The sequence below is a fragment of the Undibacterium sp. FW305-107 genome, assembly GCF_058788535.1.
Window position 1 is genome coordinate 390053 of sequence record NZ_JBYTAV010000002.1, and the last position, 115343, is coordinate 505395.

At 49.6% G+C, this 115343-nt stretch carries 95 protein-coding genes, 1 other RNA gene and 1 pseudogene (1 of these 97 cut by a window edge); 53 read left to right on the top strand and 44 right to left on the bottom strand.

Annotation, left to right across the window (positions count from 1 at the left end; translation table 11 throughout):
• Nucleotides 1-198, top strand: a pseudogene (locus AC3WQT_RS05875) (methyl-accepting chemotaxis protein); the annotation flags it as partial.
• Nucleotides 199-240: 42 nt separating this feature from the next.
• On the opposite strand, the gene AC3WQT_RS05880 reads toward AC3WQT_RS05875, so the two are convergent.
• The 3 genes from AC3WQT_RS05880 to wrbA are packed head-to-tail and all read right to left on the bottom strand — an operon-like array spanning nucleotide 241 to nucleotide 2695.
• Nucleotides 241-1686 (bottom strand): FAD-binding oxidoreductase, encoded by a 1446-nt coding sequence (locus AC3WQT_RS05880; protein ID WP_492702856.1) that lies wholly within the window; start codon nucleotides 1684-1686, stop codon nucleotides 241-243.
• Nucleotides 1686-2087, bottom strand: coding sequence for a DUF2069 domain-containing protein (locus AC3WQT_RS05885; protein WP_492702857.1), 402 nt, complete (start codon nucleotides 2085-2087; stop codon nucleotides 1686-1688). Before AC3WQT_RS05885 ends, AC3WQT_RS05880 begins: the two co-directional genes overlap by 1 nt.
• Nucleotides 2084-2695 carry an NAD(P)H:quinone oxidoreductase gene (wrbA, locus tag AC3WQT_RS05890; protein WP_492702858.1) on the bottom strand — a complete coding sequence of 204 codons (612 nt, stop codon included), beginning with the start codon at nucleotides 2693-2695 and terminating at the stop codon, nucleotides 2084-2086. Before wrbA ends, AC3WQT_RS05885 begins: the two co-directional genes overlap by 4 nt.
• 74 nt (nucleotides 2696-2769) lie before the next feature.
• Here wrbA and AC3WQT_RS05895 point away from each other — a divergent pair, with 74 nt between their 5' ends.
• Nucleotides 2770-4023, top strand: coding sequence for a YihY family inner membrane protein (locus tag AC3WQT_RS05895; protein ID WP_492702859.1), 1254 nt, complete (start codon nucleotides 2770-2772; stop codon nucleotides 4021-4023).
• Nucleotides 4024-5079, top strand: a complete 1056-nt coding sequence (locus AC3WQT_RS05900; RefSeq protein WP_492702860.1) for a GNAT family N-acetyltransferase — start codon at nucleotides 4024-4026, stop codon at nucleotides 5077-5079. It begins immediately after the preceding gene.
• A gap of 7 nt (nucleotides 5080-5086) precedes the next feature.
• Here the strand turns inward: AC3WQT_RS05900 and AC3WQT_RS05905 are convergent, their stop codons facing one another.
• Together AC3WQT_RS05905 and AC3WQT_RS05910 are read right to left on the bottom strand one after the other, a co-directional pair.
• Nucleotides 5087-6505 carry an undecaprenyl-phosphate glucose phosphotransferase gene (locus AC3WQT_RS05905; RefSeq protein WP_492702861.1) on the bottom strand — a complete coding sequence of 473 codons (1419 nt, stop codon included), beginning with the start codon at nucleotides 6503-6505 and terminating at the stop codon, nucleotides 5087-5089.
• Between the two features lie 79 nt (nucleotides 6506-6584).
• Nucleotides 6585-7502, bottom strand: coding sequence for a glycosyltransferase family 2 protein (locus tag AC3WQT_RS05910; RefSeq protein ID WP_492702862.1), 918 nt, complete (start codon nucleotides 7500-7502; stop codon nucleotides 6585-6587).
• A 207-nt stretch (nucleotides 7503-7709) separates the two neighbouring features.
• On the opposite strand from AC3WQT_RS05910, the gene AC3WQT_RS05915 reads away from it, so the two are divergent.
• From AC3WQT_RS05915 to AC3WQT_RS05935, 5 genes are read left to right on the top strand one after another with little or no spacing between them, the layout of a single operon-like run.
• Nucleotides 7710-8669, top strand: coding sequence for a polysaccharide biosynthesis/export family protein (locus AC3WQT_RS05915; protein ID WP_492702863.1), 960 nt, complete (start codon nucleotides 7710-7712; stop codon nucleotides 8667-8669).
• A 5-nt stretch (nucleotides 8670-8674) separates the two neighbouring features.
• A complete protein-coding gene (locus AC3WQT_RS05920; protein WP_492702864.1) occupies nucleotides 8675-10102 on the top strand; it encodes a Wzz/FepE/Etk N-terminal domain-containing protein in 1428 nt (475 codons plus the stop codon).
• Nucleotides 10092-11027, top strand: coding sequence for a CpsD/CapB family tyrosine-protein kinase (locus AC3WQT_RS05925; protein WP_492702865.1), 936 nt, complete (start codon nucleotides 10092-10094; stop codon nucleotides 11025-11027). Before AC3WQT_RS05920 ends, AC3WQT_RS05925 begins: the two co-directional genes overlap by 11 nt.
• Before the next feature lie 6 nt (nucleotides 11028-11033).
• On the top strand, nucleotides 11034-11987 hold the full coding sequence (locus AC3WQT_RS05930; protein WP_492702866.1) for a glycosyltransferase family 2 protein: 954 nt from the start codon (nucleotides 11034-11036) through the stop codon (nucleotides 11985-11987).
• 3 nt (nucleotides 11988-11990) lie between these two features.
• Complete coding sequence (locus AC3WQT_RS05935) at nucleotides 11991-13040, top strand: acyltransferase family protein (protein ID WP_492702867.1); 1050 nt, start codon at nucleotides 11991-11993, stop codon at nucleotides 13038-13040.
• Here AC3WQT_RS05935 and AC3WQT_RS05940 read toward each other — a convergent pair.
• Complete coding sequence (locus AC3WQT_RS05940; protein ID WP_492702868.1) at nucleotides 13029-14348, bottom strand: O-antigen ligase family protein; 1320 nt, start codon at nucleotides 14346-14348, stop codon at nucleotides 13029-13031. The genes AC3WQT_RS05935 and AC3WQT_RS05940 overlap by 12 nt on opposite strands.
• A gap of 68 nt (nucleotides 14349-14416) precedes the next feature.
• Between AC3WQT_RS05940 and AC3WQT_RS05945 the strand changes: the two genes are divergently transcribed.
• A complete protein-coding gene (locus tag AC3WQT_RS05945; protein WP_492702869.1) occupies nucleotides 14417-16810 on the top strand; it encodes an alpha-amylase family protein in 2394 nt (797 codons plus the stop codon).
• Nucleotides 16811-17189: 379 nt separating this feature from the next.
• A complete protein-coding gene (aceA, locus tag AC3WQT_RS05950) occupies nucleotides 17190-18488 on the top strand; it encodes an isocitrate lyase (RefSeq protein WP_423001656.1) in 1299 nt (432 codons plus the stop codon).
• A 103-nt stretch (nucleotides 18489-18591) separates the two neighbouring features.
• On the opposite strand, the gene AC3WQT_RS05955 is transcribed toward aceA, so the two are convergent.
• Nucleotides 18592-19383, bottom strand: a complete 792-nt coding sequence (locus AC3WQT_RS05955; RefSeq protein WP_492702870.1) for a WecB/TagA/CpsF family glycosyltransferase — start codon at nucleotides 19381-19383, stop codon at nucleotides 18592-18594.
• Nucleotides 19384-19504: 121 nt separating this feature from the next.
• Here AC3WQT_RS05955 and AC3WQT_RS05960 point away from each other — a divergent pair, with 121 nt between their 5' ends.
• The 18 genes from AC3WQT_RS05960 (at nucleotide 19505) to bamC (ending at nucleotide 39142) form a co-directional block, all read left to right on the top strand.
• Nucleotides 19505-20170 carry a phosphoribosylanthranilate isomerase gene (locus tag AC3WQT_RS05960; protein WP_492702871.1) on the top strand — a complete coding sequence of 222 codons (666 nt, stop codon included), beginning with the start codon at nucleotides 19505-19507 and terminating at the stop codon, nucleotides 20168-20170.
• A gap of 60 nt (nucleotides 20171-20230) precedes the next feature.
• Nucleotides 20231-21499, top strand: coding sequence for a tryptophan synthase subunit beta (trpB, locus tag AC3WQT_RS05965; RefSeq protein ID WP_492702872.1), 1269 nt, complete (start codon nucleotides 20231-20233; stop codon nucleotides 21497-21499).
• Nucleotides 21500-21623: 124 nt separating this feature from the next.
• Nucleotides 21624-22421, top strand: coding sequence for a tryptophan synthase subunit alpha (gene trpA / locus AC3WQT_RS05970; RefSeq protein ID WP_492702873.1), 798 nt, complete (start codon nucleotides 21624-21626; stop codon nucleotides 22419-22421).
• Nucleotides 22422-22506: 85 nt separating this feature from the next.
• A complete protein-coding gene (gene accD / locus AC3WQT_RS05975) occupies nucleotides 22507-23382 on the top strand; it encodes an acetyl-CoA carboxylase, carboxyltransferase subunit beta (protein ID WP_492702874.1) in 876 nt (291 codons plus the stop codon).
• Between the two features lie 55 nt (nucleotides 23383-23437).
• Entirely contained in the window at nucleotides 23438-24727 is a 1290-nt protein-coding gene (folC, locus tag AC3WQT_RS05980; protein WP_492702875.1) for a bifunctional tetrahydrofolate synthase/dihydrofolate synthase, read from the top strand.
• A gap of 71 nt (nucleotides 24728-24798) precedes the next feature.
• Nucleotides 24799-25836 carry an SPOR domain-containing protein gene (locus tag AC3WQT_RS05985; RefSeq protein WP_492702876.1) on the top strand — a complete coding sequence of 346 codons (1038 nt, stop codon included), beginning with the start codon at nucleotides 24799-24801 and terminating at the stop codon, nucleotides 25834-25836.
• A gap of 20 nt (nucleotides 25837-25856) precedes the next feature.
• Nucleotides 25857-26345, top strand: coding sequence for a CvpA family protein (locus AC3WQT_RS05990; RefSeq protein WP_492702877.1), 489 nt, complete (start codon nucleotides 25857-25859; stop codon nucleotides 26343-26345).
• 22 nt (nucleotides 26346-26367) lie between these two features.
• Nucleotides 26368-27888 carry an amidophosphoribosyltransferase gene (gene purF, locus AC3WQT_RS05995; RefSeq protein ID WP_492702878.1) on the top strand — a complete coding sequence of 507 codons (1521 nt, stop codon included), beginning with the start codon at nucleotides 26368-26370 and terminating at the stop codon, nucleotides 27886-27888.
• Nucleotides 27889-28114: 226 nt separating this feature from the next.
• The gene (locus AC3WQT_RS06000; RefSeq protein WP_492702879.1) at nucleotides 28115-29062 is read left to right on the top strand and encodes an ABC transporter ATP-binding protein; all 948 of its coding nucleotides are present in this window, start codon (nucleotides 28115-28117) and stop codon (nucleotides 29060-29062) included.
• Nucleotides 29063-29124: 62 nt separating this feature from the next.
• Entirely contained in the window at nucleotides 29125-30432 is a 1308-nt protein-coding gene (locus AC3WQT_RS06005; RefSeq protein ID WP_492702880.1) for an ABC transporter permease, read from the top strand.
• Between the two features lie 178 nt (nucleotides 30433-30610).
• Nucleotides 30611-32890 carry a TonB-dependent receptor plug domain-containing protein gene (locus AC3WQT_RS06010; RefSeq protein WP_492702881.1) on the top strand — a complete coding sequence of 760 codons (2280 nt, stop codon included), beginning with the start codon at nucleotides 30611-30613 and terminating at the stop codon, nucleotides 32888-32890.
• A 157-nt stretch (nucleotides 32891-33047) separates the two neighbouring features.
• Nucleotides 33048-33902 (top strand): 3',5'-nucleoside bisphosphate phosphatase, encoded by an 855-nt coding sequence (locus AC3WQT_RS06015; RefSeq protein ID WP_492702882.1) that lies wholly within the window; start codon nucleotides 33048-33050, stop codon nucleotides 33900-33902.
• A 63-nt stretch (nucleotides 33903-33965) separates the two neighbouring features.
• A complete protein-coding gene (gene htpX, locus AC3WQT_RS06020) occupies nucleotides 33966-34841 on the top strand; it encodes a protease HtpX (protein ID WP_492702883.1) in 876 nt (291 codons plus the stop codon).
• Nucleotides 34842-34891: 50 nt separating this feature from the next.
• Nucleotides 34892-35515 carry an L-threonylcarbamoyladenylate synthase gene (locus tag AC3WQT_RS06025; RefSeq protein WP_492702884.1) on the top strand — a complete coding sequence of 208 codons (624 nt, stop codon included), beginning with the start codon at nucleotides 34892-34894 and terminating at the stop codon, nucleotides 35513-35515.
• A gap of 81 nt (nucleotides 35516-35596) precedes the next feature.
• The gene (locus AC3WQT_RS06030) at nucleotides 35597-36256 is read left to right on the top strand and encodes a site-2 protease family protein (RefSeq protein WP_492702885.1); all 660 of its coding nucleotides are present in this window, start codon (nucleotides 35597-35599) and stop codon (nucleotides 36254-36256) included.
• Between the two features lie 65 nt (nucleotides 36257-36321).
• Nucleotides 36322-36918, top strand: a complete 597-nt coding sequence (locus AC3WQT_RS06035; protein ID WP_492702886.1) for a class I SAM-dependent methyltransferase — start codon at nucleotides 36322-36324, stop codon at nucleotides 36916-36918.
• 99 nt (nucleotides 36919-37017) lie between these two features.
• Entirely contained in the window at nucleotides 37018-37902 is an 885-nt protein-coding gene (gene dapA / locus AC3WQT_RS06040) for a 4-hydroxy-tetrahydrodipicolinate synthase (protein ID WP_492702887.1), read from the top strand.
• Nucleotides 37903-37978: 76 nt separating this feature from the next.
• The gene (bamC, locus tag AC3WQT_RS06045; RefSeq protein ID WP_492702888.1) at nucleotides 37979-39142 is read left to right on the top strand and encodes an NlpB/DapX family lipoprotein; all 1164 of its coding nucleotides are present in this window, start codon (nucleotides 37979-37981) and stop codon (nucleotides 39140-39142) included.
• 105 nt (nucleotides 39143-39247) lie between these two features.
• On the opposite strand, the gene AC3WQT_RS06050 is transcribed toward bamC, so the two are convergent.
• On the bottom strand, nucleotides 39248-39676 hold the full coding sequence (locus tag AC3WQT_RS06050; RefSeq protein ID WP_492702889.1) for a DUF1841 family protein: 429 nt from the start codon (nucleotides 39674-39676) through the stop codon (nucleotides 39248-39250).
• A 110-nt stretch (nucleotides 39677-39786) separates the two neighbouring features.
• On the opposite strand from AC3WQT_RS06050, the gene AC3WQT_RS06055 reads away from it, so the two are divergent.
• The gene (locus AC3WQT_RS06055) at nucleotides 39787-40368 is read left to right on the top strand and encodes a malonic semialdehyde reductase (protein WP_492702890.1); all 582 of its coding nucleotides are present in this window, start codon (nucleotides 39787-39789) and stop codon (nucleotides 40366-40368) included.
• Between the two features lie 98 nt (nucleotides 40369-40466).
• Here the strand turns inward: AC3WQT_RS06055 and nth are convergent, their stop codons facing one another.
• From nth to AC3WQT_RS06070, 3 genes are all read right to left on the bottom strand, one after another.
• Nucleotides 40467-41114, bottom strand: a complete 648-nt coding sequence (gene nth / locus AC3WQT_RS06060) for an endonuclease III (RefSeq protein ID WP_492702891.1) — start codon at nucleotides 41112-41114, stop codon at nucleotides 40467-40469.
• Nucleotides 41111-41809: an electron transport complex subunit RsxB gene (gene rsxB, locus AC3WQT_RS06065; protein ID WP_492702892.1), complete on the bottom strand. Its 699-nt coding sequence runs from the start codon at nucleotides 41807-41809 to the stop codon at nucleotides 41111-41113. Before rsxB ends, nth begins: the two co-directional genes overlap by 4 nt.
• 125 nt (nucleotides 41810-41934) lie before the next feature.
• Nucleotides 41935-43170, bottom strand: coding sequence for a polyhydroxyalkanoate depolymerase (locus AC3WQT_RS06070; RefSeq protein ID WP_492702893.1), 1236 nt, complete (start codon nucleotides 43168-43170; stop codon nucleotides 41935-41937).
• Between the two features lie 547 nt (nucleotides 43171-43717).
• Here AC3WQT_RS06070 and AC3WQT_RS06075 point away from each other — a divergent pair.
• Entirely contained in the window at nucleotides 43718-48010 is a 4293-nt protein-coding gene (locus AC3WQT_RS06075; RefSeq protein WP_492702894.1) for a response regulator, read from the top strand.
• A 71-nt stretch (nucleotides 48011-48081) separates the two neighbouring features.
• Complete coding sequence (locus AC3WQT_RS06080; protein WP_492702895.1) at nucleotides 48082-49206, top strand: HD-GYP domain-containing protein; 1125 nt, start codon at nucleotides 48082-48084, stop codon at nucleotides 49204-49206.
• 68 nt (nucleotides 49207-49274) lie between these two features.
• Here the strand turns inward: AC3WQT_RS06080 and AC3WQT_RS06085 are convergent, their stop codons facing one another.
• Nucleotides 49275-50345: an NAD(P)/FAD-dependent oxidoreductase gene (locus AC3WQT_RS06085; protein WP_492702896.1), complete on the bottom strand. Its 1071-nt coding sequence runs from the start codon at nucleotides 50343-50345 to the stop codon at nucleotides 49275-49277.
• A gap of 74 nt (nucleotides 50346-50419) precedes the next feature.
• Nucleotides 50420-50743: a ferredoxin FdxA gene (fdxA, locus tag AC3WQT_RS06090; protein WP_186951675.1), complete on the bottom strand. Its 324-nt coding sequence runs from the start codon at nucleotides 50741-50743 to the stop codon at nucleotides 50420-50422.
• A gap of 412 nt (nucleotides 50744-51155) precedes the next feature.
• Here fdxA and AC3WQT_RS06095 point away from each other — a divergent pair, with 412 nt between their 5' ends.
• Complete coding sequence (locus AC3WQT_RS06095) at nucleotides 51156-52127, top strand: 2-hydroxyacid dehydrogenase (protein ID WP_492702897.1); 972 nt, start codon at nucleotides 51156-51158, stop codon at nucleotides 52125-52127.
• Nucleotides 52128-52136: 9 nt separating this feature from the next.
• Here AC3WQT_RS06095 and AC3WQT_RS06100 read toward each other — a convergent pair whose 3' ends face one another.
• Together AC3WQT_RS06100 and AC3WQT_RS06105 are read right to left on the bottom strand one after the other, a co-directional pair.
• Nucleotides 52137-52391: an acyl-CoA-binding protein gene (locus AC3WQT_RS06100; protein WP_492702898.1), complete on the bottom strand. Its 255-nt coding sequence runs from the start codon at nucleotides 52389-52391 to the stop codon at nucleotides 52137-52139.
• Nucleotides 52392-52514: 123 nt separating this feature from the next.
• On the bottom strand, nucleotides 52515-53216 hold the full coding sequence (locus AC3WQT_RS06105; protein ID WP_492702899.1) for a UPF0149 family protein: 702 nt from the start codon (nucleotides 53214-53216) through the stop codon (nucleotides 52515-52517).
• Between the two features lie 111 nt (nucleotides 53217-53327).
• Between AC3WQT_RS06105 and AC3WQT_RS06110 the strand changes: the two genes are divergently transcribed.
• From AC3WQT_RS06110 to AC3WQT_RS06120, 3 genes are all read left to right on the top strand, one after another.
• Nucleotides 53328-54335: a serine/threonine protein kinase gene (locus AC3WQT_RS06110; protein ID WP_492702900.1), complete on the top strand. Its 1008-nt coding sequence runs from the start codon at nucleotides 53328-53330 to the stop codon at nucleotides 54333-54335.
• A 91-nt stretch (nucleotides 54336-54426) separates the two neighbouring features.
• Nucleotides 54427-55098 (top strand): ribose-5-phosphate isomerase RpiA, encoded by a 672-nt coding sequence (gene rpiA, locus AC3WQT_RS06115; protein ID WP_492702901.1) that lies wholly within the window; start codon nucleotides 54427-54429, stop codon nucleotides 55096-55098.
• A gap of 105 nt (nucleotides 55099-55203) precedes the next feature.
• On the top strand, nucleotides 55204-55950 hold the full coding sequence (locus AC3WQT_RS06120; RefSeq protein ID WP_492702902.1) for a carbonic anhydrase family protein: 747 nt from the start codon (nucleotides 55204-55206) through the stop codon (nucleotides 55948-55950).
• A gap of 85 nt (nucleotides 55951-56035) precedes the next feature.
• Here AC3WQT_RS06120 and AC3WQT_RS06125 read toward each other — a convergent pair whose 3' ends face one another.
• The 3 genes from AC3WQT_RS06125 to AC3WQT_RS06135 form a co-directional block, all read right to left on the bottom strand.
• Nucleotides 56036-56308, bottom strand: coding sequence for an oxidative damage protection protein (locus tag AC3WQT_RS06125; protein WP_110253792.1), 273 nt, complete (start codon nucleotides 56306-56308; stop codon nucleotides 56036-56038).
• 65 nt (nucleotides 56309-56373) lie between these two features.
• On the bottom strand, nucleotides 56374-57684 hold the full coding sequence (gene argA, locus AC3WQT_RS06130) for an amino-acid N-acetyltransferase (protein WP_492702903.1): 1311 nt from the start codon (nucleotides 57682-57684) through the stop codon (nucleotides 56374-56376).
• Between the two features lie 131 nt (nucleotides 57685-57815).
• A complete protein-coding gene (locus AC3WQT_RS06135) occupies nucleotides 57816-58970 on the bottom strand; it encodes a tetratricopeptide repeat protein (RefSeq protein WP_492702904.1) in 1155 nt (384 codons plus the stop codon).
• A 302-nt stretch (nucleotides 58971-59272) separates the two neighbouring features.
• On the opposite strand from AC3WQT_RS06135, the gene hrpA reads away from it, so the two are divergent.
• Nucleotides 59273-63439, top strand: a complete 4167-nt coding sequence (gene hrpA, locus AC3WQT_RS06140; RefSeq protein WP_492702905.1) for an ATP-dependent RNA helicase HrpA — start codon at nucleotides 59273-59275, stop codon at nucleotides 63437-63439.
• A 128-nt stretch (nucleotides 63440-63567) separates the two neighbouring features.
• Nucleotides 63568-64464: a DMT family transporter gene (locus AC3WQT_RS06145; RefSeq protein WP_492702906.1), complete on the top strand. Its 897-nt coding sequence runs from the start codon at nucleotides 63568-63570 to the stop codon at nucleotides 64462-64464.
• Between the two features lie 7 nt (nucleotides 64465-64471).
• Here the strand turns inward: AC3WQT_RS06145 and AC3WQT_RS06150 are convergent, their stop codons facing one another.
• The 3 genes from AC3WQT_RS06150 to pepF all read right to left on the bottom strand — a co-directional run bounded on the left by AC3WQT_RS06150 (nucleotide 64472) and on the right by pepF (nucleotide 69278).
• A complete protein-coding gene (locus AC3WQT_RS06150) occupies nucleotides 64472-65071 on the bottom strand; it encodes a hemerythrin domain-containing protein (RefSeq protein ID WP_492702907.1) in 600 nt (199 codons plus the stop codon).
• A 157-nt stretch (nucleotides 65072-65228) separates the two neighbouring features.
• Nucleotides 65229-67283 carry a S46 family peptidase gene (locus AC3WQT_RS06155; RefSeq protein WP_492702908.1) on the bottom strand — a complete coding sequence of 685 codons (2055 nt, stop codon included), beginning with the start codon at nucleotides 67281-67283 and terminating at the stop codon, nucleotides 65229-65231.
• Between the two features lie 132 nt (nucleotides 67284-67415).
• Nucleotides 67416-69278, bottom strand: coding sequence for an oligoendopeptidase F (gene pepF / locus AC3WQT_RS06160; RefSeq protein WP_492702909.1), 1863 nt, complete (start codon nucleotides 69276-69278; stop codon nucleotides 67416-67418).
• A 338-nt stretch (nucleotides 69279-69616) separates the two neighbouring features.
• Between pepF and AC3WQT_RS06165 the strand changes: the two genes are divergently transcribed.
• Nucleotides 69617-71716 (top strand): TonB-dependent receptor, encoded by a 2100-nt coding sequence (locus AC3WQT_RS06165; protein ID WP_492702910.1) that lies wholly within the window; start codon nucleotides 69617-69619, stop codon nucleotides 71714-71716.
• A gap of 68 nt (nucleotides 71717-71784) precedes the next feature.
• On the opposite strand, the gene AC3WQT_RS06170 is transcribed toward AC3WQT_RS06165, so the two are convergent.
• Together AC3WQT_RS06170 and AC3WQT_RS06175 are read right to left on the bottom strand one after the other, a co-directional pair.
• On the bottom strand, nucleotides 71785-75354 hold the full coding sequence (locus AC3WQT_RS06170) for an ABC transporter permease/M1 family aminopeptidase (protein WP_492702911.1): 3570 nt from the start codon (nucleotides 75352-75354) through the stop codon (nucleotides 71785-71787).
• Between the two features lie 9 nt (nucleotides 75355-75363).
• On the bottom strand, nucleotides 75364-76272 hold the full coding sequence (locus AC3WQT_RS06175) for an ABC transporter ATP-binding protein (RefSeq protein WP_492702912.1): 909 nt from the start codon (nucleotides 76270-76272) through the stop codon (nucleotides 75364-75366).
• Between the two features lie 230 nt (nucleotides 76273-76502).
• Here AC3WQT_RS06175 and ffs point away from each other — a divergent pair.
• An RNA gene (gene ffs, locus AC3WQT_RS06180) (signal recognition particle sRNA small type) lies at nucleotides 76503-76601 on the top strand.
• Between the two features lie 76 nt (nucleotides 76602-76677).
• On the opposite strand, the gene AC3WQT_RS06185 is transcribed toward ffs, so the two are convergent.
• The 7 genes from AC3WQT_RS06185 to AC3WQT_RS06215 all read right to left on the bottom strand — a co-directional run bounded on the left by AC3WQT_RS06185 (nucleotide 76678) and on the right by AC3WQT_RS06215 (nucleotide 84401).
• Nucleotides 76678-78951 (bottom strand): ATP-binding protein, encoded by a 2274-nt coding sequence (locus AC3WQT_RS06185; RefSeq protein WP_492702913.1) that lies wholly within the window; start codon nucleotides 78949-78951, stop codon nucleotides 76678-76680.
• 83 nt (nucleotides 78952-79034) lie between these two features.
• Entirely contained in the window at nucleotides 79035-79517 is a 483-nt protein-coding gene (locus AC3WQT_RS06190) for a cache domain-containing protein (RefSeq protein WP_492702914.1), read from the bottom strand.
• Between the two features lie 386 nt (nucleotides 79518-79903).
• Entirely contained in the window at nucleotides 79904-81214 is a 1311-nt protein-coding gene (locus AC3WQT_RS06195; RefSeq protein WP_492702915.1) for an MFS transporter, read from the bottom strand.
• Between the two features lie 16 nt (nucleotides 81215-81230).
• Nucleotides 81231-82274, bottom strand: coding sequence for a MerR family transcriptional regulator (locus AC3WQT_RS06200; protein ID WP_492702916.1), 1044 nt, complete (start codon nucleotides 82272-82274; stop codon nucleotides 81231-81233).
• Nucleotides 82275-82356: 82 nt separating this feature from the next.
• Nucleotides 82357-82785, bottom strand: coding sequence for a DoxX family protein (locus tag AC3WQT_RS06205; protein ID WP_492702917.1), 429 nt, complete (start codon nucleotides 82783-82785; stop codon nucleotides 82357-82359).
• A 151-nt stretch (nucleotides 82786-82936) separates the two neighbouring features.
• Nucleotides 82937-83863, bottom strand: a complete 927-nt coding sequence (hslO, locus tag AC3WQT_RS06210) for an Hsp33 family molecular chaperone HslO (RefSeq protein ID WP_492702918.1) — start codon at nucleotides 83861-83863, stop codon at nucleotides 82937-82939.
• A 13-nt stretch (nucleotides 83864-83876) separates the two neighbouring features.
• The gene (locus AC3WQT_RS06215; RefSeq protein WP_492702919.1) at nucleotides 83877-84401 is read right to left on the bottom strand and encodes a gamma carbonic anhydrase family protein; all 525 of its coding nucleotides are present in this window, start codon (nucleotides 84399-84401) and stop codon (nucleotides 83877-83879) included.
• Between the two features lie 239 nt (nucleotides 84402-84640).
• Here AC3WQT_RS06215 and AC3WQT_RS06220 point away from each other — a divergent pair, with 239 nt between their 5' ends.
• A complete protein-coding gene (locus tag AC3WQT_RS06220) occupies nucleotides 84641-85444 on the top strand; it encodes a ferritin-like domain-containing protein (RefSeq protein WP_492702920.1) in 804 nt (267 codons plus the stop codon).
• 14 nt (nucleotides 85445-85458) lie between these two features.
• Here AC3WQT_RS06220 and AC3WQT_RS06225 read toward each other — a convergent pair whose 3' ends face one another.
• Nucleotides 85459-86079: a GIN domain-containing protein gene (locus AC3WQT_RS06225; protein WP_492702921.1), complete on the bottom strand. Its 621-nt coding sequence runs from the start codon at nucleotides 86077-86079 to the stop codon at nucleotides 85459-85461.
• 107 nt (nucleotides 86080-86186) lie between these two features.
• A complete protein-coding gene (locus AC3WQT_RS06230) occupies nucleotides 86187-86720 on the bottom strand; it encodes a GNAT family N-acetyltransferase (protein WP_492702922.1) in 534 nt (177 codons plus the stop codon).
• A gap of 210 nt (nucleotides 86721-86930) precedes the next feature.
• Between AC3WQT_RS06230 and AC3WQT_RS06235 the strand changes: the two genes are divergently transcribed.
• On the top strand, nucleotides 86931-87485 hold the full coding sequence (locus AC3WQT_RS06235; protein WP_492702923.1) for a flagella assembly protein FlgT middle domain-containing protein: 555 nt from the start codon (nucleotides 86931-86933) through the stop codon (nucleotides 87483-87485).
• A 23-nt stretch (nucleotides 87486-87508) separates the two neighbouring features.
• Here AC3WQT_RS06235 and AC3WQT_RS06240 read toward each other — a convergent pair whose 3' ends face one another.
• Nucleotides 87509-89224, bottom strand: a complete 1716-nt coding sequence (locus AC3WQT_RS06240) for an acetate--CoA ligase (RefSeq protein ID WP_492702924.1) — start codon at nucleotides 89222-89224, stop codon at nucleotides 87509-87511.
• Nucleotides 89225-89369: 145 nt separating this feature from the next.
• Here AC3WQT_RS06240 and AC3WQT_RS06245 point away from each other — a divergent pair, with 145 nt between their 5' ends.
• The 6 genes from AC3WQT_RS06245 (at nucleotide 89370) to AC3WQT_RS06270 (ending at nucleotide 96872) form a co-directional block, all read left to right on the top strand.
• Nucleotides 89370-90263: an alpha/beta fold hydrolase gene (locus AC3WQT_RS06245; protein WP_492702925.1), complete on the top strand. Its 894-nt coding sequence runs from the start codon at nucleotides 89370-89372 to the stop codon at nucleotides 90261-90263.
• 98 nt (nucleotides 90264-90361) lie between these two features.
• Entirely contained in the window at nucleotides 90362-91615 is a 1254-nt protein-coding gene (locus tag AC3WQT_RS06250; protein WP_492702926.1) for a cystathionine gamma-synthase family protein, read from the top strand.
• A 117-nt stretch (nucleotides 91616-91732) separates the two neighbouring features.
• A complete protein-coding gene (locus AC3WQT_RS06255; RefSeq protein ID WP_492702927.1) occupies nucleotides 91733-94231 on the top strand; it encodes an ABC transporter permease in 2499 nt (832 codons plus the stop codon).
• 40 nt (nucleotides 94232-94271) lie between these two features.
• Complete coding sequence (yfcF, locus tag AC3WQT_RS06260; protein WP_492702928.1) at nucleotides 94272-94904, top strand: glutathione transferase; 633 nt, start codon at nucleotides 94272-94274, stop codon at nucleotides 94902-94904.
• 34 nt (nucleotides 94905-94938) lie between these two features.
• Nucleotides 94939-95352: a group II truncated hemoglobin gene (locus AC3WQT_RS06265; RefSeq protein WP_492702929.1), complete on the top strand. Its 414-nt coding sequence runs from the start codon at nucleotides 94939-94941 to the stop codon at nucleotides 95350-95352.
• A 50-nt stretch (nucleotides 95353-95402) separates the two neighbouring features.
• A complete protein-coding gene (locus AC3WQT_RS06270; RefSeq protein ID WP_492702930.1) occupies nucleotides 95403-96872 on the top strand; it encodes a DNA recombination protein RmuC in 1470 nt (489 codons plus the stop codon).
• Nucleotides 96873-96888: 16 nt separating this feature from the next.
• Here AC3WQT_RS06270 and soxR read toward each other — a convergent pair whose 3' ends face one another.
• On the bottom strand, nucleotides 96889-97359 hold the full coding sequence (gene soxR / locus AC3WQT_RS06275; RefSeq protein ID WP_492702931.1) for a redox-sensitive transcriptional activator SoxR: 471 nt from the start codon (nucleotides 97357-97359) through the stop codon (nucleotides 96889-96891).
• A gap of 91 nt (nucleotides 97360-97450) precedes the next feature.
• On the opposite strand from soxR, the gene AC3WQT_RS06280 reads away from it, so the two are divergent.
• Nucleotides 97451-98521, top strand: a complete 1071-nt coding sequence (locus tag AC3WQT_RS06280) for a questin oxidase family protein (protein ID WP_492702932.1) — start codon at nucleotides 97451-97453, stop codon at nucleotides 98519-98521.
• Here AC3WQT_RS06280 and AC3WQT_RS06285 read toward each other — a convergent pair.
• The 10 genes from AC3WQT_RS06285 to AC3WQT_RS06330 all read right to left on the bottom strand — a co-directional run bounded on the left by AC3WQT_RS06285 (nucleotide 98497) and on the right by AC3WQT_RS06330 (nucleotide 111008).
• Nucleotides 98497-100149 (bottom strand): EAL domain-containing protein, encoded by a 1653-nt coding sequence (locus AC3WQT_RS06285; protein WP_492702933.1) that lies wholly within the window; start codon nucleotides 100147-100149, stop codon nucleotides 98497-98499. The two genes, AC3WQT_RS06280 and AC3WQT_RS06285, sit on opposite strands and share 25 nt — an antisense overlap.
• Nucleotides 100150-100160: 11 nt before the next feature.
• Nucleotides 100161-100592, bottom strand: a complete 432-nt coding sequence (locus AC3WQT_RS06290) for a hypothetical protein (protein WP_492702934.1) — start codon at nucleotides 100590-100592, stop codon at nucleotides 100161-100163.
• A gap of 6 nt (nucleotides 100593-100598) precedes the next feature.
• On the bottom strand, nucleotides 100599-101807 hold the full coding sequence (locus AC3WQT_RS06295) for a hypothetical protein (RefSeq protein WP_492702935.1): 1209 nt from the start codon (nucleotides 101805-101807) through the stop codon (nucleotides 100599-100601).
• A 139-nt stretch (nucleotides 101808-101946) separates the two neighbouring features.
• On the bottom strand, nucleotides 101947-102309 hold the full coding sequence (locus AC3WQT_RS06300) for a ComEA family DNA-binding protein (protein ID WP_492702936.1): 363 nt from the start codon (nucleotides 102307-102309) through the stop codon (nucleotides 101947-101949).
• Nucleotides 102310-102398: 89 nt separating this feature from the next.
• A complete protein-coding gene (locus AC3WQT_RS06305; RefSeq protein ID WP_492702937.1) occupies nucleotides 102399-103241 on the bottom strand; it encodes a peptidylprolyl isomerase in 843 nt (280 codons plus the stop codon).
• A gap of 122 nt (nucleotides 103242-103363) precedes the next feature.
• Nucleotides 103364-104665, bottom strand: coding sequence for a molybdopterin molybdotransferase MoeA (gene moeA, locus AC3WQT_RS06310; protein ID WP_492702938.1), 1302 nt, complete (start codon nucleotides 104663-104665; stop codon nucleotides 103364-103366).
• A 1-nt stretch (nucleotide 104666) separates the two neighbouring features.
• A complete protein-coding gene (gene mobA, locus AC3WQT_RS06315; RefSeq protein WP_492702939.1) occupies nucleotides 104667-105290 on the bottom strand; it encodes a molybdenum cofactor guanylyltransferase MobA in 624 nt (207 codons plus the stop codon).
• A 43-nt stretch (nucleotides 105291-105333) separates the two neighbouring features.
• Nucleotides 105334-106452 carry a GTP 3',8-cyclase MoaA gene (moaA, locus tag AC3WQT_RS06320; RefSeq protein WP_492702940.1) on the bottom strand — a complete coding sequence of 373 codons (1119 nt, stop codon included), beginning with the start codon at nucleotides 106450-106452 and terminating at the stop codon, nucleotides 105334-105336.
• An 84-nt stretch (nucleotides 106453-106536) separates the two neighbouring features.
• Nucleotides 106537-107844 carry a chromate efflux transporter gene (gene chrA / locus AC3WQT_RS06325; protein ID WP_492702941.1) on the bottom strand — a complete coding sequence of 436 codons (1308 nt, stop codon included), beginning with the start codon at nucleotides 107842-107844 and terminating at the stop codon, nucleotides 106537-106539.
• A gap of 170 nt (nucleotides 107845-108014) precedes the next feature.
• Complete coding sequence (locus tag AC3WQT_RS06330) at nucleotides 108015-111008, bottom strand: Rne/Rng family ribonuclease (protein WP_492702942.1); 2994 nt, start codon at nucleotides 111006-111008, stop codon at nucleotides 108015-108017.
• A gap of 629 nt (nucleotides 111009-111637) precedes the next feature.
• On the opposite strand from AC3WQT_RS06330, the gene AC3WQT_RS06335 reads away from it, so the two are divergent.
• The 5 genes from AC3WQT_RS06335 to AC3WQT_RS06355 form a co-directional block, all read left to right on the top strand.
• Nucleotides 111638-112645: an RluA family pseudouridine synthase gene (locus tag AC3WQT_RS06335; RefSeq protein ID WP_492702943.1), complete on the top strand. Its 1008-nt coding sequence runs from the start codon at nucleotides 111638-111640 to the stop codon at nucleotides 112643-112645.
• Nucleotides 112646-112746: 101 nt separating this feature from the next.
• Nucleotides 112747-113406: an HAD-IIIA family hydrolase gene (locus tag AC3WQT_RS06340; protein WP_492702944.1), complete on the top strand. Its 660-nt coding sequence runs from the start codon at nucleotides 112747-112749 to the stop codon at nucleotides 113404-113406.
• 26 nt (nucleotides 113407-113432) lie between these two features.
• The gene (locus AC3WQT_RS06345; RefSeq protein ID WP_492702945.1) at nucleotides 113433-113798 is read left to right on the top strand and encodes a Rieske (2Fe-2S) protein; all 366 of its coding nucleotides are present in this window, start codon (nucleotides 113433-113435) and stop codon (nucleotides 113796-113798) included.
• Nucleotides 113798-114793, top strand: coding sequence for a S49 family peptidase (locus tag AC3WQT_RS06350; RefSeq protein ID WP_492703127.1), 996 nt, complete (start codon nucleotides 113798-113800; stop codon nucleotides 114791-114793). Before AC3WQT_RS06345 ends, AC3WQT_RS06350 begins: the two co-directional genes overlap by 1 nt.
• A gap of 475 nt (nucleotides 114794-115268) precedes the next feature.
• Nucleotides 115269-115343 carry the beginning of a heavy metal translocating P-type ATPase metal-binding domain-containing protein gene (locus tag AC3WQT_RS06355; RefSeq protein WP_492702946.1) on the top strand. 168 nt of this gene lie beyond the right edge of the window, so only the first 75 of its 243 coding nucleotides appear in the window; its start codon is at nucleotides 115269-115271; the stop codon falls past the right edge of the window.

The window sequence follows — 115343 nt, forward strand, 5'->3', positions numbered from 1 at the left end:
ATTACGCAAATGGATGAAATGACGCAACAGAATGCGGCATTGGTTGAGCAGGCAGCGGCTGCGGCAGAGAGTATGGAGGAGCAGGCGGTAGAATTGACACGCGCAGTGAGTGTGTTCCATCTGCCATCCACCATGCAGGCTGCAGAAGTAGCCGGGCCGCAAGCGCGGCGCTTTACACCACGACAATTAAGTAATTGAGATATGTCCCTTCCTCAATGCCCTCGCTGGCATTGAGGTGAGTTACAAGACCTTGCCAGGGTTCATTAAATTTTGCGGATCCAGCGCGGCCTTGATGGTGCGCATCATGGATAATTCCAGCTCAGATTTATAGAGTTTGATTTCATCCCGCTTCAGCATGCCCAAGCCATGTTCGGCAGAAATCGACCCCTTGAATTGATGCACATGGTCGTGGACTATACGGTTGATAGCGGCTTGTTGCAAGACGAAGTCAGCATCGCTGCTGCCAACGGGTGCCGAGACGTTATAGTGCAAGTTGCCATCGCCCATATGACCAAAGCAGACGATCTGGCAGCCGGAAAATGTGGCTGTTAATTTTGCATCCGTGATTTGTATGAAGCGGGGTATCTGTGAAACTGGTATGGAAATATCATGCTTGATATTCTTGCCTTCCCTGGCCTGTGCTTCGGAAATATGCTCGCGTAGCTTCCATAAAGACCTGGACTGACTGATAGATGTCGCGCAAACGGCATCAGCAGCATGGCCATCATTGATCGCCTGTTCCAGAACCTGCTCCATGAGTGCAATCGCATGGCTTTCTGATTCGTGATCAGACATTTCCAGCAAAGCATAATAAGGATAACTGCGAGGGTCGCTGCACCCGAATGGATGTTGGAATTGCGGGAAATGCTTGAGTACCAGTTGCAGGCTGAAGTCAGATATCAATTCAAACGCAGTCAGGGTAGGGCCCAGCGCATCCTGGCTATGGTTTAATAAGGCCAATGCGGCATCTGTACTTTCCAGTGCAGTGAATGCGGTAATTTGTGCGCGTGGCTGCGGGAATAATTTCAGAACGGCTGCCGTGATGATACCCAGTGTGCCTTCTGCACCTATTAACAAGTCGCGTAAATCATAACCAGTATTGTCCTTGCGCAGGCCGCGCAAGCCATTCCAGATTTCACCCTGTGCCGTGACGACTTCCAGCCCCAGACATAATTCTCTGGTGTTACCGTAACGCAATACCGCGGTGCCACCAGCGTTGGTGGACAGGTTGCCACCTATGGTGCAACTGCCTTCTGACGCCAGCGATAAGGGAAATAATCTTTGCTTTTCGCTTGCAGCAACCTGTACCTGAGCCAACAGGCAACCAGCTTCCACCGTTATCGTGTTATTGGCGACATCAACAGCAAGCACACGATTCATGCGCTTCAATGAGATGACTACAGCGTGGCCAGACTGGTCGGGTATGCTACCCAATACCAGACCAGTATTGCCGCCTTGAGGCACGCACGCGATATGGTACAAGGCGCACAGTCGCACCAGGCTGGCAACTTCATTGGTGGATTGTGGCAACAGCACGGCCAGTGCCTTGCCCAGATGGCGCTGGCGCCAGTCTATCAAATACGGGTATTGGTCCGCTGCATTTGTGATGACGAAATCATTTCCCAGAATGCTGACACAGCCCGCAAGAAATTCTGTTTGCATGATATCGACTTCACTCATTGCCATCACTCTGCCGCTGACTTCGCTGCGTTTGCTTTCACCAGTGCTTTGGCGGCTTTTTTCAAGGGGCGCAAATACAGGATGATGGAGATAAAAAACAGCATGGACAGTGCGACCTCTGCATAAGCCAGGGCCATGGAAAGGGGGAGGCGGTCACTGTACGCCCTGACTATTCCTTCTGTGAAGTACAGCCAGATCAACATCGAAGACCATTGCATGGTGTAATTATCGCGCTTCAATACACCACGCAAAGGTATTAGCAGTGGCAGGACCTTAAGCACCATCCATGAGCCACCTGGGCGCAGCGGTGCCAAAAACCATTCCCAGCAGATGCATAGCAAGAGCAAAGCGATCAGACTGGCGGAAGCGAGCAGGTAATATTTTTTTTCTGGTGTTGCCGTACTCATGCTGAAGCCTGTAATTTTTTGCTGACTTCAGCCAGACGTTTACCTAGTGCGATTGCCAGTTTTCGACTATCTTCCGAAATAGCTTGTGCACCATCCTGACCAGCCCAATGGGTCGCACCATAAGGGCTGCCACCAGTTGTTGTTGTCATCAGTTCAGCGTGACTATATGGCAGGCCCAGCATCAGCATGCCATGGTGCATGAGTGGCAGCATCATACTGAGCAAGGTCGATTCCTGGCCACCGTGCATACTGCCGGTAGAGGTAAATACGCAGGCTGGCTTGCCAGTCAGGGTGCCGGATAGCCAATCAGCTGCCGTGCCGTCCAGAAAATACTTCAGGGCTGCAGCCATATTGCCGAAGCGGGTAGGGGAACCCATGGCAAGTCCAGCGCATTCTTTGAGATCAGACAATTCCACATAAGGCGCACCTTCTGCTGGCACGTATGAGGCCGTTGCTTCTGTCACAGTGGAAACTGCAGGTACGGTGCGCAGGCGTGCGTTGCAGCCAGGTACGCTTTCTATACCCTGGGCAATAAATTCTGCCATTTTTCTGGTATTGCCATGCCGTGAGTAAAATAAAACTAAAATCGTGAGTTCTTGTGTAGTCATGCTTGTATTATAGAAGTCTTTTTTCCTGGTCTCTCGTTAAAATCGAGGCATTTATATCTCTAGCTGCAAAAACTATGCGTGGTCTGTCGTGGAAACAAATACTCAATCTCTTCAAATTTGCCCTGCAGCGTCTGCAGGAAGGCCGTTTGCCACAGGTTGCAGGTAGCCTGACTTTTACCACGGTACTGGCCCTGGTACCGATCCTGACTGTGGCTTTTGCCATTTTTACGGCTTTTCCGCTATTTAATACCTTCCGCACTTCGCTGGAGGCGTATTTTATTCAAAGTCTGATGCCCAAGGGGATTTCCAATACAATTTTGGGTTATTTGACGCAATTTGCTACCAAGGCGACCCGTGTTTCTGCTATCAGCGGTGTGGCTTTGATGGTGACTGCTATTGCCACCATGGCAATGATAGACAAGTCATTCAACCAGATATGGCAGGTCAAACGCTCGCGCCCAGCCTTGCAAAGGTTGCTGGTGTATTGGGCGATTGTCACTTTGGGGCCTTTGCTGGTTGGTGTTTCTATTTCCAGTACTTCTTACTTGTTCACTGCCACCAGTGGTGTGGTGGGTGCTGTGCCGTTTCTGGGGGCAGTATTTTATACTCTGACCTCGATTGCCTTCACGACAGGCGCATTCACCTTGCTGTATCTGGTAGTACCAAATCGCTCGGTTGAATGGCGCGATGCTGCCTGGGGCGGTCTGTTCGCAGCGGTGGCATTTGAAATTGCCAAGCGTATATTTGCCAGCTTCGTCATCCAGTTTCCTACCTATACCATTGTGTATGGTGCCTTGGCAGCTGTGCCTTTGTTTCTGGTCTGGATTTATGTTTCCTGGCTGATTATCCTCATAGGGGCGGTCATCGCTGCTGCATTGCCTGTCGTCAAATTTGAGCGCTGGTGGCATGTGCCTACCCCAGGTAGTGCTTTTGAAGATGCTGTCAGCATCTTGCAGGTACTGGTCGATGCACGCCTGGCTGATGCTACCGCTGCGGTCAACGTCAATACCATACGAACCGAGACCAGACTGGGTATAGATGAAATTGAAGGTTTGCTGGAACGCATGTCAGAAGCAGGCTGGGTTGCAAGAGTGACGGTGAACACGACGGCTTCGCGCAGTCGCTTTTGGCTACGCAAAAATGAGGCTGGGGCTGAGTTGTGGATCATGCTGGTGAATCCTGCCAGCTTGCGCTTGTCCGATATTTATCGTTTGTTTGTCTTTGATTCAACCCGCCAGAGCCAATTATCAAGCCTGGTTGATCAAAGTATAGAAAATGGCTTGCAACAAAGCCTGCAGACTTATTTTTACCCGGCGGAGCGGGCTTAAATGAAATTCCGTTTGATCAGGGCAAAAGAACTTGACACGCCTTTAGTTGCGCGCTGGGCGGAGTTGCGCAGTCAAAACCCTGTTTACGATAGCCCTTATTATTCTCCGGCTTTCACCACCATTATCGCCAATGCCAGGGAAGACGCACGTATTCTGGTATGTGAAGATGCTGGTCATATAGTTGGTATCTGGCCCTTTCATGCACTGAGCAGCTTTCGTGCTGTATCCATAGGTGATTTCCTGGCCGATTATCAGGGGCCGATATGTGAGGCACCCCTGGATTTACGCTTCAGTGATGCCTTGAGCGCCATGCAATGCCGCTACTTCGCCTTTAACCATATGCCAGCGGATCTGGGCAAGTTCAGTCAATATGCATGGACGCACAGTCAGTCGCATATTCTGGATTTAACGGGTGGTTTTGATGCTTATGCGCAGCGCCTGACCGACAGACGTGACGCTTCACTCTTGAAAAAGGTGGCAACCAATGAGCGCAAACTCAGTAAAAAATCGGGTGAGTTGCGTTTTGAATTGCTAAGCGTTAGCGACGCAGATTTCGCCGCCTTGATAGCAGGGAAGCGTGATCAGTTTCAGCGCACCGTAGGGGCTGAGCATGATATTTTCAGGCTGGATTGGGTCAGGCAGGTAATGGATGAAATCAGGGCAGCAAATGCCTCTGATTTTGCTGGTATGTTATCGACGCTGTATGCGGGCGACACATTGATAGCGGCGCATTTTGGTATGCGTTCCGGCAAGGTCTTGCATTACTGGTTTCCCTGGTATCACACAGATTTTGCTGAATATTCACCTGGCTTGATTTTACTGGCGCAATGCGCCAGACATGCCACACAAATGGGGATAGCTACGATAGATTTGGGCAGGGGAGACCAGGCTTATAAATTACGTTTTGCCACAAGCGCGCATCAACTGTGTGAAGGGGCTGTCAGTTCGCCAGCCATCTTGAGCAAAGTGCAGGCTGGTCTCTATCACGGCAAGCAAATGTTGAAAACATCCAGCCTGGGGCAGCACTTGCGCAAATTACGTCAGGCTACCAAGTAGACCAGGGTTAATAAGCGTTTTTATCACCAAGTACGACCTTGATGGTGCGCCAGATAATAACAATGTCCAGCCAGATGGACCAATGCTGGATGTAGTAAAGATCATATTCAATACGTTCTTCCATTTTTTCCAGAGTCTCGGTTTCACCACGCAAACCATTGACTTGCGCCCAGCCAGTGATGCCAGGTTTGATCTTGTGACGAAACATGTAGCCACTCACCAGCTTGCGGTACAACTCATTATGTTCAACCGCATGGGGACGTGGGCCGACCAGGCTCATCTCACCCTTGAGCACATTGAATAACTGAGGCAATTCATCCAGAGAAGAGCGGCGCAGGAAGCGTCCAAATTTGGTGACACGTGGATCGCCAACAGTGGCCTGTACTACCCGTTCATTTGGATTGCTTTGGCGCATGCTGCGGAATTTGTAGACGTTGATGGGGCGGCCAGCTATCCCATACCTGACCTGTTTAAAAAACACTGCTCCTGGTGAACTCAGTTTGACGCCTATCGCTAACAGCAACAAAATTGGAGACAAAAAAATCAGGCCAAAGAAAGAGCCAAATAAATCCAGCATGCGCTTGGGCAGGGCCGCCAGGCCTATGAATGGCGTTTCTGTCGATGCCAGTACCGGGCGGCCAGCCAATTCACGCAATTGTATGCCCGGCATACCAAAAATCAGTGATTCGGGTACAAAGTAAGTGGATGCAGTGCTGTCTTCCAGAATTGCAATAATTTCTGCCAGTTCTGGCGGTTCCCTGGTATTCAAGCCTATGAAGACCACATCGACGTTGACGTGGCCTGTCTCGGCATCAACAATCCAGGCGGCGGCGTCGCTCAAGTCGCCCAGTCTTTCCAGATTGCTGGGCGGGCGCGACTCATTCCTGTTATCGAAAAAGCCGACGAAGTCAATCGCAGCCAGTGGTGTATTGCGCAGCGACTCTACCAGGTCCGAGCAAGCCGAATTTGACCAGATCAGCACTGCCTTGCGTCTTCTTGTAGGGTTGGAGTAATAATATACAGCCAGCTTGCGCATGATCAGCGCAGTCAGCAAAAGCGTGAATGGTGTGGTGAACAACCAGATCAGCATGACTGCCCGTGACAGTCGTTCGGCAGACTTGTCGACGTAAGCACTCAATAATACAACCATGAACACTACAAACCAGCGTGCAGTAATACTGGGGAAGGCGGCCAGTACGTGCTTTTCCTGTAGTGTTCCCAGTAGCTGTTGGCTGGAGAAAACGATGATGCTGGAGAGGCCGGCAATCAACATGCGTACGCCAAAAATCTCAGTATCCGCGTGATTGGAATACAGGATGATGCCCAGCAGTGTCAGGTAGGTCGTTATGCCAAATGCAACGCCTGTGAATGCAGCCAGAATTTGCGCTGATTGTGAAGTGTTGGAGGCGGGTGAAGCATTGAGCATGATTGTGGGGTTTTTCGCTTATATTTCTGGGATTGATGCGCTAGAAATTCTTTTCGCACAAATTACTGTGCACGAATGTTTAGTTTTTTTGCCCTGACAATAGTTTTTTGATCTTCCCAAGCTGCCAGCGATGCAGGTGTTCCCGGAATTCAGGGTTTTCATATCTGGGCGCACGCTTTATTGCAGCACCAAGGTAACCTGCAATAATGAGCAAACCGCCAATGACAAAAGGTTTTTCACGCATGCGGAAAATCCCTGAGGCCAGCGCATACAAGGGGTGGTAGCCCATGAACCAGATGCCGCGCCCCCAGCGCAGACGACCCCGATACACGTTCTTGTCAGACGAGCCCATCAGGCGGTGATGCATGAGTATGGCGTCAGGATGCAAAAAGCTTTTGGTCGTCCAGCCTTTCATGCGGGCAGTATGCACATCAATACCATCCCACAGGACTTCTTCCACAAAGCCGCCGATTTCTTCAAATGCCGTTCGACGGTAGAGCTTGAACTGACCAGCGACATGCTCATCAATGATGATTTCTTCTATCCTTTGACCTTCTTCTTCACGAAAGACCTTTCCTGACACTGCGGCCAGTTTGGGTTCAAGGGCAAATTGTTCAAACATGCATTCAAGATAGCGCGGTCCAAACGACATATCGCCATCCAGCTTGGCGATATATTCATAGTCCTGATGCTCAATTTGGGTGATGCCAAATTTAAAAGCGGCGACCACACCGCCACCGACCTTGCGAAAACCACGGTCGGGGCGCTGCACCAGCCGGATAAATGGGTGTTCGGCGGCATATTCGCGGACGATATCAGCGGTACCATCTTGTGAGCCGTCATCGACGATGATCCACTCTACCGGTTTGACTGTTTGCGCTACCATCGAGTCCAGCGTCAGCCTGATCAGATCGGCTTCATCACGTACCGGCGCAATAATGACCAGCGGGACCACTCTGGCAGGACTTGCTGATGGTAGTGTACTCGGGCTTTGCATAATTAGTCTTTCTTACTTTTATTTGCATGTTAACTGAGCTTTGAGTTGCCCACAATTCAATAAAGGTTAATTTTTGTAATTAAATAGCAATGCTATTAGCGCTGCTACCTTATTGCTACAGGGTTTTGTTGTCCTGACAAAAATTTGCATCTATTCTTACTATTGCAATATAAAATGAAGTTCTTTCTATGAAATGTCCCAAGTCAGATGACAATTTGGTCCAAATTTTCTGCTTATTCTGAAATAACTGCCCGTAAACTGCTGACTGCAGTGCTGGTCTTTGCTTTTATTGGACAACTGCAAGCACAAGAAATCAAGACTGGCCCGGCAAATGGCATGAAACTGGAAAACCAGCTTTTGCAATTGCCTCAGACAGATAAAACACCGGCACCCGCAAAAAATACTATGGATGAACTGCCAGGCGAGGCTGCTGCTGACGTAATAGGTGAGGGCGATCAATTACTGATTACTGTGTTTGGGCAGCCCGACCTGACTGCCGATGTCACCATAGGTGAAAGTGGTGTCATTACCTTGCCTTTGGTTGGTACTGTCGAAGTCAAGGGTAAGACTGCGACAGAAATTGCCGCCATCTTTGCAAAAAAACTGGAACAAGGGCAGTACATCAAAAATCCCAGGGTTTCCATTAAAGTCATGCAACAGCTAAGCCGGACTTTTTCTGTGCTGGGTGAGGTATTGCGGCCAGGGCGTTATCCCCTGACGGGGCAAATCAGTATTCTGGAAGCCTTAAGCCTGGCCGGTGGCGTTTCGCAAAAAGCAGAAAAGAGCTTGCGCATATTGCGCCGTGAGCCAGGTAAGTCTGCTTCTGAGCTGCAAGAATATGCGTCTTTAAAGCTTGAACTCGACGCTACAAAACTCGCACCCGAGCTGGCACAAAAAATTCAACCGAATGATGTTTTATTCGTCCCCTTGCAAAAGAATTTTTATGTCTATGGTGAAGTGCGTCGTCCCGGTGAATATCCCATGGAAGATGATTTGAATGTCATGCGGGTATTGTCCATAGGTGGTGGTGTTACTGACAGGGGCTCGGTGCGGCGTATCATCATCCATCGTAAAACGGAAAGTGGTGAATTGCGCGAAATTTCGTCTGGCATCACTGACAAGGTGTTGCCGGGTGATGTGGTGTATATCAAAGAAAGAATATTCTGACGTCTATGATAAAAACCTCCCCCAGTGAATTGGTACTATCCTTTGCACAAATAGGCGCGATGATACGGGCGCGCCAGTTGTTGATCGCTTTCGTCATGATAGTTGCGGTTGTTGGTGCTGCGGTGGCCAGCTTGATGTTGCCAAAAACCTATGTTGCAGTAGCTGATATTTTCATCGATTACCGCGTCAACGACCCTATCGGTGGCAGGCAATTTCATCCCATGCAGGATGAGAGTTATCTGCAAACGCAATTTGATGTCATCAAGAGCGTGCAAGTGGCTGAGCGTGTTATTCAGGCTTTGGGTTTGCAAACTACGCCTGAGGCCAAGCGCTTTGTGCAGAGATATGGCGAGCAACGCGGCTTGCGGGCTCTGGCCGAAACCATCGTCAGGAATACCGATGTTTCACCACATAAGAATAGCCGCGTCATAGAAATCCAGTATTCATCAAGTGACCCCAGGCATGCCAAGGATGTTGCCAATGCCATAGTCAAAGCCTATATAGACCTGTCGCTGGAGATGATGAATGCACCAGCCAGGGCGCGGCGCGATCAATACAATGCCCAACTCGAATCCATGAGCAGGCAGATTGATGAGTTGCAGAAAAAACTGACCGCTTATCAACAGGAGTACCAGATCGTCGATGTCGATGAAAGAGCTGACCTCGAATCCAAGCAAATGAATGCCTTAAGTGTGCGTTTGATCGACATACAACTGCAAAGAGTGGAGGCACAAGCCAAGCGCCAGTCTCTTGAGAAATTGGTCAGAGGGGGCAGTCCTGAATCAGATATTCCTGAAATTGCAGGTATAGGTCATATTTCAGGGTTGAAAGCAGCCTTGATATCACTTGACGTTCAGTTGGCAAATGCAAAAATCACCCTGGGGCCGCGTCACCCAAAATATATGGCGATCAACGATGAGCGTCAGGCATTGCTGGACAAATTGAAACGTGAATCTGCCACAGCATTTGATATGCTGGGCGCGGCAGAGGCACGCCTGACTCAACAAGAAAAAGCGATAGAAACAGAAATTGCCAGTTACCAGAAAAAGACTTTTGAAAACAAAAAGCACAGGGACGTTATCAGTTCTTACCAGCGTCAGCTCGACAGCGTACAAAAAATCTACAATGCGGCAATCCAGAAATTTGATGAATTGCTGATGACCAGTAATGTGGCAATCTCCAATGCCTCAGTCATGCAATGGGCTGAATTGCCTGAGAAGCATGCCAAGCCTTTGCTGCGCAATAATCTGGTGTTTGGTTTGCTGGCCGGCCTGGTATTTGGATTTGGCCTGGCTTTCTTGTTGGAATTGATGAACCGTCGCGTGCGTTGCCTGGAAGATCTGGAGCGTGAATTTGATGAACCTGTGATGGCAAAAATTGGATTTGATGAAAAACTGACTGGCAATGGACAAGGTGGTTTGCATGCAAGCTGAACCCATGAACCAGCCAGCCTCAAAAATAGGGCGACTCGGCGAGTTATTCCTGCAAAAAGGTTTGCTCACACCTGAACAGATTGATCAGATCGCTCAACTGCAAAAAGAAAAGAAACTCAGGTTTGGTGATGCAGCCCTGGCGCTTGGTTATTTGACTCAGATACAGCTTGATCAGGCTTTGGGCGAGCAATTCGGCTATTCAACCAAGGACTTGATGAACGGCCGCGCCGACAAGTCTCTGAAATTTTTCTATTTCCCCTTCAGTAAAGAGGCTGAAGAAATTCGCCGCCTGCGCAGTGAGTTGCTCTTGAAGTTCAGTGGGCAGGATAAAATCAGGATCACCCTGGTCAGCCCTGCACGTCGTGACGGTAAATCCTATATGGCCGCCAGCCTGGCGATCGCTTTGTCCCAAGTCGGCAAGCGCACTTTGCTCATAGATGCAGATCTGCGCAGTGGCAATCTGCATGAATATTTCTCTTTAGGTAAGCCGGATGGTTTGTCTTCAGTACTAGCCGGACGTATTACTGCAGCCGGTGTCTTGATACAACTCATGCCGAATTTGCATTTTTTACCCTCAGGGCCACAACCTCCAAATCCGCTGGAGATTTTACGCGCCCCGCGCATGCGTGAATTGCTGGAATCCTGCTCCGACCAGTTTGATGCTTTTGTCGTGGATACGCATACGGCCACTCTGGCATCTGACGCACAAATGGTTGCCCACCAAACGGGTAGTGTCTTGCTGGTAGCAAGAAAAGATCATACCTATGTCGATGAATTGCGTCAGGCCAAAGCCGATATGCAGGCTGCCGGTGTCGAAGTATTGGGCACGATTTTCAATCAGTATGAACTTGCAGGTGCGAACCGGTTTGCACCATTTACCTGGGGTATGCGTTTGTTGTCCAGATTGTTCCGGCGAAAAAACTGAGTTCTCATGGCTGAGTTGAGTATTTGTATCTGCACCTATAAAAGACCAGAGTTATTGCGGCGCTTGTTGCAAGCCATTTTGACGCAGACCTTGCGAGATGTGGCGATAGAGCTTGTCGTTGTGGATAATGACAACAATCAGTCTGCAGCAAAAGTGCTAGGCGAGATGGCTGCCAGTTTCGAGGGTAGACTCAAGTCGCTGAACCTGGCGAATTCGAATATCTCATTGGCCAGGAATGCAGCGATAGCTGCTGCCAGCGGGAACTGGATAGTCATGATCGATGATGATGAAGTACCGGTGCCTGACTGGCTGGAACAGCTATTGAAAGTACAAAAGGCTGAGCAAGCCGATGTCGTGTTTGCCCCAGTATTACCTGAATACTCTGAGAGTACGCCAGCATGGATACGTGAGGGGGGCTATTTCGATCGCCGCCGCATGCCTACTGGCACAAAAATAGATCACAAGGACGCCCGCAGTGGCAATGTCCTGATCCGTCGCTCAATACTGCAGGATATAGCTTCCTCACAAAAAGACGGCATAGGCCCGTTTGATCCCGCTTTTGGTACTACTGGTGGCGAAGATACCATGCTGTTCCGCCGCCTGGATAGGCTGGGTGCTGTCATGGTCTGGTGTGATGAGGCGCCGGCAGATGAATTTATTCCGGCGGACAGAGCAACCGCAAAATGGTTGCTGCAAAGGTCTTACCGCACCGGGCAATTATTCATACGTACCGAACTGGCGATGAAAGAGGGCAACAAGAAGATCGGCCCTGCATTGATACTCAGTGCCCGTGCTTGCGTGCAATTTTTCCTGGCACTGATATTCGCGTTGCTGCTATTGCCCTTCAAGTTCTTGCGCAGTTTCACCTGGCTAAGAGTGGCTGCGTCACAATTGGGCAAGCTCAGTTATTTTTGGGGTAGTGCCAGCCACGCATATGGCAGCCAGCCAGCAAAGAAATAGTTCATGACGGTTCATCAATCTCATCGCTTGCAGGCTCTGGACGGCTTACGTGCTGTATCCATTGCGCTGGTTTTTTTATCGCACATAGGATTTGGCCATCTCTTCCCTGGTGGTCTGGGCGTGACTATTTTCTTTTTTATCAGTGGCTTTATCATTACCAAGCTGATGCTGGCAGAGTGGGATGCCAGCGGCAGCATGAGCATAAGAAATTTTTATCTGCGCAGGATATTCAGGCTGACACCAGCCTTGCTGGTTTTTGTATTGACGTCGCTGATATTGATGTGTGTGGTGGGAGATCACTGGGAGTGGGAAGAGGTCGCCTCAGTCTTTTTTTATTTTGCGAATTACTACGGGATTTATTCAAGCTTTAGCGGTGAGTTGATCAAGCAACCGCTGGCGATTACCTGGTCATTGGCGGTGGAAGAGCATTTCTATTTTATTTTCCCTTTTCTTTTCATGGGCTTCGTCAGCGTGCCTAAGCGTTTTTTGAGCCTGATTGTAGCAATTCTTCTCGCGATGCTGACCTGGCGCATCTATCTCGTGCTTGACATAGGCCTGGATAATTTACCGCATTACAGGATTTATACCGCAACCGATACCCGTGCTGATTCAATATTGTATGGAGTTGCCCTGTCGCTGGTATTCGCACGCTATTCAGACTTTGCGCAGCAATTGTCACGTGGGCGGATTTTCTTTCTTGGTGTATTTTTGCTTTTACTGACCTTGGCAATACGTAGCGAAGAATTTCGTGAATCTTTGCGCTATTCCATGCAGGGCGTCGCCTTGTTTTGCATGTTCCCAGCCCTGGTCTATGGGAAAAATGGGATAAGCAGTTTTCTGAAATGGTCGCCAGTTGTTTATCTGGGACGCATCAGTTACTCCCTGTATCTATATCACTGGCTGGTGACGCATAGCGTCGCCCATTTTTTGCCAGAATTGACAACACTGCCGAGAATAATGCTCATCACTTTGTTGTCTTTGGTGCTGTCCCATTTGTCATATCGTTACATAGAGCAGACTTTTCAGAATCTTGGGCGCAAATTAATGGATTGACGCTTTCTGTGCCAGTTTAAATCGCCGACTGGAAGAGCTGACAGCGATGAGGCTGAAGATAAAGAATACGTTCTGGAATACAAAACCGCGAAACAGGCTGCTTTCAGTGAAATTGGTAATGATGACCACAACCAGCATGGCGGACCAGAAGGCGGCTTGCTGCCTGTCCTGATGCGACAGGGTGACCAGCATTTTTGCTTGCATCAACAAGGTCAGGATCACCAAAATCAATCCAACCAGACCTTGCTCATTCAAGATATCCAGATAGCCATTGTGGGACTGCAAAGGTATCCAGTGCAGGGCATCAATCACAAATTGAGAGAGGCTGTCTGGCCCCAGCCAGAATGCGCCATAACCCAGGCCAAACAGATAATGTTTGTTAATTTCCATTTCAACCAGTTGCCAGACATCGGTGCGGCCAGTCAGGTCTGTACCTTTGCCAAACAAACCAGCAATAGGTGATGCAGCTTCTTGCCAGGTAGGCAGGCGAGACTCTTGCATAAAGAAAATATAGATGGCGATGGTGAGCAGGCAAATCACTGCCATGCTGGCGCGTGTCAACGAGTAAGAAGAAGAAATATGTCGCTTGCGCAGCATATGAAAAACACCTGAGGTCAGCAAGGTGATGATCATGCTGGTAGAGCTTTTGCTCATGACCAGCATGAAGAAAGAAAACAGTATGCCTGGCACCAGACTCCTGATGCCCACGGTTTCAGTGCAAGCCTTGATCTGCCATAATAAGATGCTGAGGGCGGCAACCTGGCCCAGTTCATTTTTTTGTGACAAGGCACCACGCCATGCGCCGCCCAGATCGTAGTCTATGCCTATGGTGGGGACTGCGACTGCCATAAAAAAAGACAGTATCAGCATGCCCGTCAATGTGTACAGGACATAATTCACCATCATTTTCAGTGGGCGATCAGCCAGTTGTATGCTGAAACCTATCATGACCAGACCGTAGAGCTGTATGGCACGTTTAAAGGTGGTTGCAGGCAAGGGTGACCAGGCACTTGATGCCAGGCACCAGATCAGCACGATCGCCAGGAAAGGGTTCATGGCCCGTATATCCTGCAAGGCTTCAGGCAAATGGCGATAAAGGATGAATGATGCCAATAGAAACAGGCTGCCCCATTGGAGTTTAGTGGTCAGCGATCCTTCCATGGTCAGGGCGGAAGAGCCGGTATAGTCCCAGGATATGCCATAAGGTAACAGGGAAAAAACCACGAACAGAATGATCATCAGTTTGACGATTCTGGTTTCCAGCAGGTTCAGGCTGGTATTGCCGGGCAGTACGGACAAATTTTGCATTTCTCAATACTAATGTCATGTGTTTGTGCGATATTCTAATGGCTACCTTGTCTGTTGCGACCCAAACTATGAAGTATTTTCGATTGCCAGTATTTTTTGCCTTCAGATTGACGCTGCTGAGTCTTGTCTGCCTCTTCCCGTCTTTCGCAACAGCCGGTGATATTGCCTGGTATCGCTTTGAAATCAATGAAGACGCCTTGTCGCCGGTGGTGGATTTTGGCGGCATGAATCACGCTTTGGAAGCCGCTGACCGGATATTCGTCAAGCAGGGACATTTTTACCGGGTAGGGCCAGATGGCAGGGCGGCTACAAAAGACGATGCACGCGTGCGCTTCTTTGGTATCAGCTTGTCCAGTGCTGCAAATTTTCCTGAAGAAAAAGATGCGCAAAAAATAGCCCGTCGTTTGCGCAGGCTGGGTTTCAATGCAGTGCGGCTGCACCATCTGGACAGTATCCTCAGTGATAGCCAGGATCAACCACGTGGTATTTTGACCACAGCGGCATATCCCAGCTTCAATGAGGCAGCATTGCGGCGTTTGCGTGTTTTTATTGACGCGCTCAAGGCCGAGGGCTTGTATATCAATCTGAATTTGCATGTGGCTTATCAATTTCGCCCCGCCGTTGATCAGGTCACGCCCCTGATGACTGGCGAGCAAATGCCTTTTGCCAGCCATCCCTTGCATCTATTCGAGCCGCGCATGATCAGTCTGCAGGCAGAATATGTGCAGCAGTTATTGCGCAGGCTGGATCTCAAGGACGAGCCTGCTTTGGCCATGGTGGAAATCAATAATGAATCTTCCCTGTTGGGTGCCTGGCAGCGTGGCCAGCTGGATGGTTTGACTGGCGAATATGAGAGAGCTTTGCAACAGCATTGGCAAAAGTGGGTGCTGCGCCAGCATGGACATGCGGATAATGTCTGCAAGCTATGGGATAGTTGCTCGTTGACGCGCAAAGGTGTTATCAATGTCAAGTCGTCTGAAGCTGCCATATTGGAATATGGTGAAGGCTGGGTCGCCGGCGTGCAGCGCTTTTCACGGCGGGCCATCAATAAATTGGGTTGGGAGACGCCAGTCTCCTTGCAGCAGCAATATCGTCCCCATCAAAAAGGCAATGGCCGCAGGGTATTGGATTATGTGCGGTTTTTATCTGATCTTGATCAGCAATATTTAAATCTCATACGCAAAACTATTCGACAGGAAGCAGGGGATTTGTTGCCTGTGACTGGTACCCAAATGTATTTCGGTGGAGTTGCCTTGGCCGATGCGCAACAGCAGATGGATTATGTTGATGAGCATTTCTATGTTGATCACTATGATTTCCCTCGTAAGGAATGGGACAGAAATGACTGGCGCATCCGCAATAGCTCAGTCTTGCGTGAGGGCTGGCAATCGTTGTTGCAGCGTGCCTATGTGCGTGATGCACGCAAGCCCTTTGTGGTCAGTGAATTTAATCAGGCTTTTCCAAATCGCCAGTCTGCAGAAATTTTGCCCGTCATGAGTGCAATTGCCAGTGCCCAGGATTGGGATGGACTGTTTCTGTTTCAATATATAGACGGTGATCGCTGGCTTTCTGTTCCTGACAGCTTTGGACTAAGCGGACATAGCGGTCAATTGGCGGTGAATGGCTTGGCGGCGGCCTTGTTCAGGCAATACCAGGTGCAGCCATTGCCAACCCAGATGAATATAAACCTGGCACCGGACGAGCGCACTATGCTGGGTGCCTTGCGTGATGGTGTCAGTGGCGGCGGTTTGCCAGCGTATTTGCAGGCGCAGTACGGCATAGATTATAAACATGCTTTTTATACGCGTGTGGCTATGTTATATGGCACGCAATCCAAGTCAGCAGGGTCAGCACAGCGTACTGCCAGGCTGTGGCATGAAGATGATATGCATTGGGCTGCACCTGGCGGGCAATTGCGTTATAGCGAGTCTGGTCCATGGTTGACGGCTGATACAAGTTATACGCGTTTGTTTGCAGGGCGCAAAGCGCAAGTTTCATCCATGATGGATGTTGACAAATACCTGCCCGCATTCCCAGAAAAAGGGCGGCAATATGGCGTCGTCATGCTGACCAGCCGCGATGCCTTGCCCTTGAAGGACAGCCGCCACCTGCTGCTGGTCTTGAGCGGGGCCACTGCGACAACGCAGCCAGGTGTACAACCTGAGCGCCCCAAGCAATTGATCAATTATGAGGGGCAATCTGCCTGGTGGACGCTGGAGCCTGATTTGGCAACAGCCAGGAAACCCTCAGGTTCACTTGATGGCGCCGCACCTGTCTGGTTGGAGCGGATACCAGTCAAACTATTCCATGCCAGCAAAAGCAAAAAGATCACGATATTTCCTCTGGATGGAAATGGTGTGCGCATGAAGGCTTTGCCAAATACTGCGATCATCAAAAAAACAGATGGTTTTGAGCTGGATTTTGATTTTCCATCACCCTGGTATGAGATTGTACTGGAGTAGGTAAGCGGGAGTCAGCGCTCAAAACTGAGTGTGCCGAATGTATCGCGCTGAAATAAAAGCGTTCTGAGTAAAAAGATTGCAGTTTCTTGCAGGAATTTGAAACTTAATTTTCTTTAAGTAAAAACTTGAATCGCCGAATTTTATAATGTGAAATGAATTTTTCACATTGTGAAAAATAACTATCTCACTGCACAAATTATTTTTCTCATTCTAAGAAATATAATTTCACATCGCAAAAAAGTAAATTTAAGTATATGATTTTAAACGATTAAATATTTGTCATATGTCTTATATAAGACCTTGTTGCTGCGCAAAAAATACTCTATTATTTCTCTCAACGGATTCACTTTTTCATTTGATTTGCCCACAGGAGAGAAACATGACAACTCGCGCACAACAAGTAGCTGAATTGCAAAAAGACTGGGATACCAATCCACGCTGGAACGGTATCAAGCGTAATTACACGGCAGAAGACGTGGTTCGCCTGCGCGGTTCCATCAAGGTTGAACATACTATCGCCAAAAACGGCGCGATCAAATTGTGGGATCTGGTCAATAACGAGCCTTTCATTAATGCCCTGGGCGCTTTGACTGGTAACCAGGCCATGCAACAGGTCAAAGCTGGCTTGAAAGCCATCTACCTGTCTGGCTGGCAAGTTGCTGGCGACGCCAACGTTGCCGGTGAAATGTATCCTGATCAATCCCTGTACCCAGCCAATTCTGTGCCACTGGTTGTCAAGCGCATCAACAACACGCTGACACGCGCTGACCAGATCCAATGGTCTGAAGGTAAAGACGACATCGACTTCTTCGCCCCTATCGTGGCTGATGCTGAAGCCGGTTTCGGTGGTGTATTGAATGCTTTTGAATTGATGAAAGCGATGATCGAAGCGGGCGCATCTGGCGTCCACTTTGAAGATCAACTGGCTTCTGTCAAAAAGTGCGGCCACATGGGCGGCAAGGTTCTGGTTCCTACCCGTGAAGCGATTGAAAAACTGAACGCAGCACGTCTGGCTGCCGACATCATGGGTACATCCACTGTGATTTTGGCCCGTACCGATGCTGAAGCAGCTGATTTGCTGACATCTGACGTTGATCCTAATGACCAGCCTTTCTGCACAGGTGAGCGCACAGTTGAAGGCTTCTACAAAACCAAACCAGGTCTGGAGCAAGCCATTTCCCGTGGCTTGGCTTATGCAGAATATGCAGATTTGATCTGGTGTGAAACTGGTAAACCTGACCTGGAATTCGCCAAGGCATTTGCTGATGCTATCCATGCCAAGTTCCCAGGCAAATTGTTATCCTATAACTGCTCACCCTCTTTCAACTGGAAGAAAAACCTGGACGATGCAACGATCGCCAAATTCCAGAAAGAACTGGGCGCAATGGGCTACAAATTCCAGTTCATCACACTGGCAGGTTTCCATGCATTGAACTACGGCATGTTCAACCTGGCACACGGCTACGCACGTCGCCAGATGTCTGCCTTCGTTGAATTGCAGGAAGCTGAATTCGCAGCGGCAGAAAAAGGCTTTACAGCCGTTAAGCATCAACGTGAAGTTGGTACTGGTTACTTTGATGCAGTGACACAAACTATCCAGCAAGGTAAATCTTCCACGACAGCTTTGCATGGTTCTACAGAAGATGAACAATTCTTTGATGCAAAAAAAGTAGCATAAGTATTTAAAGTAATCTCCCAAGAAAAAACCGCGCAGATTGTTATCTGTGCGGTTTTTTTATTGCATGGTGTGTTGCGTTCTTGGTTTGCTCTGATCTGATGTTTCAGCGCATTTGCTTTTGGACTTTTCTCTCACGCAGCAATAGCCCGATAAAGCGCCAGGCTTGCGTCGTGTAGCGTTGCCACAGACGGCGCGGTTCGCTGGCCAGGCGCCAGAACCATTCCATGCCTATCTTTTGCATCCATAAAGGCGCACGTTTCTTCTGGCCCAATGCAAACTCCATCGCCGCACCTACGCACAATATCAGTGGCACATTGTCAGTGGTGAATTGTGCTCGATAACGAAATGCCAGTCTTTCCTGCTTGGGCATGCCCAGGCAAATGAAAAGGATGTTTGGTTTTGCAGCCTGTATGCGCTGTATTGCCATGTCACTTTCTGCACCATCTGCAGTGAACTGCATGGATGGGCAAAAAATATCGACCTTCAACCCAGGATAAGTCTTGGCGAAGGATTCCAGCAAAAGACTCTCTTGTCCCGGCATGCCACCCAGGACAAAAATCGATAAATCTTTTTCTATGCAGCCACGGCACAGCGACACAAACAGGTCGGCACCAGTCACGCGTTCAGGCAAGGGCAGGGCGCACATCTTGCTGGCCCAGATGATGGGCATGCCATCGGCAAAAATATAATCTGAAGTCGCATACAGGGTTTTGAATTCAGGTTCATATTCCAGCTTGGTCATATGATCCACATTCGGCGTCACCACCACACGGCTGGCATGATCACGGCCGCCGGCAACTTCCAGCAAATGCTGATTGGCCTCTGCAAAGCGCATATTGCAGATATCCAATCCGAACAGGCGGGTAATGAGCGGTTGTGTCGCGGGTGAATTCATGATGTGTATGGCTGAAGTGGTAAATTAATTATCGCATAAGAGATACGCGGAAATGCTCAAGGCATGAGGAGTAAATGGATTAAGCAGGTAAAATAAAGCAAACTAAAAACCGGTGGCATCCATGCAACACAGAACCAGAATCAAAATTTGCGGCTTAACCCGACCAGAAGATGTGCGATTCGTTGTCGCGGCTGGTGCTGATGCTTTGGGGTTTGTGTTTTATCCACCCAGCCCGCGCTATGTTAGGCCTGAGGTAGCGGGTGCTTTGTTGCGAGGAGTTCCTCCTTTCGTGATGTCAGTAGGTTTGTTCGTCAATATCGATGAAGCAAGCTTGCAGGAAGTCATAAAACTAGCTCCCGTGCAATTGCTGCAATTCCACGGCGATGAAACCCCTGAGCAATGTGCCAGCTTGGCTGCTGGTGTGAATCGTCCTTTTATTCGTGCTTATCGCGTCAAACCTGACACAAAGCCCGAGGATTTGCTAGAATGTGAGCAGTCTTATCGTAAGGCTAGTCCTTTATTCAGTGGTTTATTGCTAGATACCCATGTTGATGGGTACGGCGGTAGTGGAAAGGTTTTTGATTGGTCTCTCATTCCAAAAGAGCTCGCGCCTCGGGTCGTTTTAAGTGGTGGCTTGAGCGTACAGAACGCGACTGGCGCAGTTAGTCAGGTTCGCCCGTTTGCGGTCGACATCAGCAGTGGTGTCGAAGCGGCAAAGGGTATCAAGGATGAGGCCAGCGTGTGCGCGTTTATCGCAGCAGTGCGTCTGGCAGACAATCAGGAATAGTGATGGTATCTGGGGTGTCTCCCCGGTGCCTCGCTTTCAAGCCAGTTTGAAGGAAAGAAAATGAAAGAACTCCAGTCTTTGGATGCTCAGTTTGAGCGTCAGTCTATCGCCGGTCAGGCAATTTACCAGTCAGCCCAATATCACTTACCCGATTCACGCGGGCATTTTGGTCAGTTCGGTGGCACTTTTGTGTCGGAAACGCTGACTCATGCTTTGACTGAACTTAAAGAAGCCTATGCCAAGTTCCAGCACGATGCTGAATTTCTGGAAGAGTTTCGCAATGAATTAAAATACTTTGTCGGTCGCCCATCGCCTGTGTATCACGCCAAACGCTGGTCTGATCTGATGGGTGGGGCGCAAATCTATTTCAAGCGTGAAGACTTGAATCATACCGGTGCTCACAAGATCAATAATGTCATCGGCCAGGCTTTGCTGGCCAAGCGCATGGGCAAGCCACGTGTGATTGCTGAAACAGGTGCCGGTCAGCATGGCGTTGCTACTGCCACCATCTGCGCCCGTTTTGGACTCGAATGCGTGGTCTACATGGGGTCGGAAGACGTCAAGCGCCAGGCGCAAAATGTGTATCGCATGAAGTTGCTGGGAGCTACCGTAGTGCCGGTGGAATCTGGTTCCAAGACATTGAAAGATGCACTCAATGAAGCCATGCGTGACTGGGTGGCGAATGTCGACAATACTTTTTACATCATAGGCACGGTGGCTGGGCCACATCCTTACCCTATGATGGTCAGGGACTTTCAGTCTGTCATCGGTGAGGAATGCTTATGGCAGATGCCTGAGCAAACCGGACGTCAGCCAGACCATGTCGTGGCTTGCGTAGGCGGTGGCTCGAATGCCATGGGTATTTTTTATCCTTACATAGATCATCAGCAAGTAAGGCTCATCGGTGTTGAGGCTGCAGGCGAGGGCCTGGACAGCGGCAAGCATTCTGCTTCGCTAACAGCAGGCTCACCTGGCGTACTGCATGGTAACCGTACTTATTTGTTGCAGGATGAGAATGGCCAGGTCATAGAAACCCATTCTGTCTCAGCGGGTCTGGATTACCCGGGCGTAGGCCCTGAGCACGCATGGTTGAAGGAAAGTGGCCGTGCGCAGTACGTGACGATTACCGATGATGAGGCGCTCAAGGCTTTTCATGATTGCTGTCGCATTGAAGGCATTATCCCTGCGCTGGAGTCCAGTCACGCTCTTGCTTATGCCGCCAAGCTCGCAGCGACTTTGCCTAAGGACAGAATCGTCCTGGCAAATCTGTCTGGCCGTGGCGACAAGGATATGCATACTGTGGCAGAGCGGGCAGGGTTGAAGTTCTGATTCGCCAATGCGCAATGACATACAGGCACATCCATAGAGAGATGCTGCCTGTATGTTTTTCCTATCAAGAATTTAGATTGATGCCATCACATTGTTGATAGCGCATCAAATGAGGACCGACAAGATGTCAAGAATTCAAAATACTATGGTTGCTTTGGCGGCCAGTAATAAAAAAGGTTTGATCCCTTTCATCACCGCAGGTGATCCTGCGCCTGAATTAACTGTGCCTTTGATGCATGCCCTGGTCGAAGGTGGAGCCGATATTATCGAGCTGGGCGTACCATTTTCTGACCCCATGGCAGATGGCCCCGTCATTCAACGCGCTTCTGAAAGAGCCCTGCAATTTGGAGTTGGCTTGCGGGATGTATTACAATTCGTCCGCGAATTCCGGCAAAGTAATCAAAAGACACCAGTTGTGCTCATGGGGTATGCCAACCCTATAGAGCGCATGGGCCAGGATGCATTCATTGCCAAGGCAGCTGAAGTTGGGGTGGATGGCGTGCTGGTAGTGGATTACCCGCCGGAAGAATGTGAAGAATTTGCAAGTAAAATGCAGCAACAGGGTATGGATACCATTTTCTTGCTGGCACCGACATCGACTGATGAGCGTATTGCGCAAGTTGGTAAAATTGCCAGTGGTTATGTCTATTATGTGTCACTGAAGGGTGTTACCGGTTCTGGTGCATTGGATCTGGATGCGGTTGCCACGATGATCCCGCGTATCAGGAAGCATGTCAAAATCCCGGTAGGCGTGGGCTTTGGCATACGTGACGGGGCGACGGCAAGAGCCATTTCCACAGTGTCGGATGCAGTGGTAATAGGCTCGCGCATCATTCAGGAACTGGAAAATACCCCGCGTGAAAACGCTGTTGCTGCAGTGAAAAGCTTTATTTCTGGTGTCAGACAGGCTTTGGACGAGTAAAATACGCGCCTGACTGGTTCTTTTACCAGAATGAACCTGATGCCAGGTTGTTAAAAAAACAGCCTGGCGGCCATAAGGAGAAAACATGAGTTGGTTAGAAAAACTGTTACCACCGCGCATACAACGCTCGGAATCTGCAAATCGTAAGTCGATTCCTGAAGGTTTGTGGGTCAAGTGTCCCTCTTGCGAAGCGGTGCTTTACCGTTCTGATCTGGAAGCCAATATCCATGTTTGCCCCAAATGCAGCCATCATTTGCGCATAGGTGCACGTGAACGCCTGGATGCCTTGCTCGATGCAGGTGGCCGTTATGAAATCGGCCAGGAAGTCTTGCCTATCGATACACTGAAATTCAAAGACAGCAAAAAATACCCCGATCGTCTGAAAGATGCATTGGAAACTACCGGTGAAACCGACGCCCTGATTGTCATGGGTGGTTCCATCATGGCGGTGCCTGTCGTTGCTGCTTGTTTTGAATTCGAGTTCATGGGCGGTTCCATGGGTTCTGTTGTTGGCGAACGGTTCGTGCGTGGCGCGCAAGCTGCGCTGGAGCAAAAAGTACCTTTCATTTGCTTTACTGCTACCGGTGGCGCACGTATGCAAGAGGGCTTGTTGTCCCTGATGCAGATGGCAAAAACCACGTCCATGCTGACTAAATTATCTGAAAAGAAACTGCCTTTCATTTCGGTGCTGACTGACCCAACCATGGGTGGTGTATCTGCTTCTTTCGCCTTCCTGGGTGATGTGGTGATTGCCGAGCCCAAGGCTTTGATCGGCTTTGCTGGTCCGCGCGTGATTGAAAATACTGTGCGTGAAAAATTGCCAGAAGGCTTCCAGCGTTCTGAATTCCTGCTGCAAAAAGGCGCAATTGACATGATTGTTGACCGTCGCAAGATGCGTGAAGAGATTGCGCGTTTGCTGGCCTTGTTGCAAAACCAGCCTGCTGAAGCTGTCTCCTCCTGATTTATAATGAATATCCAATAAGCCCGAAGCATTTTGTTCGGGCTTTTTTTATCTTATGACAAATTTACCTGCCACCCTGGCTGACTGGCTGGCCGTACTTGAAACCCGTCATTCCAAAGAAATTGATATGGGTCTGGATCGTGTTGCTGCGGTCAAAAACAAACTGTCCATTCACTATGATTGCCCCGTCATCATGGTGGCGGGCACGAATGGCAAGGGTTCTACCTGTGCCATGCTGGAAGCGGTGTTAATGCAAGCCGGTTACCGTGTTGGTTTGTATAGCAAGCCACATTTCCTCGACTTCAATGAGCGCGCCCGCATTAATGGCGAGATGGTGAAGGATGATGTTTTCATTTCTAGCTTCAATGCCGTTGAAGAGGCGCGTGGCGATATTTCGCTGACCTATTTTGAATTTACTACCCTGGCAATCTGCAAATTGCTGGCTGATGCCAAGCTTGATGTGGTTATCCTCGAAGTTGGCCTCGGTGGTCGTCTGGATGCCGTGAATGTTATTGATGCCGATGTCTCCATTGTTACCAGCATTGATATCGATCACGTAGATTACCTGGGCGATACCCGCGAAAAGATAGGCTTTGAAAAAGCCGGCATCTTCCGTCCGGGTAAGGCAGCTATTTGTGGTGATCCTTTGCCGCCTCAATCCTTGATTGATCACGCGCAAGCCATAGGTGCTGATTTGTGGCTGTTTGGCCGTGATTTCAATTATAACGGTGATAAACAGCAATGGAATTTTGCTGGCCGCAGCCAGCGCCGCAATTCTCTTGGTTACCCCAGTCTGCGAGGAGCCAACCAGCTCCTGAATGCGTCTGCTGTACTGGCCGCGCTGGAAGCCTTGAAACTTGAACTGCCGGTGGGCGCGCAAGAAGTGCGTACCGGCCTGGTGATGGTGGATCTGCCCGGCCGTTTCCAGGTCATGCCAGGTCGCCCTACCGTGGTGCTGGATGTGGCACATAATCCGCACGCAGCCGCTACCCTGGCGCAAAATCTCGATAATATGGGTTTTCATGCCTATACCTATGCGGTATTTGGTTCCATGCTGGACAAGGATATTGATGGCGTCATTGCACAATTGAAAGATAAAGTGGACCACTGGTGCGTCTCGGCCTTGCCTTTGCCGCGAGCGGCCCCAGTTGAGGTCTTGAAAGACAAATTGGTCGCCGCTGGCGTGCTGGCAGATACAGAGAAAACCGTCACCAGTTTTGATACGCCAGAGCAGGCGTATGCGGCCGCCATCAGCAAGGCGGGCGAAAATGATAGAATAGTGGTCTTTGGATCCTTTCTGACGGTGGCAGGTGTGATGCGCGCCCGTCGTTCGGCACTCCATTGATGTTTTTTGCGAACTGGTTTGTTGACGATTATGTTGATAGACCAGTTGGCTAACCAACCAGAAATTTGCACATGGGTTTGCTCTCGCGTTTTACACAGAAGCAAGAAACTTCCGATACTCAGGATAGCGGTGAATTCCGTTCCCGCGCTGAAGAAGAGAGTATCGAAACTCGTTCCAGGACCAAAAAGGCCGAGCCCAGAAGGCGCTCCAAGGTCGACGATCCCATATTGCCAGAAAAAAAACGCGCCAGACGTCGTCTGATAGGTGCAGTTGCGCTGGCGCTGGCTGCCATCATCGGTCTGCCTATGATTCTTGATTCTGACCCTAAACCTTTGGCGGACGATATCAACATCCGTATTCCGTCCAAGGACAAAGCACCGGATATCAATGCCGATACCGTTGCACCAAAATCAAAAAAACAGGCGCCGGATGAGCCACCTGAAGAAATAATAGAAGTACCAGCTGCGCCAAAAAACAAAGTGGCAGCAACTGATGGTGCTGACAGGCAGGTCAAGCCGATGGCTACTGCGGGAGGTACTACGCTAGCCCAGACTGCACCAGCAACGGTCAAGCCAGTCAAGCCTGAAGTAAAAACAGAAACTAAACCTGTAGTAAAAACAGAAACCAAGCCTGAACCAAAAGTTGAGGTTAAACCAGCGCAAACTCCCGCCAAACCTGTGGAGAAGGATGTCGCGACGGCAAAAAATGAGGCTAAAGCTGAAGCCAAACCTGCTAAAAGTGAAGTAAAACCCGTCGTCGCCAAACCCGGCAACGCAGACGATGAGGCAGCGCGCGCGCTGGCCATATTGGAAGGCAAAGCGCCGCCAGTCGCCAAGCCTGTCGTCAGCAAACCTGAAACTGCAGACAAACCGACAGAAAAATCATCTTACACGGTGCAGGCTGGTGCGTTTTCCACGCAATCCAAAGTGGATGAAGTGCAGGCCAAGCTGAATGCCGCGAATATACGTTCATATACACAAAAGATCATCACCACGAATGGTGAAGTGACAAGAATCAGGGTAGGCCCCTTTGCTTCCAAAGAAGAGGCAGATAAAATGCGCGCCAAATTAAGCAAGCTGGGCCTGAGTGCCAGCCTGCCACCTAACTAAATGAGTAAGGAATATCTGGCGTGACATTGTTTGATTATCTCGTGCTGCTGATCCTGATCTGTTCCATCGTGATCAGCACCTTGCGCGGTTTAATTAAAGAAATTTTGTCACTCGTCAGCTGGGTGGTCGCATTTGTGGTTGCCAATGCCTATAGTGATGTATTGGCGACCTGGTTGCCATCCATGGTGCCTGGCCAGATGCTGCGCCTGATCGTTGCCTTTATCGCCCTGTTTATCGGTGTGCGCCTGTTGATGGCGCTGATCATGATGGCGGTTGATGCCATGATCAAGGCTAGTGGCCTGACATTGGCAGATCGTGGTTTGGGTGGTCTGTTTGGTCTGGCGCGTGGTTGCATACTGGTGCTGGCTGCCGTGCTGGTGTGCGGTATGACTTCCATACCGCAACAGCCATTCTGGACCCATGCGTGGCTTAGCCCCCTTGCAGAAACTGCAGCGCGCACGGTGATCCCGTTGTTGCCAGTCTCGGTTTCGGAGCATGTAAAGTTTTAATTGTTTTTTTTAGGAGTCCACCATGTGTGGCATCGTAGGCGTATTCTCAAATAATCCTGTCAATCAATTGATTTATGACGCGCTGCTGTTGTTGCAGCACCGCGGTCAGGACGCAGCTGGTATCGCGACAAATCATGGTAATAAGTTCGCCATGCATAAAGCGAATGGCCTGGTGCGCGACGTATTCCGTACCCGCAATATGCGTTCCCTGCCTGGGAATGTTGGTATCGGCCAGGTACGTTATCCAACTGCCGGTTCAACCAGTGAAGAAGAAGCGCAACCGTTTTATGTGAATGCACCATTTGGTATCGTGCTGGCACATAACGGTAACCTGACCAATGCAGTTGAGTTGAAAATAGAGTTGTTCAAGAATGACCGTCGTCATTTGAATACTGATTCTGACTCTGAAGTCTTGCTCAATATCCTCGCGCATCAGATACAGGAAGTCACCAGCGGCTATTCACTTGATCCTGAAGGTCTGTTTCGTGCCGTCGCCATGCTGCACAGGCGTGTGCGTGGTTCGTATGCCGTCGTTGCACAAATCTCTGGTTATGGCTTGCTGGCTTTCCGTGACCCGTTTGGTATCCGTCCTTTGTGTGTCGGTGTTTCACAAACCGAAAACGGCGCTGAATACATGATCGCCAGTGAATCAGTTGCGCTTGAAGGCCTGGGTTTCAAGTTCCTGCGTGACGTAGAGCCGGGCGAAGCCTTGTTCGTCGATATGGACGGCAAACTGCATACCCAACAATGTGCAGATAATCCTAGCCTGAATCCTTGCGCATTTGAATATGTGTATCTGGCCCGTCCTGATTCCATCATCGATGGCGCTTCGGTCTACTTGACTCGCCTGAAAATGGGTGAATATCTGGCCGAGAAAGTGCGCAATCAATTCCGCGATGGTGAAATTGATGTCGTCATGCCTATCCCTGATTCTTCCCGTCCATCGGCGATGGAGCTGGCGCAGAAACTGAATCTGGATTATCGCGAAGGCTTTATCAAGAACCGCTATATTGGCCGTACTTTTATGATGCCAGGCCAGGCTGTACGTCGTAAATCTGTACGCCAAAAGCTGAATGCTATCGGTTCTGAATTCAAGGGCAAGAGCGTCTTGCTGGTTGATGATTCCATCGTCCGCGGCACTACCAGTCGCGAAATCGTGCAAATGGCACGTGAATCTGGTGCCAGGCGCGTGATTTTTGCTTCTGCTGCACCACCAGTGCAATTCCCTAACGTGTATGGTATCGATATGCCTACCCGTAGTGAATTGATCGCCTATGGCCGTAGCGAAGAAGAAGTGTGCCGCGAAATCACTGCCGATGCCCTGGTGTACCAGGATGTGGCGGCGATGAAGCGTTCAATTTCCGATGTTAATCCCATGTTGAAAAACATAGAAGCTTCCTGCTTTGATGGTTTTTACATTACAGGCGACGTCACATCAGGCTATCTCGACAAGCTGGAAACAGCGCGCAATAGCCCACGTCCGGATACTGAAGACTTGCTGCGTTCGCAACTGAACCTGAATCTGGCAGATCGCGCTGACTGATGAATGAATAAGAGCTGGCTATAGAGCCAGTTGGTTGAGTGCAAAAGGCCTGTACGCTTAAAGTGTGCAGGCTTTTTTTGTGCATTTGGTATCATCTGTGGCCATATCTGTTGCAATCTCGCGCATAGCCAAGATTCTTGTTTGCTGAAAAAGCATTGTATGAATTACCATTGCTGACACTGGTTCTTCAAATTGTTCTCAATTGCTCTCCAATAAGGCAAATCCCATGGCTAGCATGCTGCTGGATGTACAGAATTTGACCAAATCTTATGGCGCACGCAAGGTAGTTGATAATGTGTCATTTTCTATTGAGCGTGGGCAAACCCTGGGGTTGCTGGGCCCAAATGGGGCAGGTAAGTCAACCACGGTCAGTATAATCTGCGGATTATTGCAGCCGGAACAGGGTAAGGTATTGCTGGACGGCCAGCCCATGGGCGCAGGCAATAATGCTGTCAAATTCAAAATTGGATTGGTGCCGCAAGATCTGGCGCTGTATGACGAATTGCCTGCAAGAGAAAATCTGAAGTTGTTTGGTGCCTTGTACGGACTCTCTGGCAGCAAATTGCAACAGCGCTGCGATGCGGTACTTGAGCTGGTTAACCTGACTGACAGGGCAAGTGACAAGCCTTCTACTTTTTCAGGTGGTATGAAGCGTCGCCTGAATATCGCCGCCGCACTTTTACACGATCCTGAATTATTGATCTTGGATGAACCTACTGTTGGTGTTGATCCACAAAGTCGCAATGCGATTTTTGACAGTCTGGATGTACTCAAGGCACAAGGCCGTACACTGATCTATACCAGTCATTATATGGAAGAGGTTGAGCGTCTGGCTGATCACATTGTCATTATTGACCATGGCAAAGTCATCGCCAATGAAACGCCGGCAGATTTATACCGTCGCCTGCCTGCAAAGGCAGCATTGCAACTGGATTTGGATGCACCAATCACTGAGGTAGATGTCGCTGCCCTGAGTGTTTTGCCAGGTGTGGATAGCGTGCACATGTCAGACCAGGGCAAGCATCTGGATGTGACATTGACAGAGCATGAGGTAGCGTTTGGCTTACTTGCCTGGTTGGCAAAAACCGGTTACAAAACCAATCATTTTGCGACCGCGAAGACCAATCTGGAAGCGGTATTTCTGACACTGACCGGGCGCAGTTTGCGCGACTGATTTTATTCTTGATTTACTCTTGAAACCCGATCCATACGCATGCGAAATACTGAGGAATAATAATGACTGCCTTGATCGCACTGATTAGAAAAGACCTGATTCTTTTTCTGGCTGATCGCCGTGCCTTATTGCTTAATCTGGTGATGCCCATCTTGCTGGGCGCGTTCTTTGGATTTGTCACTGGCGGCAGGGAGACGAAAGATGCAGCCAAGATAGAAATTGCAGTGGTCAGCCAGGATGACCATGTCATCAGTCAAAAAATACTCAAGGGTTTAAAAGACGAGCCCACTTTATCAGTCAAGGAATTGCCATTGGAGGAAGCCAGGACCCTGGTATTGAAGGGGAAGTTGAGTGTGGCTGTGCTGATACCTGAGAAATTTGGTGAGCGTGCTGGTGGCGCACTGTTTGGTGGCAGGGAAAAGCCAGAGCTGGACATTTTCTACGATCCTTCACAAACAGCTGTGCTGGCCATGGTCAAGGGCATGTTGACGCAACAAGTCATGCAAAGTGTCAGTGCTGAAATGTTTGGTGGCAAGACCGGAACGACCTTTATTGACCAATCTTTGCGAGACCTGGAAAAGATGGGGGATGCCAATAAAAATAAAGGGGAGTTGCTCGACTTGCTCGGTAGTGTGAAAAAATTTCAGCTTAGCCAGCAGTCGGATAAAGATGCAAGTGCAGCAAGTTCGTCTGCTTCTGCGGCAAACACAGGATTGAGCATGCCCTTCGTCACTAAAGATCAGGCCATGACAGCGGGTGATCCCGTCACCAATAAATACAATGGCTATGCGCATTCATTTGCTGGTATGAGTGTGCAATTTATTCTCTTCATGGCGATTGACGCTGGTATAGGCATACTCCTGGCCAGGCGGCTGGGATTGTGGAATCGATTATTGGCAGCACCTGTTGGCTTGAATACTGTGTTGATTGCCCGGGCGCTGTCATGTGCCTTGATTGCCTGCGGTCTCATGTGTTTTATTTTCCTGGCCGCTGTTTTTGTATTTAATGTGCATATAGCGGGAAGCTTGCCCGGATTCATAGGTGTCGTGATTTCTTTTTCACTGATGACGGCCAGCTTTGGTTTGCTGATTGCCGCCTTCGGGAAAACACCTGAAGCAGCGCGTGGTATTTCCGTATTCGCGACCTTGATCATGGTCATGCTCAGCGGTGCCTGGATGCCTTCTTTCATGTTTCCACAATGGTTGCAGAGCCTGACGTTGATCGTGCCTACACGCTGGGCCGTGGATGGCCTGGATGCCATGACCTGGCGCGGTCTGGGTTTGGAGGCCGCTTTGCCGGCAGTCGGTGTGCAACTGGCTTTTGCTGCTGTTTTCGGTGCAATTGCGCTATGGCGTTTCCGTAAGAATTGAATTAACCGTAACTCTTGTCTGGTATCACAAAGTAACCAATACGAGTCGCTGTTTCAATTCTATACAAATATGAACCAGTCTTTGCTGGTATTCAAGCTTGCTTAAAAATACAATCTCGACATGAGAACATGGGCTTAGCCTGTGTTCATGCAGTTTTGTATTTTCTTGTTTGAAGCCTATGTATCCAAAATTTAGATTGCGTACCCTGACACTGGCTGTTGCCAGTGTTTTCTCGGTCACCACGTTTGCTTATGCGCAGACGACTACTCCTGAGTCCCCTAAAACCACTGAAGAAAATACTCAGGACGCCAAGGTCAAAGCCAAAGCGGGTGATAAAAAAGCAGATGCGCCCGCTGTCAAAGACACTATACAGAAAGTTACCATCAGTGGTGGCCGCACTGACCAGGAAGAGCGCCGTCAATCTACTGCTGCCAAGATTATTTTTGGCAGAGAAGAGCTGGACAGGAATGGTGACAGCAGTCTTGGTGAGGTACTCAAACGTTTGCCAGGTGTGACCGTAGGCGGACGCCCCGGGCGTGGTGGTGATATACGCATGCGCGGCATGGGTAACGGTTATACCCAGATATTGCTAAATGGTGAAAGGGCGCCCCGTGGTTTTTCCATGGACAGCCTGACGCCAGATCAGGTTGAGCGCATAGAAATTATCCGGGGTACTGTTGCCGAATATAGTACCCAGGCCGTTGCAGGTACCATCAATATTGTCTTGCGCGAAGAATACAAGCAAAAAGATGTGGATTTGAAATTCTCCCTGGGCTATGAACAGGGCAGGCTGGCACCAAATATATCGCTGACTATGCCTGGCGAAATTGGTAGTTTGTCCTATGCCTTGAGTGGTTCGGTATTTCAGAATCGCCAGCATGATGATGGACGTACATTTACTTCTGAAAAAGATCCTGCTGGCAATGATGCTTTGATACAGAATCAACAGGATCAAACCAATCGCAAGACTACTGGCATACATTTAACGCCGCGCTTTAATTATAAATTTGAGAATGGCGACACCTTGACGATGCAGCCCTTCCTGATGAATTCGCGTAGCGATTCCAGCGGGCAGAGCGAGGTGGATCAGATATTCCGTTCGGCGACACTGATTGCTCCTTTGCCTTACGCATTGGCGACATCGTCCACTCATGCAGAAACAACTTTCCTGCGCGGTTTTGGCAACTGGCAGCATAAGTTTGAAGACAATTCCAAACTGAACATCAAGTTCGGTGGCGGTGCTGGCAAGATGGATAGTTCTTCACTGCGCTATCAGTTCGATAAAGACGGCAAGCAGGTTGATGTCATTAGCGATGTCAATAATACCCGTGATAGCAGCATCAATACTGGCGGTAAATTCACCATGCCTTATGGTGAAGGCCATACTCTGGCGGCAGGCTGGGATCTGGAGGCTGGCAAGCGTACACAGACGCGGGTATCACTGGATAATGGTTTGCCACAGTTTGCAGAATCTGGTGATAACCTCGATGCCAGTACCCGTCGCCTGGCCGTTTTTGCACAGGATGAATTTGATATCAGTCCGCAATTTTCTGCTTATGCAGGTTTGCGATGGGAAGGCATTAAAACCAGCAGTACGTCTGCGGGCAGAGTTATTGATAATAGCAGTAGCGTATGGAGCCCAGTGCTGCATGGTGTCTGGCGCATTCCTGGTGCGGGCAAGGACCAGGTCAGAGCCAGCCTGACGCAAAGTTATCGTGCGCCAGCATTGAATGACCTGATTGCTTTGCCCAGTATTTCAAATTTAAACAGCCCTACGCGCCCTGATCGTACCGGTAATCCATCCCTGAAACCGGAATTGTCCAAGGGTATTGATCTGGCTTTCGAGCATTATTTGACACGTGCAGGCATTGTCAGTGCCAATTTCTTTGTGCGTAATATTGATGACCTGATACGCAGGCGCACTGTGCTGACAAATACCAGCACTGGTTTGCGCTGGGTTTCATCGCCTGTCAATATTGGTCATGCAACTACCAAAGGCATAGAGCTGGAAGCGAAATTCCAGTTGCAGGAGTTCTTCCCGGATGGGCCCGCTATCGATGTACGCAGCAACTACAGTCGTTTTTGGTCCAGCGTGGATGATATTCAAGGGCCGAATAACCGTCTTGACCAGCAGCCAACACAAACTGCGAATTTTGGCCTGGATTATCGTCCTGCAGGTATCCCGCTGACAGTTGGGGGTAATATCAACTGGACGCCAGCTTACGTCATACAAAGCAGTGATACGCAAGTTAACACTACAGGCATTAAGCGCCAGCTGGATTTTTATGGTCTGTGGAAATTCAATCCAAACTTGCAGGTGCGCCTGTCTGCCAATAATCTGCGTGCCAATGATTATCTGACCAGCAGCGCCGTGACAACCGGTGGTATTAATCATATTGATTACAACACTTCCAAAACCTATACCACCTGGACTTTGCGGGTAGAAATGAAGCTTTAAGTGGGACAAGCAAGTATAGGATCGTGCAGTGCAGCACGATCCTGTCATGGGGAGTACAATGCTTGGGAAGGGCGGTGCATGTATAAGTAATTCCTGGCTAAAACAGGCAGTCTGGAAAAAATGAACACCGTCAGCCTGATTTTCCATAGTATTCATCATGTTATCTCCAGAATTAAATGCCGATCTGCATAGTCACTCCATCGTCTCTGATGGTGTGCTGGCTCCTGCGCAATTGGCCGAACGCGCCAAGGCGAATGGTGTAGACGTTTGGGCACTGACTGATCATGACGAAGTGCGCGGCATTCCGGAAGCGCGTGCGGCTGCCCTTGATCTGGGCATGGGATATATACCTGGCGTTGAAATTTCTATCACCTGGGCTGGCAAAACCATCCATATCGTCGGCCTGAATATCGATGAAACCAATCCTGATCTGGTCAATGGCCTGGCACAAACACGTTCGGGCCGTGAACGTCGTGCACGTGACATGGCGGCGGAGTTGTTAAGCAAGGCTGGAATAGCAAACAGTTATGAAGGTGCGCTCAAATACGTCGGCAACCCTGACCTCATTTCGCGCTCGCATTTTGCCCGTTATCTGGTCGAGATTGGTGCTTGCGCAACAGTATCAGATGTATTCAGGCATTATCTGGCTGACGGCAAGCCTGGTTTTGTGCCGCATCGCTGGGCAACGCTGGGTGAAGCTGTTGCCTGGATACGTGGCGCTGGTGGCGTGGCTGTAGTGGCGCATCCGGGGCGCTATGACCTGAGTCCGCTGGCATACGACGCCTTTTTTACCGAATTCAAAAATCTTGGCGGTCTGGCAATAGAAACCGTGACAGGCAGCCATACCGTAGATCAGTATGATGAGTACACCAGGATTGCTGCTCATTATGGCTTCTTGTCCTCACGTGGTTCTGACTTCCATTCCCCGCAAGATGCAGAGGTGGATATAGGTCGCTTGCCAGCCTTGCCTAAAATGGCTAAACCAGTGTGGGAGCAGTGGTCTCTGTCTTGAAATTGATGATCTAAGCCATATTTAACAGAGTATGAATCGTGTGATTTCCCGTGGGAGGTGTTCATGAAACGTATAGTCCTGTTTTTGCTGACAAATCTGGCGGTTATCGCCGTCATGTCTGTTGTACTGTCCGTGTTGGGCGTTAACCGGTATCTCACCGCGAATGGCCTGCAATTGTCGACACTGTTGGCATTTTCTCTGGTGGTTGGTTTTACTGGTGCTATTTTCTCCTTGCTGATCAGTAAGCCTATGGCAAAATGGTCAACGGGTGCCAGGGTCATTGAATCTCCGTCTACCTCTACTGAACTGTGGCTGGTCAATACTGTCAAAGCCTTGTCAGAGAGAGCCGGTATCGGCATGCCTGAGGTGGCGATATATAATGGTGAGGCAAATGCCTTTGCCACCGGTGCTTTTAAAAATTCAGCGCTGGTTGCTGTTTCTACCGGCTTGCTGGAAGGCATGACGCGGGAGGAGGTAGAAGCCGTACTCGGTCATGAAGTTGCGCATATCGCCAATGGCGACATGGTGACCATGACCTTGATACAGGGTGTGCTGAATACTTTTGTCGTTTTCCTGGCGCGAGTGGTAGGTTATGCTGTCGATAAAGCAGTATTTCGCAATGGTGATGACGACAGGCCGGGTATAGGCTATATGATCACGGTGTTCGTATGTGAAATCCTGTTCGGAATTGCTGCGTCGATGATCGTTGCCTGGTTTTCGCGTCAGCGTGAATTTCGTGCAGATGCCGGTTCGGCGAATTTACTTGGTAACCGCCAGCCCATGATGCATGCGCTGGCCAGGCTAGGTAGTTTGCAACCGGGCGAGTTACCAAAATCCATGGCGGCGTCCGGCATAAGTGATGCACCGGGCTGGAGTGCTTTGTTCTCTTCGCATCCGCCACTTGAACAACGTATTGCCGCACTACAGAACATGCGTTAATTTTAGTCATTATTATGCGGCGGTAGCTGAGCTACCGCCTTTATTCTTTTATGAGCCAATTTTTTCAAATTCATCCTGATAATCCGCAACTGAGATTGATCAAGCAGGCAGTGCAAATTATTGATAATGGTGGCATCGTTGCTTTGCCTACGGATTCTTGCTATGCGCTGGTTTGTCATCTGGACGATAAGGATGCAGTCACGCGCCTGCGTAAAATCCGTGGCGTTGATGAAAAGCATCATCTCACTTTGCTGTGCCGCGACCTGTCAGAAATTGCACTCTATGCCAAAGTTGACAATAGCCAGTACCGCATGTTGAAAGCCGCGACACCTGGGCCATATACTTTCATACTGGAAGCGACCAAGGAAGTGCCGCGTCGCCTTAGTCATCCTTCACGCAAGACTATAGGCTTGCGCGTGCCAGAAAACTCCATTACCCATGCCTTGCTGGAAGAGTTGAAGCAACCCTTGCTGGGCACAACACTGATCTTGCCTGAAGAAGAAGAGCCTTTGACTGATCCTGAACAGGTCAGGGACAGACTGGCAAAACTGGTTGACCTGGTCATTGATGGCGGGGCCTGTAGCCTGGTGCCGACGACCGTGATTGACATGACTGGTGGCGCCCCGGAACTGGTACGCCAGGGGCGTGGCGATATTGCTCTTTTTGGTCTTTAAGTTGCAAAGGACAAGTGACAAGCTTGTTCCGCAGCACTACGGATAAGATTTTTTTTCTTTGTAACCACTTAGAGCTGATTCATGAATGAACTAATACAAACCGTTCTGGTTTATGCACTGCCTGTCGTTTTCGCCATTACTCTTTATGAGGCTGCACGTGGTTATGCGGCACGCTATTTCGGCGATACAACGGCGCAGGCACAAGGACGCTTGAGTTTTAATCCCCTGGTGCATATTGATCCTATGGGAACGCTGGTCATTCCTGTCGTTCTTTATCTGGTGACCCAGGGCGCATTCCTGTTTGGCTACGCCAAGCCCATGCCTCTGAATTATTCCATGCTGCGCGATCCAAAAAAGAACTTGAAATGGATAGCGCTGTCTGGGCCAGCGGTTAATTTGCTGATGGGATTTGCATGGATGCTGTTGTCCATCGTACTTGTCGCTCTGGCTGTGGAAGAGCCTTTTTTTGCAAAAATGGCGCGTGCCGGCGTTGTGACTAACCTGGCCATGTTTGCTTTTCATTTATTGCCGATACCACCGCTTGCTGGCGGGCAGATTTTGCTGAGCCTGTTGCCTCATGCACAGGCCTACAAGTTTGCGAAGATAGAACCTTACTGTTTCTTTATTCTGATAGGTTTGGCATTGTTGCAGGTATTGCAGTACTGGATGATTCCTGTGATGACATTGGGCGGCTATGTTTTGCAGTTGCTGGCATCACCATTTATCGCGCTCTTGACTTGAATATTCAGTTTGCGCAAGTGCGTATGTTGGTCACGTGGTGTTTCTTGTTTTGAGAATTGGGGCAGATGATGCAAGTAAAATTGGCTGAGGCTGTCACTCACCAAAGTCCCAATCCTTCTTCATGGTTGCAGCGATTTCCTCATTTGCTGCAGGCGCAGAGCGGGGCGGTGCTGGATCTGGCTTGTGGTAGCGGTAGAAATAGTTTTTATTTACATTCATTAGCCTTGCCTGTTCATGGGTTGGACAGGGATGGGCAGGGGTTTCCTGCGCTGAATGATCTTGGCATCAAGACGCAACTCCATGATCTTGAGGCTGGTGATGCAGGCTACGATTGGCCTTTTGCCGATCATAGTTTCGCCGCTATCGTCGTCTGCAATTACCTGCACCGGCCATTATTTCCGCATTTGCTCGCCAGTCTGAAACCGGATGGTCTGCTGATTTATGAAACCTTCGCGGCCGGTAATGAAAATTTTGGTAAACCCTCTAATCCTGCTTTTTTATTGCGTCCGGGCGAACTTCTGGCGCAAATGCAGTCTAATCCCCAAGTGACTATGTCTGTCATTGCTTACGAAGATGGCTATGTCGGGCTACCAAAAGCTGCCATGGTGCAGCGTATTTGTGCCAGAAAAACTGAAAAAATCAGTGTTTTGGATAAGCTTTGAAGCAAATGCTCACAAGTTTAGAGGCTTATTCCAGCTATTTGCGCCCCGATTAGCAGCGTATCCGCTACAATCAGGGTTTTACTTTTTTCTTGCATTAACATGACAAAGATTCAGGGTAGTCTGGTTGCGATCGTAACCCCCATGCATGCAGATGGCAGTCTTGATTTGCCTTGTTTGCGCAAATTGATAGATTGGCATATCGCCGAAGGCACAGACGGTATCGTCATCGTAGGCACGACAGGTGAGTCTCCCACTGTTTCTGTTGAGGAACATTGCGAATTAATACGTGTAGCGGTCGAACATGCCAATAAACGCATCCCTATCATTGCCGGTTCCGGTGGTAATTCGACAGAAGAAGCAATCAACCTGACCAAGTTCGCCAAACAGGCTGGTGCCGATGCTTCTTTGCAAGTCGTTCCTTATTACAACCGTCCTACTCAGGAAGGCATGTATCAGCACTTCAAGAAGATTGCTGAGTCCGTTGATATCCCTATCATTTTGTACAATGTACCTGGCCGTACGGTTGCAGATATGTCGAATGAGACTATACTGCGCCTGGCACAAGTGCCTGGCATTATTGGTGTCAAGGATGCAACGGGTAACATTGCCAGAGGCACAGATTTGATACGTCTGGCTCCTGCTACTTTCGCTGTGTATTCAGGTGATGATGCAACTGCAGTGGCGCTGATGTTGTATGGTGGCAAGGGTAATATCTCGGTCACGGCCAACGTTGCTCCCAAAGCCATGCATGAATTGTGTGCAGCTGCCATGCGTGGTGATACCAAGGAAGCCATTGCCATCAATAACCGCATGATTCCTTTGCACAATAAATTGTTTATTGAGCCCAATCCGTTGCCAGTGAAATGGGCGATGGTGGAAATGGGTTTGATACCAAGCGGTATCCGTCTGCCTTTGGTGGCAATGGCTGAGCAATATCATGAAACCGTTCGCGCAGCGATGCGTGAGGCTGGTGTATTACAATGATTCCCCTGAACGGCTTGGAAACTTGCACGTTTGCTTCACGCAGTTTTAATTGATACTAATACGTAGGGACTTTCACATGGCAAAAAGCTTTGTTGCTAAAAACGGCATCATAGGCGCATTGGCGCTGGCAGGTTTGACTGGCTGTAGTTCAATCGGCAATATTCTCGAACCAAACCGGATCGACTATAGAAGCGCCAGTAAGGCAACGACCGCATCCCTTGAGGTGCCACCAGATTTGACGCAAATTCGACGCGATAGTCGTTTTTCCATCCCTGAAGCAAACAAAAGCAGTGCTACAGCCTCCAGCTATAACCTGGAAAGAGGAAATAAAGTCGCCAGCAATTCTGGTGTAGTCGCGCCCAAGCAAGTCCAGAACATGCGTATAGAACGCAATGGCAATGCCCGCTGGCTGGTAGTCAAAGACACACCTGAAGCCTTGTGGCCACAGTTGAAAGACTTTTGGCAAGAACTGGGTTTCCTGATCAATGTAGAAAATCAGGAAGCTGGCGTCATGGAAACCGATTGGGCAGAAAACCGCGCCAAAATCCCTCAGGATATTATCCGCAGTACTTTGGGCAAGGTGCTTGACTCTTTGTATTCGACAGGCGAGCGTGACAAATTCCGCACCCGTCTTGAGCGTGGCGCAAATGGCGAGGTAGAAATTTATATCAGCCATCGCGGTGCGCAAGAAGTACTGGTTGGTGCGCAAAAAGATGGTACGGTATGGACGCCACGTGCGGCTGACCCTGGCCTTGAAGCTGAGTTCCTGTCGCGCTTGATGGTGCGCCTGGGTACAGATGGTGAAAAAGCCAAGACTGCAGTGGCGACACCTAGCGCGCCAGGCAAGCCACACTCGCAATTGCTGAAGGTCGATGGCAAAACTTTTGTTGAAGTGGATGAGGCATTTGACCGTTCGTGGCGCAGGGTAGGTCTGGCACTGGACCGCATAGGCTTTACAGTGGAAGACCGTGACCGTTCCCAGGGCTTGTACTTTGTCCGTTATGTTGATCAGGACATTGATGCCAAGACCAAGGGGGCCAGCGAAGGCTTCTTCTCCCGCCTGTTCTCGTTCGGTTCATCCAGCGATGCAGCCAAGAATGCACAGAAATACCGCATCCTGGTCAAGAACACGACCACTGGCGAAACCAGCCAGGTATCTGTACATGGCAGCGATGGCAAGGTTGAATCCTCACCAGTGGCAGATAAAATCTTGCAACTCTTGAACGATCAACTGAAGTAATTGCTTGTCACACAAAAAAAGCGAGGCTCAGCCTCGCTTTTTTGCTTTGTGCCACCAGAAAATGTGTCTGCAAATCCTATTATTGTGCAACAGCTTAATTGCAGCTTAACTGCAGCGCATCTTCAGCGACTCGATATAAGCTTGCCCATCTGGCGGCAGCCCCGTCCTTTGTGAGTTCCAGATCATTTCCCCCAGGCATTCCATGATTTCATGGTGTGCCTCGTGCTCAGACTGATGTTTTCTGGCCAGTAGCTGAAATGCCTGTCTGATACCAGGCGGTTGGTCGACCGAGATTTGTTCGGCTATTGATAAGTGCATGGACAAATGCAAAAAAGGATTGGTTTGCCCCTGATCCACGCTGTAGTTCGCTTGCAGAGCCTGCTCGATGTCTGCCAGATCATGCTCATATTCAGGATGCTGTCTGATCCAGTCAGAGGCAATGATTTCTAGTGGCGTCAGTATCAGGTTTTCACGGGTTTTCCTGAGGGTTTCACAAAAAAAACGGCGTACATCGTGCTGGCTAGGGGTGAACATGAACAAGTCCAAATTAAAAAGTGCGCCTATTGTAAAAGGTATTTTCTTTTGCTGCCCTGAAGCTTTTGGCGACTTGGGTTATTATCCACCGATTATTTGAAAGGAAGCCCATGTTATCCAAAGATGCTCTCGACACCTTGTTTACCAATGCACGTACCCATAATGCCTGGCTGGACAAGCCAGTCTCTGATGCGCAATTGCAAGAAATATATGACTTGATGAAGTGGGGTTCCACTTCTGCCAATTGTTCACCGGCACGTATCGTGTTTGTCAGGTCGGATGCAGAAAAGCAAAAATTGCTGGGCTGTGTTTCCCAGGGTAACTTTGAAAAAACCAAAACTGCGCCAGTAACTGCCATCATAGGCATGGACATGGAATTTTTCGAAAAACTGCCACAGTTATTCCCGCATGCCGATGCCCGCTCATGGTTTGCTGGCAACCAGGCCAACATCGATGCGACGGCTTTCCGTAACTCGTCCCTGCAGGGGGCTTACTTCATGCTTGCCGCACGTGCAGTAGGGCTGGATTGCGGTCCTATGTCAGGTTTTGACGCAGACAAGCTCAATGCAGCATTTTTTGCCGGTACTACCGTCAAAGTTAACTTCATTTGCAACCTGGGTTATGGCGATGCGCAGCAACTGTTTCCACGTTCACCCCGTTTGAGTTTTGACGAGGCTTGCAAGATCGTCTGATCAACTTGTTCAGTATCTGAACATTGAGGTTAAAACAAGACGCGCCTGCAATTTTTTTGCAGGCGCTTTGTTTTTGTGTTGCTGTTTTCTTAGATTACTCAGACCGTTTCAGGCAGGGGTGTTTTTTGCTTGAATTCACACAGATCGGCAATCATGCAATTCCAGCACTTGGGTTTCCTGGCGATGCAAGTGTAACGGCCATGCAGTATCAGCCAGTGATGTGCATCCTGTTTGAATTCTTGAGGCACAAATTTCATTAATTTTTGTTCGACGATATCGACGTTTTTGCCAGGTGCAATGCCAGTGCGGTTCGATACGCGGAAAATATGCGTATCCACAGCGATGGTAGCTTCACCAAAGGCTGTATTCATGACGACATTGGCGGTTTTCCTGCCTACGCCCGGCAAGGCTTCCAGTGCCTCGCGCTGGCGCGGCACTTCACTGTTATGCTCAGTCATCAGGATGCGGCAAGTCTCAATGACATTCTTGGCCTTGGTACGGAACAGGCCTATGGTCTGTATGTAAGGGATCAGCCCGTCAACACCGAGAGCATGGATTTTCCTGGGCGTGTTGGCTACCGGATAAAGCAGGCGGGTAGCCTTGTTCACCGACACATCAGTGGCCTGTGCCGACAACAGGACAGCAATTAATAATTCAAATGGCGTTGTGTATTCCAGCTCAGTGGTTGGATGAGGGTTTTGTTGTCGCAGACGTTCAAAAATGGCCTGACGCTTTACTGCATTCATTCTTTATCACCTTCTGCTTTATCTTCGGATTGCGCTTGCAGTTTTTTAATGCGCGCTCTTTCTATGGCTGCTGCAATGATGGCTTTCTTGCGTTCTTTACTGGCGATTTCTTCGGCACTCATTGCAGGTTCAGTTTCCATTGCGATCAGCTTGGCCGCAGCCTTGGTAGCCAGGCGATCATCATTCTCCTGTTTTTCGCGTATCAGTCGCTGATTACGCAATGCATAAAGTTGGCGTGACTGATCTGCTTGTGCCTGACTCCAGGCATCCCAGCCAGTTTTACCTGTGGTGATGGGTAGCATGCTGATGCAATCGACAGGGCAAGGCGCAACGCAAAGATCGCAGCCGGTACATAGTTCACTGATGATGCTATGCATTTGTTTGGGTGCACCGATAATCGCATCGACCGGGCAGGCCTGTATGCATAGTGTGCAGCCTATGCAGTAAGCTTCTTCTATCTTTGCGACGGGTCTTTCGCGCTCAAGTCCATGGCCGATATCCAGTGGAATGACCGCTTTGCCCAGTATGCTGGCAAGACGTACTACACCCTCCTGACCACCTGGCGGGCATTGATTGTGGTTGGCTGTGCCATTGGCCATGGCTTCAGCGTAAGGGCGACAGGCAGGGTAGCCACATTTGGTGCATTGGGTTTGTGGCAGGGCATTTTCCAGCTGGTCTGCAAGAGAATCTGGCACGGTAATCACAAGAAACAATAGAGAGCCGTGATTATCCCCCTAAACATCAGAGGCTACAATCAGAGTCTGCAAATGAAAAGACCACGACGCTTTCAGGGTCGTGGTCTTTGCTTATGATCCGGGAATCAAGAATGTTCTTTAATGAATTCGCCGATTTTCGGGCAAATGATATCGCGCCAGCGACGGCCAGAGAAAATACCATAATGTCCTGCGCCGGGTGCGACATAATCCTGTTTCATAGTGGCAGGGATGCCGCTGCACAAATCATGGGCTGCCTGGGTTTGGCCCGGACCAGAAATATCATCAAGCTCACCCTCTACTGTGAACAGGGCAACGTTCTTGATATCTTGTGGCCTGACCAGCTTGCCTTCGACTTCCCAGGTGCCGGTCGGCAGGCGGAATTCCTGGAACACGGATTTAATGGTTTCCAGATAGTACTCGGCAGGCATATCCAGTACCGCATTGTACTCGTCATAGAATTTGCGATGCTGTTCAGCGGACTCATCGTCACCCTGTATCAGGTGCTGGTAGAAGTCCCAGTGACTTTGTGCATGGCGGTCCGGGTTCATCGCAACAAAGCCGGTATGTTGCAAGAAACCAGGGTAGACCTTGCGGCCATAGCCAGGGTAATTTGCTGGCACACTGTAGATCACGGTGTTCTCAAACCAGGAAAATTTCTTTTCCGTTGCCAGGTTATTCACCTGCGTTGGTGATTTACGCGGATCAATAGGGCCGCCCATGAGTGTCATGGTCTTAGGCAGCAGGGGATCTTTGGCCGTCGCCATCAGGGAAATCGCAGCCAATACCGGCACAGTCGGTTGACACACGGAAATCACGTGTGTACCGGCACCCAGATAATGGATAAAGTCCTGGACGTAATAAATATAGTCATGCAAATGGAAAGGGCCGGCAGACAGGGGCACCATGCGCGCATCAGTCCAGTCGGTGATATACACGTCGTGCTTGGGTAGCAAGCCGCGTACGGTATCACGCAGCAGGGTTGCGTGGTGACCAGAAAGAGGGGCAACCAGCAATACCTTAGGCTGGTTCAGCTTTGTCAGTTCTTTGTCACTCAAGACTTTCTTGAAGTGCAGCAGTTTGCAGAAAGGCTTGATCACCGCTGTACTTTGCGCAATCTCGACTTCTTGCTTGTCTATGGTGGTAGATGTAATACCGAATTCTGGTTTTTCATAGTCTTTGCCCAGTCGGAACAATAATTCATAGCCTGCAGCTATGCGCTGCGAATAAGGCGTGTGCGCCAAAGGCGAGACTGGATTGGTGAACAGTTTTGAAGATGCTTCCGCCCATTGAGTCAGGGGATTCAAAAAGGCGCGATTGAGCTCATGAAATTGATAAAGCATAGTGAATCTTTCAAATAGGGGGCCACGCATTCATCTGGCAAAAACAGGATAGCTAAGGCCAAATGACACAGGGCGAAACAAGCTTAGAAAAAACACTTAATCGAACTGTTGCAATGCATCATAAACCAGTTTTAAAAATTTTTGGCTGAGCAAAAGACTTGCGCAAGTTGTTGGTGTGAATTAATGTTAAATTATTGATTTATATGCAATGATTTCTTGTGGGAATGTTGAAATTTAAGTTATTTTTCATGAGTTGACCATTTCTGTCGCTGTTTCTTTGGCACTCCCAAAACTTAAAACCGGTTGATTTGCTTATTTATTCAGTTAAAAGACACAGTTTCTGGCTATGTTCATCCATAAGCAGGTCACTCGCATTAATATTGCAGTATGTATAGCGTCTGGTGAAATACAGAGCCTGGCAAAAAATGGGTATCAGACAGGTGCATGTATGCAGGCTGCCAGTAGAGATATAAAGGTCTTCAAATAGGTTTTCATAGGTTCAATTTGTTTTTTCATTGCATCATTTCTTTCTGAAGAGCTGAGTAGAATGAGTAAAGATAGTTCTCTAGCAGAAATCCATTGGCGCGAGCTTTGCCTCGACGCTCTGGACTTGATGCGCGATAACCCGGCAGACGGCCGCAAGATTGCCGTTGCCATGCGCCAGCAAGAGCCTGGCAAATCCAACCCGACGGCATTGATTGCTGCAGACCTGATCGATGCCTTTGCTGATTACTTTGATGACCACATGGAGCAGGCTGCACCCGTATTCGATCGCGCGGCAACTTTGTTCGAATCAGTGGATGAGCATGAAGGCATGGCGTTCGCCCTGTTTGGCACGGTGGCGGTCTGGCGTCGCCGTGGCCAGGTGCAGGACGCTTATGCCCTGTGTCATTCACGCATCGTGCCAGCCTTGCGCATGAAGGTCAGCCGTATTTCTGTCGTCGTCTATAACACCCTGGGTATCTTGTCGCAGGAACTGGGATATACCGAAGAAGCCATACGTCATTTTTACACTGCATTGAATGATGCGCGTGCGCTGCAAATACCTAATCGCGTCGCGCAAGTGACAGCCAATCTGGGTGAAATTTTTTACGTCAGTGGCAATGCAGAAGATGCCGAAGTCCTGTTGCAAGAAGCCAGGGACATTGCCGTCAATTCCAGCGAACGCTGGCTGGCACCTTTTGTGTCCACCATGCTGGCTTTGTGCAAGGTATCGCTCGACAAATATGAAGAAGCCTACCAGGCCATTGCCTCGTATATAGGTGGCATCAAGAGTGGTGAGAATGCCGATAATTCCAGCCGCGCCTTTTGCCTGTCAGTCGCAGCCTATACGCTGGCGATGCGTGGCCAGGTGGATGAAGCCGACAAGCTCAGTGAAACTGCCATGGGCCTGCTGGACAGCTTTGAGGATAAACACCTGAAGCCGTATAGCTGGTGGGTCAGTGGCCACCTGCATCGCAGCCATAAGCGTTACCCTGAAGCCATACGTGATTTACGCCGTGCCGTTGATGAAGTCGGTGGCAATGGTTATATCTATATGCCACTGCGGGCTATCAAAGAATTGTCTGAGATATTTACTGAGCTGGGTGAATGGAAGGAAGCCTATAACGAGCAAAAGCGCTATCTTGACTTGTTTGCCAAGGCGCAAGGACTGGCAACCCGTGTCCATGTACAAACCTTGCATATCAGGAATGAGTTGAAAGAAGCCGAGCTGGCACGGCGCATGGCTGAACGTGCCATGGTTGAGCGTCGTCAACTGGAAGACGAGCTCAAGCGCATACTGGCCGAGCGTGAAACCATATTGGAAAATTCCATCGTCGGCATGGTTTTCCTGAATAATCAGGGGCGCGTGCAATGGGTGAACACACCCTTGTGCCAGATATTTGGTGTCGCGCGCGACAACGTACTGGGTGCTTCGCTTGAACCTTTCTATGAGTCGCGTGAGGCCTATCTGGAATCGGGAGCTTTGGTCAATCAGTCTGTTCTGAAGGGCGAAGCGTTTGAGACTGAACTGAAAATGCGACGCAGTGATGGCACCTTGTTCTGGGTGCATTTCTCAGGTCGTGCCGTTGATAAGACCAACTTGACCCATGGCACGGTGTGGGTGGTCATGGACATTTCTGCTCGTCGTCAGCTCGAAGAAGACTTGAGCAAGTCTGAGCAACACTACCGTCAGCTCATCAATAATGTGACGGAAGGTATTCTGGTGGTGCAGGATGGTCGCATTGTTTTTGCCAATCCGCGGGTGCAAAGTTTGACGGGTTATGGTGCTGAACAACTGGCGCAAATGTCTTTCATTACGGCGATTTATCCAGATGACAGACCGATGGTGATCGACCATCACACACGACGTTTGCGTGGTGAAGATGTTGAGCAGTACTACCACTTCCGCATCGAAAATCATCAGAGCAGATCCATCATCTGGGTAGAATTGTCTGCAGTCATGATTGATTGGGAAGGACGTCCGGCAACCTTGTCTTTTGTCTCGGATATCACGCAGAGAAAACTGCTTGAATCCCAGCTTAAGGAAAGCATGGCTGAACAGATCCGTCTGCAGACCCTGCAAATGCAAAATGAATTGAAGGAAGCCGAAATGGCGCGCCGTCATGCAGAAGAGACGACGGAAGCCAAATCCATGTTCCTGGCCAACATGAGTCATGAAATCCGCACGCCCATGAATGCCATTATAGGCATGGCACATCTGGCCTTGAGAACGGAACTTAATCCCAAGCAAAAAGACTATGTGGAAAAAATCCACAAGGCGGGGATTTCCTTATTGGGTATCATCAACGATATTCTGGATTTCTCCAAGATAGAAGCGGGTAAGCTGAATATCGAGCAGGTTGATTTCAATCTTGACGATGTGCTCAATAATATCTCTGCCGTAACGACCGATAAGGCTGATGAGAAGGGACTGGAATTCCTGTTCCGCGCACCGCCGGATATCCCTCGTTATCTGAATGGTGATCCATTGAGATTGGGGCAGGTCTTGATCAACCTCATCAACAACGCCATCAAATTTACCGAGCAGGGAGAAATCTATGTGACCTGCCAGACGCTGGAGATGGCGGGCGGTAAAGTCAAACTCAAGTTTGAAGTGCGTGATACCGGCATAGGCATGTCGGAAGAACAGTCTGATAAATTATTCCGCCCCTTCAGTCAGGCTGATGAATCGACTACCCGCAGATTTGGTGGTACGGGATTGGGCTTGTCGATTTCCAAGGGTATGGTCGAATTAATGGGGGGCGAGATAGCACTGCGCAGCGAAGCAGGGCGCGGCACTTGCGTATACTTCACCGGATGGTTTGGCATTGCCCAGCCAGTCGTGCAGCGCCAGGTGGTGCCGGGTGCCATCAATGGCATGCGTTTATTGATTGTGGATGATAATCCTGCCGCTGCCGAAATCTTGCAGGAAATATTAACCGAATTACCTGTCGATATTGATGTCGTCAGTAGTGGTGCCGCCGCTTTGCAGGCTGTCAGGGAATGCAGTCTTACCCACCCTTATGGCGTGATATTTACCGACTTGCGTATGCCAGAAATGGATGGGCTGGAGCTCATTACTTATTTGAAACGCGATGGTTCCCTGCAACCTGCTCCCTTGATGGTGCTGGTCAGTGCGCATGGGCGTGAAGAGGTCAGCTACCGGGACGATATCGCTTTGCCCGATGGATTTTTAACCAAACCCGTGAATGCCTCTACACTGGTGGATTGCCTGGTTGAATTGTTTTCCAGTACCAATTACGCGATACCTGTCAGTCACGGCATTCTGGTGCCTAAATATACTGACTTGCGTGTGCTATTGGTTGAAGACAATGAAATCAATCAGCAAATTGCCCGTGAATTGATGGAGGCTGCAGGGGTTGCTGTCGATATTGCCGGTAACGGCAAAATTGCTGTGGACATGGTGAGTAAGACCAATCCTGAGTACTACGGCGTGGTCTTCATGGATGTGCAGATGCCAGAAATGGATGGGCATGAAGCCACCCGCTTAATCCGTGCAGATACCCGTTTTAATGACTTACCCATCGTCGCCATGACGGCGCATGCGATGGTGGAAGAGCGCGAGCTTTGCTTTGCCTCCGGCATGAATGCGCATCTCGCCAAGCCTATCAACCCCAAAGAGCTGTACCACGCGATTTCGCACTGGTGTCCGGATCACGTGACTGGCAGCAATTTTGATAATGTGCAAGTGCCAATACAAGATATCAGCAACAGTTTGCTGATCGAGGGAATTGATGTCGAAGAGGGCTTGAGTCGCACTCTTGGCAACCGCTCATTTTATCTTGAGCTCTTATCGCGGTTTTGCGATGACCAGCGCAATGTGGTTCAACATATCCGTAATGCACTGGAAGCAGGCGACCATTTACTGGCAGAGCGTCTGGCGCACACTCTCAAAGGGGTGGCTGGTTTGATAGGTGCCAAAGCCATACAACCTTATGCGACAGAACTTGAATTGAAATTGCATGATAATGCCAATATAGTGGAGCTGGCATCAGTGCTCGATGGATGTGCGCAAACCATGTTGATCACCATCAATGCCATAGATCAGGTATTGGCGCTGGAAAAATCCTCAAGCAAAACCGAAGCCAAGGTGGTGGAGCTGTTGCCGGTTGATCATGAGCTCATGCAAGACTTACTTGTAAAATGCTGTAACTTGTTGCGTGATTACGATGGCGAAGCGGTCGACTTGCTGTTAGAGTCAGGAGATATGATTGCCAATGCTTTTGGTGTCGACGTGCAAAAGCAAATCATGCGTGCAGTCAGACAGTTTGACTACGATGTAGCCCTGAATTTATTAAGCAATAGTGCGAAAAACCTCGGTTATGAAATACTTTGATTTGATGGCATCCAGTTTGATGCATGGCATTCACGAGAATGCGGGGCAATTACTTCTTATCGGAGTGATGTATGAATGAAGTATTCGATCAAAATGCCAAACAGGTAGTCCTGATAGTTGACGACACGCCCGATAATATCTCGCTGTTGTCGGGTCTGTTGAAGGATCAATACAAAATCAAGATCGCCACCAATGGTTTGAAAGCTTTGCAAATTGCGTCCAGTTTGCCGGGTCCTGACCTGATTTTGCTGGATGTCATGATGCCGGAAATGGATGGCTATGAAACCTGTCGTCGCCTGAAGACAGATGCTGCTACCTCGGATATACCTATTATCTTCCTGACGGCTAAAAGCCAGGTGCAGGATGAAGAAATGGGGCTGCGTCTGGGAGCCGTTGATTACATCAGCAAACCTATCAGTCCGCCTATCGTGCTGGCGAGAGTCGCAACGCAATTGAATCTGGTCAGGGCGCGCCATTTATTGCAAGACCAGAACAAGCATCTGGAAAGCCTGGTACAGGACAGAACCCGCAAACTGGGCAAGATGCAGGACGCCATCATCATGGCCATGGCTTCACTGGCCGAGACCAGGGACAATGAAACCGGCAACCATATTCGCCGTACTCAAAACTATGTTGCAGCACTGGCACGTAAGCTGAAAAACCATGTCCGCTTCAGCAATGAACTGACAGATGAAAATATAGACTTGCTGTACAAGTCGGCACCATTGCATGACATAGGCAAGGTGGGGATTCCCGATAATATTTTGCTGAAGCCCGACAAGCTGACGTCAGAAGAATTTGAAGTCATGAAGCTGCATACTGTCTATGGACGAGAAACCATACTCTCGGTAGAGAAATATTTGGGAGAGAGTAATGAGTTTTTACGCTTCGCCCGTGAAATCACCTATTCGCATCAAGAGAAATGGGATGGCTCAGGTTACCCGGAAAACCTGGTGGGCGACGCCATACCCCTGTCTGCGCGCCTGATGGCAGTGGCCGACGTGTACGATGCCCTGATCTCGCGTCGCGTCTATAAACCCGCATTTTCGCATGAGGAGGCAATAAGCATCATGCGTAAGGGGCATGGGACACATTTTGATCCTGATATCCTGGATGCCTTCCTGCAGATTACGGACGAGTTCAATCAGATTGCCAATCAATTCAAGGAGTCTGATTCCCACGTCCCGGCAAACTGATCTCATGAATTTGGACAAGAAAAAAGCGCAAATATTTCTTTGCGCTTTTTTGTTTGACAGTTTCCGGATTAATCGAAAACAGGTGTTTCCACGCCCAGGATTTTGTGCAACTTTGGTGATGTGGTGGTGTATTGCATGTGGATTTTCTTGTCAGGGAAAATATACGGTGCAGCACCAAACGCAGCCAGTGCAGCTTCATGGAAGCCGGACAAGATGAGTTTTTTCTTGCCGGGGTAAGTGTTGATATCACCCACGGCAAAAATGCCAGGTACATTGGTTTCAAACTTCTCGGTATTGACGACCTTCAATTGCTTGCGTTCTATGTCCAGGCCCCATTCAGCGATAGGGCCGAGTTTTGGTGAGAGGCCGAAGAAGACCAGCAAGGTATCCAGCGGCATGCGGCGGGTGACGCCATCAGCACCAGTAACCTTGATTTCAGACAGCAAATCATCTTTGGTTTCTATGCCTGTCACCTGGCCTATGGTGAGTTGCATTTCATAGTTGTCGCAGAGTTCTTTCATCTTGGCGACAGAAGCAGGTGCAGCGCGGAAATCTTCACGGCGGTGCAGGACAACAACGGATTCAGCCTTGCCAACCAGGTTCAACGCCCAGTCCAGCGCAGAGTCACCACCACCGCAGATCACCAGGTTTTTACCATGGAACTGGGTAGGGTCTTTGACGCGGTAGAAAACCTGCGAGCCTTCAAATGCTTCTATACCTTCAACCTTCAAAGTGCGTGGCTGGAAGGACCCGACACCAGCAGCGATGAAAATAGTTTTAGTAATAAAACGTGTACCGGTGGATGTTTCCAGGTCGAAGCGGCCATCTTCGCGGCGCTCAACCAGAGTCACTTCCTGACCCAAATGGAAGGTTGGCTCGAAAGGCTCGATTTGCTTCAACAGATTGTCTGTCAGTTCCTGGCCTGTGCACACTGGCACGGCAGGGATGTCATAGATCGGTTTGTCTGGATACAGTTCTACGCATTGGCCGCCGACGACTGCCAGGGAGTCAATAACGTGTGCCTTGATTTCGAGCAAGCCGAGTTCGAATACCTGGAACAGCCCAACGGGGCCTGCGCCTATGATGACGGCATCTGCTTCAATGGCGGCGTTGGCCGCGGTAGTTTGTTTGTTTTCCATACGACTAGATGATTCCTGATATTGCGGATTTGTTTGAGCCGATTAGCAAAAGCCCGTATTGCTTTTCCAGATACTTATTTGTCCAGATATTGCAATTTGTCTTTAACGTCTTTCCAGTCGTCTGCATCTGGCAAAGGAGCAACGGTCTTGGTAATCGACGGCCATTTGCGGGTCAGGTCGGCATTGATCTTGATAAATTGCTGCTGATCTGCCGGTACATCTTCTTCGGCAAAAATGGCGTTAGCCGGGCACTCTGCAACGCACACGGCGCAATCGATGCATTCGTCTGGATCAATGATCAGGAAATTCGGGCCAGCACGGAAGCAGTCCACCGGGCACACATCCACGCAATCGGTATAGCGGCAGCGGATGCAGGATTCGGTCACAACGTGGGTCATAACAGTCCAATCTAAACTAAAAATTCGGGATTTAGGCGCAGTCTAAGCGCAAAAAATAGGCTTAGGGCTGCAAAGCCTTGTATTTTAAGGCAATTTAGCAGTTCTCACAAATCAGGCTTATATAGTTTGCGCATAAGCAAATGCAGCCGAATCAAGGCGCTTTGCTTCTGGTGCCTGCCCAAAGTGAGCAATTGTAAGTCAATTATTAATTAGCCAGCTTGATTTGCGTCATTGGCATGAATTTTCTTGCAGGAATTATAGCCTGGATGAAAGTTGTTGAACTGCTATAAGACTGAAGGAAAATTTGGCATATAAACGGTATCATTCAGCATTTGGCCAGTTCCCCCCGCTAGGTGGACTAGCATGTCAAGTATTTGTTATTTTTCAATATTATTTTAATTAAGGCCAGACCATGAAGCCTGCAATCCTGGTAACACGCGCCATTTTTCCTGAAGTGCTGACTAAGCTGGAACAGTATTTTGAAGTCGAGTCGAATCAAGATGATATTATTTTTTCACCCACAGAACTCGCTGGCAGGCTCAAAGGTAAAGCCGGTACTCTGGCGACAGCCAGTGCCAAAATCAATGCTAAACTGTTGCAGCAGTTGCCAGATTTGAAAATGATCGCGAGCATGGCTGTTGGTTATGACAATATTGATGTGCCGGCTTGTACTGCGCACGGTGTCATGGCCAGCAATACGCCAGAAGTCCTGAATGAAACCACGGCTGATTTTGGCTGGGCCCTGCTGATGGCAACCGCCCGGCGGGTAACGGAGTCTGAACACTGGCTGCGCGCCGGTCACTGGACCAAATGGCGCTTCGATTCTTTCCTGGGTGCAGATGTACATGGTGCCACTCTGGGTATCATCGGCATGGGCAGGATAGGGCAGGCCATAGCGAGGCGTTCTACAGGTTTTGATATGAAGGTCATGTATCACAACCGCTCGCGCCTGAGTGTTGAGCAGGAAGCATATGCGAATAACGCGCAATATGTGAGCAAGGAAAAATTGCTGCAACAAGCTGACCATGTGGTGCTGGTGCTGCCATATTCAGCAGCTTCACATCACACCATCGCTGCGGCAGAGCTGGCAATGATGAAGCCGGGCGCAACCCTGGTGAATCTGGCGCGCGGTGGCATTGTCGATGACCAGGCTCTGATTGCGGCCTTGCGTGAACACAGGATTGCGGCTGCAGGCCTGGATGTTTTTGAAAATGAACCCAAATTCCATCCAGATTTTTTGACACTGAATAATGTTGTGTTGACACCGCATATTGCCAGTGCCTCTGAAGCGACCCGGCGTGCAATGGCAAACCGTGCGGCAGATAACCTGATTGCCGGTCTGACTGAAGGCAAGCCACGTGACTGGCTCAATCCTCCGGCTTAAGATCGCGACTTAGTCTTTGAGCGACGTGATCAGGTCAACGTATTGCTGCATCGCTGTTTCCTGGCTGGTGCCTTTCAGGCCAGCCCAGGCATCAAACTTGGCGCGGCCAACAAAGTCGGTCATGCCAGGACGATCGCCCGTGGCGTCGCCAGCGCTGCCTTGTTTAAACAGGGCATAGATTTTCAGCAAAGTCATGTTGTCCGGACGTTCGGACAGGTTTTTTGAATCGGCTTGTGCCTGGGTGAATTGTTCTTGCAAGCTCATGGTAGTCTCCAGCATGTTATTGAGAAGCGCAAAAATAGCATGAAGACATGCAGGCGGGGCAATTTTGCGCTAGAGGTTTCCCTCCAGCGCTTCAGGTTTGCAGAGAATTAATTATGTAGGTGATTAATGCAGGGTAGGCTCAGCACCGCAGCAGACTTTGTATTTTTTACCGCTGCCACAAGGGCAGGGATCATTTCTGCCTACTTTTGGAGCCTCACGCTTGACCGTGGTGACACCAGATTTGCGCAAGGGTGCCCAGAAACGGCGTATGGTGGGGATGGAAGCTTCCAGCGTCAACGCCAGTTCATGGCATTTTTCTGGCGTATCAACAAATTTCAATTCGCTTTCTTCTATCTCTTCCGCACCCAACAGATAGATAGGTTGCAGTAATGGGCCGATTTCTTCAGATTCCCAGGCGGCTTCCCAGGCTTCCTCACGCAACTGCATGCCTTCCCAAAAGCCCCAAGCCCAGGTCTCGCCATCGATCAATTCCTTGCCATTCTGTTCCATGACACAAAACAGGGGCTCGTATTCTTGCGGTGCGACTTCAAAAGTGATTTGTATTTCATTCATGAAGCGGGCCACCAGGCCAGTGATGCGTTGCATTTCCTTTTCATTCTTGAACTTGGGTTCGCCCTGATCAGGCAAGCCCCACACCAGTGGCAACCATTCAGCCATGGGTATCATCTCCGGTCCAAGGGCAATGGCAGTCAGGTAGCCATGCAGAGCATCCATGGTCATGCCATCGTCACCGACCTTGTCCGACATGAGGAATTTGTCGAGTTCATTGAATTCTTTGTCGCTTAGTGGTTCGTCGAGATGCATGGTGTGACTCTTGAAAAGGTAAGTATGAAAATACCGGAAGTTTAGCGCTTTGTGTGCTGGCTGTGCAGGACTTTTATATCGAATGCACTGACAGACACGTACAATAGCGGCATGACAGATTTTATTCCCCCAGATTCATTCGCCGGGCTGACACCCGAATTAGTCCTTGATGCCGTTGAAAGCAGTGGCTTGCGTAGCGATGGCCGCATGCTGGCCCTGAACAGCTATGAAAACCGTGTTTACCAGATAGGCATAGAGGACGCTTCTCCGATTATTGCCAAGTTTTATCGCCCCTTGCGCTGGTCAGATGATGCAATAGAGGAAGAGCATGATTTTGTGCGTGAATTGCAGGCGCATGAGATTCCTGTCCTGGCGGCGCTACAAACTGAGGGCGGCGACAGCCTGAGGCATTACCAGGGTTTCCGTTTTTCTCTGTTCAAACGTCAGAGTGGACGCGCACCTGAAACCGGCGACCCAGCGACATTGGAATGGCTGGGTCGTTTCATAGGGCGAATACATGCTGTCGGCGCTACTAACAAGTACGCAATCAGGCCAGCACTGGATCCCCAAAGTTTTGGTGTCTTGCCACGTGCCTGGTTAATGGAAAATGATTTCATCCCGCCTGATTTACTGGCGGCCTACGCCAGCGTCAGCCAGCAGGCTCTGGATGGTATCCAGGCTTGCTACGACAGGGCGGGCGATGTGCCGCAACTACGCTTGCATGGTGATTGCCATCTGGGAAATGTCTTGTGGCTGGAGTCGGGTACTGAAGCAGGCCCACACTTTGTCGATTTTGATGACAGCCGTATGGGGCCGGGTATACAAGACTTATGGATGCTGTTATCGGGAGAGCGTAACGAGATGCAAAGCCAGTTGACCGATATCCTGGTGGGTTATGAAGATTTTTTTGAATTCGAGCCGCGTCAGTTGTATTTGATCGAAGCCTTGCGAACTTTGAGGTTGATCCATTATTCCGCCTGGTTGGCGCAGCGCTGGAGTGATCCTGCTTTTCCGGCGGCTTTTCCATGGTTCAACAGCCAGCGTTACTGGCAAGACCGCATACTTGAACTGCGTGAGCAGGTTGCTTTAATGGATGAAGCGCCACTGTGGCAAATTTGATACTCTTTTTGCTAAGTTTTGATCAAATTGCTAATAAGTCGGGCCTTACTGTAAAATCCCGCCAATTTTTAAACTATGATGGAAATGCACCATGACTCAAGATGAATTGAAACTTGCCGTCGCCCAGGCGGCAATTGCTTATGTAGTAGAAGGTGAAATTGTTGGCGTAGGTACAGGTTCTACGGCGAACTTTTTTATTGATGAGCTAGCCAAGATCAAGCACAAAATCAAAGCAGCGGTTGCCTCTTCCGAGGTGACGGCAGCACGCTTGCGTTCTCACGGTATTACCGTGCTGGATTTGAATGAAGTGACATCCATGCCGGTATATATTGATGGCGCGGATGAAATAACGCCACAAGGTGCCATGATCAAGGGGGGCGGTGCGGCATTGACGCGTGAAAAGATCGTTGCTTCTGTTGCTGAAAAATTTGTCTGTATCGCTGATGGTTCCAAGCTGGTGGATGCGCTGGGCAAGTTCCCTTTGCCGGTAGAAGTGATCCCCATGTCATACGCTGTCGTTGCACGCAAGCTCAATGCATTGGGCGGCGAGGCGCGTTTGCGTATGAAGGATGGGCAGCCACTGCTAACTGACAATGGCAATATGATTTTGGATGTGCATGGTATGCAAATCCATGATCCACGCGCTATGGAAGCTCAGATTAACAATATCGTTGGTGTAGTGACAGTTGGTTTATTCGCACGTCAAGGTGCAAATGTTTGCTTGCTGGGGACTGCAGAAGGTGTCAAAACCTTGCAGTTCTGAAATCAGCAAGGGAATACTTCAGGCTGGCCTGCTGTAAATATGGGCAATTAATTAAATGTGAATGGGAAATCGTCCGTTGTTCAATCTTATGAGGGGATTATGCAAATGAATACGAATATAAATAAAAAGACAAGCACATCATTAAGCTTCATCGCCGCATTGACGACAGCATTATTGATGTCGGCCTGTGCAACGCAGTCGCCAACGGCAAGCCAGCCTGTCATCAGAGTGGCAATGAACCAAGCCATGCAAAGCAAGATCAGCCCTGACGTTGCAATCAGTATGCTGAAAGAGGGTAACCAGCGCTTTGTATCCGGCAATATGCTCAAACGTGATTTGCCTGCGCAGGTCAAGGCAACCGGTCATGATGGTCAATTTCCATTTGCCAGTATCGTCAGTTGCATAGATTCACGTTCTGATCCCTCGCTGGTATTTGATCAGGGTATTGGTGATTTGTTCATTGCCAGGGTAGCTGGCAATATCGTTAATGAAGATATACTCGGCAGTCTTGAATATGCAGCAAAGGTTGTCGGCTCCAAAACCATTGTCGTCCTCGGCCACTCGCATTGTGGTGCCGTCAAAGGTGCTTGTGATAACGCCAATCTGGGTAATCTGACGCAACTGGTAGCGAAGATCATGCCTGCGGTTAAGGCAACGCCAGATAGCCATGGCAGCGACCGCTCGTCAAAGAACCATCATTTTGTCGAAGCCGTGGCAGAGATGAATGTCAAGATGACAGTCAAGGCAGTAACGGAGAAGAGTGCGGTACTGAAAGAAATGGCCGACAAAGGCCAGATCAAGATCATCGGTGCCATGCTGGATGTAGAAACTGGCAAGATAGAGTTCTATTGATACAGCCCGTTTTGAAGCAAGAAAGCCCGCAGATGCAGGCTTTCTTTATTTTGTGCAGCTAGCGTCCAGCTGATGGGCAGTACAATTATTCTGTTGGCGGCACATAGCCGGTAGCAGCATCAGCACCATCGCCAAAGAAATGTTTTTCCATCTGGGTTGCCAGATATTTGCGGGCACGGGTATCAGCGAGGTTCAGGCGATTTTCATTGACCAGCATGGTCTGGTGTTTGAGCCAGGCAGCCCAGGCTTCTTTGGACACGCTTTCATAAATCCTTTTGCCCAATTCACCAGGGTAAGGTGGAAAGTCCAGACCTTCAGCTTCTTTGTCTAATTTAATGCAGTGGACCGTACGGGCCATATTGGTACTCCTTAATATGTATCTTGGTAAATCTTGAAAACAGCCTGAATTATACGGTCAATGCTCTAGAGTTGCTTGATCAAAACCAGAGACTTGCGTTGCCAGTTATACATTTTTTGTCTGTCTTTTGGCAAATCATCAACCGATGCACTGACAAAGCCGCGCTTCAGGAACCAGTGTGCGGTGCGTGTCGTTAACACAAACAGGCTGTGGAAACCGGCGCGGCGTGCGCGTTTTTCCATATGCTTGAGTATCCGTTCACCGTCGCCCTGGCTTTGCACATCCGGGTTAACGGTCAGGCAAGCCATTTCTGCCATTTTCTCAAACGGGAACGGATACAGCGCTGCGCACCCAAATATGACGCCATCATGCTCGATGACCGAGAAGTAATTGATCTCGCGCTCTATCAGTTCACGACCACGCTTGACCAGGGTACCATCGGCTTCCAGCGGTTCTATCAGTTTGATGATGCCGCCCACATCTTCAATCGTGGCTTCACGCAAGCTTTCCAGGTTTTCTGATGACACCATGGTGCCCACGCCATCATGGGTAAATAATTCCAGCAAGGCAGAACCATCCATCTTGTATGGGACAATATGGATACGTGGCACACCACCGCGTGAAGCCTTGATCGCATGCTCAAGATAAAACGCCGAATCCAGTGGCAAATAACCGGCCTTTAATTCCAATTCCGCCTGCATGAAAGATAATTCGCGGATTTCATCATTATCCTGATCCACCATCATCGGTGTTTCTGAAATGAAAATCAGCTTGTCTGCACGCAAGGCTGTGGCAGCAGAAACGGCAACGTCTTCCATCGTCAAATTGAAAGCTTCGCCAGTCGGTGAGAAACCCAGCGGGCCAAGCAAGACCAGATTGCCGGCATCAAGGATGCGGTGGATGGTATCGTAAGCCACTTTGCGGGCGATGCCGGTCAATTGAAAATCTACTCCACCGACTATGCCTATCGGTTTGGCCGTGACGAAATTGCCGGAAATGATACGTATCGCCGAGTGGGCCATAGGCGTGTTTGGCAAGCCCTGGCTGAACGCGGCTTCAATATCAAGGCGCAACTCACCAGCAGCCTCTTTCGAGCATTCCAGCGCTGCCGTATCGGTAATGCGTATGCCATTATGAAAACGGCCTTCTACATTCCGTAAGGCCAGTTGTTCTGCAACCTGGGGTCGTGAACCATGAACGATGACAATCTTGATGCCAAGCGCATGCAAAAGTGATAAATCTTGCGCCAGAACTGGCAGGGCGCCTGCCATGACCAGTTCGCCGGGAAAGGCGACCACAAAGGTCTTTCCACGGAAGGCATGAATGTAGGGCGCGACTGAGCGCAACCATTGAACGAATTGAACGGGATTTTCCATCCGCCAATTATAATCTGAGACGCAAAAGCGCATGGGATTACAACGTGGTCGGATTTCCACATTGTTGTCATTGCAGCTAAAACCTCAAGTCAGGCACTGTCAATTGCGCGCGACGGGTTATTGGCAATTCTTCAATTGTGCGAGTATGTTGCCTTGATTTTCTCCAGTTTGCTGGCGTAAAGATTTTGCGCCTTACGGGTTGTGCTGTTGGCCTTGGCCAGTGTCAGCTCATCTACTGCATCCCGGGTTTCGCCCAGTCTTAAATGTGCCAATGCCAGCCATAAGTGAAACTCATCATAGTTGGGATCGCGCCTGATTTCGCGTTTGAACAGTGTCTTGGCTTCCACATAGTCACCGCGTTCCATGGCAGCCATACCTTTGTTGAAGAAATGGAAAGGGGGATAGGGTTGCAAGTTTTCCAGACGGCTCAGGTAAACCTGCGCTTCTGCGCGGCGTTCTGTTTTGCGTAACACCTCGATCAGATTGCTGAGTGCCATGATATTTTCTGCATCTTTGCCCAGTATTTGCCTGAATACACTTTCTGCCAATGCCAGATCACCATGCTGTCTGTAAACTACACCCAAGGTATTGTAGGCAGCCGTAAAATCAGGATCACTCATCAAGGCAGATCTGGCAAACCAGTAGGCGTCGTTGATTTGTTGTTGTGCCAGTGATTCTGCCGCCCGGTTATTGAAATACATGGCGATGACGGTTGCTTCTTTAATCAATTCCGATCGTTGGCCGCGAAGGTCTTTTGGGGGGAGAAAGTCGATCACCATGGACTGTGAATATTCCTGGGTAAAACTCCTGAATCCAGATTTATAGCCCAAGACGATATTGACATGTCCGGCAGCAAAATAGATATCGTTATTGCGGCTCCACGATTCATCGACAAGGACATTTTGATATTGGACTTCCATCCCAAGTTCTTTTGCCAATGCTGCTGTCATCAAGACTAATGACAAACAATTACCTGAACGTGCGCTGAATGCCTGCGCAGCATTGCGCGTGATTTCGGCATCATATTCAAGTCTTATCTGCCCTTTGCTTGAAAGTGCATCGAACAAAGTTTTTTGTGGAGATTTGCCTCTTAATTGTGAGCCTATCTCGTTTTTCAGATAGACGCGCATTTCGTCACTAAGCGCCATTACATCGTCAGTCTTGACTGTTTTGGATGGCGGTGCGAATCCCTGGTCATTTAATTGCAGATGGCCTATTTTCTGGCTGGGTTGGCTGGCGCAGGCAGTGAGCAAAATAGTGAAGAACAGTGTTATCCAGGTTTTCATTTTTTGACTCCTCCACGTAGCTGGATTTGGAACATGCATCTTTCCGTGATGCTTAGACTACTTACCTTGGTACACAAGTCAGAACACAAGTGGGCACAATGACAGTAGCGTGCAGCGGCAGATTCGCATTCGTTTCATTATAGGATAAATAAAGAGGGGATTTATTTATATGAATTCACGCTTGTTGTTAAATATGTGCACAGGTATTTGTTTGTATGAAAGCTGCATGCAAGCGGGTCTCTCATGGTAATCAAAGCAACATTTCCTGCACGGCGTGAAAATCTGGGATAATGCGCAACGCTATGTCTTCAAATCAAACACCTAAAAACTCCCCCAAAAAAGCAATTCCCGGTGCGATAGATGGTTTATCGGGATTGCGAGAGCTTCGACAACAATTGCGTGAAACCACCGCGAAGTCTGAAGTGCCAGAAAACAAACCGCGCAATCTTAACGATAGTGGTGCAGAACAAGTGCGCCCTGCGCGAGTGCAGCAAGCAAGGACTCAAGGATCTCGTCAGCAGTCAAGACCTCAGTCAGGACGCGTGGCTGGTGCAGAAACTGGCAGAGAAAGCGGCAAAGACAATAACAAACAAAAGACAGCCGTGTCAGCCAGGGAAGAACCGGCTTTACCTTTTCGCAATGCTCTGCCACCGATCAGCTTTCCTGAAGAATTGCCGGTATCCGGTAAACGTGCAGAAATTGCCGAGGCTTTGCAAAAGCATCAGGTTATTATTGTCTGTGGTGAAACTGGTTCAGGCAAGACCACGCAGCTACCAAAGATTTGCCTGGAACTGGGGCGCGGGCAAAAAGGCCTGATAGGCCACACCCAGCCGCGCCGGATCGCTGCTTCGTCTACCGCCAAGCGCATTGCGCAAGAATTGAATTCGCCGCTGGGTGAAAATGTAGGTTTTAAAGTCCGATTTACCGATACCCTGAGCAAGGGGGCGTCGGTCAAGTTGATGACTGACGGTATCTTGCTGGCAGAAACCCAGACCGACCCGCTGTTAAAACAATATGACACCATCATTATCGATGAGGCGCATGAACGCAGCCTGAATATTGATTTCCTGCTCGGTTACCTCAAGCAATTGCTGCCCAAGCGGCGTGACCTGAAGATCATCATCACTTCAGCCACAATAGATGCGCAGCGCTTTGCCAATCACTTTGCTGATACCAGAGGTGCCGAGCCAAAGCCAGCACCCGTGATCGAAGTATCAGGTCGTTTGTACCCGGTAGAAGTGCGCTATCGCCCCATACAGGACACAGAAAAAGATAAAGAACGCGATTTGATGACGGCGATTACCGACGCCGTTGATGAATTGTGCCGTGTAGGCTCTGGCGATGTGCTGGTATTTTTGCCTGGTGAGCGTGAAATTCGCGATGCTGCCGAGGCCTTGCGCAAACATCATCCACCACACGTAGAAATTTTGCCACTGTTCGCCCGCTTGTCGGCGCAAGAACAGGAAAGGGTATTCAAGACCTCGAATGCGCGTCGTATTGTTCTGGCGACCAATGTGGCGGAAACCTCGCTGACTGTGCCAGGCATACGCTATGTTGTTGATGCGGGTTTGGCACGCGTCAAGCGCTATAGCTACCGGAATAAAGTCGAGCAATTGCAGATAGAGGCGGTTGCCCAGTCTGCTGCCAATCAGCGCGCAGGTCGTTGCGGCCGCGTTGCTGCAGGTGTGTGCATACGTTTGTACGATGAGCAGGATTATTTGCAAAGGCCAAAATTTACCGAGCCAGAGATTTTGCGCTCGTCACTGGCTGCCGTCATCTTGCGCATGAAGTCCTTGCGCCTGACTGATGTTGAAACTTTCCCTTTCATAGAACCGCCACCAGGCCGGGCGATTGCTGACGGTTATCAGCTCTTGCAAGAACTGGGGGCGATGGACGAAGTCAATCAATTGACGCCGGTGGGCAGGCAGTTGGCGAAATTGCCGCTGGACCCGCGTGTGGGTCGTATGATCCTGGCAGCGCGCGACAACCAGGCCTTGCAAGAAGTGTTGATCATTGCTGCTGCCCTGTCGGTGCAAGATCCGCGTGACCGTCCTATGGATGCGCAAGCCGCTGCGGACATGGCGCACAAGAAATTTGCTGATGAAAAGTCTGAATTCCAGTCTTATCTGAAAATCTGGGCGTGGTTCGAAGATGCTATTGAGCATAAGAAAACCAATCGCCAGTTGCAAGACAATTGCCGTGCCAATTTCCTGAGTCAGATGCGCTTGCGTGAATGGCGTGAAGTACATTCACAGTTACTGACTATCGTCAAGGAACAGGGCTGGCGTTTGAATGAAGCGCCTGCCACCTATGAGCAATTGCATCTGTCATTGTTGACGGGTTTGCTGGGCAATATAGGTTACAAGTCGGATGAAGAAGCGCATTACCTCGGTGCACGTGGTATCAAATTTTATATCTGGCCAGGTTCTACCCTGGCCAAAAAAGCCGGGCGCTGGATCATGGCGGCTGAGCTGGTGGATACCACACGTCTGTACGGCCGCTGCATCGCTCAGATCAATCCGGAATGGCTGGAAAAAATTGGCGAACACCTGCTGAAAAAATCCTATGGTGAACCCCGTTGGGAAAAGCGTGCTGGTCAGGTGTCTGCTTTTGAACGCGCCACCCTGTATGGTCTGGTCGTGTATATCCAGCGCCGTACCCAGTATGGTTTGACGCACCCTGTTGAGGCACGCGAGATGTTTATCCGCGATGCCCTGGTCGAAGGCGAGTTTGATACCCGTGCGCCTTTCTTTGCCTATAACCAGAAACTGGTGCGCGAGATAGAAAACCTCGAACACAAATCACGTCGCCTGGATGTGCTGGTGGATGAAGAACTGATCGTGGCTTTTTATGATCAGCACTTGCCAGCAGATGTGTGGAATGCAGTTTTGTTTGAACAATGGCATAAGGAAGCGACCAAGGCCAACCCCAAACTCTTGTACCTGAACAAGGACGAGCTGATGCGCCATGAAGCAGCAGGCGTGACCACGGATTTATTCCCCAAGACCATGCAAGTCTCTGGCGTGGCTTTGCTGCTCAGCTATCACTTTGAACCAGGCAGCCCACGCGATGGGGTGACTCTGACCGTGCCTTTGTTTTCATTGAACCAGGTATCCGCAGACCGTTGTGAATGGCTGGTGCCAGGCATGCTGAAAGAGAAAGTGCATTTGCTGATCAAGTCCTTGCCGCAAAAGATACGCCGCCATTGTGTACCTATACCAGAATATGCGGCTGGCTTTTGTGAGCGCAATGATTTTGGCAAAGGCAATTTCCTCGATGCAGTGATTGCCGACATACGTGAACAAAAAGGTTTGCTGTGCAAGACCACGGATTTCAAATTTGAGACCGTGCCCGTCCATTTGACGATGAATTTCAAAGTTGTTGATGAGCATGGTCGCCAACTGGAAATGGGACGTAACCTGGCCAGCTTGCGGGCTGAATTTGGTGGCCAGGCACGTGAGAGTTTTCAGCGCATTGCCAGCGCCGAGAAACTGGCCCTGCTGGATACAAGTCCGGTTGTGACCAGGCAGGCTCCTGTAGCAGAAGACAAGTCGGTCCGTCATGCCGGAAAACCTGCGACTGCCAATGTCCAGACTGCTTCTGCCGTACCGGCATTCAAACAAGAAAACCTTACTGCATGGACTTTTGACAGCCTGCCCGAATTGCTGGAAGTCCAGCAAGGCAAGCAAACTCTGATTGGTTATCCGGCACTGGTGGATAAACTCACGCATTGCCATATTGAAGTGTTTGATGACCCGGATGAGGCAGGCCGCATACATCGCGTAGGTTTGCGACGCCTGTTTGCCTTGCAATTAAAAGAGCAGATCAAGTTCCTGGAAAAAAACATCCCAGGCTTGCAGCAAATGGGCATGCAATTCATGGCGCTGGGTTCACAAGAAGAATTGCGTGACCAGATTATCCAGGTGGCGATAGAAAGCGCTTTCTTGCAAAGTCCTTTGCCTGCGAATTCAGGTGAGTTCAATAAAAGACGTGATGAAGGCAAGGCCAGATTGAATTTGCTGGCCAATGAAATTGCCCGCACAGCCGCGCAGATACTGGCCGAATACCATGGCTTGCCCAAGAAGCTGCAGGGTATCAAGGCGCATGCGCAAGCTGCTGCGGATATGCAGGCGCAATTGCAAATGCTGGTGACCAAACGCTTTATCGCAGAAAATGACTTCACACAGTTGTCGCATTTCCCACGTTACCTGAAAGCGATCACGGTACGCATGGACAAACTGCGTGCCGACCCTGCGCGTGACCAGAAGTTGCTGGCTGAATGGAATAGCGTGGCCCAGGCCTGGCAGCGTCATCCACGCAAGACTGGTATTGATGCTGATCCCAAACTTCTGGAGTTCCGCTGGTTGCTGGAAGAACTCAGGGTTTCATTATTTGCCCAGGAGTTGCGAACTCCCATGCCAGTGTCCGTCAAGCGCCTGCAAAAAGTGTGGGAGAGTTTGCAGCGCTAGCTGTCATTTGAGATGGATTTGCATGGCCGCAGGCAGAGCTTGTTTGCTTGTTGTATGCTGAGGGCAGGCAGACAGACGGGTTAATACACCTGATACTGCCTGCTTTTTTTATAGACCTGCTGAAATTCATGAATCATAAACTGAACCCTGCGACAATTTTCTTGCTTGTCATACCGCCTTTGCTCTGGGCGGGCAATGCTGTGGTCGGGCGCATGATACATGAGATGGTGCCACCTATCACGCTGAACTTCATACGCTGGGTATTGGCCTTCTTGATTCTTTTGCCCATGGCTTTCCATATCTATCGCCGTGACAGCATCTTGTGGCGTAACTGGCGGCGTTATGCGGTGCTGGGTTTGCTGGGTGTGGGTTTGTACAATGCCTTGCAATACCTGGCTTTGCAGAGTTCTACGCCGATTAACGTCACCCTGGTTGCTGCCAGCATGCCGGTGTGGATGATGATGGTCGGTAGCCTGTTTTTTCAGGCCAAGGTCTCGCGTTGGCAATTGGCTGGTGCAGTATTGTCTATCATCGGTGTGTTGATTGTTTTAAGCCGCGGTGAAATAAGGCAATTGCTGTCACTACATCTGGTTCCTGGTGACATTTTCATGATCATTGCCACCATCACCTGGTCAGTGTATAGCTGGCTGCTGACGCGGGGTAGCGATGGTGAGTTGCGCAATCACTGGGCTCATTTCTTATTGGCGCAAGTCAGCTTTGGCGTATTGTGGTCAGGCTTATTTTCTGCAACTGAATGGGCAGTGACCAAACCGTCCATACACTGGAGCCCCATGCTATTCGCTGCGCTGGCCTTTGTCGCTGTCGGTCCTGCGGTAATCGCTTTTCGTTGCTGGGGCTTGGGTGTGCAAAGAGTGGGGCCGAATATCGCCGCTTTTTTCAATAATCTGACCCCGTTGTTTGCAGCCCTGATGTCATCCGCATTTTTGGGGGAAACGCCACATTTGTTTCATGCGTTGGCTTTTATCTGTATCGTTGGTGGCATTGTTCTGTCTTCACGGCGCTAGTTTTTACTTAGATAGGGTCTCCAACGCCGATAGGTGCGGGTGCGATGTTGACGATGAGTGAGAACAGTTGCTCGTATTTATAACGATTGCCAGCATCATCCAGCATTTTGCGGTTTTCCAGAAACGCTGCGTCAACTTCTTTCCAATCCTTGTCATTCAGTACTTGCCTGGCCACAGGCATGATGCGTTCTTCTTCTGCCCGCATGTGGGCGAAGTAAAAAAGGGCGTACTGCTCTACCAGATCACGGAACTGCGCAAAAGCAGGTTTTCCACCAAATTCATAATCCAGCAAGGCATGAAATAGTTTGTGCGCCATCAGTTCGCCTTTGCTGTGCTGCTCGCTTAAGGCATCAAGTTCACCGTCAAGTTGATGTGTCCTCTCCTTGATTTTAGCGAACAGGTACAGATCTTCCTTCGGGTGATGAACTTTTTCAGGGTATTCCATGATGTAGTACAGCATGGCCCGGAATACTTTCAAATCAGGCGCATTGCCGCCGCTTTCTATTTGCCGGACGAAATAGCGCATGCCTTGTATGACTGAAGACAAATGTTCATGTTCGTCCTGAATGATGCGCAGCGAAGCAGGGTAGATATTTCTGACTGACATGAAGAGCCTCCTCACTATTCTTTTCCTTACTTTACTTTGGAGCAGGGAGGGAGCTGTTGATCAGGATCAAAAGTGCTGGTCTGTAATGGGATTGTTTATAAAAAAGCCACACTGCTTGGTACTAGCGCGGCTCTCTTGTTTCTTACTGCAGTGAATATTACTTGCCGTTCAATTCCTTCAGCAATTCCTGGGCATGGTAAATCTTGTCCATTGCTTCCAGTATGCCGCCACTGTGTACAGCGACACTACGGTTGCTGCGTTCATCAAACCAGAACGCGCCACCCAGGGAGTGAATGTTGCCATCAAAGACCAGGCCGACAATTTCACCATTCTTGTTGATGAGGGGGCTGCCTGAATTGCCGCCTATGATGTCATTATTGGTCACGAAATTGTAGTGCTGTTGCATATTCAGTTTGCTTTTTGCAGCATGCCAGGACGCAGGCAAGGCAAATGGATAGGCACCTGTTTCATGCTCAAACGCTCCTGCAAAATTGGTAAAGGGCTTGACGGTGTTTTCTCCGGACTGCCAGCCTTTGACTTCGCCATAAGACAGGCGCAGGGTGCTGGTGGCATCAGGATACACGCTGGTGCCCGTCTGGATAAAGCGGGCTTGTGCAATCAATTCTGAATTTTTTTGTACAACTGTCTGCACTTCCTGTTCCATACGCTTGCGTACACTGCGCGATTCAGCATCGACTGCCAGTGCCAGTTTGATGAAGGGGTCATCAGATTGTGCAATGGCTTCCTTGCCGCCATTCCATAAGGTTTTGCGGTATTCAATATCTGCCAGCCGGGTTTTGCTGACCAGTTTTTCTGTCAGCTGTTCTGGCGAGAGTTTGCCTAATACCTGTTTGACGAATGCATGATTGGTACCCAGGTCTTCACGCATTTTGGTCAGGGAATGTGCCAGTTTTATTTTTTCGAATTCAGGGTAAATCGGCGCTGTGGAAAATACCATTTGCTGCACAGTTGGCAGCCGCGTATCGGTAAATTCTGGCAGACGATCTGCATTGTTTTTTATTTTTTCATCTGCCGCCCTGACCAGGTTACGGGCGATGCGGAAATAATCGCTGGAGAACGCAGCACCAGCCTCTGTCATGCTGGAGATTCTATGTAACTGGCGATAGCTTTCCTGCGCTTTCGCAATCGCATCCCAGGCGCCACTGACTTTCGCCTTGAGTTCAGGTTTGGATTCAACAAACTGGCGCAAGGCGGCTTCTTCTGCTTGCTTGCTGGCGATGAATTCCGGGTCCAGCAGGGTCTTTAACCTGCCCACGCCAGCTTTATAGCTATTTTCTGTACTGAACAACAGGTGATCGGCAGTGCGTGCTGCTTCCGGGCTGGTTTTGCGGTACTGTGTGAGTACGCCACGCAACTCTGCCAAATGTTGCAGGTTATCGATAAGACCTATATCTCGCAAGCTGTTCAATTGTGCCATGGTCAATTGACGCTGGGTCGAGCCTGGGTGACCAGTGATGAAAGTCATTTCACCTTCTTGTGGCCCGGTTTTGCTGAAAGGGAAAAAGTTTTTAATATCAGCCGGTTTGCCATTCTCATATACACGCAACATGGTGATGTCGAGATCGTAGCGCGGGAAATTGAAATTGTCAGGGTCTCCACCAAAAAAGGCGATGGCTTTTTCTGGCGCCCATACCAGGCGGGTATCGGTGTAGCGGTGGTATTTATACAGATGGTAGCGGCCACCATGATAAAGATCGACGATATCACAGCGGGTTTTTTCTTTGTCTCCATTCACGCAGGCAGACGTCAGCTTGGCATAGATGGCATTCTGTGCCTGCTTGAAATCTACGCCTTCAAGACCTGCAGTGGCTTTTTTGATGTCGTCTGTCACGTCGCTGATATCCTCCAGGCGATTTAATTCCAGTGCTGGACAGACTTGCTCTTCTTCCCGCTTCTTTGCCAGAAAGCCGTTTTCTACATAATTTTGTTTTGCCGTCGACAATTGCTCTATACAGTTGGAGGCGCAATGATGATTGGTCATGACCAGGCCATCCCTGGAGACGAAAGAACCAGAACAACCCGGCATCTTGACCGAGCTCAACATGGTATTTTTAATCCATTCTGCACTGGGCTTGAAGCCGTATTCTGTCTGCAGCTTGTTGACTGGCAAATTGTCCATGGTCCACATACCTTCTGCCGCGAAGGACAGGGCAGGAATTGCCAAGCTTAGAAATAAGAATTTCTTTTGCATTTTTCTTCCGTTACTTTGAAAATAAATTGCCTCTCGCCAGAGTTGGCGAGAGGCAGGGTTTTTTCATATTCAGAAACTTATCCAGCTTTTGATTCAGCTTCTGTCTGACTTACTTGATGCTTGCTTGATGTATTAACGTTTTGCCTGTATCGCTTCAATCTGATCCATGATCTTATTCATGCGCACGAATACTGCCTGATAAGGGGCAGGTGAGGCCAGATCAACACCTGCGCCCTTGACCAGTTCATAAGGGTAGGCAGAACCACCAGCTTTCAGGATATTCAGGTATTTATCCCTGGCACCTGTTTGGCCCTTCAAAATCTCATCTGCAAACATGGATCCGGCAGCGATGGAAGTGGCGTACTGGAATACATAGAAGCGATTGTAGAAATGGGGAATATACGCCCATTCTACGGCATAAGTATCATCTATCTTCATGACACCTTCTTTGTCACCATGATAGCTTTTCAGAATGTCGCCATAGATTTTCGACAGTGCTTCACCAGTCAGGGATTCACCTTTATCCACCTTGGCATGTACTTCACGCTCAAAGTCGGCAAACATGGCCTGGCGGAAGAATGTACCACGCAGGTTTTCCAGTGCAGAACCCAGATATAGCAGGCGCTCGTCATCGCTCTTGGCAATCTTCAGCATGTGGTCCAGCAAGAAGACTTCATTGGTGGTTGAAGCAATTTCTGCCGTGAAAGTGGGGTAGTCTGCGCTGATAAATGGCTGATGCTTATTGGCCAGGTAGGAATGCATGGCATGGCCCCATTCATGCCCCAGAGTTGAAACAGATTCATAATCATCGTTGTAATTCAACAGCAGATAGGGGTGCACGTCATAGGCTGCGCCATTCATGTAAGCACCCGAGCGTTTGCGTGGACGAGGATAGACGTCCATCCAGCGCTCAGTCGTGGCTTTGGTCATGGCCTTGGCATAGTCATCACCGAGTGGTTTGACTGATTCCAGCACCAGTTTGACGCCGTCTTTAATAGGATATTTGAAATCGCCAGATACCAGTGGTGGATAGATATCGAAATAGCGCAAATCTTTTACACCTAGCAGTTTGGCACGTAATTTGAAGTAGCGGTGCAGGGTAGGGAGATTGGCACGGGTTTGCGTCACCAGCATGTCGTAAACTTCACGTGGCAACTTGTTATTGTCCAGTGCCTGCGTCAAGGAATCTGGATAATTGCGTATCTTGGCATACGCCGAATCGCGCTTCAACTGTTCGTAAAAAGTAACGCCATAGCTGCGTTCAAATTCTTTCCACTTGCCCCAGAATGTATCAAATACCAGCTGGCGGTCAGCACGGTTGGGGGCCGCGCGGTATTTGGTATAGGCAGACTGGTCTATGCGTACTTCTTCACCCGTCGATAATTTGACCTTGGGCCAGGGCATATCAGCATTTGACAAGGTGGAATACACTGCGCTGGCAGTATTGGTTGCCATGCCAAATGTAGCAACAATTTCTTCACCTTTTTTATCCAGAGTATGCTTGCCGGAGCGCAAGATATCATCCAGTTGATGCTCATAGATTTTCAAACCTTTTTCTTTGGTCTGGAAAGCCTGTATTTTTTTTGCACCTATACTCAAAATTTCTGGCCTGAGGAAGGACGTTGCTTCTTCCACTTTACTGCCCAAAATGTCCGAGCGCTGGCCCAGGTCTGCACCGGCATTGTCACCAGTATCCTGATCGCGGAACTGGAATGCATAGCTGGACAAACGGGCATAGCGCTTCCACAAGTCAGCATTCAAATCCAGGCAAGTCTTGAAGCGCGCAATATTGTCACCCAGATGGCCGCTGCAGGTTTGAAACTGTTTTAACTGAACCTCCAGTGTCATTGCGTCTTTATCCCAATCAGCCTTGGTCTGATACATGTCATTTAAATTCCAGCGGTCTGCTTCCGTCTCACTGGGGTGAGCGGCAAAGGCAAAGCTTGGCAGAGTCAATGCAACAGCGAACAAGTTGCGAACAAGATGTTTATGCATGGTTAGTGGTCCAGTTTGGATTGATGAATGTGTCACAAATGCAGGGGCGTGTGACTTATTGTTTATTTAATATGCATTGGCGCCCATTAATACAGAGACGCATATTTTCTGCGTAGTGATATTACCCCTTGCACTTGAGGCCATATTTTGGTCTGAAAGTTCACAATTGAAAAGCAAATCTGGAAATATATTTACCATTTTTCATGCGATAGAGATCGCTTGATCGATGTCAATGCAAATAATATTGATTCGCATTTATGATGGGAAATCAAAAATTAGCCAGCCAATAGCCTTGTCTATCAGCCAGCCAGTAGATTAACTGATATGCAAGGAAGTTCATGAAAGCCCGCCTGACCCCTATAGCTGCTTTGCTCAGCAGTGTAATTTTGCCCGTCTTTGCCCAGTCGCAGACACCTGAATCCGCCTTACCAGAAGTGCAGATCACCAGTAGCACCGAGAAAACTTATCGCGCCAAGTCGACAATAACAGCCACCAAAACTGATACCTTGTTGCTGGACACGCCTCAGGCCGTGACTGTTATCAGTAAAGACCTGATCCGCGACCAAAGCATGCAAAGCCTTGGTGATGTCGTCCGCTATGTGCCTGGTATCGTTGCAGCGCAGGGGGAGGGGAATCGCGATACGGCGGTGTTCCGCGGTAATAGTTCCACTGGCGATTTTTATGTGGATGGCATCCGTGACGACGTGCAGTATTACCGGGATTTTTACAATATCGATAGTGTTGAAGCCTTGAAGGGCTCAAATGCAATGATTTTTGGTCGTGGTGGTTCTGGTGGCATCATTAACCGCGTCACCAAGCAGCCTGAATGGCGTGATGTGCGTGAGGCCGGTATCACTTTGGGATCATGGAACCATCGTCGCATGACGGCTGACGTGGGCCAGGGTATTACCGATAATACAGCCGTGCGCATCAATGCTGTCGTTGAAGATTCTGGCAGTTATCGCCAGGGCTTCAAGCTTAAGCGATCGGGTGTGAATCCATCTCTCTCAGTGCGTCTTGGCAGTGATACTTTGCTTGCTGTCGCCTATGAACATTTCAAGGATGAAAGAACGGCTGACCGTGGTGTACCATCCTATCAGGGACGTCCTTTGGATACAGATGCAGGCACTTTTTTTGGTAATCCCGACATCAATACGACCTGGGCCAGGGTCGACGCCCTGTCTGCGCTTATTGACCATGATTTTGGTCAGGGATGGAATCTGCGTAACCGCACACGCTACGCTGAATACGACAAGTTTTATCAAAACATCGTGCCAGGCACTTTGAATACTGCAGGCACGACGGTTGCTCTGTCTGGTTATAACAATGCAACCCGGCGCAAGAACTTCTTTAATCAGACTGATTTGATCTTTGGTTTGAACACGGGCGGTATAAGCCACAAGTTTGTGGCCGGTCTGGAGTTGGGTCGTCAGGAAACCGATAACTTGCGCAACACTGCTTATTTCCTTGCCCTCGGCCCTAATATTACGTCCATCAATGTGCCATTATCCAGCCCAATGGCAAATACGCCAGTGACTTTCAGGCCATCTATGACGGATGCCAGTAACAGCGGTACAGTCACCAGCAAGTCAGTTTATCTGCAAGACCAGATGATATTGTCGCCGCAATGGCAATTGATGGCTGGTTTGCGTCGCGACAGCTTCGACGTGGATTTCACCAACAAGCGTACGGCAGAAAATCTGAAAACCGCAGATACACCTGTTTCTCCACGTCTTGGTCTGGTATTCAAACCGGTCAAGGAAGTAGCGGTTTATGCCAGTTACAGCCTGGCCTTTGTACCGCGAGCCGGAGATCAATTGTCCTCTTTGAGCCTGAGCAATAAAAACCTGGATCCAGAAAAATTCAGGAATCTGGAACTGGGTCTCAAATGGGATATTAATCCTGACCTGACGGCCAGTGCAGCCATTTATCAACTTGATCGTAGCAATGTTGCCATTGCAGATCCGGCAGATAACAGCAAGACTGTCCTGGTGGATGGTCAGCGCAGCAAAGGCTTGGAGGTGGGATTCAATGGGAAAATCAACCGCAATTGGAGCATCATGGGCGGTTACGCCTATCAGGATGCAAAGATTACCAAGACTCAGTCGGCCACTGTATTGGCAGGTGCGACATTGGCACAGGTGCCACAGCACAGTGCATCCTTATGGAATCGCTACGACTTCAATCCCGCTTGGGGAGCAGGTCTGGGGATTGTGTATCGCAGTGCGATCTTTGCGGCGACGGATAATGCAGTGACTGTGCCGGGCTTTAGTCGCCTGGATGGCGCTGTATATTATGGGCCGAATAAAACGATGAATGTGCAGGTGAATGTAGAGAACTTGCTGGATAGAAAATACTATGTTTTTGCCAATAGCAACAGCAATATCACACCCGGTTCACCTCGTGCCTTGCGTGTCAGCCTGCACGCAAGTTTCTGATTGCAGCGTATGTTGAAATGGCAAAGGCGAACTCTTGAGGTTCGCCTTTGTTCGTGCTTATGGGGGATTTACTTGTTCGTTATTTCAATCTTGACCAAATTATCATCTGGCTTACGATCAACATACTTGATGTCCGGGTCTATGCCAGCTTTAGCAGGCAAGCCTTTGACAATGAGTTTGAACTCCATTTCTTTTTGCTTGATGAGCTGGCGTTGACGCAGCAAGGGTTTGCCATCTTTGTCGTCTATGCCTATATCCATCCAGTCTTTCAGAGGGACTTCTTTTTCTACACCCAGTTCATCTGCCTTGAGCTTATTGCTGGTGACTTTGAGTGATACTTCGTACTGACCGTCTGGCAAGGGTTTGGCAGTTGCTGAAATGGCGCGGTTTTCATACAGGGTGATGGAGTCAAACAGATCATCAATCACATATTGCTGCTCAACTGGCGTGACTTCGCGCAGGGCCCTGGTCAGGGCTGTGCTGCTAGGGTAAGGTGCACCCTTGTTGGCATGGCGGGCAATGACTTCGCGCAGAGCTTGATTGACTTTGTCTTCACCTATCTGGTCTTGCAGCAAGTACATGGCCAGGCTGCCTTTGGCATAGTGGATGTAGTCTTGATTTTCATTTTGCGCCAGCGGCAATTCTTTTTTCCTTTCCTGGCTGCGGCCTTGCAGATACCTGTCGAGTTCAAACTGCAGGAAACGGCGCATGGTTGCATCACCATAGGTATGCTTCATGACCATCAGGGCAGAGTACTGCGCCAGGGTTTCTACCAGCACTGTGCCACCCTTGCTATTGCCCGAGATGACCTGATGTGCCCACCATTGATGGGCGACTTCATGCGCTGTTACATAGAATGGATAATCAACTTCTTTGGGATTGTTGTCATCGACGCGGGCAATGAAACCTATGCTTTCTGAAAACGGTATGGTGTTAGGGAAAGCCTGGGCAAAACTGGCATAACGTGGAAATTCGATGATACGAACCAGTTTGTGCTGATACGGGCCAAAGTTTTTGGTGTAGTAATCCAGAGACTTTTGTACGCCTTTTACCATGCGGTCTACATTGTATTCATGCCCTTTGTGATAATCGATTTCTATGGGGATGTTTTGCCATTGCGCCTGCTTCACTTCATAACGACCAGACAGGAAGGCATAAAAGTTCAAGATAGGCAGCTCGGGCACGTAGTGAAAATAATTACGGCCATGTTCTTGCCACTGGCGCTTTAAGGTGCCAGGCGCAACAGCCATCTGGTCTGCCGAGGTGGACACTATTGCATCAAAATTAATCCAGTCGGCATCATTGGCAATATAGCTGTTTTCCAATGCCTTGGGATCATCCCTTTCTGCCATTCTCTCTTTTTCAGGTAATCCATGTTCACGCCTGGTTTTATCCTCGCGGAGTTCCAGTGCTGGCTGATAGCCTATATGCGGCATCAACATGCTGTTAAAGAAGCTGCCGTTATAGTAAAGAGGGCTGCCCTGGCTCATGCCCAGAAAGTTTTTGGGTGCGATTCTGAGTTCAAAATTGAGATTCAATTTTTCACCCGCTGCCAGCGGCTTTTCCAGCTTGTAGCTATGAAACCCCAGTTTGTTATCGACTATATTTTTTTCATTGGCAAAATCGAATTCCATCTTGACGATGTCTACATCTTCTTTTTGCGTAATAAAAATCTCTTGGATAGCCTGCTTGCTGCGATTGACCAGTTGATAGCTTCCTTTGATATTCGCGCTCCGCGTTTCAGGGTAGATATCTACATTCAATTTGACATCGCTGATGCGTGGTTGTGCCTGGATGGCATATTGTTTATAAAGTTTTTCATAGTGGGCATTGTCGGCTTGCTCTGCAAACTGGTTTTGGTAGGGATTGAGGATATTTGTAAAATAAAAGATGGCAGCGCCAGTCAACACGAAAATGCTGGTGCCCCCCAGCAGCAAAATCGAATTACCGCCTGTGAAAGCCTGTTTTGCCAAGCGTAAACGCAGGCGGAAATCGGTAGTCGTGCCGCGTACCCACATCATCAAAGACAGGCTCACCAGTACCAAAGCTGCACCAGTCCAGTAACTCAGATACCAGCGTGATGTTGCCAGCATGTGGCCATAGCCATTCATATCTGAGTAAATGATATGTGGTGTCACTGCATAGCGGAACATGGGATGTTCAATACCCATTGCTGGCAAGGCTATCGTGGCAGCGTAATACAGCACGATCATGAAATAAGCCAGGTACTTGTGATTGACGATAACTTGCAAGGAAATCGCGAGGACTGCCAACAAGGCATATTCCGGCCACTGCATTAAAAACAGCTGCTGTACATATTGGGCTATCTCATAATTGGTATAGCCTTTGATAGTCTGCAGCAGGATGCCGCATAACATCAGCACGAAAAGCATGATGCCCTGCAAGGCGATCAGTGCGATCAGTTTTGCAGTGAATGGCAGGTAATTGGGGACGGGCAGAGCATCGAGTAATTGCGCAATGCGGGCATCTCTTTCACGCCACACCAGTTCACCTGCGTAAAAAGTGGTGATGGCGAGCATGAATATGCTAAAGCTGCCGCTGAGAATCTCCAGTACCGCATAAGTCACGGGGTAAGTGGGTGTGCCAAACATTTTGGTGATGGAGCTGGAAATCGCAAACATGAACAAAACACCCGCCAGCAGCATGACGATGAAATACACGTTTTTTACTGATTCCCGCAAATTCAACATGCTTTCGGCGTACAGCAACTTCAAGCCCCTGTTACCGGTGAAATTGGGCGTCACTTTTTGCAGTTGTACTGCGACTGGGGTAGCCACTACCTTTTCTTTCTTTTGCCTGCCTGTCGTGTTGATGGTAGCGAATTTAAAGCGCCAGTAGCACAGCGCCAGACTGGCAAGACCAAGACTCAGCCATATCAGACGGTTGATAAGGAAAACACCATCCAGCGCAATCTGGCGGGTATTTTTGTCAGCTATGCTCCAGTATTCAGTCATCATGCTGACTGCAGAAGAACCAAAGGGATCAAGCAGGGCAGCCATGGTCTTGTTATCCAGATCAGCCCGCAATGAACGGGCGACCAGATAGCCAATAATCAAAAGTACACTGGCCACATACACTGGCATCATGCGGCGGGTGAGTGCGCCAAGAGTAAAGAAAATGCCACCAAAAATAATGAAGTTTGGCAAAATCGCATACAGATAGGGCATGAGATATGACAAAGGCTGTACTACGCCCAACCTGACGGCTTCTATGCCCGGCAAATAGCAACCCAGCCATGCACCCAGACCGAGACCGGAAAAGATGATGATGGAAGTCAACAGGGCGCCTGAAAACCGGCCTGCAAGATATTGGAATTTGCTGATGGGGGCACTGTAGAAAAAATGCCAGGTGTGGTGTTCAATATCCTGGTGTGTCGCTTGCCCCATTAATGCAGCGACTGTACTGATGCCCAGATAGCCAAGAAAGGTGATGCTTTGAAAAACTGCCATTGGTGCATTGATATAAACCTTGCCACCGAAACCGATGGACGCACCAGTGAATAAACCACCTGCTGCTGCCATCCATAGCAGGGCCAGGGAAAAGAAAACCAGAAAATAGACATAGCTGGACAGGCTGCGTGCCTTTTGACGCAGCTCAAACATAAGTATCGCTAACATGACGACTCCTCAGGCTGCGCGTTGAACTGGCAAGGTAGCAGAGCTGGACAGCAAGCCAGCCATCGCAGAAAAATACACATCTTCCAGATTACCCTGGGTGGCCTCAAAGCTGCTATCTGGCTGTGTATGTGCATACACGTGGATGAGGGTACGGCCCGAGGTCAGGCGGCTGGAGATGAGTTGATACTTTTGCTGGCAAGCTGCCAGTTCAGTCTTCTCTATAAAGCGTTTCCAGATTTTCCCCTGTATCTGCGCGATCAAAGAAAGTGGTTGTCCGGTCAGTATGACCTGGCCTTTGTTGATGACAGCCATGTTGTTGCACAGGTCAGCCACATCTTCCACGATATGGGTGGAGAGGATGACGATTTTTTCTGAGCCTATATCTGCCAGTAAATTATGGAAGCGTACCCGTTCTTCCGGGTCCAGGCCAGCTGTTGGTTCATCGACGATGATCAGTTTCGGGTCACCAAGCAGCGCTTGGGCAATACCAAAACGCTGGCGCATGCCGCCAGAAAAGCCACCCAGATGCTTGCTTTTGACGTTGTAGAGATTGGTTTGATGCAGCAAAGCCTCCACCACTTCTTTGCGCTGCTTGCGATTGTCCAAACCCTTCAGGGCTGCAAAGTGATCCAGCAAGTCATAAGCGCTGACCTTGGGATAAAGCCCAAAATCTTGTGGCAGATAACCAAGCAAACGGCGTATCTGATCTTTTTGTTCATGGATATTGATATTGTCCAGCAGAGCAGTGCCTGAGTCAGCATCCTGTAATGTCGCCAGCGTGCGCATCAGGGTTGATTTGCCTGCACCATTCGGCCCCAGTAAACCAAACATACCGGCGGGTATGGTCAGGTTGATATCATTGAGTGCCTGTACGCCGTTACTATATTGTTTTGATAGTTGTTGTATGCGAAGTTCCATGCTTTTATCCTTGTTGTGATTGAACTGCTCCTTGCGCGGTTGGCGCGGGCAGACATATCTTATGTAAATGGAATGCGCAAATGGAAAGATGCGATGAAACCAGCTTGGGCAAGGACGGAAAGGAGAAATTGTGGATTGAACGGGTTTTCCTGGAGTGAGCCAGGTCCCTTGTCAGGCTTATTATGGCCAAAGTGCTGCAAGTTTGTGTCTGATGCGATATAATGCGCCTTGGCGGGCCCCTGCGCATTGCGGCGTGGCCAATCTGGTCAGGTCGGGAACGAAGCAGCCACAGTCACTTACCGCAAGTGCCGCAGACCAGGCTCGCCAACTTCCTGTTTTAAAATTCCCCTCAATCTACCCCTCGTCATGAATTTTGCATTCGTGGATTAGCGCTTCTACTTGCTTCTACGCAGCAAATCTGTCAGTTTGTTTAACTGGTGCAATCAGTGGAAGTAACAAGCTGAGCGTTGTTCCCTGACCTGGCTCACTATAGAGTTCAATTTTACCGCCCAGTACATCAGTGACCAGGTTGTAGACGATATGCATACCCAGGCCTGATCCACCTTTCCCCAGTTTTGTCGTAAAGAAGGGATCAAATACGCGTGCCAGATGTTCGGACGAAATACCGCTTCCGTCATCGCTGAAGATAATTTCTACCTGATTCATTCCACAAAGCCTGGTCTTCAGATACATATTTCCTTGCTCTTTGTGCTCAAAGGCGTGCGTCAGCGAATTATTGACGGAGTTTGTGAGAATTTGCGCCAATGCCCCCGGGTAGCTTTCCATCATGACCTCAGGTGCCAGTTCAATATGCAGGTGATGTTTGCTCCTGCTATACATGGGTTCCAGGGTGACCAGAATTTCATTCAGGGTGGCACACAGGTTAAAGCGACGTCTCTGATTGCCGGATTGATCCACTGCTACCTGTTTAAAACTGACAATAAGCTGAGCTGCTCTATCCAGGTTACGAACCAGTATATTGGCGCCTTTGATGGTCTCCTGTGTCAATTGTGCCAGGATGGAACGACGAGGTTGGCTGCTTGATAATTCATTCTCCATGCTACTCGCATGATCATGTATGGTGGAGGCAACGGTAACGCTATTACCTATGGGGGTATTGAGTTCATGGGCAATGCCCGCGACCAGTGAGCCCAGGGCTGCCATTTTTTCAGAACGTATCAACTCGTCCTGCATGGCGGTCAAACTGTCGAGCGCTATGCTCAGTTCTTCATTGGTTTTTTCCAGACTGCAGGTGCGTTGCCCTACACGTTCTTCCAGTTCGGAATTCAATTGGCGCATTTCGTTTTCGATACCGCGGATACGGCTGATATCGATAGGCGTAAAAATGACCATTCTGTCGCCATCTGACTCCAGCAAACGTGAAGACAATAAGCAAGTCGCTATGCTGCCATCCTTGTAGCGGAACCTCATTTCAAATTGGTCGACAAAGCCCTGCTCGTTAAGTAGTTTCAGGTAAACAGAGCGTAATGCAATATCCTCCCATAGCTGTAATTCCTGCGGAGTCTTTCCCAGAATTTCATCAGTGGCAAAGCCAGTCTGCCTGGCAAGACTATCGTTAATTTCTACAAATTGATCATTGCTCAATGTGATTAATGCCAGCGGCACCGGAGAATACTTGAATAAATTAACAAATTTGCTTTCGCTGATGCGAAGTGACATTTCCGATGTTCTGAGTGAGTTTTCAGAGCGATGCAGGCGGCGTATATGCAGCCATAGTAAAAATGTCAGCGTACTCAGCAAAAGTATCGTGGCGCCTGAAAACACTATGCGGTCGCGTGTGCGGTCGCGCCATGCGGCGAGAATTGAATCATTGTCACGCGCAAATACAGAAACAATGGGAAAACCAGCGATCTTGCGATAAGTGTATAGCCGTTCTATCTGATTTTTTTCATCGAGAAACCGGCTATCCCTGAAGCTGCCTTCAACGGCTTGCTTGAGCAAATCTTTGATAATTGGTGATTGCCGTATCTCTTTGCCCACATATTCTTTATCAAAGGGAAAGCGCACGATGACAGTACCATCCTCAGTGAATAAAGAGACCATCGCCTTGCTATCTTTGGCAACCCTGGCATACACAGAACTGAAATAAGAAACGCTGATGTCGGTACTGATAATACCCAGATGTTTGCCATTGTCTGCAAACAGATTACGTGCGATGGGTACGACGAGTTCAGTATCGTAAAAACGCTGAAAGGGATGGCCAATCACGGCATGCCTGATCTCGGGATGTTTCAGCAATAGCGGAATATAAGTTCTTTCATCTGCATCGACCTGATAGGCTGGATAATCTATGGTGCTGACAAAGGCTTTGCCCGATGGATTGACATATTGCAGTGCTTTTAATACCTTGTTGAAGGGTTGTGCCTTGGTGATCAGTTCGCGGATGATATCGTCATTGAGTTCACGTTCCCGGCTGATAGACTGTATGGCCTGAATGACGGTGCTAAGGTTACCGTCTGCCTCGCGCAGGGTCTGGGTAGCATGCTCTTCCAACAGGCGGACAGCTACCAGGCCATTTTCATATTCAGATTTAAAAGTGACGCTACGGTCTTGCGAGACTGCCCACCAGGTTTGCAAAATAATGGCAGCAATTGTCAGACCTGCAAGTAGCAGGAAAATGACACCAGCAACTTTGGGTCGTTCAACCGATGTTGCCATGCCTGTCCCTTGCGTAAATATTTGTTGTTTGTCTCGTTGGTGCGCCGCTATGTCAGCCAAATATCAGCCAAGCCGCCTTAATCTTAATAGTATACCCCTGTTCCCAGACAGAAATCTTGTCCTGGAACTCTTTCAACATAGCCTCTTTTCTTTTCCAGGTCTTTGGTGACAGGGTTGGGCCAGCGATAATTTACCCATCCTTTGCCATTGGAAAAACATTTTTCCACCATCTCCTTGATCAGCAATACACCATCCTGGTCACGCATGTCGAGCATGACTTTGCCAACGATCTTGGGATTTTTGCCATGCACAGACTGATAGCCTTTCTGGTCCAGCGTGTACAGATAAAGATCACCCTTTTTATTGATCTCACTGACAGAGTTGAAAGGGCTGTCCAGTCTGTTGAATTCGATAATGGCTTTCTCCACACCATGTATTTTGATGTATTCCTGGGCTTTTTGTATCAGGGCCAGAGCCTCGGCTTCTGTGCTTCTGTTTACTGCAGCCACCTGGAAAGAAACGCTGACAAGCAATCCCAGAGTCAAAGCGTAGCAAGTTCTTTTCATGCTGCTCCCCATATCTTGAAATAGTAAAGTGTATAGCCAGGACATGCAAAGCTTGGCTCGTTGATTCAATTCAAGATTTTGTATGATAGGGCGAAAGCTGGCAAAGATAAGTCAAATGAAAATTAATTGTTGTTCAAATTAACTCGATTTAACAATAAAATTGTTGTTTTCTGGAAAGCACAGACGGACTTTAATGGATAGTCATGAACCAGCAGAATCTCTTGCATTCTGCCAGTTATGACAACAGGGATTACATGGAGTTTGTCAGGGAATATGCTGGCGGTAGCATTTTGATATTGCCCTGGGTATGAATGAGATCCATGCAGAAGTGACTCAGGCTTTAGTGCGGCAGATTTTGTCAGCCTGAGTCAGTTTCTGGTTGGCACTTATGCAGTGGTGCGCTTGTCCGTCACTCTGGAGATAGGACTGATTTGCGTGGCCGTGACGACGATCAATATCAACAGGCTGCCACTGCCCATGAATAATTGAGGAATAGTGATGCCGCGCAGCAGCCAGCCTGTAAATGCCGCCGAGACTGGCCCTATGCCCATGAAGATAAACATGAACATGCTCATGGCACGGCCTATCATATTTGGTGGTACCTGTTTTTGCACCCAGGTAAATACTGCCACATGTAAAAAACCACCCAGTATGCCTACGCTTAACAATATGCCCGCACCTTGCCAGCTGGCGCTGATCAGGCCCATGGGGATAAACAATATACCCACAATAAAATCGACCAGCAAAATAGTGCGTCCCAGATTGCCAAAACGCAGATTGGGTTTCATGCCTGCCAAAGCCATACCTAATAGCGTGCCTGCACCGTGTGAACCAGCCAGCAAGCCCAGTGCGCTGGCACTATTGCTGAGCTGATTTGCCATGACCGGCAAGGCAATCTGTATCGGCCCCATGATGAAGAAGGCGATCGCTGCCCAATAGATGAAGCAACTGCGCAATTGTTTCTCATTCCAGCAATAACGCAAACCTTCTGTCAGTGATTGCAGCAATGCTGGTTTTTGTCCGATGGGAGCGAGGCCAGTGGGCGCAGGCATGTCAATCATCCTGACCTTGCTCAGTGTCCAGGCAGAAAATGCGTAGGTGAAGCAATCAAAGAAGAAAGCCGCTGCCAATCCTTGTGCATCGTTGACCATGCCTTGCTCATGTGTACCGAACAAGGCAATCAGCAAGCCTGCCAGTACAGGGCCAATGAACATAGTCAACTGGCGCACGCCCAGCATGGTGCCATTCGCAGATTGCAACTGGGCTGGTGCGACTACACGTGGCAACATGGATGTGCCTGAAGGTATGCTGAAGGCGGTAGAGATACCCAGACCGAGGGCCAGGACATACACCATCCATAATTCCAGCTTGCCGTAAAAAATCAGTGCACTCAATATACCCAGCAGCAGCGTATTGATATACTTGGTTTGCATCATTACTGTCTTGGGTGAATAGCGGTCAACCACTGCACCTCCCAGCAATATCAACAATGCGCGTGGCACACTGATCAGTGCGAGCACGATACCCAGTATTAAAGTGTCGCCGGTCATCTTCAGCACCAGCCAGGGCAGGGCAATTAAAGTGAATTGATCACCCAGCATGGAGATGGCGCCGCCGCCTATCATCCACAGGAAATTACTGTCCTTGAACATACCCTTGGGCTTGCTGTCGGCTGTATTCTTGTTTATTTCGTTCATACTGTTTCCTTAAATTCTATTTCATTTCAAGGTAATTCTTTTCGAGAATTGCCATTCCCTGGCGAGCGTATGCAATGATGGATGGCGTCAATCCGCCTCCTATGCTTAGCTCTGGCTCTTTTTCATGGATGCTCCTGACCTTGAGCATGGTAGGCAGATGGTTACCCCAGGCATCCATAAACAGGGCGCGCCACTTGATTAAAATGGCTTGCACGTCAGGGTGTTCAGGTGGCAGGTTCAGGGCCATTTTTTGCCTTACCTCAGAAAAGATCCGTGTCCAGGATTCGGCATTTTTAAAAAAGGAGTGACGAAAATACTTCAGCTCTTCTTCACTCAGATGTTTTCTGTAAATGTCGTACCTGACCTCTACTGATGCCTGGGTGATGAAATCCATCATTTCATCATCCACACCGCTTAATGACTGCAGTGAAGGTTCTTTTCTGTGCATCAAAGTGAATTTGCTGAGTAATCTGGGATCAGGCATGATCTGGCTCATGGCTAGCACCCATTCCCTGGCCAATTGCTTGGCCGCAGGATCAAGCGGCGAGGTTTTTTGATCCAACAAGCTCCTGGCTGCCTGGATAAGGGGCGACATATGCGTTTCAAGCTTGCTTTTTGCCTGTAGCTCTAGTTCACGCATATGCAAAATTTCATCACGGCTGAAGTACTTGCCTATCAAACTCATCATTTCCAGTGTCGAAAGCCAATATTCCAGATTGGGTTCGCTTTTAGCTTTCAACACGTCAGACAATTGTTGCAGTCTGTCGCGTAACTCCATGCTCTGGGCAATTTGCTGATCCAGGCCAGAAATCTGCTCATCTATGATGCAGTGCAAGTCGCCACTGGCACCATTGATGACATCGCCCACTTCCGCCAGTGACAAGTCCAGGCGGCGCAGGGCTTGAATGTGATGCAGGCGCTTGATATCCGACCTGTCGTAGAGGCGATACCCTGCCTCTGAGCGGGCAGATGGCTTGAGCAAGCCAATTTTGTCGTAGTGATGTAGTGTGCGTATGGTCAGGCCAGTACGGCTGGCCAGTTCACCGATTTTCAATAACATACCTGATCTCCTTCAATGAGGGAGACTATAAAGCCTCACCTAATGTCAGGGTCAAAGGTTTTTTGAAAATATTTTTATTGCCCTATTTATTTGTTTTTTTATCTCGTTGCGGCCAATATGCCCACATGACGCCTAGCAAACTGGTCAGCAGGATAAATCCCCACTCCATGCCACCTTGACCCGGGCCAACGACATACCAACCGTATTGGGCATGGACATGGATCAATCCAAAGCAAATAACGACGATATGCCCTATGCAGGCAGGCACGACCAGGCGATTGGTAAGCAGAGCCAGGCTGCTGGCAGTTTGTACCAGCAATACCAGCCATGCCAGGGCAGTGCCAAAGGGATAACCAAGTTCAGTCAGGAAATCACCAAAGCGCGGGATATTTGCCATATGGGTGTAGCCATGCAGAGGATGCATCAAAATAATCAATGCGACACCTATGCGTACGATATCCATACCTCGATGCAGGTTTGCTGGATTTGTTTTATACCATTGCTGAATCATGGAAAGTCTCCTGAAAAATGAGCTTTCAACAATGGCAGAAAATAAAAGTTGTAATTGACTTATGTGATCAAGTCGTCTTGCAGAGTGATGAATTCAAGGCCGATTTTAGAGGGAATGGGTCCGGCAACAGTGGTCGCCAGACCGGTGGAAATCAATGCTTGATTTCTGGTGCTTTCAATGTGCCTTCTGTCAGTGTATTTGCAACGAATAACTGCGCGCAATCGACCTTGTCGAAGCCATAGTGCTTGCCACAGAAATCACAATTGATATCCAGCGTACCCAGGTCAGCAATGGCTGACTGTATTTCTTCTTCACCCAGCATTCTCAGCATGTCACCGACTTTTTCACGCGTGCAGTTGCATTGGAATTGCGGGTGCAAAGGGTCGAATACGCGTATGGTTTCTTCCCAAAACAGACGGTGCAAAAGTATGTCTATGCCTGTGCTTAGTAATTCAGGGCGCTTGAGGGTATCACCCAGCATGACGGCGTGGTTCCAGGCTTCGGTTTCATCTTCCACCTGCGCTTCAGTACCACCAGTTTTAGGCAGTTTTTGCAGCAGCATGCCGCGCGCGACCTGATCGTCAGCTGCCAGCCACAGCTTGGTATCAAGCTGCTCAGAGCGTTGCATATAGTTTTCTATGACAGTCGCGATACTGTCGCCATCCAGCGGCACGATGCCCTGGTAAGCCTGCTGACCTGGCAATTTATTGTTCGGGTCCAGAGTGATCACAAAACGACCTTTGCCGTGGGAATGGATCAGGTCAGTCAGGCTGGCATCATCGGCAATATTGGCATGCTCACTGAGTTTGGCAGTGGCGCGCATTTTCAGTTCGGCATCGCATTCAACCACCAGCAGCTTGACCGGGCCATCGCCATGGATTTGCATGATCATGGTGCCATCAAACTTCAGGTTGGCGGACAGCAGTGCAGATGCGGCCATCAACTCGCCCAATATGGTTTGTACGGCAGCCGGATAAGTCTTGCGGGCCAGGGTTTGTTGCCAGGTGTGGATCAGTTCGACCATTTCGCCGCGTACACCGGCGTGTTCGAACATGAATTTTTGTAGGGTATCAGTCATTATTATCGCTAAATCAGTCTATGCGTTTCAGTTGTGTTTTAAAGGCTTGCCCGCGTTTTACGTAAGTGTCGGCATTGCGCTGCAGGCCGGCAATATCTGCTTCGCCCAGTGTTCTGACTACTTTGGCAGGCGAGCCTATGATGAGGGAGTTGTCAGGGAATTCCTTGCCTTCGGTGACCAGTGCGCCAGCACCAACCAGACAGTTCTTACCTATCTTTGCGCCGTTTAGCACAACGGCCTGTATGCCTATCAATGAGCCATCACCAACGGTGCAGCCATGCAACATGGCCTGATGGCCGACAGTGACATGTTTGCCTATCACCATGGGATAGCCAGGATCCGTATGTAAAATGCTGCCTTCCTGTACATTGCTGTTTTCACTGATGGTAATCAATTCATTGTCACCGCGTACGGTGACATCAAACCAGATGCTGGCATTGGCTTCTATTTTGACTTTGCCTATGATGTTGGCACTGTCGGCAATATAGGCAGAGGCATCTATTTCTGGGACTAGGTCACCGAATTGGTAAATGGGCATGATTGTTCCGTAAAATGGCGCATTATTAGCTAAGAACCTGCTTACGATCTGTAGCGAGCGAACGTGATCGGGGCTCATGTGCTGCTCAAAATGCTCATGTACTATAGAGTACATTCCGCTTTTTGCGCTGCGTTTTATGTTGCCTGACCCCGCTGACGCTCGCTCGCTACAGATCGTAAACTGGTTCTAAAGCAGTATTGTAAACCCCAGCGGACTTACTTGCCTTGCTTCACATGTATATGAAAGATAAAGTTATTAATGAGTTAAGAGCATGCGCATTGGCAGCAGTACTGGAACCAGATCCTCAACGTAAATGTGAGGCTATCCATGCAATTCTCAAGGAGTCCTTGCTCGATGTTGCTACAGTTTTTACTGAGCCTGAAGGTATACCTGGGCGTTTAAGCAAGCCTGAGCTGGTGCCGCCGGGCAAGGTGGGGCGGCGTACCATGAATACGATAGAGGGCCGGGCGGTGCTGATTCATGCACTGGCGCACATAGAGTTGAATGCAGTCAATCTGGCAGCAGACATCATCTGGCGTTTTGCTGGCATGCCTGCGCAGTTTTACCTGGACTGGTTGAAAGTGGTCAAGGAAGAGGCTTATCACTTTCAATTGCTGGTCGGACATTTACATACCCAGGGTTTTGCTTATGGAGACTTCCCCGCGCATAACAGCATGTGGGAAATGGCAGAGAAAACCAAGGGTGATCTATTAGCTCGCCTTGCGCTGGTGCCACGCACGCTGGAAGCACGCGGCCTGGATGCGACGCCTGCCGTCATGGCCAAGCTGGCGCAGGCGGGTGATCAGGCTGCTGCCAATATTCTGGCGATTATCCTGCATGATGAAATTGGCCATGTCGCCATCGGCAATTTTTGGTACAAGAAATTGTGTGCAGAGCAGGGCTTGGATATCATTTCGACATATGCCGAGATGACTCGCAAATACAAGGCCCCGCCTGTGCGGGGACCTTTTAACCTGGAGGGCAGGAGAGCTGCAGGGTTTGATGAAGATGAACTGCGTGCCCTGCAGGATGCAGCAAGCTGAACTGTTTATATTGTTTAGTCGCCAGCACGCACCGAGCCTATGCCATCCACAGACTTGCTGACGTTGCGTGGGCGGCCATAATAAGTCAGGCTGCCTATGCCTTGTACTGATGCATTCAGGCTCTCGCGGGCATTGACGGATACCGAACCTATGCCTTCTATGCGTACATCCACTTGCTCGGCAATCAGGTCCTTGGTTTCTACCAAGCCTACACCCTCGGCCCGCAGGGTAAATGATTTGACCTTGCCATTCGCGACCAGCATGCCTGCACCTTCATAATACAAGGCAAAGTGCGGGCCAGAGAGATTATTCAATACGGTTTTGCCTGCGCCTTCCATCTTGAACCGACTCATCTCAGGGATGCTGATGATGACCTGAGAGTTGTCACTGACCTTGATGGAATTCTTTTCTTTGTATGAAATGACCAGTTCATCGCCGATGACTTCAGTAATGACATTATTGACAAACCTTTCATTGCCCTTGACTTGTACAGACTGGGGTTTGCCAACTTCCACCACCAGGCTGAATGCGCTACGGGTCTTGATGGTCTTGAAGGCGGGCAGGTTACGGGTTTGCTCATCAGCAAAAGCGGTAGAACTGAGCAGCAGGGCAGCTATCAACAAGATGTGGCGCATGGTTTTCTCCAATGGTTGGTGTTTGCATTGGTGTCAGTATTGCCAATTTTGTCCTTGCCCGCCCCCGCTTTGCGATGAACTGCAAAATACTGGGGATGAGCCGCAATTCAGGCTGGGCGCACCGCGTTCAGTTTTTCATAGTGCAGCATATCCAGCCATACACCATTGCGAAAGACCGAGGTATGCGAGTGGCCATATTCTGTAAAGCCGCATTTGCGCATAATGGCTTGGGATGGCAGGTTGTCGATAATGACGGTCGCTTCAATCCGGTTCAGTTTGAGTTCTTCAAATGCCTGGCTGACTACGGCATTGACTGCTGCTGTCGCATAGCCATGCCCACCATGGCGCTGGCTGAAGCGGTAGCCCAGAAACGCTTTATGGTATTGATCTTGTTCAACGCCGCGCAGGGTGATACGCCCGACAACTTCATTTTCTAGCCAGGCCAGGTAGTGGTATTCACGATTGGCATTGGCCAGATATTGGGCTTGTTCCAGACTGGAACGTACTTCTGGCAGGCAATAAAAGTCATTGCCGCGGCTGGCTATCCATTCTTCAAAATGGTCGCGATTTTCCTGTTCAAATGCGAGTACGGCAGCGGCATCGTCGGATTTGACTAACGTAATGATCAGAGATGAACTCATGGATATGATTCGTCAAGGCTGGTTGGTGAATGAAGGATTGTAATGGATGCTTAAAGTTGTTGCTGTTACTGTCGTAATCAAGATAAACCACTTGCATTGAAGAATGTTATGACAGCACGCATAAGATCAATCGGCTCAATCAGCTCAATGGTAAACCGGATCGCGTTAATTTTACTCGGCGCATTCTTTTCTGCGCACTCCATCGCACAAATGACCGATCCCGGTTTGCCGCCTAATTTGCCACCCAATAAGGCCCTGGTATTGACAGGCTTTGCCGTCAGTAAGCCCGTGCAGGTACAGGATATTGATGATGCGGCCCAGGGTTTTCCCAAAGCGATTGCCCGCAGGCTCGTGCGTGAGCGGCAAGTGCAGGTGCGCACCTCGCCTGATCTATTATCGTTTGACTGGCAGCAGGATCAGCCACCAGTGAATCTTTTGCAGCAACTGGGGCAAACTTATGCCAGTCGCTACATCGTCTCGGGTGAGATACGCAATGCAGGTACCAAAATAGATACCAACCTTTTTGGTCTGACGCAAAAAAGAACCCGTGCCATAGAACTGGATGTGCGTATCTACGATGCACGTACTGGTCAACTGCTGGCGCAGCAGGAATTTTCAAATACCGTTGTGGGAAATGTAAGTGTAGGGCGTGAACATGTTTTCGATGGTGCTGCGTTCAATAGCACACTGTATGGCAAGACCATCAGTGAGATGCTGGACCAGGTTGCCAACCTGGTCAGTGCCACGGTGATGGCGCAGCACTGAGCGGGTTTGAATTGTAGTCTGAATTATTTTGCTGCGCGCTCTTCTTCACGCAGCCGTAATATGCGCCGCTGTATTTTGCCTGTGGTGGTCATAGGCAAGGCGTCGATAAATTCTATCTCCTTCGGATATTCATAGGGGGCGAGTTTGCCGCGCACATGATCTTGCAATTCCTTGATCAGGGCACCATCACCCTGAAACCCCTGGCTTAACACCACATACGCCTTAACCAGGTTGCCGCGTTCTTTGTCAGGTTTTGGCACGACAGCGACGTTTGCCACTGCTGCGTGCTTGACCAGGCAATTCTCGATTTCTGAGGGGCCTATGCGGTAACCTGCAGCCTTGAACATATCATCTGCGCGACCTTGATACCACAGGTAGCCATCGGCGTCGCGGGTAGCCAGATCGCCAGTCCTGCACCAGTCGCCAGTAAATTTATTGCGGGTTGCCGTATCGTTTTTCCAGTAACCAAGAAAGAATACTGGGTCAAGATGGCCGTAGGCATCATAGCGGCTCATGGCAACTTCGCCAATTTCACCATCTGCCACTTCCTTGCCATCGTCATCAATGATGGCAACCTTGTGCCCAGGATAAGGCCGCCCCATGCTGCCGGGTTTGGCGGGCCAAAATTGATTGCTATTGCCGACGATATAGTTCATTTCAGTCTGGCCAAACATTTCATTCGGTGTGATGTGCAGGGCTTTTTCACACCAGTTGAAGACCGCATCACCGACAGCTTCACCCGCAGTCATGACGGCGCGCAGGGCGAGCTTGTATTTTTTCCTGGGCTTGGGTTCAGCCTTCATCATCATTTTCAAGGCTGTGGGAAACAGGAAGGTATTCGTGACCCGGTATTTTTCCAGCAAGTAGTAGGCAGTCTCTGCAGTAAAACGCCCCTGGTAGCCAACGATGGGTTTGCCAAAATACAGGGTGGGCAATAAGGCATCCATCAAGCCGCCAGTCCAGGCCCAGTCAGCTGGTGACCAGAATACATCTTCGTCTTGCGGGAACCAGTTTTGCGATGCCACAAAACCAGTCAGATTACCGATAATGGCAGAATGCGGCAGCAGCGCACCTTTGGGGGCACCCGTAGTGCCACTGGTGTAAATCAGGATGGCCGGGTCGCTGGAGCGGGTGTCGGCAATGCTGGCGGTGACAGGCATGTTGGGTACATGTGTTTCCCAGTCTATGCAAGGCGGCATGTCGTTACTGGTGTCACAATCCACGGTAATCACGGTTTTCAGGTCGGGACAGCGGCTGCGTATTTCTTCAAATGCCTTTATCCCACTGCCATCCAGAACGATGGCGATGGACTGGCTGTGTTGCAACCGGTATTCCAGCGCCTCTGGCCCGAATAAAAAAGACAGGGGCATCACGATGGCACCGATTTGCAGGCAAGCCATGATGGTAATGGCGGTTTCTGGCCTTTGTGGCAAGATGCAGGCGATGACGTCACCACGCTGTATGCCTTCCTGCAAGAACAGATTGGCAAGCTGATTGGCTTGTTCATGCAATTGCAGATAAGTCAGGCGGCGACTATTGCCTTCGCTGTCTTCATACAGGATGGCAGTTTTCTTTGCATGCTTGTGCTTTGTTGCCCAACGGTGACAGCAGGCTTCTGCGATATTGAAATTGCTGGGTACATCCCACCTGAATTCGTGGTAGAGCTGCTCATAGTGATCAACATGGTCAACTTTTGTATCGTTTTTTGTCTTGTTTTTGAGTTTGTTCAACTGCTTCATCCTGTCTCCGTTATAATAATCGAACGGTCGTGCTATTGTGTGGTTGTGCTGCAAGTGCCCTGAGGCATTAGTATCATGCTACTTGATAATGCGCTTTGCAGGCTGGCGTTTGCCTGTATTTCCAGATGAAAAATATTAAATTCTTATGAATCCTCTATTCAAGCCCTCACGCACATCTTTTCTTGATATCCGCGGCCTGCAATACCATGTGCGCAGTTGGGGGCGGGAAGATGCGCCCAAGATCATCATGCTGCATGGCTGGATGGATGTGTCTGCGTCTTTCCAGTTTGTCGTCGATTGCCTGAAGCAGGACTGGCAAGTGCTTGCGCCTGACTGGCGTGGTTTTGGATTGACTGAATCGCCTAATGTCGATACTTACTGGTTCCCGGATTACCTCGGTGACCTCGATGCGCTGTTAAGACATATTTCGCCGGATGAGCCTGTGAACCTGCTGGGGCATAGCATGGGCGCGAATGTCGCTGGTTTGTATGCAGGCGTGCGACCAGAGCGTGTGCGCAAATTCATTAATCTTGAAGGCTTTGGTATGCCGGTGACGCATCCCAAACAGGCGCCTGGCCGCTACAGGAAATGGCTGGATGAGCTGGAAAACCAGGCTGGCCTGCGCACTTATGCTTCGCAGGCAGAAGTAGCCGCCCGTTTGCAGAAAACCAATCCTCGCCTGTCGGACGAAAGAGCGGCATTTCTTTCTGCTCATTGGGCCAAGGAAACCAGCACCGGTTGCTGGGAGATTTTGGGTGACCCTGCCCACAAGCAAACCAGTCCACTCTTGTACAGAGTGGAAGAGGTCATGGCCTGCTGGCAAAAAATTACTGCCCCAGTATTGTGGATGGAGGCAGATGACACCAATGTCTGGCATTGGATGGGCCCTAAAGAAGAAGCACGTCTCGAAATAGACAGGCGCCTGGAGCATATACCGCAGCTACAAAAAGAGATGATCCTGGATGCCGGGCACATGCTGCACCATGACCAGCCAGAGAAATTGGCAGCATTGATAGAGGCTTTCTTGCTGAAGGACTGATTTAGCGGGCCTTGCTGCCCTGGTACAAGAATGGAAAAGCGAGTTCTGGGTTAAACTCCCAGAACTCGCTTTTTATTTTCTATTCATATCCCAGCACTATGAGCACGACACCTCAATCACCCAAATACGGTTTTACTACCACCATCCTGCATAACGACAGACAAAAAGAAATAGAGCATGGTTCTGTCCATAAGCCCATCCATACGTCAGTTATGTATGGTTACAGCGATGCGCGTGATCTAGCGGCAGTGTTCCAGAATAAACAATCTGGCTACCGTTATGGCCGCCAGGGTAATCCTACGGTCTCTGCGCTGGAAGAAAAAATCAGCAAGATGGAAGGCGGAATTGCCACCATCGCATTTGCGACTGGCATGGCGGCCATAGGTGCAGTGTTCCAGGCATTATTGCGCCAGGGTGACCATGTAGTGTCTTCCTCATTCTTGTTTGGTAATACCAATAGCCTTTGGCAAACCGTGGGTGGACAGGGTGTCGATGTATCACTGGTAGATGCCACGGATGTAAGCCATGTCGCGGCAGCACTGACACCAGCGACACGCATGGTGTTTGTCGAGACTATCGCCAATCCACGCACGCAAATCGCTGATCTGAAAAAAATAGGTGAGTTGTGCCGTGAAAAAGGCATCCTGTTTGTGGTCGATAACACCATGACTTCGCCTTATCTGTTCCAGCCCAAAGTTGTACATGCAGGCCTGGTGATCAATTCGCTGACTAAATCCATCGCCGGACATGGCAATGTACTGGGTGGTGCCTTGACGGATACTGGTTTGTTTGACTGGAGCGCATTTCCAAATATTGCCGCCAACTTCCGCAAACAGCCTGCGCAAATGCAGGGCCTGGCACAAATCAGGGCCAAGGCCTTGCGTGACTTTGGTGCCTCGCTTTCACCAGATGCAGCACACCAGGTTGCAGTCGGCGCAGAAACCATTGCCTTGCGCATGGACAGGGAATGTGCCAACGCCCTGGCGCTTGCAAAAATGCTGGCTACCGACCCGCGTGTGGCAGCGGTACATTATCCAGGCTTGCCAGATCATCCACAGCATGTCCTGGCGACGGAGTTGTTTGCTGCCTATGGTGCCTTGTTCAGCTTTGAGTTAAAACCCGAGATTGATTGCTTTGATTACCTGAACCGTCTGAAGCTGGCGATCAATGCAACGCATCTTGGTGATACCCGCACTCTTGTTATTCCGGTTGCACACACCATTTTCTTTGAGATGGGGGCAGAACGCCGTGCCGAGATGGAGATAGCGGATTCCTTGATACGCGTTTCTGTCGGTATAGAAGATACCCAGGATTTGCTGGATGATTTTGCGAATGCGCTGGTATCTGAGTAAAAAGATAACGCAAGTTTGAACTAAAGACCGATTTGCAGCACTACTGTATGTTGGTACAAGTGGTGCTGCGTTTTGCATGTGCTTCGATTATTTTATTTCTGTAATGGCAAGGTAACTATGTTCAAACTCTCTCTCAGTATGACGATGCGTGACTGGCGTGCTGGTGAGCTGCGCTTTTTACTGATTGCCTTGATGATCGCCGTGGCCTCCCTGGCCTCGGTCGGTTTTTTTACGGACAGGATGCGCAGCGGCCTCAACCGCGATGCGCATCAGTTACTGGGTGCTGACTTGCTGGTCGCTGCTGACCAGCCCATCAAGCCAGAATGGCGACAAGAAGCAGAAAAACGCGGTTTCAGGACGGCAGAAACAGTAGTCTTCCCAAGTATGGCATTGGCGGGCGAGGGGGATGAGGCGATATCCCGCCTCGTCTCTTTAAAAGCCGTGAGTGCAGATTACCCCTTACGTGGCAAGTTGAAGCTGAACAAGGGTGAAACAGAAGTCGCTACTGATGTCGTCCCGCAATCTGGCACAGTCTGGGTAGATCCGGCTTTGCTATCGGCCCTGAATTTGAATGTAGGTCAAAAAATCAAACTGGGTGAGCTGCAACTGACGGTGACCCAGACCATAGGTACAGAGCCTGACCGTGGCGCAGGTTTCATGAATTTTGCGCCACGTGCCATGATATCGCTGACGGATATACCTGCCAGTAAACTGATACAAAATGGTTCGCGAGTAACTTATCGTTTACTGATGGCTGGCGATTCTAAGCTTATCGCTGCTTATCAAAAAGAATTGCAGGGCAAGATAGAAAGCGAAAAACTTAAAGGAATACGACTCGAATCGCTGGAATCAGGTCGCCCGGAAATGCGCGCTACGCTGGACAGGGCAGATCAGTTCCTGTCGCTGGTAAGCCTGTTGTCAGCCATGCTGGCCGCAGTTGCGATTGCCATGGCAGCGCGACGCTTCATGCTGCGCCATCTGGATGCCTGCGCCATGTTGCGCTGCCTGGGGCTGACCCAAAACCAGGTCATGTCCATGTATTTGATCGAATTCCTGATCCTGGGTTTGCTGGGCAGCATCGCAGGCGTGGTTTTGGGTTATGCAGGCCATTATGTCCTGCTCGAATGGTTGGGCAAACTGGTCGCCAAGGATTTACCAGATGCGAATTTCTTGCCTGCAGTGCAGGGCATCGCCACAGGTTTATTACTGCTGGTAGGTTTTGCCTTGCCACCGATTTTGCAATTGCGTAATGTGCCGCATAACCGCGTCATACGACGTGAACAGGATGCGCCCAAAGCCATGACGCTGGTGACGTATGCCTGCGGCCTCGGCATGTTCGTGGCTTTGTTACTGTGGCAAACGGCGGATATCAAACTGGGCTTGATGACTGCGGCTGGGTTTTTGCTTGGTTTGCTGGTGTTCGCTCTGGTGGCATGGCTGGGCATGTTTTCTCTCAAGCGCATGCGTACTTTATTTGCGCATTCTGCTTGGCGTTTCGCTATTACTGCTCTGCAAAGGCGGCCTGGTGCGACTATTGTACAAGTCGTCTCCCTTGCCCTTGGTTTGATGGCCTTGTTGTTGTTAACTGTCGTGCGTGGTGACCTGATCACTGCGTGGAAAAAAGCCACTCCGGCAGATGCACCAAATCAGTTTGTCATCAATATACAGCCAGATCAAAAAGCAGATATTGCCAAACAACTCGATGCCTTTGGTAAACCCCTGCTTTATCCAATGATACGCGGGCGTTTGATTGCCTTGAATGACAAGCAGATTACTGGCGACACCTATATGGAAGACCAGGCCAAGCGCATGGTGGATCGCGAATTCAATCTGTCTACCATGCCCGACATGCCTGCGCTGAACAAGATCACTGCCGGTCGCTGGTATGACGATAGTAAGGCCACAGAGGCTGAGGCTTCGGTGGAAGAGGGCATAGCCAAAACCCTGAAGCTGAAGCTGGGTGACAAGATGACTTTTGATGTCGCAGGTCAGCAGGTGACATCGACCATCACCAGCCTGCGCAAGCTCGACTGGGGTTCGATGCGGGTGAATTTCTTCGTCATCATCAACCCAAAAGCCATGGTGGATATGCCGCAGACCTGGATCACGGCCTTCCGTTTGCCTGAAACAGATAAAACGTTCGTCAACCGCTTCATGCGTGATTTCCCTAACCTGACGGTGGTCGACGTTGGCGCCATGATCAAGCAAATGCAGGACGTGCTGGACCAGGTGATTACGGCAGTAGAATTCCTGTTCCTGTTCACACTGGCTTCCGGTGTGCTGGTGTTGTACGCAGCGCTGGCTGGCTCGCAGGATGTCCGCATGCGTGAGGCTGCGCTCTTGCGTGCCCTGGGTGCAACCCGCAAGCAACTCTCACAGGCGCAGTGGATAGAATTCTTGCTGATAGGTGGCTTGTCTGGTGTATTGGCAGCTTCTGGCGCATCTGCCATAGGCTGGGCACTGGCACGCTTCAGTTTCAATTTTGAATGGACTTTCTCGCCCTTGGTCTGGCTGGCAGGCTTGTTTGTTGGTGCTACTTGCGCCGTGGTGGGCGGCTGGCTGGGTTTGCGCAATGTCTTGAATCAGCCACCTCTGCAAAGTCTGCGCGAGGCTTGATAGAAGTGCGCTCAATTAAAATAATTTAAAAGGATTTATCTTGCAAAAACAAGACATCAAACTTTATGTAGATTCACAATTTACCAGCCCTTATGCGATGTCGGTGTTCGTCACGCTACATGAAAAGGGCCTGAACTTTGATTTGCTGACAGTAGATCTGGAAGCCGATGCCCAGCATGCGCCAGATTATGCCGCCACGTCGCTGACGCAGCGCGTACCTACCCTGGTGCATAATGGTTTTGCCTTGTCCGAATCGTCAGCGATTACCGAGTATCTGGAAGAAGTATTTCCACAGCAAGCAGTTTATCCCAAAGACACGCAAGCCCGTGCCAGGGCAAGGCAAGTGCAAGCCTGGATACGCAGCGCCCTGATGCCTATACGGGTAGAGCGCAATACCCAGGTCATCTTCTATGGCAAGAAGCTGGAACCCTTATCAGATGAAGCTAAGGCAGCAGCAGCGCAATTGTTCCTGGTTGGCGAATCATTGATACCAGATAGTGCTGAAAACCTCTTTGGTAACTGGACAGTTGCTGATCTTGATCTTGCCTTGATGATTAACCGCCTGGCCTTTCATGGCGATCAGGTGCCTGAGAAATTAGCCAGGTTTGCAGCTTATCAATGGCAAAGACCTGCAGTGCAATTATGGGTGCATCAGACAAGGCCCGCACTCTGAATGGTTTTAAGAACGGTTTTAAATTAGCGATCACATGAATACTGAAGTTGAAAATAATGAAGAAGCCCAGGTCAATTTATATGAATTGCTGGGTGGTGCAGAAAAACTGCGCGAGATGGTTGACCGTTTTTATGACTTGATGGAGCTGGAGCCAGAATTTGCCGGCATACGCGCACTGCATCCCGCTCCCATGGATGGATCACGTGACAAGCTATTCTGGTTCTTGTCTGGCTGGATGGGCGGCCCCAATCTGTATATAGAACAGTTTGGTCACCCGCGCCTGCGTGCGCGTCATCTGCCGTATGCCATCGCCAGTAGCGAACGTGATCAATGGCTGCGCTGCATGGCCTGGGCCATGCAGGATGTCGGCGTCAGTGAAGATTTGCAGCAGCATTTGATGCAATCGTTTTATCAGACGGCTGACTGGATGCGTAACCGCCCTGGCTGAGTTTCCAAGCTTCGCAATTTGAAATCCCTTTTTCACCTGAATATTTTTCTATGAGCCTGTTTGAGGTACTGATACTTTTGCTGGCTGTGCTGGCCGTGATCTTGAATATTGTGCTTCTGCTGCGCAAGACTGATAATCAAGACGTGGACGGCATACTCGCCATACAGGAACAACTGCGCCAGACTCAGCAGCAGTCGCAAATGACGCAAGAGCGCAGTGAGCGGGCATTAAGAGAGCAGGTGCAATTGACAGCCCAGACTGGCCGCCAGGAACTGTCTGGCAGCTTTGGCCAGTTGCAACAAAACCTGGCTGCCCAGTTGACCAGTGTGGCAACGCTGCAAAATAACCAGATCGATGCGTTCTCGCAGCAACTGGTGAAGCTCAATGAAACCAATGCACAGCAACTGGAGCAATTCAGGCAGGCTTTCATTTTGCAAGGACAGGTCGCCCGTGACGAACAGGGTCAAAGCCTGAAGCGTTTTGGTGACAGCCTGAATCAAACTCTGTTGGCGCTGACGGAGTCAAATGCCCAGCGCATGAATGAAATACGGGCAACGCTGGAGCAAAAAATACAGCAATTGCAGGCCGACAATGCAGGCAAGCTAGAAGAAATGCGCAAGACTGTCGATGAAAAACTGCATGCCACGCTGGAGCAGCGCCTTGGAGAATCATTCAAGCTGGTCTCTGACCGTCTCGAAAAAGTCCATCAGGGCCTGGGTGAGATGCAACAGCTTGCGATAGGTGTTGGTGACCTCAAGCGCGTGCTGACGAATGTGAAAACCCGTGGTACTTGGGGTGAAGTGCAACTGGAAATGGTGCTGGAACAAATGCTGACGCCAGACCAGTATGCCAAGAATGTAGAAACCATACCCGGCTCAGGTGAGCGGGTGGAATTCGCCATCAAGCTGCCAGGCAAGGAAGAAAACAGGGCGCCAGTATGGATGCCCATTGATGCGAAATTCCCCAAGGAACAATATGAGCGCCTGATCGATGCCGCAGAACGTGCCGATGCCGAAGGGGTTGCGCAGGCGGGCAAAGAGCTGGAGAGGGCGATACGCCTGGAGGCTAAAACCATTTCCGAGAAATACCTGTCACCGCCACTGACGACAGATTTCGCCATTCTGTTCCTGCCGACTGAGGGCCTGTATGCCGAAGTCATGCGCAGGCCGGGTCTGGCTGATGAATTACAGCGCACTTGCCGTGTCTCCATCTCTGGTCCTTCGACTTTGTCGGCTTTGCTGAACAGCCTACAAATGGGCTTCCGCAGTCTGGTACTGGAGCAGCGCTCATCGGAAGTCTGGCAGGTGCTGGGCGCAGTCAAGACAGAGTTTGGAAAATTTGCGGATGTATTGACCGCTACCAAAATCGCGCTCGAAAAAGCTGCAAAAAATATCGATCAGGCAGAAGTCAGGACGCGGCAAATGACACGCAAACTAAAAAGTGTAGAAGCTTTGCCTGCAGATACTGCGCAAAGCCTGCTGGGTACCAGTATCGACGCCAGTGACGCAGATGTTGAATAATTAAACTGCGGCTTGATCAAACCAAGTCGGAAGATTTATCACCCATCAGATAACGCGGCCCTGTACCTCTGGTATTGGCAATGTCTTGCGGATTGTATAGCGCACAGGATTTGAGCGACAGGCAGCCGCAACCTATGCATGAACTTAACTGGTCACGCAAGGCTGTCAATGCCCTGATGCGTTCTTCTATCAGGGAGTGCCACGATTTTGACAGCCTCTCCCAATCCTGTTTTGTCGGCGTTCGCTGGCCGGGCAGGCTGGCAAGGGAGTTTTCTATTTCTTCCAGTGTCAGCCCTGCAGTTTGCGCAGCCCTGATAAATGCAACACGACGTAATACTTCCCGTGGAAATTGGCGTCGCTGCGCCGGACTGCGTACGCTCGTTATCAAACCCCGGCTTTCGTAAAAACGCAAAGCGCTTGCCGCGATGCCTGATCGTTTGGCAAGTTCACCTATGCTGATCAGGTTTGTATTGTTTGCATCAGTCATCGTTTCTCTCCCGGGCATGAAAAAAGTGTTTGACTTCAAGTTAACTTGAACTTGCATACTATAACAAATTCAAAACCAATGGAGAGTGCAAATGACGGCTTCAACAACAGCGATGTGCAGCAATGTGGTTCTTAAAGACTTGCTGGACAAGAACAGGGAGTTTGCCCTGAATGGCAAGGGAACCACCAATCACTGCCCCATGGCTTTATGCGCACTGGCTGGCATGGGGGCGAGTGACAGACGTTTACAGGAATTCTTTACGCATTGGCGCGATACATATGCTTTACCAGCCTTGCCTGCATTGCTTCTTGATGAGACGATCCGGTACGAAAATTTTCAGGCTTATCTGGGTAAGAGAGAATATTTTGCAGACTTGCAATCCTGTTTTATCAGCCGTATCGCTGAACGTGGGGTAAAAGAAGTCATCAACCAGATTTTTGCCCTCGTCCCATTTGCTCCTGCGACTACTGCATTCCATGCCCTGATACGACTCGCCCATGGCCTGCAAGCTGAGCATGCTGGGGAAATTGCTGCCGGGTTGGCAGCATTGGTGGCCACCAATTTTGACATCAAAATCAATATGTCAGGGCGGCAGCCAGCAAGTTCGGTTGCAGCAGGTTTTCAAAGCTTGTCACAAAACATGAGAGGGAAAGTATATCCGGGCAGGATGATCGTTGAAAAAATGCGCTTAGTTGTCAATGACGAACAATTTCTCGATAGTTTGCCAGGCATGCCTGTCGCAAAGAGTTTGCTGGATGAGTTGGCGCTCTGGGCTATTTCGGCTTATGGGCAAACCAGGGATTTTACGATTTTGCATATCGTCACGGGTGTCAACGCCGTGCGGCATATATTGCCTTATCTTGAACCAGCGACTGTTGCCTGCAGATTGCAGGATTTATGGATAGCGCTATGCGCTGCCTACGTCTCGGTGGGTGCGCCAGCCATGATTGATGCTGTTATTTATGAAAGCCGCATGCGGGAAAAATACAGGCAACTCTGTTCATGGTCGGATTTGTTTGCCAGGGCAATAGAGAGTGATGATGACCATGTCATCAAGCTGACCTATGCATGCGCTTTGGAAATCAGTTTGCGGCCAAATCTCCTTTACCAGATGGTAGTCATGGAAATGCTGGATGCTCAAATGGAATCTGTTGTCTGCTGATTTTTACTTTCATCAATGTGTACTACACGATAAGCATTTTTGCCACTGCGCTTGACTTCATACATGGCAGCATCTGCCTGTCTGAGCAAGTTATTGGCATCGAATTCATTCGGGCCAGTATAGCTGATACCAATGCTGGCACCGATTTGCACAGACAGGCTTTCATTGATGACGATGGGTTGACTGGCCAGCGTAATGATTTTTTGTGCAATCTCTTCTGCTTTTTCAAGATGCGTCAGATCCTTTAAGAGAATGATGAATTCATCACCACCCAACCGGGCGATAAAATCTGATCTTCTTACTGTGTTACTGACCAGCACGGAAAAATGTATGAGTACCTGGTCGCCAACAGTATGACCATGGCTGTCATTGACTTGCTTGAATTTATCCAGGTCTATCATGAGCAGGAAGAAACCCTGTGCGTTGCCGCTGGCATACTCTTTGGACAGGCGACTGATTTCTTTTTCAAATCCCAGACGGTTATTAATCCCGGTTAAGTGATCTGTAACGGCAAGCTGGTTTGCGCTTTCTTCCTGGGATTTGCGCTCGGTAATATCATTTACCAGTCCTTGCAAGATACCATCTTCTGCCGGGCTGATGACGAGGTTGATCCATTTCTTGTGGCTCGAGCTTGCCAGCTGTATGTAAAAGTCATCAGACATGATCCTGGCTTCATTGATTGCTGCATCTATCATCAGATGCAGGCGCAGTTCCTGCCCTTCCAATAATGATGTCAATGCGTTGGCAATAATGGCTTTGCCGCCATGGTCATCAAGGCTGAACATGCGTAAAAAGGCTGGATTATAAGAAAGTAATTCTCCAGAAAAATTGAGCTGGAAGATGCCGGTTTCAGCATTTTCAAAAATAGTCTGGAATTTTTTCTCGCCGATGGCATGCTGGATACGCAATGTCCGCTCTTCATTGAGTGTCTTGAGCAGGCTGGCGACCAGGGTGTTGACGTCACGTACCAGTTGGCCGATTTCATCTTTCTCGTTGCCGTCTGGCAGACCCAGTTTGTCACCGGATTCAGGTGCCAGCGTATGCAGTCTGTCCGAGATGTTTTTGATGGGACGGGTAATCATGGTCAGCACGACATAGACCACAGCCGAAGCCATTGCCAGCGCTTGCAATAGCAACAGGTAGACGATGAAGCGCGCTTTGGCAGTACTCTGATCCCTGATGAAATCTACATTAGGGTCCAGGTGAATTTCACACACTTTTTCTTTGGGATTAAATGGTGAGTAAACTTCATGCACCAGTTGATTGGATTTACTGATGCCGGGCAGGATGGTAAGTGCAGATTGATCGCTAACTTTGGCAGTTTTTTTGTCTGCTTCAGCAAGGACTTTGCCTTCCGAGAATATTTGCACCCGGCTGATGTCACCATTCTTCAATAAGCCGCGTGCCAGCTCTGCTGCCAGATTCTGGTCCAGTACAAAGCAGGCTATGCTGGCTGTATTTTCCACCGTACTTAAAGAGGCCAGCATGCGTTGGCGTGCCTGCTCTTGCTCGGATTGTGCCGAGAAGTGATAGCTGAGCAATGCGAAGAATATACCTACGAGCAGAGCGATACCAAGCACAATGAATGCGCTACGATAGACGATGCTGGTACGTAGTAGTCTTAACATGCAGGGATCACTTACTGTGTAGGGTCGTAGATCATTCTTACCCGTTTATCCAGTTTCTTGCGCTCTATGTAACCAATTGCTGCCTTGTTGCTGCTGACTATATCAAGTACCTCATCCACAGATTCTACCTGCATGGGCGGAGAACCCTGGCCAGAAAACATCAGTCTGGCCCAATACGAATTAATTTCAGGCAAATTTTTATTGACCAGTAATGCATAAAATTTCGCCTTCTCTGTATTTGCCGCTGTCAGATCCAGCGGCATGGCGTTCATGCCGGATGCCAGTTTGCGATTTCTTCCCATGTACAGATTAATGACTTCATCCTTGCTTAGTTTTTCTATTCCACTTTGCGGATTGGCAATCACCACCAGGTCTGCCTGCGCAGCCTGACAACAGCCCCAGAAGCTGAGATACAAGAGAAGGTGGCATACGGCTTTCATCATTTTCTCTTAAAAGATGAAATTGTAGGCAACACTGATCAGCCTGGCCTTGCCATTCCATCCAGGCTGATTATTCCGGACCAAAAAATAGTCGTCGGTTTTTATATCGTCAACTTGCAATTTCACATTGCTTTTCTCAGTCAGGTCATAGCGTACACCTACAGAAAAAGTAGTCTGGCGATTGTATTGATTATTGATCGCGTCGTTGAAAGCGGCTGTCAGCATATCCAGATCAGGGCTGAGTCCTGCCGGTAATCGACTCGCTGTATTTTTATTCACCGGCCTGGATGCCGAGTAGGTGAAATAGGGGGTCCATTGATCTATACGATAACCCACGGTCAGATACGCAGCTCTGTTGGTAGGGAAGAGCAGGGATTCTGAACTGAGTTGATTGAGCATCAGTTGTGCCTGTAAAGGCCCCTGGTCATAGGCTATGCCAGCCGACAAATAGGTGAATTTTTTATCGGTCAGGGATAAGTCATTTGCCAGCCCTGCTGCACTGGGAACAAATGCGTTCAGGTAAGGTGAACGCAGACTATCCAGCAGTGTTTGCAAAGGTGGAAATTCATTTTTGAATTTGAGTTCGCTATAACCCAGGCGATATATCCAGTTTGAAGTCTGGTATTCAATATGACCACCAAGCAGGCGTGAGCGGTTCAGGGATAAAAATTCATCCGGGCTGCCTGTCGAAGTTTTTTCTCTGGCCACACCCGCAAAAATTTTCGCCCGCAATAGGCCGGTGCCCAGTGGTTTGGAAACCACCATGTCTGCGCCATCGAAGTAGGAAATGATCAGGCTGCCAAAGAAGTCGATGGGTGGCCTGACCCATTGGTAGGTATAGCCTACATTGCGGGAATCAGCCAGAAGGTAAACATCAAATCCCAAGCGGCCTGCACGCAATTGCAGATTGTCATTGGGTAGATAACGAGCATATGCCCAGGTGATTTCTGGTTGAAATTTATTTGCTGAGCGACGGCTGACGACTTGCAAAGCTGCGTCGATATTGTCATTGATGTTTTTGTTGACCTGGATACCGAAATTGGAATCCGTGCCAAAATCAGTTTGTCTGGTAAAACCGACACCATCATTTTGTGTCAGGTCACGGACTATATCGACATTGCGGGTGTTACTGTGCACAACACCAAGTGTGCCAAAACCACTGATGGTAAATGGCTTGCTGTCATCTGCCGCATATACCTGTGTTGCCAGGGCAAGCATGCTGATGCATAGAATGAAATGTGAAAACCTGCTTGACATAGAACCTCACTGCCACGGCAAAGCGCTACACGATCAAAGGCAAGCTATTTTGTGCAATGTCTGAGATCAGATTTTACAGACACTGCACAGGTTTACATTTTTATTTTTTCTCTGCGGTTTTTTGTTTGGCAATCACTAAATCTTTGATGCCGTTATAGACATCTTCAGGCAATATTTTTTTGCTAAGTAATTCGTCCTTGCCTTTGTATGGACGGCCTTTGATAATCGCGTCTGAGCGCACATCACCAATTTTAGGCAAGGTTGCCAGTTCTTTTTTTGTCGCGCTATTCAGATCCATGAGTTCGGCTTTGGTAGACGCTGAAGCCGATGCAGCCGCAGAGGCTGAGCTGGAAGCTGGGGCGCTTGCCGATGCCTTTTTAGACGCATCAGCGGCAGTTGCCGTGCACATCGCCATTGCTGTCAGCGCAGTTGCCAACAAGATTGCTTGCCATTGTTTTTTCATCTTTACTCCATCCCAAAAGTGAAACAGGAGCACGAGGCTCCTGTTTTTTTAACAAATTTCATGAGCGCTGCTAAGTGCAGCATAGCATGTTATTGTGTTTGTACCATCGAATTAATCAATACAGGTGTCACAGGCACATCAGACATGCCGCCAGCTGTTGTAGTTGGCACGACATTGATCTTGTCCATGATATCCAGGCCAGTCACAATTTTGCCAAATACTGCATAACCAGTGCCCGCTGTCAGGCCGTCAAAACCGGTATTGTCAGCCGCGTTCAGGTAAAACTGGGCTGTCGCAGAGTTGGCATCACTGGTACGGGCCATGGCGATAGTGCCACGCAAATTGCTGAGGCCATTTGGTGTTTCCAGCTTGATGGCAGGCTGTGTTGCAGGTTGTTGCAAATCGGAGGTGAAGCCACCACCCTGAACGATGGCGCTCTTGATCACGCGATGGAAAATTTTATTTACATAGAAGCCACTTTCGACATAGTTCAGGAAGTTGTCGACAGTAATCGGGGCTTTAGCCGGATTCAATTCCAATACGATAGTGCCCAGGCTCGTCGTCATGGTGACTTGCGGCTGCGCTGGCAGTGTCAGATTAACTAAGCCAGAGTACAGCGTTGTGCCATTTGCTGCTGTAATGGAGTAGGTTGTTGAACCAACGTTGACCAGTTTGCAGGATAAAACACGTTGTGTAGCCGTGCCACCCGCTAATTCAGTAATGGTCAGGCAGGCAGGGATACTGGCGTTATAGCCCTTGTCCAGATTTTGGCCGGTAATGGTGAAGTTGGTGACCTTGCGATAAACCACCTGATCCGTTGTGACTTTTGTTACGGAAGGTATTACTGCAGGTGTGTCCGACTTGGAGCCGCCGCAGCCACTAAGTAATACGAGAGATGCACAGGCACCCAAGAGCCATGTTGTCGCTTTCAAACTGTTCTCCAAAATTAATTAAACTGCCGTATTTTACTTTGCTTGAGCAGATTTTGAACGCCAAGTTGGCAGCTGTTACGATTTCTATACAATTGTGACCGTATTGAAGAAATAAATTCTACTTAAATCAGACCTTCAAACGGCAAAATACTGACTTTTTCGCTGGCAGCTACAGCACTTTGATCATGATGCAGGATGATCATGCAGTTTGCTTCTGACATGGAGCGCAAAATGCCTGAGCCCTGTGAACCTGTGATGCTGACTCCAAGTTCACCGTCGTCGCGCATGGCCAGTATGCCGCGCTGGTATTCCGTACGTCCTGGGCGCTTGCGTATGTCTGCGTTCGATTTGGCGCTAAATAGCGGCAAGGGAGGGACGTTCGCCCCCATCAGTTGCTGCAAAGCCTGGCGGGCGAAAAAATAGAAAGAAACCATGACGGCAACTGGGTTGCCAGGCAGGCCGAATAAATAAGCACTTTTGCCTGCCGATGTGATTTTACCAAAAGCCATAGGACGACCGGGGCGCATGGCGATGCTCCAGAAAGCCACATCCCCCAGACTATGCATCATTTGCCGGGTGTGGTCAGCGTCACCGACAGAGACGCCACCTGAGGTGATAATTGCATCCGCATTTTCACAAGCGCTGCGCATGGCGGCTTCCAGTGCCTCTGGATTGTCTTGAACCACACCCATATCCAGCACATCGCAACCCATGCGTGTCAGCATGCCGTACAAGGTATAGCGATTGCTGTCATAGACACAGCCTGCTTCCAGTTCTTCACCCAAAGAGCGTAATTCGTCACCAGTAGAAAAAATGGCGACACGCAAGCGCCGCTGTACGGTGACCTCTGGGATGCCGAGAGAGGCTAATAAACCCAGATCAGCCGGGGCGAGTATTTTTCCTTTGCGTATGGCGACTTTGCCGATTGCCAGATCTTCGCCTTTCAGGCGGCGGTTATCTCCTGCACGCAAATTGCCTGCGCTTAATTTGACTTGGGTATCGCTGACTTTGCTTGTGAATTCCTGTGGTACGACAGTGTCACAACCTGCAGGCATGACCGCACCCGTCATGATGCGTACACATTGATTGTGCATGACTGTGCCCATAAACGCAGCGCCTGCCAGGGCAGTACCTATGATGTCCAGATTCAGCTCTTGCACGCCCCCCAAATCTTCGCCCCGCAAGGCAAAACCATCCATGGCAGAATTGTCGTGGGCAGGCACATTGATGGGTGAGATGATGTCGGTTGCCAGCACGCGCCCCAAGGCTTGGCGTATGGTGAGTTTTTCCATGCCGCAAACAGGCTGGATATATGCGCGCATGATGTCTTGCGCCTGCTGCACTGAGAGAGCTTCAGGATCGTAGTCGGACATGCATCCAGTGATGTCCTGCAAGTTCCTGTCAGATGCTGGCGAGGTATTCATATCAGTTCTCAAGTTCCCGTAATTCTTCCAGTGTATTGATATTGCGAAACGCCGTATTGTCTTCAAACAAGACTTCGCACATTTGCAGGCTGGTATGCCACGCTTGAATTTTGCGCCCACCATTTTCCAGATAAGTTGTCAGCCCGGCTAATACCCTGGTTTTCATCAAGGCAAATACAGGATGGCTTTGTTTTTGCTGCACTCCATCCCTGTTTTCCCAGGTTACTGCGACGGCCAAATCGGCATTGCTTTGCAATAGGGCGGATGATAATCGGTCTGCCAGGTCAAGCGGCAAAAATGGTGAATCGCAGGATGCACATAGCAGGTAAGGTGTAATGCAATGCAGCAGGCCCGTTTGTATGCCTGCCAAAGGTCCGGCAAAGCCTTGCATGTGATCTGGCCAGACTGGAAAGCCAAACTCTTGATAGATACCCGTGTTCTGGTTGGCGCTGATCATGACAGTGGCGGTTTGTGTTGCCAGTCTTTGCAGGACATGTAAAGCCATGGCTTTTCCATGCAGGCATTGCAAGCCCTTGTCTACCTCACCCATGCGTGTCCCTCGGCCGCCTGCCAATACCAGGCCGGTGATGAGGTTTTTGTCTATAGAGGGCTTGGAAATTGACACGAAAATCGGCTTGCTGAAGTCTAAAGTACTTATGATACTGTTATCAGCCGCCTATGTAAGACATTTCTATTTTTTTTCGCTCTTGGCCAGGCGTATTTTGGCTGCGCATTTCAGAATAGCGGTCTGTACGCTGTTGCCAGATTTGGGCGATTACATTGGCGATCGCCAGGTCAGGGTGCTGTTGAGTATCACGTAACAAAGCACGCAAATCATGGCCATGGCTGGCGAACAGGCAGGTGTAGAGCTTGCCCTCTGTTGACAGCCGGGCTCTGCTGCAGTCGTGGCAAAAGGTCTGGGTGACGCTGGATATGAAACCCAGTTCGCCACTGCCATCGGCATGACGCCAGCGGGCGGCTGTTTCTCCAGTGTAGTTGGCATCCATGGCAAGCAACGGCATACCAGCGTCTTGTATGCGCTGCACGACTTGCGAAGAAGGGATGACTTCATCCAGTTTCCAGCCGTTGGAAGCGCCGACATCCATGTATTCTATGAATCTGAGTATATGTGGCTTACCCTTGAAGTAGTGGGTCATGGGAATGATTTCATGGTCATTCAAACCTGCTTTGACGACCATGTTCACTTTCACCGGCCCCAGGCCTGCGGCTTCGGCGGCAGCGATACCTTCCAGCACTTCATTGACAGAAAAATCGACATCGTTCATGCGCTTGAAAATGGCATCGTCCAAGGCATCCAGTGAAACTGTGACGCGGGTCAGGCCGGCATCCTTCAGACTTTGCGCCTTGCGCGCCAGCAGCGAGCCATTCGTCGTCAGCGTCAGGTCCAGCGGCTTGCCATCAATGGTCCTTAGCCTGGCCAGCATTTCTATGAGGCGTTCCAGATGTTTGCGCAGTAGCGGTTCACCGCCGGTCAGGCGTATTTTTCTGACGCCATGCGCGACAAATATGTTGGCGACACGGGTAATTTCTTCAAAGCTCAGCAGCGACTTGTGCGGCAGGTATTGATAGTCTTTATCAAAGACCTCTTTGGGCATGCAATATACACAGCGGAAGTTGCAACGATCCGTTACTGAGATACGCAGGTCATGCAGGGGGCGTGACAAGGCATCCTGCAATTGACCATCGGGTGTTTTCAATACTTCTGGAACAGACAATGCAGGGCTAAATCGTTTTAATTCTGATAGCGGAATAAATTTTTCCGTCATGGCTAGGGCAGGTAATTTTTAAGCTTAATAATGAACAATAGCACGACTTGAAATCTCATGTGACCGCAAGGTCTTTTGTTAAATTTAAGCTAACAATGAGAGCATATATCCCGCCAGGGCGCAAGCTGCCAGCAGCTTGAGGGTGGAAAGCTTGAATTTGAAAACGGCGATAGCGGCCAGGGCAGTAAGTACTATGGCTTGAATATCCAAAGTTACTGCATCCTTAAAAAAAACATGGCTGGCAAATAACCAGGCCAGGCTGACTATGACACCAACTACCGCTGCTGAAATGGCATTCAGAGGGGCATTCAAATGCAAATTATTCCTGCTGGATTCAACCAGTGGTCCGCCTGCGAGGATGAAAATAAAAGAAGGCAGAAAAGTGAAGAAGCAGGCAACACAGGCTCCCAGGCTTGCTGCCAGCAATAAGTGATCACTGCCTAAAAAAGCGTGACTCCAGCCACCGATGAAGCCGACAAAAGCAACGATCATGATTAATGGTCCGGGTGTGGTTTCACCCAGTGCCAAACCATCCATCATCTGCGCTGTATTCAGCCAATGGTATTGCTCAACCGTTGCCTGAACCATATACGGCAGCACTGCATATGCACCACCAAAACTGAACATGGCTGCCTTGGTGAAAAAACTGGCCATATCAGTTAAGGGGTGAGGCAGGCCAAAGCTGAGTGCCAGCAACAACCACACCGCAGCGGCAAACAAGATACCCAAACCCAGCGTGATGAGCAGTTTTAACCAGGAAAAACGCGCATGTTCTGGCGTGGGTGTGTCGTCATCAATAATCGCGGGCAGATGCTGATGTGTAGTTTGTTGGTGGGCGGATTGTACTGTGTGACAGGATTTGCGAAAGATCAGGCCCGTGCATGCAGCAGCAATGATGACCAGAGGGAAGGGGAGATGTAGCCAGGCGATGGCAGCAAAGGCCGCTAGTGCGACTGCAATCAGTACACCGGTCTTCAGGGTGCGCTGTGCGATGCGCCAGGCAGCAGCGAGCACGATGGCGACTACCGCAGGCTTGATGCCGGTCATAAGCGCTTGCACGACAGTATTGTCGCCAAAAGCCATGTATATCCAGGACAGCAAAATCAAGATCAAGAGCCCGGGTAAAACAAATAGCAGGCCAGCCATGATGCCACCTCTGGTCTTGTGCATGAGCCAGCCTATGTAAATGGCGAGCTGGGTTGCTTCAGGTCCAGGTAAAAGCATGCAGTAATTCAATGCATGTAAAAAGCGTGCCTCGGATATCCAGCGGCGCTTTTCCACTAGTTCTGTATGCATCAGCGCAATTTGTCCGGCGGGGCCGCCAAAGCTGATGAATCCCAACTTGAGCCAGTAAAGAAACGCTGCTTTCAGGGTAATCTCATGCGTAGGCAAGGGAGCGCTTTCAGTGTTTTATTTACGAATATTGTGTTTGCATATTATTGCCTATTTGGTGACAGGCATAAAAAAACCGGCAATCATAAAGAGAGCCGGTTTTTCTTTAGCCTGTTTTCAGCCTGTAATTCGGTCTGTATTAAAGACTGTCTACAGGCTGTTCATCAACATCATGAACGACGTGTTTCCACCATCACCAATGGCTCATCCGCAACGACTGGTGCAGGCTTACGTTCACGCGGAACGCGTGCCGGTGTTACCAGTTTTTCTGCTTCAGCTTTGGCTGCTTGCAGCTTGACGGGGTCGGTGCTGGCCAATTCCAGTCCGGCTTCTTTCAGCATGCTATGCAGGGTTTCCAAAGGCATGGTTGCGTCCAGTGGTTTTGCCACTGAAGTGCTGACTGCCTGGACTGGAGGAACTGCAGGAGCTACGGTAGTTGGAATAGCTGGAGCTGTAATTGCCGGAGCTGCCACTACTTCAACAGGTACAACTTGAGGCGCCACTTCTGCAGGAGCAGCATTGACAACTTCAGGTGTTGGTGCTGGCGTATGTGCAACTTCAACAGGGACTGTTATCTCTGCGCTTGCTGGTGCTGTTTCAATCGCTGCAGGCGTTTCTACAGCAAAGCTTGCACTGATGACTTCCTGCGGAGCGGCATCTACGACGGGTGCAGCGACGACAGGTGCAATAATAGCATCAGGTGTAGGTGCAATTACGGCGGGGCTAGTTACCACTGGTGCAAGCTCAGGCGCTGCAGCTACTACTGTTTCAGCAAAAGCGGCAGGCTGACTGGCTGCAGTAGCGTGGTCTGACGCATTGTTGATCGCTTCTGGCGCTACAACTGCTGGCGCAGCTACCAAGGCATTTATTACCGCAGCATTGCTGGCAGCATCGGCATCAACTGCTTCACTGCCATCAATTGGTAATTCGCCTTGCTCATTGACCAACTCGTTACCATCACGGTCGCGACGGTTGCGGTTACGGCCGCCACGACGACGGCGACGACGGCGCTCTTCGCCCTGCTCACTGTTGTCGTTTTCAGCACCAGATTCCAGTGCTTCCAATTGAGGGGCAGCAGGCATGACATCGACAGGTACAGGGTCTACATGCTTGTGGATAGGTTCTTCCTTGGCTTCCTGAGCCTGGTTATCCTTGCGCTCGTCGCGTTGACGTTGTTGACGTTCGCGGCGGGTTTCCTGGGATTCACGTTCTTCGCGTGGTGGCTTAGGTGCTTTTGGTGGGCGTGGATTTTCCGCTGCTGCAGGTTTAGCTGATTCTTGCTCTGGCTTTTCTGCCTTCGCTGGACGGTCTTCGCGTTCGTCACGGTCGCGGTTGCGACGATTGCGGTTGCGTTGGCCATTGCCATTGCGAGGACCGCGGGCAGTGCGGTCACGCTCACCGGTTTTTTCTTCTACCGGTTTTGGCGCTTCTACCTTGGCTGCTGGTTCAGACTTGCCAAACAGGAAGCCAAACAGTTTGCCAAAGAAGCCAGGCTCTGCCGGTGCTACAACTGGTGCAACGATAACCGGGGCGACTTCCTTGCGTTCAACGATAGGGGCAGTCTCAGGTGTGATGCTCTTGACCATGGCTTCCTGACGTGGCTTGACGTCTTCTTTCTGACGTTTGCTGTAGCCAATGTCGGTGTCAGCCTGCTCAGCCATGGCATAGCTGGCGTGGTGATCTTCGAGGCGTGGATCATCTGTTTTCAGGCGATCCAGTTTGTAATGTGGGGTTTCCAGATGCTTGTTCGGGATCAGGATGACAGTCACGCGATGGCGCGTTTCTATCTTCAGGATCTCGCCACGTTTTTCATTCAGCAGGAAAGCGGCGACGTCAACAGGTACCTGGACGTGGATCGCTGCTGAGTTTTCCTTCATGGCCTCTTCCTGGATTATACGCAGGACTTGCAGGGCAGAAGACTCGGTATCGCGGATATGGCCGGTGCCGTTACAACGCGGGCAAGTCACGTGGCTGCCTTCGGACAGCGAAGGGCGCAAGCGCTGGCGAGACAATTCCATCAGGCCAAAGCGGGAAATCTTGCCCATTTGCACACGTGCGCGGTCATAGCGCAGGGCATCTTTGAGACGGGTTTCAACTTCGCGCTGGTTCTTGGCATTTTCCATGTCGATAAAATCGATCACGATCAAGCCACCCAGGTCGCGCAAACGCAATTGACGGGCTACTTCTTCAGCTGCTTCAAGATTGGTATTGAAAGCGGTCGTCTCGATATCGCCACCACGGGTGGAGCGGGCCGAGTTAACGTCCACTGACACCAAGGCTTCAGTATGATCGATAACGATCGCGCCACCAGATGGCAGAGGTACGGTGCGGGAATAGGCAGTTTCAATCTGATGTTCGATCTGGAAACGTGAGAACAGCGGTACATCATCGCTATAACGTTTAACGCGATGCACCATGTCGGGCATCACGTGGCTCATGAACTGCTGAGCCTGTTCGTAGATTTCATCAGTATCGATGAGGATTTCACCAATGTCAGGCTGGAAATAGTCGCGTATGGCGCGGATCACCAGGGATGACTCTTGATAAATCAGGAAGGCGCCTGGAGACGATTTGCCGGCGCCTTCGATTGCACGCCAGAGTTGCATCAGGTAATTCAAGTCCCATTGCAATTCGTCAACATTACGGCCTATGCCGGCGGTACGGGCAATAACGGACATGCCACCAGGCAAGTCCAGTTTGTCCATGGTTTCGCGCAATTCTTGACGGTCTTCACCTTCAACGCGGCGGGAAACACCACCACCACGTGGGTTGTTAGGCATCAATACCAGGTAGCGGCCAGCCAGCGAAATGAACGAGGTCAGGGCTGCGCCCTTGTTGCCACGCTCTTCTTTTTCAACCTGGACCATGATTTCCTGGCCTTCGCGCAGCGCTTCTTTAATTGAAGCATTGCGTACGTCCACGCCTTCTTTGAAATAGGTGCGGGCAACTTCTTTGAAGGGGAGGAAACCGTGACGTTCTTCGCCGTAGTTGACGAAACAGGCTTCAAGGGAAGGCTCGATACGAGTGATCACGCCTTTGTAGATATTGGACTTGCGCAGTTCGCGACCGGCAGTCTCGATATCAATGTCGATGAGCTTTTGCCCATTGACGATAGCAACGCGCAACTCTTCTTGCTGCGTCGCGTTGAACAGCATACGTTTCATGTTTTTACTCCGTGACCTGGTGGTCATCTTGTGTTGCCATCCATTGAAGGGGCAACTGTACTGATACGGGATGTACGCGGGAGCGGAGTGTTTGAGGGGGAGGGAAATGCCTGAGGCAAAGCAGGGCGGAGTCTATATGGCGTTAAAAGCCAAGTAGAACTGATGAAACGGCCATCTGTTTTGCGTTGGGCGCGGACGATTAAAGTAAATCAAGTTCGAGTGCACATGTCCCCCACGTTGTCTGCCTTGCTTATTGGTGAACAAGCAAGTACAACGCCAGGCGATGAGCAACTTTGGTGCCAGACCATCTTATTTTGTTGTGTCTGGCGGAATCGACCCTATTACCTCAACCATCAACCGGCAAGCTCACTGGTTCATATGTAAACCCGCGCCTCTTGCCAGACTAATATCCTTACAATTCAAACTCTCTGATCCAACTTCATTTGTCTACGCCCGATAACAACAATTGGCTGTTACCTTGACATGCAAATGACGCTGCATACACATCTTTTCCATCAAATTTGCAAACAGGCGAGGCCGATGGACATGCCCCTGTGTAAAATAGGCGTTTATTCCTCTTACACTGCTAAAGCACAAAATGCTGAAGCGAAAATGATTATATATTCAAAATGAAGGACTTAGCGACAATTAATAGGGGAGCACATCAAATTCAGATGGAAAAGCCTTCCCCTCAGCAGCCTTCGGCCTCCCAACCCAAAGTTCAGATGCTCACGATCTCGGAAGAAGAGGCGGGGCAGCGTATTGATAATTTCTTGTTACGTATTTGCAAAGGTGTGCCAAAAAGCCATGTTTACCGGGTTCTGCGCTCTGGCGAAGTGCGTGTTAACAAAGGCCGCATAGACCAGTTGTACCGCCTGGTGGAGGGCGATGTCGTTCGTATCCCGCCAATCCGCATGGCGGAAGTCAGCGAACAGGTCGTGCCCAAGCATGAATTCCCCATCCTGTTTGAAGATAATCATTTATTGATAATTAACAAACCAGCTGGCGTGGCAGTGCATGGTGGCTCCGGTATCAGTTACGGCGTCATAGAGCAATTGCGCGCATCGAGGCCGGACGCCAAGTTCCTGGAGCTGGTGCACAGACTGGACAGGGAAACTTCAGGCATACTCTTGCTGGCCAAAAAACGTAGTGCATTAACAAATTTGCATGAGCAAATGCGTGATGGTGTTACTGACAAGCGTTATCTGACCCTGGTGCATGGCGACTGGAAGAATGCCCGCCAACATGTCAAACTGGCATTGCATAAGTATACAACAGCAGAAGGTGAGCGCCGTGTGCGGGTGCAAGCTGATGGCATGGCCTCGCATACGGTATTTACTTTGCAGAAAAAATATCGCGATTTCGCCCTGCTTGAGGCGGAGCTGAAAACGGGACGTACCCATCAGATTCGCGTACATCTTTCGGCCAGTGGTTTCGCTATTGCGGGCGATGACAAATATGGTGACTTTTCCCTAAATCGCGCTTTGCTGAAGGTGACTGAAGGGCGCGGCGCACTGAAACGCATGTTCCTGCATGCCCACCAGATCAGCTTTGTTCATCCCGAGACGGGAAAGACTGTGACGGTGAATGCAGCTTTGCCCAAAGAATGTGAAGATTTTCTGAAAAGCCTGGCTTAGCGCCTTCGTCTGGAAAAGTCTTAATGGTTTAGTAATGGTATGATGCCGTTATTGATGAGAAACATGTCGCGCATGCTGATGTGTGCGCGTTTATTGAATATATGGCAAAAAAGCAATTTGATTTAATTGTATTTGACTGGGACGGAACCCTGATGGACAGCACAGCTGCCATCGTCAAATGCATGCAGTCCGCAGCGAGAGACCTTGGTTTGCCGGTTCCCAAAGAAGATATCGCTTCTTATGTCATAGGGCTCGCCTTGCCTGAAGCAATACAGGTGGCTATGCCGGGCATAGACCCCAAGCTGTATCCAAGGGTGGTTGAGCGTTTCCGCCATCACTTCTTGACCAAGGACCATGAGTTGCCCCTGTTTAAGGGTGTCAGGGAAATGTTGGCCGAACTGGCGCAAGAGGGTTACTTTTTGGCAGTGGCAACCGGTGCCAGCCGGGTTGGCCTGAGCCGCGCTTTGCATACCGCCAAACTGACCTCGATATTTGACGCGACACGTTGCTCCGACGAGACGTTTTCCAAGCCACACCCTGCAATGTTGCAAGAGTTAACACGTGAGCTGGGGCAAGACATGCGCCGCACTGTCATGATAGGTGACACCACACATGACTTGCTGATGGCCAATAATGCAGGCGCCGCAGCGATTGCAGTTGAATATGGCGCACATGACGTGCTTGCACTGCAGAACATGCAACCTATATTTTCTGCAAAAGACGTTGCTCAGTTGCATGAGTGGCTGCGTGAAAATGCCTGAACAAAAGTGGCAGATAAGAGATAAAGATGAAGTCAATTTCCGTATGTAAATCTGATGAATTGATAGAAGGTGGCAAGGGTGTGCGCTTCCCCGTCACCGCCGGCAGTGACGATGCTGTCGGTTTCGTCATCCGTTATGACGGCGTAGTACATGGTTACTTAAACCGCTGTGCCCATGTGCCAGTGGAGCTGGACTGGAATCCGGGTGAATTCCTGGAATCCAGCGGTCTTTACATCATGTGTGCCACTCATGGTGCTATTTACCAGCCAGATACCGGCTATTGCACGGGTGGGCCTTGCCGTGGCGGTCGCCTGCGAAAAATTAATGTCAGTGAAGAAGAAGGGCAGATTTACTGGCATCCCGATGATTATATACAAGCTGTCATTGCCTGATTTCTGGAAAAATTATGAATGAGCAATTTCCGAGTTCGCCAGCGAGCGAAAGCGATAAAAAAGAAGGCTGGGAACGTCAGCTGTTAGAAAAACTGGCGACAGACTCCTTGCGTGAGCAGCGCTTGCGCAGGCGCTGGAGTATCTTTTTCAGGTTTGCTTTTTTATCGGTGATTATTTTCGCGTTTTACTATTTCAGCGATTATGCAAGCACTGAAATGGAAAACCTTGGGCATCACACAGCGCTCATAGAAATTGACGGCACCATAGAGTCAGAAGGTGCAGGCAGCGCTCACTCGGTGATCCCGGCATTGAACCGGGCGTTTGCTGACCCAGGTTCAGTCGCTGTCGTGGTGCGTATCAATAGCCCTGGTGGCAGCCCAGTACAAGCTGGCATGATCAATGACGAAATGGGCAGGCTGCGCAAAGAATATCCTACGAAAAAACTGTATGTCGTGGTGGATGAGATTTGCGCCTCTGGTGGGTATTACATTGCGGTAGCTGCCGATAAAATCTTCGTCAATAAAGCCAGCGTCGTCGGCTCTATTGGTGTGCTCATGGATGGTTTTGGCTTTACCGGTCTCATGGATAAGCTGGGTGTAGAGCGTCGCCTCATGACGGCAGGTGAAAACAAGGGTTTCATGGACCCATTTTCGCCGCAAACAGAAAAACAAAAAGCTTTTTCGCAAACCATGCTCAATGAAATTCACCAGCAATTCATTGACGCCGTGCGTGCAGGGCGTGGACAGCGTTTGAAAGAAACGCCAGAAATGTTTTCTGGCTTGTTCTGGATAGGTAGCAAGGCTGTGCAAATGGGGCTGGCAGATGATTTTGGTTCTGTGGATTCTATTGCACGTGATGTCATCAAGGTCGAAAACATCGTCGACTATACTCAGAAAGAAGGCTTGCCTGAGCGTGTCTTGAAAAAATTTGGTGCGTCCATAGGTGCCAGCGCAGCTACCACGATCTTGAAGGGAAATGCTCCTAGCATGCGCTAATTAGCCATTTTGTTTGGTTGATTTTCTTAATCCTGTTGGCTGCTTGCATAGTTATTTTTTTCTTCCACTCGTTATCGAGTTGGCATATATTAGGGGCGTAACTGGTTCAAAAGAAGGAGGTCGATATACAAGATATTTTTTGTATCCAAGGCGGATTGAATTTGAGCTCCGGTGTCTTGTGTGCCGGTTATTAATGAAGTGGATAGTCTACAATTTGTGAAGTACCCATCCGTTTAGTTCACGGACCTGAGGTTTCTAAGAACCCTCGCTGAGTTAGCAGCAGTAGCAATATTAGTAGCCATAAAGTAGCCATTAGTATCCATGAAGTAAAAGAAACGGTAGTGCAACGCTACCGTTTTTTTATGCCTGTTTTTCTTCTCTCATACTTGATTTGAATCAAGTGTCGCCATTTTCTCTCCTGTAACATCAAAGCAATTTGATCGCTAGACCTACCCTTTATCCTCAATCATTAATCATGGCATTTGTATTTTCAGCGCTTTTTGAGACAAAGTTTTTCGCTTTTAAAACAAGTGAAAAGACTGACTGCTTT

Excerpts from the sequence above, each read along its gene's own strand:
- AC3WQT_RS05880 (WP_492702856.1), bottom strand. The coding sequence starts at position 1,686 with ATGGCAATGAGTGAAGTCGATATCATGCAAACAGAATTTCTTGCGGGC.
- AC3WQT_RS05885 (WP_492702857.1), bottom strand. The coding sequence starts at position 2,087 with ATGAGTACGGCAACACCAGAAAAAAAATATTACCTGCTCGCTTCCGCC.
- wrbA (WP_492702858.1), bottom strand. The coding sequence starts at position 2,695 with ATGACTACACAAGAACTCACGATTTTAGTTTTATTTTACTCACGGCAT.
- AC3WQT_RS05895 (WP_492702859.1), top strand. The coding sequence starts at position 2,770 with ATGCGTGGTCTGTCGTGGAAACAAATACTCAATCTCTTCAAATTTGCC.
- AC3WQT_RS05900 (WP_492702860.1), top strand. The coding sequence starts at position 4,024 with ATGAAATTCCGTTTGATCAGGGCAAAAGAACTTGACACGCCTTTAGTT.
- AC3WQT_RS05905 (WP_492702861.1), bottom strand. The coding sequence starts at position 6,505 with ATGCTCAATGCTTCACCCGCCTCCAACACTTCACAATCAGCGCAAATT.
- AC3WQT_RS05910 (WP_492702862.1), bottom strand. The coding sequence starts at position 7,502 with ATGCAAAGCCCGAGTACACTACCATCAGCAAGTCCTGCCAGAGTGGTC.
- AC3WQT_RS05915 (WP_492702863.1), top strand. The coding sequence starts at position 7,710 with ATGACAATTTGGTCCAAATTTTCTGCTTATTCTGAAATAACTGCCCGT.
- AC3WQT_RS05920 (WP_492702864.1), top strand. The coding sequence starts at position 8,675 with ATGATAAAAACCTCCCCCAGTGAATTGGTACTATCCTTTGCACAAATA.
- AC3WQT_RS05925 (WP_492702865.1), top strand. The coding sequence starts at position 10,092 with ATGCAAGCTGAACCCATGAACCAGCCAGCCTCAAAAATAGGGCGACTC.
- AC3WQT_RS05930 (WP_492702866.1), top strand. The coding sequence starts at position 11,034 with ATGGCTGAGTTGAGTATTTGTATCTGCACCTATAAAAGACCAGAGTTA.
- AC3WQT_RS05935 (WP_492702867.1), top strand. The coding sequence starts at position 11,991 with ATGACGGTTCATCAATCTCATCGCTTGCAGGCTCTGGACGGCTTACGT.
- AC3WQT_RS05940 (WP_492702868.1), bottom strand. The coding sequence starts at position 14,348 with ATGCAAAATTTGTCCGTACTGCCCGGCAATACCAGCCTGAACCTGCTG.
- AC3WQT_RS05945 (WP_492702869.1), top strand. The coding sequence starts at position 14,417 with ATGAAGTATTTTCGATTGCCAGTATTTTTTGCCTTCAGATTGACGCTG.
- aceA (WP_423001656.1), top strand. The coding sequence starts at position 17,190 with ATGACAACTCGCGCACAACAAGTAGCTGAATTGCAAAAAGACTGGGAT.
- AC3WQT_RS05955 (WP_492702870.1), bottom strand. The coding sequence starts at position 19,383 with ATGAATTCACCCGCGACACAACCGCTCATTACCCGCCTGTTCGGATTG.
- AC3WQT_RS05960 (WP_492702871.1), top strand. The coding sequence starts at position 19,505 with ATGCAACACAGAACCAGAATCAAAATTTGCGGCTTAACCCGACCAGAA.
- trpB (WP_492702872.1), top strand. The coding sequence starts at position 20,231 with ATGAAAGAACTCCAGTCTTTGGATGCTCAGTTTGAGCGTCAGTCTATC.
- trpA (WP_492702873.1), top strand. The coding sequence starts at position 21,624 with ATGTCAAGAATTCAAAATACTATGGTTGCTTTGGCGGCCAGTAATAAA.
- accD (WP_492702874.1), top strand. The coding sequence starts at position 22,507 with ATGAGTTGGTTAGAAAAACTGTTACCACCGCGCATACAACGCTCGGAA.
- folC (WP_492702875.1), top strand. The coding sequence starts at position 23,438 with ATGACAAATTTACCTGCCACCCTGGCTGACTGGCTGGCCGTACTTGAA.
- AC3WQT_RS05985 (WP_492702876.1), top strand. The coding sequence starts at position 24,799 with ATGGGTTTGCTCTCGCGTTTTACACAGAAGCAAGAAACTTCCGATACT.
- purF (WP_492702878.1), top strand. The coding sequence starts at position 26,368 with ATGTGTGGCATCGTAGGCGTATTCTCAAATAATCCTGTCAATCAATTG.
- AC3WQT_RS06000 (WP_492702879.1), top strand. The coding sequence starts at position 28,115 with ATGGCTAGCATGCTGCTGGATGTACAGAATTTGACCAAATCTTATGGC.
- AC3WQT_RS06005 (WP_492702880.1), top strand. The coding sequence starts at position 29,125 with ATGACTGCCTTGATCGCACTGATTAGAAAAGACCTGATTCTTTTTCTG.
- AC3WQT_RS06010 (WP_492702881.1), top strand. The coding sequence starts at position 30,611 with ATGTATCCAAAATTTAGATTGCGTACCCTGACACTGGCTGTTGCCAGT.
- AC3WQT_RS06015 (WP_492702882.1), top strand. The coding sequence starts at position 33,048 with ATGTTATCTCCAGAATTAAATGCCGATCTGCATAGTCACTCCATCGTC.
- htpX (WP_492702883.1), top strand. The coding sequence starts at position 33,966 with ATGAAACGTATAGTCCTGTTTTTGCTGACAAATCTGGCGGTTATCGCC.
- AC3WQT_RS06025 (WP_492702884.1), top strand. The coding sequence starts at position 34,892 with ATGAGCCAATTTTTTCAAATTCATCCTGATAATCCGCAACTGAGATTG.
- AC3WQT_RS06030 (WP_492702885.1), top strand. The coding sequence starts at position 35,597 with ATGAATGAACTAATACAAACCGTTCTGGTTTATGCACTGCCTGTCGTT.
- AC3WQT_RS06035 (WP_492702886.1), top strand. The coding sequence starts at position 36,322 with ATGATGCAAGTAAAATTGGCTGAGGCTGTCACTCACCAAAGTCCCAAT.
- dapA (WP_492702887.1), top strand. The coding sequence starts at position 37,018 with ATGACAAAGATTCAGGGTAGTCTGGTTGCGATCGTAACCCCCATGCAT.
- bamC (WP_492702888.1), top strand. The coding sequence starts at position 37,979 with ATGGCAAAAAGCTTTGTTGCTAAAAACGGCATCATAGGCGCATTGGCG.
- AC3WQT_RS06050 (WP_492702889.1), bottom strand. The coding sequence starts at position 39,676 with ATGTTCACCCCTAGCCAGCACGATGTACGCCGTTTTTTTTGTGAAACC.
- AC3WQT_RS06055 (WP_492702890.1), top strand. The coding sequence starts at position 39,787 with ATGTTATCCAAAGATGCTCTCGACACCTTGTTTACCAATGCACGTACC.
- nth (WP_492702891.1), bottom strand. The coding sequence starts at position 41,114 with ATGAATGCAGTAAAGCGTCAGGCCATTTTTGAACGTCTGCGACAACAA.
- AC3WQT_RS06070 (WP_492702893.1), bottom strand. The coding sequence starts at position 43,170 with ATGCTTTATCAATTTCATGAGCTCAATCGCGCCTTTTTGAATCCCCTG.
- AC3WQT_RS06075 (WP_492702894.1), top strand. The coding sequence starts at position 43,718 with ATGAGTAAAGATAGTTCTCTAGCAGAAATCCATTGGCGCGAGCTTTGC.
- AC3WQT_RS06080 (WP_492702895.1), top strand. The coding sequence starts at position 48,082 with ATGAATGAAGTATTCGATCAAAATGCCAAACAGGTAGTCCTGATAGTT.
- AC3WQT_RS06085 (WP_492702896.1), bottom strand. The coding sequence starts at position 50,345 with ATGGAAAACAAACAAACTACCGCGGCCAACGCCGCCATTGAAGCAGAT.
- fdxA (WP_186951675.1), bottom strand. The coding sequence starts at position 50,743 with ATGACCCACGTTGTGACCGAATCCTGCATCCGCTGCCGCTATACCGAT.
- AC3WQT_RS06095 (WP_492702897.1), top strand. The coding sequence starts at position 51,156 with ATGAAGCCTGCAATCCTGGTAACACGCGCCATTTTTCCTGAAGTGCTG.
- AC3WQT_RS06100 (WP_492702898.1), bottom strand. The coding sequence starts at position 52,391 with ATGAGCTTGCAAGAACAATTCACCCAGGCACAAGCCGATTCAAAAAAC.
- AC3WQT_RS06105 (WP_492702899.1), bottom strand. The coding sequence starts at position 53,216 with ATGCATCTCGACGAACCACTAAGCGACAAAGAATTCAATGAACTCGAC.
- AC3WQT_RS06110 (WP_492702900.1), top strand. The coding sequence starts at position 53,328 with ATGACAGATTTTATTCCCCCAGATTCATTCGCCGGGCTGACACCCGAA.
- rpiA (WP_492702901.1), top strand. The coding sequence starts at position 54,427 with ATGACTCAAGATGAATTGAAACTTGCCGTCGCCCAGGCGGCAATTGCT.
- AC3WQT_RS06120 (WP_492702902.1), top strand. The coding sequence starts at position 55,204 with ATGAATACGAATATAAATAAAAAGACAAGCACATCATTAAGCTTCATC.
- AC3WQT_RS06125 (WP_110253792.1), bottom strand. The coding sequence starts at position 56,308 with ATGGCCCGTACGGTCCACTGCATTAAATTAGACAAAGAAGCTGAAGGT.
- argA (WP_492702903.1), bottom strand. The coding sequence starts at position 57,684 with ATGGAAAATCCCGTTCAATTCGTTCAATGGTTGCGCTCAGTCGCGCCC.
- AC3WQT_RS06135 (WP_492702904.1), bottom strand. The coding sequence starts at position 58,970 with ATGAAAACCTGGATAACACTGTTCTTCACTATTTTGCTCACTGCCTGC.
- hrpA (WP_492702905.1), top strand. The coding sequence starts at position 59,273 with ATGTCTTCAAATCAAACACCTAAAAACTCCCCCAAAAAAGCAATTCCC.
- AC3WQT_RS06145 (WP_492702906.1), top strand. The coding sequence starts at position 63,568 with ATGAATCATAAACTGAACCCTGCGACAATTTTCTTGCTTGTCATACCG.
- AC3WQT_RS06150 (WP_492702907.1), bottom strand. The coding sequence starts at position 65,071 with ATGTCAGTCAGAAATATCTACCCTGCTTCGCTGCGCATCATTCAGGAC.
- AC3WQT_RS06155 (WP_492702908.1), bottom strand. The coding sequence starts at position 67,283 with ATGCAAAAGAAATTCTTATTTCTAAGCTTGGCAATTCCTGCCCTGTCC.
- pepF (WP_492702909.1), bottom strand. The coding sequence starts at position 69,278 with ATGCATAAACATCTTGTTCGCAACTTGTTCGCTGTTGCATTGACTCTG.
- AC3WQT_RS06165 (WP_492702910.1), top strand. The coding sequence starts at position 69,617 with ATGAAAGCCCGCCTGACCCCTATAGCTGCTTTGCTCAGCAGTGTAATT.
- AC3WQT_RS06170 (WP_492702911.1), bottom strand. The coding sequence starts at position 75,354 with ATGTTAGCGATACTTATGTTTGAGCTGCGTCAAAAGGCACGCAGCCTG.
- AC3WQT_RS06175 (WP_492702912.1), bottom strand. The coding sequence starts at position 76,272 with ATGGAACTTCGCATACAACAACTATCAAAACAATATAGTAACGGCGTA.
- AC3WQT_RS06185 (WP_492702913.1), bottom strand. The coding sequence starts at position 78,951 with ATGGCAACATCGGTTGAACGACCCAAAGTTGCTGGTGTCATTTTCCTG.
- AC3WQT_RS06190 (WP_492702914.1), bottom strand. The coding sequence starts at position 79,517 with ATGAAAAGAACTTGCTACGCTTTGACTCTGGGATTGCTTGTCAGCGTT.
- AC3WQT_RS06195 (WP_492702915.1), bottom strand. The coding sequence starts at position 81,214 with ATGAACGAAATAAACAAGAATACAGCCGACAGCAAGCCCAAGGGTATG.
- AC3WQT_RS06200 (WP_492702916.1), bottom strand. The coding sequence starts at position 82,274 with ATGTTATTGAAAATCGGTGAACTGGCCAGCCGTACTGGCCTGACCATA.
- AC3WQT_RS06205 (WP_492702917.1), bottom strand. The coding sequence starts at position 82,785 with ATGATTCAGCAATGGTATAAAACAAATCCAGCAAACCTGCATCGAGGT.
- hslO (WP_492702918.1), bottom strand. The coding sequence starts at position 83,863 with ATGACTGATACCCTACAAAAATTCATGTTCGAACACGCCGGTGTACGC.
- AC3WQT_RS06215 (WP_492702919.1), bottom strand. The coding sequence starts at position 84,401 with ATGCCCATTTACCAATTCGGTGACCTAGTCCCAGAAATAGATGCCTCT.
- AC3WQT_RS06220 (WP_492702920.1), top strand. The coding sequence starts at position 84,641 with ATGAAAGATAAAGTTATTAATGAGTTAAGAGCATGCGCATTGGCAGCA.
- AC3WQT_RS06225 (WP_492702921.1), bottom strand. The coding sequence starts at position 86,079 with ATGCGCCACATCTTGTTGATAGCTGCCCTGCTGCTCAGTTCTACCGCT.
- AC3WQT_RS06230 (WP_492702922.1), bottom strand. The coding sequence starts at position 86,720 with ATGAGTTCATCTCTGATCATTACGTTAGTCAAATCCGACGATGCCGCT.
- AC3WQT_RS06235 (WP_492702923.1), top strand. The coding sequence starts at position 86,931 with ATGACCGATCCCGGTTTGCCGCCTAATTTGCCACCCAATAAGGCCCTG.
- AC3WQT_RS06240 (WP_492702924.1), bottom strand. The coding sequence starts at position 89,224 with ATGAAGCAGTTGAACAAACTCAAAAACAAGACAAAAAACGATACAAAA.
- AC3WQT_RS06245 (WP_492702925.1), top strand. The coding sequence starts at position 89,370 with ATGAATCCTCTATTCAAGCCCTCACGCACATCTTTTCTTGATATCCGC.
- AC3WQT_RS06250 (WP_492702926.1), top strand. The coding sequence starts at position 90,362 with ATGAGCACGACACCTCAATCACCCAAATACGGTTTTACTACCACCATC.
- AC3WQT_RS06255 (WP_492702927.1), top strand. The coding sequence starts at position 91,733 with ATGTTCAAACTCTCTCTCAGTATGACGATGCGTGACTGGCGTGCTGGT.
- AC3WQT_RS06265 (WP_492702929.1), top strand. The coding sequence starts at position 94,939 with ATGAATACTGAAGTTGAAAATAATGAAGAAGCCCAGGTCAATTTATAT.
- AC3WQT_RS06270 (WP_492702930.1), top strand. The coding sequence starts at position 95,403 with ATGAGCCTGTTTGAGGTACTGATACTTTTGCTGGCTGTGCTGGCCGTG.
- soxR (WP_492702931.1), bottom strand. The coding sequence starts at position 97,359 with ATGACTGATGCAAACAATACAAACCTGATCAGCATAGGTGAACTTGCC.
- AC3WQT_RS06280 (WP_492702932.1), top strand. The coding sequence starts at position 97,451 with ATGACGGCTTCAACAACAGCGATGTGCAGCAATGTGGTTCTTAAAGAC.
- AC3WQT_RS06285 (WP_492702933.1), bottom strand. The coding sequence starts at position 100,149 with ATGTTAAGACTACTACGTACCAGCATCGTCTATCGTAGCGCATTCATT.
- AC3WQT_RS06290 (WP_492702934.1), bottom strand. The coding sequence starts at position 100,592 with ATGATGAAAGCCGTATGCCACCTTCTCTTGTATCTCAGCTTCTGGGGC.
- AC3WQT_RS06295 (WP_492702935.1), bottom strand. The coding sequence starts at position 101,807 with ATGCTTGCCCTGGCAACACAGGTATATGCGGCAGATGACAGCAAGCCA.
- AC3WQT_RS06300 (WP_492702936.1), bottom strand. The coding sequence starts at position 102,309 with ATGAAAAAACAATGGCAAGCAATCTTGTTGGCAACTGCGCTGACAGCA.
- moeA (WP_492702938.1), bottom strand. The coding sequence starts at position 104,665 with ATGAATACCTCGCCAGCATCTGACAGGAACTTGCAGGACATCACTGGA.
- moaA (WP_492702940.1), bottom strand. The coding sequence starts at position 106,452 with ATGACGGAAAAATTTATTCCGCTATCAGAATTAAAACGATTTAGCCCT.
- AC3WQT_RS06330 (WP_492702942.1), bottom strand. The coding sequence starts at position 111,008 with ATGAAACGTATGCTGTTCAACGCGACGCAGCAAGAAGAGTTGCGCGTT.
- AC3WQT_RS06335 (WP_492702943.1), top strand. The coding sequence starts at position 111,638 with ATGAAGGACTTAGCGACAATTAATAGGGGAGCACATCAAATTCAGATG.
- AC3WQT_RS06340 (WP_492702944.1), top strand. The coding sequence starts at position 112,747 with ATGGCAAAAAAGCAATTTGATTTAATTGTATTTGACTGGGACGGAACC.
- AC3WQT_RS06345 (WP_492702945.1), top strand. The coding sequence starts at position 113,433 with ATGAAGTCAATTTCCGTATGTAAATCTGATGAATTGATAGAAGGTGGC.